This window comes from Stenotrophomonas sp. NPDC047960 (genome assembly GCF_043204395.1).
Lineage (GTDB): Bacteria > Pseudomonadota > Gammaproteobacteria > Xanthomonadales > Xanthomonadaceae > Stenotrophomonas.
This window is the reverse complement of record NZ_JBIDBX010000001.1, coordinates 1-110,681: the sequence shown is the minus strand read 5'-3', so window position 1 is coordinate 110,681 and position 110,681 is coordinate 1. Positions and strand designations below refer to the sequence as shown.

The 110,681-nt window shown below is 65.6% G+C and carries 121 protein-coding genes and 6 tRNA genes (1 of these 127 running past the window's edge); 76 read left to right on the top strand and 51 right to left on the bottom strand.

The window, feature by feature from the left end; all coding sequences use genetic code 11:
* The 4 genes from tig to ACGFZ3_RS00620 form a co-directional block, all read right to left on the bottom strand.
* Nucleotides 1-1,221: the 5' portion of a trigger factor gene (gene tig, locus ACGFZ3_RS00635; protein WP_392915030.1), read on the bottom strand. 75 nt of this gene lie to the left of the window's left edge; only the first 1,221 of its 1,296 coding nucleotides appear in the window; it begins with the start codon at nt 1,219-1,221; the stop codon falls past the left edge of the window.
* A 189-nt stretch (nt 1,222-1,410) separates the two neighbouring features.
* Nucleotides 1,411-1,495, bottom strand: a tRNA-Leu gene (locus ACGFZ3_RS00630).
* 124 nt (nt 1,496-1,619) lie between these two features.
* A tRNA-Lys gene (locus tag ACGFZ3_RS00625) sits at nt 1,620-1,695 on the bottom strand.
* Between the two features lie 115 nt (nt 1,696-1,810).
* Nucleotides 1,811-1,886: transfer RNA gene (locus tag ACGFZ3_RS00620), tRNA-Lys, on the bottom strand.
* A gap of 449 nt (nt 1,887-2,335) precedes the next feature.
* Between ACGFZ3_RS00620 and ACGFZ3_RS00615 the strand changes: the two genes are divergently transcribed.
* The 44 genes from ACGFZ3_RS00615 (at nt 2,336) to ACGFZ3_RS00400 (ending at nt 37,698) form a co-directional block, all read left to right on the top strand.
* Entirely contained in the window at nt 2,336-4,771 is a 2,436-nt protein-coding gene (locus tag ACGFZ3_RS00615; protein WP_005412423.1) for a DNA-directed RNA polymerase, read from the top strand.
* Nucleotides 4,772-4,815: 44 nt separating this feature from the next.
* On the top strand, nt 4,816-4,959 hold the full coding sequence (locus ACGFZ3_RS00610) for a hypothetical protein (RefSeq protein ID WP_005412422.1): 144 nt from the start codon (nt 4,816-4,818) through the stop codon (nt 4,957-4,959).
* The gene (locus tag ACGFZ3_RS00605) at nt 4,952-5,236 is read left to right on the top strand and encodes a hypothetical protein (protein ID WP_049397849.1); all 285 of its coding nucleotides are present in this window, start codon (nt 4,952-4,954) and stop codon (nt 5,234-5,236) included. The genes ACGFZ3_RS00610 and ACGFZ3_RS00605 overlap by 8 nt, the downstream gene beginning before the upstream one ends.
* On the top strand, nt 5,236-5,394 hold the full coding sequence (locus ACGFZ3_RS00600; protein ID WP_154267700.1) for a hypothetical protein: 159 nt from the start codon (nt 5,236-5,238) through the stop codon (nt 5,392-5,394). The genes ACGFZ3_RS00605 and ACGFZ3_RS00600 overlap by 1 nt, the downstream gene beginning before the upstream one ends.
* Nucleotides 5,394-6,059, top strand: coding sequence for a hypothetical protein (locus tag ACGFZ3_RS00595; RefSeq protein WP_004154595.1), 666 nt, complete (start codon nt 5,394-5,396; stop codon nt 6,057-6,059). Before ACGFZ3_RS00600 ends, ACGFZ3_RS00595 begins: the two co-directional genes overlap by 1 nt.
* Nucleotides 6,043-6,480, top strand: a complete 438-nt coding sequence (locus ACGFZ3_RS00590; protein ID WP_160314062.1) for a RusA family crossover junction endodeoxyribonuclease — start codon at nt 6,043-6,045, stop codon at nt 6,478-6,480. Before ACGFZ3_RS00595 ends, ACGFZ3_RS00590 begins: the two co-directional genes overlap by 17 nt.
* The gene (locus tag ACGFZ3_RS00585; protein ID WP_004154593.1) at nt 6,481-6,843 is read left to right on the top strand and encodes an N-acetylmuramoyl-L-alanine amidase; all 363 of its coding nucleotides are present in this window, start codon (nt 6,481-6,483) and stop codon (nt 6,841-6,843) included.
* An 11-nt stretch (nt 6,844-6,854) separates the two neighbouring features.
* A complete protein-coding gene (locus ACGFZ3_RS00580; protein ID WP_004154592.1) occupies nt 6,855-7,241 on the top strand; it encodes a helix-turn-helix domain-containing protein in 387 nt (128 codons plus the stop codon).
* Nucleotides 7,238-7,417, top strand: a complete 180-nt coding sequence (locus tag ACGFZ3_RS00575) for a hypothetical protein (protein WP_049434079.1) — start codon at nt 7,238-7,240, stop codon at nt 7,415-7,417. Before ACGFZ3_RS00580 ends, ACGFZ3_RS00575 begins: the two co-directional genes overlap by 4 nt.
* Nucleotides 7,418-7,568: 151 nt before the next feature.
* Nucleotides 7,569-9,035, top strand: coding sequence for a toprim domain-containing protein (locus tag ACGFZ3_RS00570; protein WP_005412418.1), 1,467 nt, complete (start codon nt 7,569-7,571; stop codon nt 9,033-9,035).
* A 165-nt stretch (nt 9,036-9,200) separates the two neighbouring features.
* Nucleotides 9,201-9,449, top strand: a complete 249-nt coding sequence (locus tag ACGFZ3_RS00565; protein WP_005412417.1) for a hypothetical protein — start codon at nt 9,201-9,203, stop codon at nt 9,447-9,449.
* 10 nt (nt 9,450-9,459) lie between these two features.
* The gene (locus ACGFZ3_RS00560) at nt 9,460-10,110 is read left to right on the top strand and encodes a hypothetical protein (protein ID WP_049434078.1); all 651 of its coding nucleotides are present in this window, start codon (nt 9,460-9,462) and stop codon (nt 10,108-10,110) included.
* Nucleotides 10,111-10,122: 12 nt separating this feature from the next.
* Entirely contained in the window at nt 10,123-11,997 is a 1,875-nt protein-coding gene (locus ACGFZ3_RS00555; RefSeq protein WP_065428010.1) for a DNA polymerase, read from the top strand.
* Nucleotides 11,979-12,317, top strand: coding sequence for a hypothetical protein (locus ACGFZ3_RS00550; RefSeq protein ID WP_050483582.1), 339 nt, complete (start codon nt 11,979-11,981; stop codon nt 12,315-12,317). The genes ACGFZ3_RS00555 and ACGFZ3_RS00550 overlap by 19 nt, the downstream gene beginning before the upstream one ends.
* Nucleotides 12,314-12,679: a hypothetical protein gene (locus ACGFZ3_RS00545; RefSeq protein ID WP_005412414.1), complete on the top strand. Its 366-nt coding sequence runs from the start codon at nt 12,314-12,316 to the stop codon at nt 12,677-12,679. The genes ACGFZ3_RS00550 and ACGFZ3_RS00545 overlap by 4 nt, the downstream gene beginning before the upstream one ends.
* A gap of 28 nt (nt 12,680-12,707) precedes the next feature.
* Nucleotides 12,708-12,833, top strand: coding sequence for a hypothetical protein (locus ACGFZ3_RS00540; protein ID WP_258013034.1), 126 nt, complete (start codon nt 12,708-12,710; stop codon nt 12,831-12,833).
* The gene (locus tag ACGFZ3_RS00535; protein WP_004154585.1) at nt 12,830-13,078 is read left to right on the top strand and encodes a hypothetical protein; all 249 of its coding nucleotides are present in this window, start codon (nt 12,830-12,832) and stop codon (nt 13,076-13,078) included. The genes ACGFZ3_RS00540 and ACGFZ3_RS00535 overlap by 4 nt, the downstream gene beginning before the upstream one ends.
* On the top strand, nt 13,075-13,365 hold the full coding sequence (locus ACGFZ3_RS00530) for a hypothetical protein (RefSeq protein WP_049434075.1): 291 nt from the start codon (nt 13,075-13,077) through the stop codon (nt 13,363-13,365). The genes ACGFZ3_RS00535 and ACGFZ3_RS00530 overlap by 4 nt, the downstream gene beginning before the upstream one ends.
* Nucleotides 13,362-13,511 (top strand): hypothetical protein, encoded by a 150-nt coding sequence (locus tag ACGFZ3_RS00525; protein ID WP_160314061.1) that lies wholly within the window; start codon nt 13,362-13,364, stop codon nt 13,509-13,511. The genes ACGFZ3_RS00530 and ACGFZ3_RS00525 overlap by 4 nt, the downstream gene beginning before the upstream one ends.
* The gene (locus tag ACGFZ3_RS00520) at nt 13,508-14,341 is read left to right on the top strand and encodes a hypothetical protein (RefSeq protein ID WP_004154583.1); all 834 of its coding nucleotides are present in this window, start codon (nt 13,508-13,510) and stop codon (nt 14,339-14,341) included. The genes ACGFZ3_RS00525 and ACGFZ3_RS00520 overlap by 4 nt, the downstream gene beginning before the upstream one ends.
* Complete coding sequence (locus ACGFZ3_RS00515) at nt 14,329-14,535, top strand: hypothetical protein (RefSeq protein ID WP_164170922.1); 207 nt, start codon at nt 14,329-14,331, stop codon at nt 14,533-14,535. The genes ACGFZ3_RS00520 and ACGFZ3_RS00515 overlap by 13 nt, the downstream gene beginning before the upstream one ends.
* 124 nt (nt 14,536-14,659) lie before the next feature.
* Nucleotides 14,660-15,196, top strand: coding sequence for an adenylate kinase (locus ACGFZ3_RS00510; protein ID WP_004154581.1), 537 nt, complete (start codon nt 14,660-14,662; stop codon nt 15,194-15,196).
* Nucleotides 15,197-15,260: 64 nt separating this feature from the next.
* A complete protein-coding gene (locus ACGFZ3_RS00505) occupies nt 15,261-15,440 on the top strand; it encodes a hypothetical protein (protein WP_392915008.1) in 180 nt (59 codons plus the stop codon).
* A 2-nt stretch (nt 15,441-15,442) separates the two neighbouring features.
* Nucleotides 15,443-15,613, top strand: a complete 171-nt coding sequence (locus ACGFZ3_RS00500; protein WP_004154579.1) for a hypothetical protein — start codon at nt 15,443-15,445, stop codon at nt 15,611-15,613.
* Nucleotides 15,606-17,162, top strand: coding sequence for a portal protein (locus tag ACGFZ3_RS00495; RefSeq protein WP_005412405.1), 1,557 nt, complete (start codon nt 15,606-15,608; stop codon nt 17,160-17,162). Before ACGFZ3_RS00500 ends, ACGFZ3_RS00495 begins: the two co-directional genes overlap by 8 nt.
* 16 nt (nt 17,163-17,178) lie before the next feature.
* On the top strand, nt 17,179-17,322 hold the full coding sequence (locus ACGFZ3_RS00490) for a hypothetical protein (RefSeq protein WP_004154577.1): 144 nt from the start codon (nt 17,179-17,181) through the stop codon (nt 17,320-17,322).
* Nucleotides 17,322-18,107, top strand: a complete 786-nt coding sequence (locus ACGFZ3_RS00485; RefSeq protein ID WP_392915003.1) for a hypothetical protein — start codon at nt 17,322-17,324, stop codon at nt 18,105-18,107. Before ACGFZ3_RS00490 ends, ACGFZ3_RS00485 begins: the two co-directional genes overlap by 1 nt.
* Nucleotides 18,108-18,133: 26 nt before the next feature.
* A complete protein-coding gene (locus ACGFZ3_RS00480) occupies nt 18,134-19,087 on the top strand; it encodes a capsid protein (RefSeq protein WP_164260792.1) in 954 nt (317 codons plus the stop codon).
* Nucleotides 19,088-19,237: 150 nt separating this feature from the next.
* The gene (locus tag ACGFZ3_RS00475; RefSeq protein WP_005412402.1) at nt 19,238-19,828 is read left to right on the top strand and encodes a hypothetical protein; all 591 of its coding nucleotides are present in this window, start codon (nt 19,238-19,240) and stop codon (nt 19,826-19,828) included.
* A complete protein-coding gene (locus ACGFZ3_RS00470; protein ID WP_111007469.1) occupies nt 19,828-21,960 on the top strand; it encodes a hypothetical protein in 2,133 nt (710 codons plus the stop codon). The genes ACGFZ3_RS00475 and ACGFZ3_RS00470 overlap by 1 nt, the downstream gene beginning before the upstream one ends.
* A complete protein-coding gene (locus ACGFZ3_RS00465; protein ID WP_392914998.1) occupies nt 21,957-22,430 on the top strand; it encodes a hypothetical protein in 474 nt (157 codons plus the stop codon). Before ACGFZ3_RS00470 ends, ACGFZ3_RS00465 begins: the two co-directional genes overlap by 4 nt.
* 32 nt (nt 22,431-22,462) lie before the next feature.
* A complete protein-coding gene (locus ACGFZ3_RS00460) occupies nt 22,463-22,861 on the top strand; it encodes a hypothetical protein (protein ID WP_392914995.1) in 399 nt (132 codons plus the stop codon).
* 3 nt (nt 22,862-22,864) lie between these two features.
* Entirely contained in the window at nt 22,865-25,039 is a 2,175-nt protein-coding gene (locus tag ACGFZ3_RS00455) for a hypothetical protein (protein ID WP_392914992.1), read from the top strand.
* A gap of 78 nt (nt 25,040-25,117) precedes the next feature.
* Entirely contained in the window at nt 25,118-28,210 is a 3,093-nt protein-coding gene (locus ACGFZ3_RS00450; protein WP_392914989.1) for a hypothetical protein, read from the top strand.
* A 39-nt stretch (nt 28,211-28,249) separates the two neighbouring features.
* A complete protein-coding gene (locus ACGFZ3_RS00445) occupies nt 28,250-30,787 on the top strand; it encodes a phage tail fiber protein (RefSeq protein ID WP_392914986.1) in 2,538 nt (845 codons plus the stop codon).
* Nucleotides 30,788-30,812: 25 nt separating this feature from the next.
* Complete coding sequence (locus ACGFZ3_RS00440; RefSeq protein ID WP_392914983.1) at nt 30,813-33,605, top strand: tail fiber domain-containing protein; 2,793 nt, start codon at nt 30,813-30,815, stop codon at nt 33,603-33,605.
* Nucleotides 33,605-34,090 (top strand): hypothetical protein, encoded by a 486-nt coding sequence (locus ACGFZ3_RS00435; RefSeq protein WP_134734697.1) that lies wholly within the window; start codon nt 33,605-33,607, stop codon nt 34,088-34,090. The genes ACGFZ3_RS00440 and ACGFZ3_RS00435 overlap by 1 nt, the downstream gene beginning before the upstream one ends.
* 26 nt (nt 34,091-34,116) lie before the next feature.
* Complete coding sequence (locus ACGFZ3_RS00430) at nt 34,117-34,386, top strand: hypothetical protein (RefSeq protein ID WP_005412393.1); 270 nt, start codon at nt 34,117-34,119, stop codon at nt 34,384-34,386.
* Nucleotides 34,383-34,628: a hypothetical protein gene (locus ACGFZ3_RS00425; RefSeq protein WP_032961803.1), complete on the top strand. Its 246-nt coding sequence runs from the start codon at nt 34,383-34,385 to the stop codon at nt 34,626-34,628. The genes ACGFZ3_RS00430 and ACGFZ3_RS00425 overlap by 4 nt, the downstream gene beginning before the upstream one ends.
* Before the next feature lie 8 nt (nt 34,629-34,636).
* Complete coding sequence (gene terL / locus ACGFZ3_RS00420) at nt 34,637-36,301, top strand: phage terminase large subunit (RefSeq protein ID WP_223846474.1); 1,665 nt, start codon at nt 34,637-34,639, stop codon at nt 36,299-36,301.
* Nucleotides 36,302-36,309: 8 nt separating this feature from the next.
* Nucleotides 36,310-36,501 carry an LPXTG cell wall anchor domain-containing protein gene (locus ACGFZ3_RS00415; protein WP_049434054.1) on the top strand — a complete coding sequence of 64 codons (192 nt, stop codon included), beginning with the start codon at nt 36,310-36,312 and terminating at the stop codon, nt 36,499-36,501.
* Nucleotides 36,502-36,533: 32 nt separating this feature from the next.
* Entirely contained in the window at nt 36,534-36,944 is a 411-nt protein-coding gene (locus ACGFZ3_RS00410; RefSeq protein ID WP_219627573.1) for a lysozyme, read from the top strand.
* Nucleotides 36,941-37,249 carry a hypothetical protein gene (locus ACGFZ3_RS00405; protein ID WP_049397869.1) on the top strand — a complete coding sequence of 103 codons (309 nt, stop codon included), beginning with the start codon at nt 36,941-36,943 and terminating at the stop codon, nt 37,247-37,249. The genes ACGFZ3_RS00410 and ACGFZ3_RS00405 overlap by 4 nt, the downstream gene beginning before the upstream one ends.
* On the top strand, nt 37,246-37,698 hold the full coding sequence (locus ACGFZ3_RS00400; protein ID WP_004154560.1) for a hypothetical protein: 453 nt from the start codon (nt 37,246-37,248) through the stop codon (nt 37,696-37,698). The genes ACGFZ3_RS00405 and ACGFZ3_RS00400 overlap by 4 nt, the downstream gene beginning before the upstream one ends.
* Nucleotides 37,699-37,719: 21 nt before the next feature.
* Here the strand turns inward: ACGFZ3_RS00400 and ACGFZ3_RS00395 are convergent, their stop codons facing one another.
* The gene (locus ACGFZ3_RS00395) at nt 37,720-38,031 is read right to left on the bottom strand and encodes a hypothetical protein (protein ID WP_171968789.1); all 312 of its coding nucleotides are present in this window, start codon (nt 38,029-38,031) and stop codon (nt 37,720-37,722) included.
* A 1,989-nt stretch (nt 38,032-40,020) separates the two neighbouring features.
* Between ACGFZ3_RS00395 and ACGFZ3_RS00390 the strand changes: the two genes are divergently transcribed.
* The 11 genes from ACGFZ3_RS00390 (at nt 40,021) to ACGFZ3_RS00340 (ending at nt 45,806) form a co-directional block, all read left to right on the top strand.
* The gene (locus ACGFZ3_RS00390; RefSeq protein ID WP_153643622.1) at nt 40,021-40,182 is read left to right on the top strand and encodes a hypothetical protein; all 162 of its coding nucleotides are present in this window, start codon (nt 40,021-40,023) and stop codon (nt 40,180-40,182) included.
* Between the two features lie 68 nt (nt 40,183-40,250).
* Nucleotides 40,251-40,421 carry a hypothetical protein gene (locus ACGFZ3_RS00385; protein WP_004154558.1) on the top strand — a complete coding sequence of 57 codons (171 nt, stop codon included), beginning with the start codon at nt 40,251-40,253 and terminating at the stop codon, nt 40,419-40,421.
* A 64-nt stretch (nt 40,422-40,485) separates the two neighbouring features.
* On the top strand, nt 40,486-41,085 hold the full coding sequence (locus ACGFZ3_RS00380) for a hypothetical protein (protein WP_049397873.1): 600 nt from the start codon (nt 40,486-40,488) through the stop codon (nt 41,083-41,085).
* 52 nt (nt 41,086-41,137) lie between these two features.
* Entirely contained in the window at nt 41,138-41,461 is a 324-nt protein-coding gene (locus tag ACGFZ3_RS00375; RefSeq protein ID WP_049397874.1) for a hypothetical protein, read from the top strand.
* Nucleotides 41,461-41,886 carry a hypothetical protein gene (locus tag ACGFZ3_RS00370; protein WP_049397875.1) on the top strand — a complete coding sequence of 142 codons (426 nt, stop codon included), beginning with the start codon at nt 41,461-41,463 and terminating at the stop codon, nt 41,884-41,886. The genes ACGFZ3_RS00375 and ACGFZ3_RS00370 overlap by 1 nt, the downstream gene beginning before the upstream one ends.
* Nucleotides 41,887-41,906: 20 nt before the next feature.
* Nucleotides 41,907-42,065 carry a hypothetical protein gene (locus ACGFZ3_RS00365; RefSeq protein WP_153643621.1) on the top strand — a complete coding sequence of 53 codons (159 nt, stop codon included), beginning with the start codon at nt 41,907-41,909 and terminating at the stop codon, nt 42,063-42,065.
* Nucleotides 42,062-42,322 (top strand): hypothetical protein, encoded by a 261-nt coding sequence (locus ACGFZ3_RS00360; protein WP_032961791.1) that lies wholly within the window; start codon nt 42,062-42,064, stop codon nt 42,320-42,322. Before ACGFZ3_RS00365 ends, ACGFZ3_RS00360 begins: the two co-directional genes overlap by 4 nt.
* A 63-nt stretch (nt 42,323-42,385) precedes the next feature.
* Nucleotides 42,386-43,006 (top strand): antirestriction protein ArdA, encoded by a 621-nt coding sequence (locus tag ACGFZ3_RS00355; RefSeq protein ID WP_049397877.1) that lies wholly within the window; start codon nt 42,386-42,388, stop codon nt 43,004-43,006.
* A gap of 241 nt (nt 43,007-43,247) precedes the next feature.
* A complete protein-coding gene (locus ACGFZ3_RS00350) occupies nt 43,248-43,388 on the top strand; it encodes a hypothetical protein (RefSeq protein ID WP_005412379.1) in 141 nt (46 codons plus the stop codon).
* 739 nt (nt 43,389-44,127) lie between these two features.
* Entirely contained in the window at nt 44,128-44,502 is a 375-nt protein-coding gene (locus ACGFZ3_RS00345; protein WP_005412378.1) for a hypothetical protein, read from the top strand.
* Between the two features lie 65 nt (nt 44,503-44,567).
* Entirely contained in the window at nt 44,568-45,806 is a 1,239-nt protein-coding gene (locus ACGFZ3_RS00340) for a site-specific integrase (RefSeq protein ID WP_049397878.1), read from the top strand.
* A gap of 62 nt (nt 45,807-45,868) precedes the next feature.
* Here the strand turns inward: ACGFZ3_RS00340 and ACGFZ3_RS00335 are convergent.
* The 3 genes from ACGFZ3_RS00335 to ACGFZ3_RS00325 all read right to left on the bottom strand — a co-directional run bounded on the left by ACGFZ3_RS00335 (nt 45,869) and on the right by ACGFZ3_RS00325 (nt 46,200).
* A tRNA-His gene (locus ACGFZ3_RS00335) sits at nt 45,869-45,945 on the bottom strand.
* 55 nt (nt 45,946-46,000) lie between these two features.
* Nucleotides 46,001-46,077, bottom strand: a tRNA-Arg gene (locus ACGFZ3_RS00330).
* 46 nt (nt 46,078-46,123) lie between these two features.
* A tRNA-Pro gene (locus ACGFZ3_RS00325) sits at nt 46,124-46,200 on the bottom strand.
* 162 nt (nt 46,201-46,362) lie between these two features.
* Between ACGFZ3_RS00325 and ACGFZ3_RS00320 the strand changes: the two genes are divergently transcribed.
* Nucleotides 46,363-47,121 carry a Bax inhibitor-1/YccA family protein gene (locus ACGFZ3_RS00320; RefSeq protein ID WP_392914964.1) on the top strand — a complete coding sequence of 253 codons (759 nt, stop codon included), beginning with the start codon at nt 46,363-46,365 and terminating at the stop codon, nt 47,119-47,121.
* Between the two features lie 67 nt (nt 47,122-47,188).
* Here ACGFZ3_RS00320 and ACGFZ3_RS00315 read toward each other — a convergent pair whose 3' ends face one another.
* From ACGFZ3_RS00315 to grxC, 3 genes are all read right to left on the bottom strand, one after another.
* A complete protein-coding gene (locus tag ACGFZ3_RS00315; RefSeq protein WP_392914961.1) occupies nt 47,189-48,196 on the bottom strand; it encodes an isocitrate dehydrogenase in 1,008 nt (335 codons plus the stop codon).
* A gap of 167 nt (nt 48,197-48,363) precedes the next feature.
* On the bottom strand, nt 48,364-48,756 hold the full coding sequence (locus ACGFZ3_RS00310) for a carboxymuconolactone decarboxylase family protein (protein WP_392914960.1): 393 nt from the start codon (nt 48,754-48,756) through the stop codon (nt 48,364-48,366).
* Complete coding sequence (grxC, locus tag ACGFZ3_RS00305; protein ID WP_392914958.1) at nt 48,753-49,049, bottom strand: glutaredoxin 3; 297 nt, start codon at nt 49,047-49,049, stop codon at nt 48,753-48,755. Before grxC ends, ACGFZ3_RS00310 begins: the two co-directional genes overlap by 4 nt.
* Before the next feature lie 107 nt (nt 49,050-49,156).
* Between grxC and ACGFZ3_RS00300 the strand changes: the two genes are divergently transcribed.
* From ACGFZ3_RS00300 to lpxH, 9 genes are all read left to right on the top strand, one after another.
* Nucleotides 49,157-50,797 carry a M48 family metalloprotease gene (locus ACGFZ3_RS00300; RefSeq protein WP_392914955.1) on the top strand — a complete coding sequence of 547 codons (1,641 nt, stop codon included), beginning with the start codon at nt 49,157-49,159 and terminating at the stop codon, nt 50,795-50,797.
* Nucleotides 50,798-50,909: 112 nt separating this feature from the next.
* On the top strand, nt 50,910-51,599 hold the full coding sequence (phoB, locus tag ACGFZ3_RS00295) for a phosphate regulon transcriptional regulator PhoB (RefSeq protein WP_019185815.1): 690 nt from the start codon (nt 50,910-50,912) through the stop codon (nt 51,597-51,599).
* Nucleotides 51,600-51,616: 17 nt separating this feature from the next.
* Complete coding sequence (gene phoR, locus ACGFZ3_RS00290) at nt 51,617-52,957, top strand: phosphate regulon sensor histidine kinase PhoR (protein WP_392914951.1); 1,341 nt, start codon at nt 51,617-51,619, stop codon at nt 52,955-52,957.
* Complete coding sequence (ppk1, locus tag ACGFZ3_RS00285) at nt 52,954-55,035, top strand: polyphosphate kinase 1 (protein ID WP_392914949.1); 2,082 nt, start codon at nt 52,954-52,956, stop codon at nt 55,033-55,035. The genes phoR and ppk1 overlap by 4 nt, the downstream gene beginning before the upstream one ends.
* A gap of 132 nt (nt 55,036-55,167) precedes the next feature.
* Complete coding sequence (ppx, locus tag ACGFZ3_RS00280; RefSeq protein ID WP_392914946.1) at nt 55,168-56,694, top strand: exopolyphosphatase; 1,527 nt, start codon at nt 55,168-55,170, stop codon at nt 56,692-56,694.
* 345 nt (nt 56,695-57,039) lie between these two features.
* Nucleotides 57,040-59,958 (top strand): TonB-dependent receptor domain-containing protein, encoded by a 2,919-nt coding sequence (locus ACGFZ3_RS00275; protein ID WP_392914943.1) that lies wholly within the window; start codon nt 57,040-57,042, stop codon nt 59,956-59,958.
* A 146-nt stretch (nt 59,959-60,104) separates the two neighbouring features.
* Entirely contained in the window at nt 60,105-61,241 is a 1,137-nt protein-coding gene (locus ACGFZ3_RS00270) for a glycosyltransferase family 4 protein (RefSeq protein WP_392914941.1), read from the top strand.
* Nucleotides 61,222-61,761 carry a phosphatase PAP2 family protein gene (locus ACGFZ3_RS00265; protein ID WP_392914938.1) on the top strand — a complete coding sequence of 180 codons (540 nt, stop codon included), beginning with the start codon at nt 61,222-61,224 and terminating at the stop codon, nt 61,759-61,761. Before ACGFZ3_RS00270 ends, ACGFZ3_RS00265 begins: the two co-directional genes overlap by 20 nt.
* Nucleotides 61,762-61,786: 25 nt before the next feature.
* Nucleotides 61,787-62,527 (top strand): UDP-2,3-diacylglucosamine diphosphatase, encoded by a 741-nt coding sequence (lpxH, locus tag ACGFZ3_RS00260; RefSeq protein WP_392914935.1) that lies wholly within the window; start codon nt 61,787-61,789, stop codon nt 62,525-62,527.
* 69 nt (nt 62,528-62,596) lie between these two features.
* Here lpxH and ACGFZ3_RS00255 read toward each other — a convergent pair whose 3' ends face one another.
* A complete protein-coding gene (locus tag ACGFZ3_RS00255; protein ID WP_392914932.1) occupies nt 62,597-63,853 on the bottom strand; it encodes a zinc-dependent metalloprotease in 1,257 nt (418 codons plus the stop codon).
* A 218-nt stretch (nt 63,854-64,071) separates the two neighbouring features.
* On the opposite strand from ACGFZ3_RS00255, the gene ACGFZ3_RS00250 reads away from it, so the two are divergent.
* Nucleotides 64,072-65,559: a DUF2235 domain-containing protein gene (locus ACGFZ3_RS00250; RefSeq protein WP_392914929.1), complete on the top strand. Its 1,488-nt coding sequence runs from the start codon at nt 64,072-64,074 to the stop codon at nt 65,557-65,559.
* Nucleotides 65,560-65,794: 235 nt separating this feature from the next.
* Here the strand turns inward: ACGFZ3_RS00250 and ACGFZ3_RS00245 are convergent, their stop codons facing one another.
* The 7 genes from ACGFZ3_RS00245 to ACGFZ3_RS00215 form a co-directional block, all read right to left on the bottom strand.
* A complete protein-coding gene (locus ACGFZ3_RS00245; RefSeq protein WP_392917506.1) occupies nt 65,795-66,586 on the bottom strand; it encodes a ferritin-like domain-containing protein in 792 nt (263 codons plus the stop codon).
* 72 nt (nt 66,587-66,658) lie between these two features.
* Complete coding sequence (gene purF / locus ACGFZ3_RS00240; protein WP_068849542.1) at nt 66,659-68,125, bottom strand: amidophosphoribosyltransferase; 1,467 nt, start codon at nt 68,123-68,125, stop codon at nt 66,659-66,661.
* A 29-nt stretch (nt 68,126-68,154) separates the two neighbouring features.
* Nucleotides 68,155-68,952: a CvpA family protein gene (locus tag ACGFZ3_RS00235; protein WP_392914924.1), complete on the bottom strand. Its 798-nt coding sequence runs from the start codon at nt 68,950-68,952 to the stop codon at nt 68,155-68,157.
* A gap of 15 nt (nt 68,953-68,967) precedes the next feature.
* On the bottom strand, nt 68,968-69,999 hold the full coding sequence (locus ACGFZ3_RS00230; RefSeq protein ID WP_392914921.1) for an SPOR domain-containing protein: 1,032 nt from the start codon (nt 69,997-69,999) through the stop codon (nt 68,968-68,970).
* 101 nt (nt 70,000-70,100) lie between these two features.
* Entirely contained in the window at nt 70,101-71,375 is a 1,275-nt protein-coding gene (folC, locus tag ACGFZ3_RS00225) for a bifunctional tetrahydrofolate synthase/dihydrofolate synthase (RefSeq protein ID WP_392914918.1), read from the bottom strand.
* 50 nt (nt 71,376-71,425) lie between these two features.
* The gene (locus ACGFZ3_RS00220) at nt 71,426-72,070 is read right to left on the bottom strand and encodes a histidine phosphatase family protein (RefSeq protein WP_392914915.1); all 645 of its coding nucleotides are present in this window, start codon (nt 72,068-72,070) and stop codon (nt 71,426-71,428) included.
* Nucleotides 72,071-72,423: 353 nt separating this feature from the next.
* On the bottom strand, nt 72,424-74,589 hold the full coding sequence (locus tag ACGFZ3_RS00215; protein ID WP_392914912.1) for a S46 family peptidase: 2,166 nt from the start codon (nt 74,587-74,589) through the stop codon (nt 72,424-72,426).
* Between the two features lie 159 nt (nt 74,590-74,748).
* Here ACGFZ3_RS00215 and tdh point away from each other — a divergent pair, with 159 nt between their 5' ends.
* Nucleotides 74,749-75,771, top strand: a complete 1,023-nt coding sequence (gene tdh / locus ACGFZ3_RS00210) for an L-threonine 3-dehydrogenase (RefSeq protein ID WP_392917504.1) — start codon at nt 74,749-74,751, stop codon at nt 75,769-75,771.
* Between the two features lie 116 nt (nt 75,772-75,887).
* Here tdh and ACGFZ3_RS00205 read toward each other — a convergent pair whose 3' ends face one another.
* Complete coding sequence (locus ACGFZ3_RS00205) at nt 75,888-76,589, bottom strand: TorF family putative porin (protein ID WP_282247309.1); 702 nt, start codon at nt 76,587-76,589, stop codon at nt 75,888-75,890.
* A 148-nt stretch (nt 76,590-76,737) separates the two neighbouring features.
* Between ACGFZ3_RS00205 and kbl the strand changes: the two genes are divergently transcribed.
* Entirely contained in the window at nt 76,738-77,949 is a 1,212-nt protein-coding gene (gene kbl, locus ACGFZ3_RS00200) for a glycine C-acetyltransferase (RefSeq protein ID WP_392914908.1), read from the top strand.
* A gap of 60 nt (nt 77,950-78,009) precedes the next feature.
* Here the strand turns inward: kbl and ACGFZ3_RS00195 are convergent, their stop codons facing one another.
* The 4 genes from ACGFZ3_RS00195 to ACGFZ3_RS00180 all read right to left on the bottom strand — a co-directional run bounded on the left by ACGFZ3_RS00195 (nt 78,010) and on the right by ACGFZ3_RS00180 (nt 81,063).
* Nucleotides 78,010-78,354, bottom strand: a complete 345-nt coding sequence (locus ACGFZ3_RS00195) for a hypothetical protein (protein ID WP_392914905.1) — start codon at nt 78,352-78,354, stop codon at nt 78,010-78,012.
* A 56-nt stretch (nt 78,355-78,410) separates the two neighbouring features.
* Entirely contained in the window at nt 78,411-79,250 is an 840-nt protein-coding gene (locus ACGFZ3_RS00190) for a pseudouridine synthase (RefSeq protein ID WP_392914902.1), read from the bottom strand.
* 19 nt (nt 79,251-79,269) lie between these two features.
* Entirely contained in the window at nt 79,270-79,788 is a 519-nt protein-coding gene (locus ACGFZ3_RS00185; protein WP_392914899.1) for a hypothetical protein, read from the bottom strand.
* Between the two features lie 180 nt (nt 79,789-79,968).
* Nucleotides 79,969-81,063: an OmpA family protein gene (locus tag ACGFZ3_RS00180; protein ID WP_392914896.1), complete on the bottom strand. Its 1,095-nt coding sequence runs from the start codon at nt 81,061-81,063 to the stop codon at nt 79,969-79,971.
* Between the two features lie 371 nt (nt 81,064-81,434).
* Here ACGFZ3_RS00180 and ACGFZ3_RS00175 point away from each other — a divergent pair, with 371 nt between their 5' ends.
* The 5 genes from ACGFZ3_RS00175 to ACGFZ3_RS00155 all read left to right on the top strand — a co-directional run bounded on the left by ACGFZ3_RS00175 (nt 81,435) and on the right by ACGFZ3_RS00155 (nt 86,883).
* Nucleotides 81,435-82,460 (top strand): zinc-binding alcohol dehydrogenase family protein, encoded by a 1,026-nt coding sequence (locus tag ACGFZ3_RS00175; protein ID WP_392914893.1) that lies wholly within the window; start codon nt 81,435-81,437, stop codon nt 82,458-82,460.
* A gap of 99 nt (nt 82,461-82,559) precedes the next feature.
* Nucleotides 82,560-83,171 (top strand): YitT family protein, encoded by a 612-nt coding sequence (locus ACGFZ3_RS00170; protein ID WP_392914890.1) that lies wholly within the window; start codon nt 82,560-82,562, stop codon nt 83,169-83,171.
* A gap of 90 nt (nt 83,172-83,261) precedes the next feature.
* Nucleotides 83,262-85,295 (top strand): FAD-dependent oxidoreductase, encoded by a 2,034-nt coding sequence (locus ACGFZ3_RS00165; protein ID WP_392914888.1) that lies wholly within the window; start codon nt 83,262-83,264, stop codon nt 85,293-85,295.
* A 428-nt stretch (nt 85,296-85,723) separates the two neighbouring features.
* Nucleotides 85,724-86,182, top strand: coding sequence for a cell wall hydrolase (locus tag ACGFZ3_RS00160; RefSeq protein WP_392914885.1), 459 nt, complete (start codon nt 85,724-85,726; stop codon nt 86,180-86,182).
* An 89-nt stretch (nt 86,183-86,271) separates the two neighbouring features.
* Nucleotides 86,272-86,883, top strand: coding sequence for a glutathione S-transferase N-terminal domain-containing protein (locus tag ACGFZ3_RS00155; protein ID WP_392914883.1), 612 nt, complete (start codon nt 86,272-86,274; stop codon nt 86,881-86,883).
* Between the two features lie 18 nt (nt 86,884-86,901).
* On the opposite strand, the gene ACGFZ3_RS00150 is transcribed toward ACGFZ3_RS00155, so the two are convergent.
* The 5 genes from ACGFZ3_RS00150 to ACGFZ3_RS00130 form a co-directional block, all read right to left on the bottom strand.
* Nucleotides 86,902-87,945 (bottom strand): suppressor of fused domain protein, encoded by a 1,044-nt coding sequence (locus ACGFZ3_RS00150; protein WP_392914881.1) that lies wholly within the window; start codon nt 87,943-87,945, stop codon nt 86,902-86,904.
* Nucleotides 87,946-88,012: 67 nt separating this feature from the next.
* Nucleotides 88,013-88,507 carry a hypothetical protein gene (locus ACGFZ3_RS00145; protein WP_392914878.1) on the bottom strand — a complete coding sequence of 165 codons (495 nt, stop codon included), beginning with the start codon at nt 88,505-88,507 and terminating at the stop codon, nt 88,013-88,015.
* 226 nt (nt 88,508-88,733) lie between these two features.
* A complete protein-coding gene (gene prpE / locus ACGFZ3_RS00140; protein WP_392914876.1) occupies nt 88,734-90,611 on the bottom strand; it encodes a propionate--CoA ligase in 1,878 nt (625 codons plus the stop codon).
* A 318-nt stretch (nt 90,612-90,929) separates the two neighbouring features.
* Nucleotides 90,930-91,916: a malate dehydrogenase gene (locus ACGFZ3_RS00135; RefSeq protein ID WP_070207580.1), complete on the bottom strand. Its 987-nt coding sequence runs from the start codon at nt 91,914-91,916 to the stop codon at nt 90,930-90,932.
* A 114-nt stretch (nt 91,917-92,030) separates the two neighbouring features.
* Complete coding sequence (locus ACGFZ3_RS00130) at nt 92,031-92,525, bottom strand: peptidylprolyl isomerase (RefSeq protein ID WP_392914874.1); 495 nt, start codon at nt 92,523-92,525, stop codon at nt 92,031-92,033.
* A gap of 248 nt (nt 92,526-92,773) precedes the next feature.
* Here ACGFZ3_RS00130 and typA point away from each other — a divergent pair, with 248 nt between their 5' ends.
* From typA to ACGFZ3_RS00115, 3 genes are read left to right on the top strand one after another with little or no spacing between them, the layout of a single operon-like run.
* Nucleotides 92,774-94,621 carry a translational GTPase TypA gene (gene typA / locus ACGFZ3_RS00125; protein ID WP_392914872.1) on the top strand — a complete coding sequence of 616 codons (1,848 nt, stop codon included), beginning with the start codon at nt 92,774-92,776 and terminating at the stop codon, nt 94,619-94,621.
* Between the two features lie 10 nt (nt 94,622-94,631).
* Entirely contained in the window at nt 94,632-95,117 is a 486-nt protein-coding gene (locus ACGFZ3_RS00120) for a DUF2127 domain-containing protein (RefSeq protein WP_392914869.1), read from the top strand.
* 56 nt (nt 95,118-95,173) lie between these two features.
* Nucleotides 95,174-96,775: an amidase gene (locus tag ACGFZ3_RS00115; RefSeq protein ID WP_392914866.1), complete on the top strand. Its 1,602-nt coding sequence runs from the start codon at nt 95,174-95,176 to the stop codon at nt 96,773-96,775.
* A gap of 65 nt (nt 96,776-96,840) precedes the next feature.
* On the opposite strand, the gene ACGFZ3_RS00110 is transcribed toward ACGFZ3_RS00115, so the two are convergent.
* The 22 genes from ACGFZ3_RS00110 to rplP all read right to left on the bottom strand — a co-directional run.
* Nucleotides 96,841-97,986: a mechanosensitive ion channel family protein gene (locus ACGFZ3_RS00110; RefSeq protein ID WP_392914864.1), complete on the bottom strand. Its 1,146-nt coding sequence runs from the start codon at nt 97,984-97,986 to the stop codon at nt 96,841-96,843.
* Nucleotides 97,987-98,048: 62 nt separating this feature from the next.
* The gene (locus tag ACGFZ3_RS00105) at nt 98,049-99,422 is read right to left on the bottom strand and encodes a class II 3-deoxy-7-phosphoheptulonate synthase (protein ID WP_392914861.1); all 1,374 of its coding nucleotides are present in this window, start codon (nt 99,420-99,422) and stop codon (nt 98,049-98,051) included.
* A 31-nt stretch (nt 99,423-99,453) separates the two neighbouring features.
* Nucleotides 99,454-99,966 (bottom strand): disulfide bond formation protein B, encoded by a 513-nt coding sequence (locus ACGFZ3_RS00100; RefSeq protein ID WP_392914859.1) that lies wholly within the window; start codon nt 99,964-99,966, stop codon nt 99,454-99,456.
* A gap of 537 nt (nt 99,967-100,503) precedes the next feature.
* On the bottom strand, nt 100,504-100,890 hold the full coding sequence (rplQ, locus tag ACGFZ3_RS00095; RefSeq protein ID WP_068849483.1) for a 50S ribosomal protein L17: 387 nt from the start codon (nt 100,888-100,890) through the stop codon (nt 100,504-100,506).
* Nucleotides 100,891-101,087: 197 nt separating this feature from the next.
* Nucleotides 101,088-102,086 carry a DNA-directed RNA polymerase subunit alpha gene (locus tag ACGFZ3_RS00090; RefSeq protein ID WP_068849481.1) on the bottom strand — a complete coding sequence of 333 codons (999 nt, stop codon included), beginning with the start codon at nt 102,084-102,086 and terminating at the stop codon, nt 101,088-101,090.
* A 55-nt stretch (nt 102,087-102,141) separates the two neighbouring features.
* Complete coding sequence (gene rpsD / locus ACGFZ3_RS00085; RefSeq protein ID WP_068849480.1) at nt 102,142-102,771, bottom strand: 30S ribosomal protein S4; 630 nt, start codon at nt 102,769-102,771, stop codon at nt 102,142-102,144.
* A gap of 14 nt (nt 102,772-102,785) precedes the next feature.
* Nucleotides 102,786-103,175, bottom strand: coding sequence for a 30S ribosomal protein S11 (rpsK, locus tag ACGFZ3_RS00080; RefSeq protein ID WP_017355427.1), 390 nt, complete (start codon nt 103,173-103,175; stop codon nt 102,786-102,788).
* Between the two features lie 12 nt (nt 103,176-103,187).
* Complete coding sequence (gene rpsM / locus ACGFZ3_RS00075) at nt 103,188-103,544, bottom strand: 30S ribosomal protein S13 (protein WP_017355426.1); 357 nt, start codon at nt 103,542-103,544, stop codon at nt 103,188-103,190.
* Between the two features lie 364 nt (nt 103,545-103,908).
* On the bottom strand, nt 103,909-105,264 hold the full coding sequence (gene secY, locus ACGFZ3_RS00070; protein ID WP_068849478.1) for a preprotein translocase subunit SecY: 1,356 nt from the start codon (nt 105,262-105,264) through the stop codon (nt 103,909-103,911).
* 3 nt (nt 105,265-105,267) lie between these two features.
* A complete protein-coding gene (gene rplO / locus ACGFZ3_RS00065) occupies nt 105,268-105,711 on the bottom strand; it encodes a 50S ribosomal protein L15 (RefSeq protein ID WP_068849476.1) in 444 nt (147 codons plus the stop codon).
* Nucleotides 105,712-105,715: 4 nt separating this feature from the next.
* Nucleotides 105,716-105,907 carry a 50S ribosomal protein L30 gene (gene rpmD, locus ACGFZ3_RS00060; protein WP_068849475.1) on the bottom strand — a complete coding sequence of 64 codons (192 nt, stop codon included), beginning with the start codon at nt 105,905-105,907 and terminating at the stop codon, nt 105,716-105,718.
* Nucleotides 105,900-106,442: a 30S ribosomal protein S5 gene (rpsE, locus tag ACGFZ3_RS00055; RefSeq protein ID WP_038690276.1), complete on the bottom strand. Its 543-nt coding sequence runs from the start codon at nt 106,440-106,442 to the stop codon at nt 105,900-105,902. The genes rpmD and rpsE overlap by 8 nt, the downstream gene beginning before the upstream one ends.
* Nucleotides 106,443-106,600: 158 nt before the next feature.
* Nucleotides 106,601-106,954, bottom strand: coding sequence for a 50S ribosomal protein L18 (gene rplR, locus ACGFZ3_RS00050; protein ID WP_019186158.1), 354 nt, complete (start codon nt 106,952-106,954; stop codon nt 106,601-106,603).
* Nucleotides 106,955-107,010: 56 nt separating this feature from the next.
* Nucleotides 107,011-107,538: a 50S ribosomal protein L6 gene (gene rplF, locus ACGFZ3_RS00045; protein ID WP_392914849.1), complete on the bottom strand. Its 528-nt coding sequence runs from the start codon at nt 107,536-107,538 to the stop codon at nt 107,011-107,013.
* An 18-nt stretch (nt 107,539-107,556) separates the two neighbouring features.
* On the bottom strand, nt 107,557-107,955 hold the full coding sequence (rpsH, locus tag ACGFZ3_RS00040) for a 30S ribosomal protein S8 (RefSeq protein WP_017355419.1): 399 nt from the start codon (nt 107,953-107,955) through the stop codon (nt 107,557-107,559).
* A gap of 261 nt (nt 107,956-108,216) precedes the next feature.
* Nucleotides 108,217-108,522, bottom strand: coding sequence for a 30S ribosomal protein S14 (gene rpsN / locus ACGFZ3_RS00035; protein WP_392914846.1), 306 nt, complete (start codon nt 108,520-108,522; stop codon nt 108,217-108,219).
* Between the two features lie 18 nt (nt 108,523-108,540).
* Nucleotides 108,541-109,083 carry a 50S ribosomal protein L5 gene (gene rplE, locus ACGFZ3_RS00030; RefSeq protein ID WP_068849470.1) on the bottom strand — a complete coding sequence of 181 codons (543 nt, stop codon included), beginning with the start codon at nt 109,081-109,083 and terminating at the stop codon, nt 108,541-108,543.
* 11 nt (nt 109,084-109,094) lie between these two features.
* The gene (rplX, locus tag ACGFZ3_RS00025) at nt 109,095-109,412 is read right to left on the bottom strand and encodes a 50S ribosomal protein L24 (protein ID WP_392914842.1); all 318 of its coding nucleotides are present in this window, start codon (nt 109,410-109,412) and stop codon (nt 109,095-109,097) included.
* Nucleotides 109,413-109,428: 16 nt separating this feature from the next.
* The gene (gene rplN, locus ACGFZ3_RS00020; protein WP_017355415.1) at nt 109,429-109,797 is read right to left on the bottom strand and encodes a 50S ribosomal protein L14; all 369 of its coding nucleotides are present in this window, start codon (nt 109,795-109,797) and stop codon (nt 109,429-109,431) included.
* 13 nt (nt 109,798-109,810) lie between these two features.
* Nucleotides 109,811-110,080: a 30S ribosomal protein S17 gene (rpsQ, locus tag ACGFZ3_RS00015; RefSeq protein WP_193059172.1), complete on the bottom strand. Its 270-nt coding sequence runs from the start codon at nt 110,078-110,080 to the stop codon at nt 109,811-109,813.
* Between the two features lie 11 nt (nt 110,081-110,091).
* The gene (rpmC, locus tag ACGFZ3_RS00010; RefSeq protein WP_068849465.1) at nt 110,092-110,277 is read right to left on the bottom strand and encodes a 50S ribosomal protein L29; all 186 of its coding nucleotides are present in this window, start codon (nt 110,275-110,277) and stop codon (nt 110,092-110,094) included.
* Nucleotides 110,277-110,681, bottom strand: a 405-nt coding sequence (rplP, locus tag ACGFZ3_RS00005; protein ID WP_392914835.1) for a 50S ribosomal protein L16, incomplete at its 5' end; no start/stop codon positions are given. The genes rplP and rpmC, both read right to left, overlap by 1 nt.

Below are 110,681 nucleotides of genomic sequence, written 5' to 3'. Positions count from 1 at the left end.
CTGCTCTTCCATCACGCGGTTCTGCAGCCCACTCATCAGCTGGGGGTCGTTGCGGTACATCTCAATGACCTGCTCCGGCTCTTCATAGGTCGAGGCGATCAGGCGCATGGTTTCGTTCAGGCGCTTGGGGTCCAGGCGCAGGTCGTTCCTGCGGGCCACTTCGCCGACCAGCAGGCCGACCAGCACGCGCTTGGCGGCGGCGTCCTTGAAGCCTTCATGGGCATCGGCCGGGATTTCACCCGGGTTGCGGCCGCTGCGGCGGATCTGCTCGACCTGCTGGGCCAGCATGGCGCGGGCTTCATTGTCGACCAGGCGCGGCGGCATTTCGACCGAGGCGTAGGCGGCGATCAGCTGCTCGCCCACTTCGCGACGCAGGCGGTTCATCAGGGCACCCTTGAGCTCGCGCTCCAGGTTGGCGCGGATGTCCTTGCGGAACTGCTCCACGTCACCGCCCTTCACGCCGAAGCTCTTGATGAACTCGGCATCCACCTCCGGCAGCACCGGCGCGGAGACGTCCACCGCTTTGACAGTGACCTTGACCTGCTTGCCAGCCAGCGCAGGCACGCGCCAGTCGGCCGGGAACTCCACGTCCAGGGTCTTCTCTTCACCCTTGGCCAGGCCAACCAGGCCCTGTTCGATCTGCTCGAACATCATGCCCTGGCCCACCACCACGCTGCCCTTTTCGGTGCCTTCGGCAGGCAGGCGCTCGTCGCCAGCCTGCGACCAGGTTTCCAGCGCCACCAGGTCGCCCTCCTGGGCACCCCGGTCCACCGGGCTCCAGCTGCGGCGCTGCTCGCGCAGGTTGGTGATCATCTGATCGATGTCGGCGTCATTGATTTCGGCGGTGTGACGCACGACAGTCAGCTTGCTGACGTCGACGTCGCCGAAGTCCGGCACCAGCTCGACGGTGGCCACGAACGAGAACTCGCCCGCGTCGCCCTTGTCGATGCGCGGCGCGCCGGCAATGCGCAGCTCGTGCTCGCGGATGGCCGCATCGAAGGTTTCACGCAGCAGGCCGTCGACGGCTTCGCTGCGAACCTGCTGGCCGAAGCGCTGCTCGATCACCTTGGCCGGTACCTTGCCCGGGCGGAAGCCCTTGATGCGCGCGGTGCGCGCGATTTCACCCAGGCGGCCGCTGATGTGGGTCTGCAGGCGGTCTTCCGGCAGCGAGAAGGTCAGGCGGCGTTCCAGATTGCCGGTGGATTCGATCGAAGCTTGCATGTTGACTCCTGCCAACCGGTGGCGAGGCCCCCGGCACGATGTGATTGGATGAAACGGGTTGAGAACGCGGGGTCGTGGACGCGCCTGCCCGCCGCAGCCCTGTAGTTTGGCCGATAACGGCCAGCGCCGCCAGCATGGTGCCGGGAACGTCAATCCGGGGCGTGTTCAGGAGGGCCTCTGCCCGTCAGCTGGTGCGAAAGGGGGGACTCGAACCCCCACGCCTTGCGGCACTGGAACCTAAATCCAGGGCGTCTACCAATTCCGCCACTTTCGCGCTGGTGCGCATTGTACGTGAAGACCGGAAGCAGGTCGCCGGTCGGGACGCGCCATGCGTCTCTGCGGGGTGGCAGTTCGCGCGCAAGAAAAAAGCCACCCGGCGGACCGGATGGCTTCTGTCTTGGTGGGCTGTCAAGGATTCGAACCTTGGACCTATTGATTAAGAGTCAACTGCTCTACCAACTGAGCTAACAGCCCGAAAATCGGGAGGCGAATTATGACGCAATGCCGCACGGGCTTGCAAGCATTTTTTATGAACCCCTGCCGATCAGGCAAGAAAAAAGCCACCCGGCGCACCGGATGGCTTCTGTCTTGGTGGGCTGTCAAGGATTCGAACCTTGGACCTATTGATTAAGAGTCAACTGCTCTACCAACTGAGCTAACAGCCCTGAAAATCCAGGCACATAGTGTAGCGTTTGCGCCTTTTTTTGCAACCCCGGTTCACTTCCGGTGAAACGGGTCCTTCAAATCAGTGGGGTGGCTGAGGGGATTCGAACCCCCGACCACCGGAATCACAATCTGATTCCGCTGATCTTGAACCCCAGCAAGTGCAAGCACTTACGAGACGCACATCGTAACAGGTGACATCACGGGTGACAACTAGGTGACGCCTAGTGCCGTCACAGGTGACGCGAGGTGACGCCGAATAAAGTGGTCATCTTCGGCGGACCTCTCCTAGGACAACCATTCAGAACTACTCATTGCTGTTCACCACCGAGGACTACTACAGTTCCACATAGGTCCACCCAGGACCAACAACCGAACCACTCAGGACCGTACCGGGCAGCCCCCGGTGCGGTCCTCCCGTTTTGACTTTTGCATCCCCCGAGGGCAAACGATGACGACTTGGCAAGAGAACGACCTGCACGCCGCCCAGCTCGAACTGGAGAAGGAAAGCACCAGCCTGGGCATTGCCCGCTACGAGAAGATCAGGGAGCAGCGCCAGGAGGCCGAGACCGGCCCCGGCCGCAAGCTGGTCATGGAGAGCATCGACGCCACCGCCGCCGCGATCATGGCGTTCGTGGCCGAAGCCGACACCGGCAAGCCGGGCAAGCGCCACGCCGCCCTCAAGTTCATCCGCCACCTGAACCCCCACGCCCTCGCCTATCTGACCAGCTTCACCTGCGTCAACGCGCTGGTCGCCGATCACCGCAAGGCGGTGTCCGTGGCGATCACCCTGGGCCACGAGGTAGCCAACGAGATCAACTTCTCCCTGCTCCGCGAGAAGCACCCCGGCCTGTACCGGGTGGTCCAGGAGCAGCTCAAGAAGTCCACCTCGGCCCGGCACTCCACCGCCGTCATGCGGCACGTCATCGCCGACGCCGAGTTCGCCCCCGAGGACGACAAGCGCCTCTACCTGTCCGACAAGGACGCGCTGCTGGTGGGCATGAAGCTCATCGAGCTGTTCGTCGAGGCGACCGGGCTGGTCGAGCTGGTCACCGTGGCCGAGCGTGGCAAGCGCCACCTGCTCATCGCCGGGAATCAGAAGGTGCTCGACTGGCTGACCAAGGCCCACGACAGCGCCGCCCTGTACCAGCCGGTGCTGATGCCGATGGTCGTCCCGCCCCGTCCGTGGACCACGCCCCGCGACGGCGGCTACCTGACCGACATCGGCGGCCGGGCTGACCTCGTGCGTACCCGCAACCGCGCCTACAAGCGCGAGCTGGCGCTGGTCGATATGCCCAACGTCTACCAGGCCCTCAACGCCATCCAGGCAACCGCCTGGAAGGTGAACGTGCCCGTCCTGGAGGTCATGCGCGAGCTGTGGAACGCAGGCGGCGGTGTCGCCGGGCTGCCGGAGCGCGAGCTGATGGACCTGCCGAGCCGCCCTGCCCTGCTGGAGACCGACCCGGACTACTTCAAGGAGCACCACGCCGACGAGTTCAAGGAATGGAAGCGCGACCGCGCCAAGGTCTACGAGGCCAACGCGCGCAGCGTGTCCACCCGCCTCGCCGCCGCGCAGAAGATCGCCCTTGCGGAGAAGTTCGCCGAGTACCCCGCGATCTACTTCCCGCACAACCTCGACTTCCGCGGCCGGTGCTACCCCCTGCCCCCGACGCTGACCCCGCAGGGTGATGATGCGGCCAAGGGCCTGCTGACGTTCGCCCAAGGCGTGCCGCTCGGCGAGGACGGTGCCTACTGGCTCGCCATCCACGTCGCCAACTGCTTCGGCGTGGACAAGGTGTCGTTCGAGGAGCGCGTGGCCTGGGTGCGCGAGCACGAGGAGCAGATTCTCGACAGCGCCCTCGATCCGCTGGACGGCCAACGCTTCTGGATGGACGCCGACAGCCCGTTCTGCGCGCTGGCCGCGTGCTTCGAGTGGCTCGGCTACAGCCTCAACGGCCGCGATCACGTCTCCCATCTGCCCATCGCGCTCGACGGCTCCTGCAACGGCCTCCAGAACTTCTCGGCCATGCTCCGCGACTCCGTGGGCGGCGCAGCCACCAACCTGATCCCGCAGCCGAAGCCCGCCGACATCTATTCGCGCGTGAAGGACGTGGCCCAGGAGAAGCTGCGCGCCCGTGCCGAGAGCGGCGACCCGCTGGCGATCAAGCTGGACGGCCAGCTCACCCGTGACATCGTGAAGCAGCCGGTGATGACGCTGCCCTACGGCGTCACGAAGTCGGGCATGCGCGCCCAGGTGCTCTCCAAGTTCAAGAAGCTGGGCATGGAGGACGATTGGGAGACCGCCGAGTACCTGGCGACCCTGCTGTGGGAGTGCATTGGCGAGGTGGTGATCGCAGCCCGCGCGGCGATGGACTGGCTGCGTGACGCCTCCAAGGTCGCCTCGTCGGCCGACCTGCCGGTGAGCTGGACGACCCCTGCCGGCTTCCCGGTCCTCCAGGAGTACCGCGAGGAGGAAGGCGTCCGCATCCGGCCGCACGTCGGAGGCCGCGAGGTGAATTTAGTGGTCAACATCGGCGGTACTAAGCTCGACCGTCGCAGGCAGACCCTCGGGATCAGCCCGAACTTCGTCCACTCCTGCGACGCCAGCCACATGATGCTGACCACCTGCCTCGCGGCAGAGAACGGCATCGAGTCGTTCGCAATGATCCACGACTCCTACGGTACGCACGCAGGCCAGGCAGCAATCCTCGCCGCCGCACTCCGACAGGCGTTCGTCGATCAGTACAGCGGCGACGTACTGGCCGACTTCCGACAGCAACTCGTCGAGCAGCTCCCGCCAGAAGCGGCAGAGAAACTCCCACCCCTCCCGCCGCATGGCGACCTGGACCTCAGCCTGGTGCTGGAGTCGCGCTATTTCTTTGCCTAGTCCATCCCCCTTTGGCAATTGATACCCCAAACGAGAACATCCACATGAGCATCAACTACCAGCACGCACTGAACACCTACGTTGCTCAGGACCACTTCGGTGTGGTCCTCGGCATCTACAACCCGGCCGAACACGGCACGGTCGAGGAGTTCAAGCACCGCATGACGGAGCTGCACGCAGGTGCGTGATCGCGTCATCGACGGACTGCACTCACGTTCTGCCGAGAGCGCCGCACGCGGCGCTTTCGTCGTGATCGACAGCGTGCAGTCCCTCGGCCACCCGGCCGATCAGGTGATCGGCTTGGCGTGTGCCTTCAAGAACTTCTGCGAAGTGCTCAGCCTCGATCCGATGGAAGTGCTGCGGGTCGTCTCGCGCATGGAGCAGGACTGCCGCTACCGGCAGGTCAACACCCTCAACGCCGTGCGCCGCTACGCGGAGCGCGAGCTGAAACCGCACTACCCGTGATGCGTGACCCGATCACCGACGCCTTCATCGACGAGGCGCTCATCGGCTTCGACATCGACGAAGCCTTCGGCATTTCCGCCGACACCCCGCTGACCGCCGCCGCTGACCTGTGGCGCGCGGGCATCTATCTCCCGACCAACTACGAGACCGACAACTGATGGCAACCAAGAAGCGCGAACGATTCGTCTCCCCCAAGGGCACCGCAGTGTGGCCGCGCCTGAACGAACCGGACACCAAGTTCAAGCCGGAAGGCGAATACACCGTGAGCCTGGCGTTCGACCCGAACGACAAGGACTTCAAGGCGCTGGCGAAGAAGCTGGAAACCCGGCGCGACGAGCTGTTCCAGGAGTTCCTGAGCGAGAACCCGAAGAAGAAGAAGGGTGCCGAAGTGGCCCCGGTGTTCACCGAAGAAACCGACGAGAACGGCGATGACACCGGCCGCGTGCTGGTGAAGTTCAAGATGAAGGCCAGCGGCGTCAGCAAGCGCACCGGCAAGAAGTTCACCATGCGCCCGGACATCTTCGACGCCCGCGGCAAGAAGATCGACAACCCGCCGCAGATCGGCGGCGGCAGCGAACTCAAGGTCTCCTACGAGATCGGCGGCTCGTTCGTCGAATCGGCCAAGAAGTTCTACCTGACCTGCTACATGGTCGCCGTCCAGGTGATCGAGCTGGTCGAGTTCGGCCAGCGCAACGCCAAGGACTACGGCTTCGGCGAGGAGGACGGCTACGAGGCCGCCGACAGCGCGCCGTTCAGCGACAGCGATGACGACTCGGACGACGACAGCGACTCCGACGACGAGGGCGATGACGGCGACTACTGATCCGCTGTCGGTCATCGTGGACACCGCGAGGGGGGCCGAGCATTTGGCCTCCCTCACGTTCCCGTTTGACCCGGTGCCCGCCTCGCGCCCGAAGGTTTCGCGCTGGGGCGTCTACTACGGCAAGACCTACAAGACCTGGAAGGAAGCCGCAGAGAAGCATCTGCCAGCCGGTGACCTGGACCTGTCGCCGACCGATCCGGTTTTAGTGGTCATCATCGCGGTATGCAAACGCGCCAAGACCTCGAAGGCCGCGTTTCCCAAGGGCGACGTGGACAACCTCGCCAAGGGGCCGATGGACGTTGTGACCAAAGCCACCGGCTATTGGGCCGACGACAAGCAAGTCATGTGGCTGCTCTCCGGTAAGCGCTGGGCGCAGCCGGACGAAGAACCACGCACCGAAGTCCACCTCTACAAACTCTAAGTGCGCCTCAAACCTCTGGAATCGGTAGAGGCGCTGTTCGTCCTCGCCAGCATGACCCGCCCCGAGCAGGTCACGACCGGCGAAGAACTCGCACGCCTGCACCGCTCGCAGGGCTACTCGAAGATCGCCGTCCACTTCGTCATCGAACGTGACGGCTCGATCTACGACGGTCGCCCGCTGAATCAGCCCGGCGCTCTCGCCGGTAAGCACAACCAATCCGCATACCAAGTCTGCCTCCTGGGCGGCGTCAACGACGCCATGCAGCCCGAGGACAACTTCACCGAAGCCCAACACGCCGCGCTGCGACGCCTGCTCGCCGCCTACGGCAAGCCCGTCGTGTGGGCACCTGACTTCCCTCGATAGGAGAACCCAACGTGAAACCGCTGCCCCCGCAAACCCAGGTCGTCCTGGATCACCTGCGTCGCCACTCGCACCTGACCTCGTGGCAGGCCGAAGGCGTCTACCGCATCCGCCGCCTTGCCTCGCGCGTCGATGAGCTGCGCGCTGCTGGCTTCGAGATCGAAACGCAGACCTGCGAGGACGCCTCGGGGCAGCGGTACACGCGCTATCGCCTGTCGCGCCGTCAGCGCCGCAGCAAGGCTCCGCTCCTGGAAGCGCGCCGCGCTCCGAAGCAGTACCGCGTCGATGCGCTGCTCCAGCTGTATCGCAACTACTGCACCGACGAGCTGGGCCTCGACGCCAACGATGCGACCGAAGAAGTCGCCGCATTCACCAAGTTCCTGCTGGAGAAGAACGCATGACCAACACTGCCACCACCGTCATTCCGTCCGCGATGCGCCTGGCTTTCGAGCGCGCATGGGCGAGCGCCGACAAGCCCTTCCGCGGCCTGGGCCGCACCGTCAAGGGTGCGCTGAATCGTCGCCTCGGCATTTCCTACCGCAAGCGCATGTGGTCCGTGGAGCGTGCAAAGCGCTGACTCCGAATACCTCCACAAAGAGCCGTGCCCGAACTGCGGCAGCAAGGACAACCTTGCGCGCTACAGCGACGGGCACGGCTACTGCTTCGGCTGCGGTCACTACGAGCCAGCCGAAGGCGAGGAGGTCTCTCAACCCACCAGCAGGAAAACCATGAGCGACTTTGCGAAGGGTGAACCGCAAGCCCTGGCGAAGCGCGGTATCACTGAGGAAGCATGCCGTAAGTACGGCTACTGGATCGGCAAGGACAAGCACGGCAAGACCGTGCAGATCGCCAACTACAAGCGCGATGGCGGCATCGTCGCGCAGAAGCTCCGCTACCCCGACAAGAAGTTCTCGTTCATCGGCGACTCGAAGGCGTGCGGGCTGTTCGGCCAGCACCTCTACGAACCGGGGCGACGCCTCGTCATCACCGAAGGCGAGATCGACGCGCTCTCCGTGGCGCAGGCACTCGGCCTCCGCTGGCCGGTGGTGTCCGTCCCGAACGGGGCGCAAGGCGCAGCCAAGTCCATCAAGCGCGAGCTGGAGTGGGTCAACGGCTTCGACGAGGTTGTGCTCATGTTCGATATGGACGAACCGGGCCAGGCCGCCGCGCAGGAAGTGGCGCTGCTGCTGACTCCCGGCAAGGCCAAGATCGCACAGCTCCCAGCGAAAGACCCGAACGAGCTGCTCCAGCGTGGCGACGCCGAGGCGATCACTCGCGCCATCTACGAAGCGCAGACCAAGCGCCCCGATGGCGTGGTGACGTTCGGCTCCCTCAAGGAGAAGGCACTCAAGCCGGTCTCGATGGGCATGCCCTGGCACGACCCGCGCCTCACCGCGCTGACCTACGGCAAGCGGTACGGCGAGGTCTACACCTTCGGCGCAGGCACCGGCATCGGCAAGACCGACTGGCTGATGGAGGAAGCAGCCTTCATCGCGCAGGAAACCGGCGACCGTGTTGGCCTGTTCTTCCTAGAGCAGCAGCCGGTCGAGACGGCGAAGCGCATGGCAGGCAAGGTTGCAGGCCGCCGCTTCCACGTTCCCGATGGGAGCTGGACGCAGGAGGAACTGGAAGCCGCGTTCGAGATTCTCGACAAGGGCCAGGTGTTCATCTACGACCACTTCGGCTCGTCCGAGTGGGACGTGATCGAAGCCAAGATGGCCCACATGGTCGTCGCCGAGGGCGTCAAGCACATCGTCCTCGACAACCTCACGTCGTTCGCGGCCGGTGCCGAGGACGAGCGGAAGATGCTGGAGGACACGATGGCGAAGATCGCGCAGTTCGCGCAGCGCCACCTCATCTGCATCTACCTGGTCTCGCACCTCGCCACGCCGGAAGGCAAGCCCCACGAGGAAGGCGGGCGCGTGATGCTCCGTCACTTCAAGGGCAGCCGCGCCATCGGCTTCTGGACGCACTTCGCCTTCGGCCTGGAGCGCAACACGCAGGCCGAGAACGAGGCCGAGCGCAACTGCACGACCTTCCGCGTCCTCAAGGATCGCTTCACCGGCCAGTCGAACGGCCAGGTTCTCTACTACAGCTACGACCACGCATCCGGCCGTCTGCTCAATGCAGATGCTCCGGGCGAATACGGCGACTTCGCCGACGAGTCATCCGATGTATCCACCTCCGACTACTGACGGCCGCTCGGTCGTCGGCTTCATCCCAGCTGATGCTCCGCTCTCCTTCGCTGAGAGCCTCGTTCTCCCCTACCAACTCCCGCGCTCCGACCAAGCCTGCCGTGTCATGTACGGCAAGCCAGGGCGGCGCGTGGTCATCCACATCAAAGCCGAGGAACTACCCCAATGAAAGAGATCGTCGCCATCGCAATCGACCTGCTGACCGCCCCGTTCCGCAAGGACACCGTGACCGACGTGGTGAAGGTGCTGGAGGGCCAGGTGGACAAGCTGTTCAAGATCAGCGCCGACCGCATCGCCACCGCCTCGACGCTGCGCGACAAGGCCGATGTCCTGCACTCGCAGGCCGACGAGCACGAGGAAGAAGCCGAGCGCGCACTGCGCGTCGCCGAGCGCTTCACCAACCTGATCCGCTAAGGGACCAACCATGACTGCCGAGCAACACGCTCGGTCCCTGTTCGACGTGTTGCCGGCCGAAGTCCGCCACCTGGTCATCCTGGGTGGCGGAAGCCTGCGCGCGTTCTACGACGGGACCGAAATCAAGGACATCGACTGCTTCTTCGTGTCACTTGCGAGCTACACCTACGTGGCCGCGTACCTGAGCGGCCGTAGCGACTGGACCAGCGAAGCCGCTCCGAACGGTATCCGCAACTTCCGCTCGCCCGAGGGTCACCTCGTGAGCCTGATCGGCTTCGAGTTCGGCACGCCGCACGAGCACTGCGCCCGCTTCGATCTGCGGTGCTGCGCCCATGTCGCCATCTACGAACCCAGCACCGACGAGGTGGTGGTCGTATCCCTCGAAGGCGCGGTTGCCGACGCATCGGAGAAGCTGCTGTTCGTGCTGAACAACAACGGCACCGAGCGCACCATCCGCCGCATCACGCACTACGTCGAGGACTACGGCTACACGCTGCATCCCGACCAGCCCGAGCAGGACGAACTGTTCGAGGACGACGACTTCTCCGGCCACGCGCCGCAGGGCGTCCACACGCCGCCGAAGGCCCCCGAGCCGGAGTACATCCTCCGCGCCCGCCGCCGCGTCCGCGCAATCCCCGTAACCAACCACGGCTACCCGTAAGGAGGACCGCCGTTGATCCTCGTATTCGACTGCGAGACCAATGGCCTCCTCGACGAACTTGACACGATCCACTGCATTTCCCTCCAAGAGGTAGATGAGACCGGCGCACCGCGCGGTCCCATCCTGTCCGCCAACGATCACGGCACGGGCGAAATGACAGTCCGTCAGGCCGTCGAGAGGCTCAAGAAGGCCAAGCGCGTTGTCGGCCACAACATCGCCGGATTCGACATTCCGGCTATCGCCAAGGTGTTCCCGGACTTCAAGGTCCAGGCGTACTTCGACACGCTGCTGATGTCCACGCTGGTCTACCCGGACCTCAAGGACCGCGACTTCAAGGCCCGCAAGAAGCAGGGAGCGAACCCGGTGTTGCCGGGCAAGCTGATCGGCCGTCACTCCCTCGAAGCGTGGGGCTACCGCCTCGGCCGCTGGAAAGGCGACTACGCGGCGCAGATGGCCGCACGCGGCCTCGACCCCTGGGCACAGTGGTCTCAGGAAATGGACGACTACTGCGACCAGGACGTTGCGGTCACGCAAGCGCTGTTCGCGTTGTTGATGAGCAAGGGCCTCCCCACCGAGGCCATCGAGCTGGAGCAGGCCGTCGCGCCGATCCTCTCGCGTCAGCAGCGCTACGGCTACCTGTTCGATCAGGAGAAGGCGCGTGAGCTGGAGTGCATCCTCGTGTCCCGGCGCACTGCGCTGGAGGCCGAGCTGCGCAAGGTCATTCCGCCGTGGAAGGTGGTGAAGCGCAAGTTCGTACCGAAGCGCGACGACAAGCGCCGCGGTTACGTCAAGGGCGTGGAGGTCACGACCTACAAGGACGTGGTGTTCAACCCGGCAAGCCGCCAGCACATCGCTGACCGCTTGACTGCAATGTACGGCTGGCAGCCCCAGGAGTTCACCGAGAAGGGCCAGCCGAAGATCGACGAAGAAGTCCTGGGCGCGCTCAAGTTCCCGATCATCCCGCTCCTGCTGGAGCACTTCATCGTCAACAAGCGCCTCGGCCAGCTCGCCGAAGGCGACGAGGCGTGGCTCAAGGCCATCAAGAAGGACGGCCGCATCCACGGCAGCGTGAATCAGAACGCAGCGGTGACCGGCCGCATGACGCACTCGAAGCCGAACATCGCTCAGGTGCCGAAGGTCCAGCACTCGAAGGAGAAGGGAATCCTCAAGGGCCAGGAAGGCGGCTACGGATTCGAGTGCCGCTCGTTGTTCTGCGTCCCAACAGGGAAGCTCCAGGTCGGCGCGGACGCCTCGGGATTGGAGCTGCGCTGCCTGGCGCACTTCATGGCAAAGCACGACGGCGGCGAGTACGCCAAGGTCATCCTCGAAGGCGACATCCACTCCGTCAACCAATCGGCGGCAGGACTGCCCACCCGCGACAACGCCAAGACCTTCATCTACGCCTTCCTCTACGGGGCAGGCGACGCGAAGCTCGGCTCCATCGTGGGTAAGGGTCGCCAGGCCGGGGCGAAGCTCCGCTCGAAGTTCCTGGCCGGGCTGCCTGCGCTGGAGAAGCTGGTACGCGGGGTCAAGAAGCGCGCGGCCGAGAAGGGATACCTGATCGGTCTCGATGGCCGGAAGCTGCACATCCGCAGCGACCACGCCGCGCTCAACACCCTGCTCCAGTCGGCCGGTGCGCTGGTGATGAAGAAAGCCCTGGTGATCCTCGACGCCGACCTGCAAGCCGCAAGGTTGGTGCCGGGCGTCCACTACGAGTTCCTCGCCAACGTCCATGACGAGTGGCAGATCGAAGTGGACGAGGACAAGGCCGAGTTCGTGGGCAAGACCGCACAGGCTGCCATCCGCAAGGCTGGCGAATACTTCGGCTTCCGCTGTCCGCTCGATGGCGAGTTCAAGATCGGAAGGAATTGGGCCGAGACGCACTGACCCGCGGCAAGCGGGACATTGCACTCGCCCTGGTGCGCCAAGCGAAACGCCGGGCAGCAAGGAAGGGACTGCCGTTCGACCTCACGTCGGACGACATCGTGGTCCCCGACTTCTGCCCGGCGCTGGGCATCCCGCTGTACCGCGCTGTCGGGCGCAAGGCCCAAGGCCCCAACTCACCCACGCTCGACCGCATCGAACCTGACCTCGGCTACGTCCGGGGCAACGTGCGCGTGATCTCCGCACGCGCGAATCAGATCAAGTCCGACGCGACTCCCTCGGAGCTTCTGCGAGTCGCCTGTTACGTCCAAGAGAACCGATGAACCCAACCAACATCCTGCGCGCCCTCGCGGCGCTGCTGGTCGTTGCCGCGCTCGCGGCTGGCGGCTTCGCAGCCTGGAAGTACACCGCAATGGCCCAGCGCGTGACGGAGCTGGAGGAGTCGGCAAAGGAACTGGCCGACCTCAAGCAGACCGTCGAGACCCTCAACCGCGAAGCCGTGCGCCGCTCTGCCTTCGATGCAGCGCTGCGGAACGCCCGCGCCACCACCAACCGCTCTGTGGAGATTGCAGCAAATGCTGACCCGGAAACTGGCGATTACCTGTCTCGCCGCATTCCTGACGAGCTGCGCCGCGCACACCTCGAAAGTCGTGCCGGAGCAGTTCCTCCAGCCGACCGTCATTGAGGGCACGCACTCCTCACTCGACGCCGTGATGGCTGACCCGACCACCACCACCTACGACCTCTACCGCTTCGGCGGCAACGCCGAGGACGGCCTCCTGCGCTGCAACGCCGACAAGGCGAGCGCCCTGGAAGTCCTCAAGGAATCGAACCGATGAACGAGAATCAGCTTCGCGTGCATTTCATTGGCGGCCCCGCTGACGGCGATGTCCGCTTGATCGCTCCGTGTACTACCTACCGCGTGGCTGTGCTCGAACACCAGCCCGAGGTTCACGCCTACAACGCCAAGTGCCCGTGCTGCACGGAGCGCATGCTGCGCCCCGTGGAGTGGAACACCGCGATCTACTTCATCCGCCGCGTTGGCGAGAAGTGCTGGGTCGCCGTACACGAGAGCATGGCATGAAGCGCGCACTTCTGATCCTGGCGCTGTGCGCTGGCCTCGCTGCGTGCGACATGAAGCCTTGGCCGCCACGCGCCGATTACGGCTCGTGCCTGAAAGGACACACCGAGAGTGGCCTGATGCTGATCCCAAACAGCAATGGCGGATTCTCGTACATCCCCACCAGCGATTACGTCTGCGACGAGTACGAGTACCCGCTCGGCGACGGCCCGGAGTACCAGGCCGGAATGAAGCGCTACGCCGCCGAGCTACAGGCGTGGTATGAGCGTCACCCGGAGAAGCGGCCATGACTTCCTACGTGACCTATCGGCCACCGCATGCGGCCGGTTCCTGGGTCATCGGCGGCAACTTCTTCGTGCAGGTCAAGGAGCGTCCGAACTGGCTGCACCGCTGGTTCGCGCTGGCGTTCCTGGGATGGCAGTGGGTGGACGCATGAACAAGCGCGGCCCCCTGCTGCTGATCGACGCCGACGTGCTGCGCTACCAGCTCGCGTTCTCGAACACCGCGAACATCGACTGGAACGGCGACGGCAACAAGGTCGAAGCGATCCAGCCCGAGCGCGCGAAGGCGAAGCTGGAGGACTACATCGACGAGATCGTCGAGAAGTTCGGCGCGCGTGATTACCTGCTGGCCCTGTCCTGCAAGAAGCACAACTTCCGCAAGGACATCGACCCGACCTACAAGCTCAACCGCGCCAGCAAGGACAAGCCTGCCCTGTGGTACGTGCTCGACGAGTTCGTATACGACGAGTTCGGCGACAAGATCGTGGAGATCGAGAACCTGGAAGGTGACGACGTGCTGGGCCTGCTGGCCTCGCACCCGAATCCGAAGCGCGCGCCAGGTAGCCGCATCGTCGTGTCCATCGACAAGGACATGCAGACGATCCCCGGCATCCGTCTCTACAACCCCAACCGTCCCGACGTGGGCGTCCGGCCGATCTCGGCTCACGACGCTGACCTGTTCTGGATGAAGCAGGTGCTCACGGGCGACCAGGTGGACAACTACCCCGGCTTCCCCGGCATCGGCCACAAGGGCGCGGACGAGCTGCTCATGCCCATCCACGAGGCGTACCGCGATGCGTCCGTCGAGGAGCACCTCGGCGCGCTGTGGAACACCGTCGTCACCACCTACACCACCCGCATCCCCCGCGGCGGCACCGAGCCGCTGTCGAAGCACGATGCGATCCGCCAAGCACGCCTCGCGCGAATCCTGCGCTACGGCGACTACAACCCCAAGACCAAGGAAGTGAAGCTGTGGAAACCCTGATCCTGTTCATCACCATCATCGCCGTGCTGGCCGTGCTGTTCGCCTTCGTCGCCTATGGTGCAGCCTGGCTGTGGTGGCGCAGCCTCAACACCCTCGAACGCGCCCTGTACCGCTCGGCTGGCCGCGTCAAGCTGTGGCCGGCCGCTGTCGGCGCTGCTGGTGCGGCTTGGCTGATCGCCCGGTGCTTCGCCTGATGCGTCCGAAGCTGCTGGCCCTCGCCATCAACCTGGCGCTGCCCGGCCGTCCCGGCTGGTAGCGCCTCTCCCCCAAGTCCCCTTCGGCCCGCCTCGTGCGGGCCTTTCCTTTTCTGGAGTCCCCATGAAGATCATCGGAATCACCGGCCGCGCCCGTAGCGGCAAAGACACCCTGGCCGAGTTCCTGGTCAGCGACCACGGCTTCGTGAAGCTGTCCTTCGCGGCCCCGATCCGCGCCTTCGTGGCGGACATCACCGGCCTGCCGGTGTCCGCGATGGAGGACGGCCCGCTCAAGGAGGAGCCGCTCGACTGGCTCAACGGGCAGACCCCGCGCCGCCTGATGCAGACCGTGGGCACCGAGTGGGGCCGCGAAATGATCGACCGCGACCTGTGGGTCAAGGTGGTCGCGCAGAAGATCCGTCAGGCCCGCCGCGACGGCGCTGCTGGAGTCGTGGTGTCGGACGTTCGCTTCGACAACGAGGCGCAGTTCATCCGCGAGTGGGGCGGCCAGGTAGTCCAGGTGCTCCGCGACAGCGCGGCCCCGGTCTCGGCGCATGCCTCCGAGGCAGGCGTCCACGGCGACCTGATCGACACCGTGATCGACAACAACGGCCCGATCCACCGCCTGCGGATGGTCGCGGAATCGCTGGCCCGACTCTAAGGGTTTAGTGGTCATCATCGGGGGAAACGACAGTTTCCCCACCTATTCATAACCCAGGAGTTCTATGCAAATCCCTCTGCACTCCTACGACCTGATCGACCTCCTGGACGAACTGCACCCCGAAGTGATCTACGACCCCGCCCAGTCGAAGGAGGAGTTCCTGCTCCGGCAGGGCGAGCGCCGCCTGATCCTCCGGCTCAAGGCGCTGCGGGAGGTCGAGCAGATGGAGCACCGCGCCCGCTAATCATGTGCAGCAAGCCCAACATGCCGGACCAGCAGGAGAAAGACCCGATCCTGCTGACCCGCCAGGACACCCAGCCGACCGGCCACGCGGCCGATCAGCGGCGTAAGTCCAAGGTCCGACTGGACCTGAACAACGCAACGCAGTACCAAGGACTGACCATTCCGAATGGCTGACGCCAAGCAGACCTCGGCCGAGAAGCAGACGGCCGCGAAGCGCTACGGCGATCTCAAGTCCAACCGCAAAGAAGCCGAGACGCGCGCCAAGCGCTGCGCCAAGGTCACCCTGCCCCGCCTGTGGGTGGACGAGGGCGCGAAATCGCGTACCCCCGGTTCCGCCTACATCGACACCGGCCCGAAGTGCGTCAACGCCCTGGCCTCGAAGATCGTGCTGGCCTGGCTGCCGCCGAACGCCTCAGTGTTCAAGCTCGCGCCTGACCAGGCCGTCGCCGAGAACATCGCCGAGCAGGCTGGCGTGGAGACCTCCGAACTGGAGGCCGCGCTGGTGGACGTGGAACGGGTCATCGTCAACGACCTTGAGACCAGCGGCGTCCGCCCGGTCCTCAGTGAGGCGGCCAAGCACGCCATCGTCCTCGGCAACTTCCTGCTCTACGACCCCGACGAGGGCAAGCCCAAGCTGTACCCGCTGACCTCCTACGTGACCGACCGCGATGGCCTGGGCAACGTGCTGGAGATCATCACACTCGACAAGATCGCCCCGGCCATGCTGCCGGATTCGATCCGCGCGGCGGTGATGCAGAAGCTCGCCCAGGAACGCGACGAAAAGACCAAGAACGACGACGTGAACCTCTACACCTGGGTGCGTCGCTCGGAAGATGGCAAGGAGTGGGAAGTGGTCCAGGAGGTCGAGGGCGTCGAAGTGCCCGAGACCGTGGGCACCTACCCCATCGACGCCTGCCCGTGGATTCCCCTGTGCGCCCCGCCGTCCCTCGTGGACGACTACGGCGAGGGCTTGGTCTACGACTACGTGGGCGCGTTCGAGTCGCTGGAGGCGCTGCGCAAGGCGATCCGTAAGGGTGCCGCCGCGCTGGCGAAGATCATCATGTTCCTCAAGCCGACCTCGACGATCCGCGAGCGCCAGCTCACCGAGGCCGAGTCCGGCGCGGTGCTGCGTGGCGAGGCCAGCGACGTGACCACGCTCCAGCTCCAGAAAGCCTACGACCTGAACTTTGTGCGTCAGGAGGCCGAGGGGCTGGCGAACTCGCTGGAGCTGATCTTTGGCGTGAAGTCCGCCGTGCAGCGCCCCGGCGAGCGTGTGACCGCCTACGAAATCCGGGTGCTCACCCAGGAACTCGACGACGCCCTCAGCGGCTTCATGGCGATGTCGGGCGAGCAGCTCTTGCTGCCGCTGATCCGCCGCCGCCTGCACAAGCTCCAGAAGCAGGGTCGCCTGCCCGAGCTGCCGCAGGAACTCATCAAGCCGCGCATCACCGTTGGCATCGCCGCCCTCGGCCGCGGCCACGACCTGAACAAGCTGATCGAGTTCGGTCAGGCAGTGGATGCGCTTGTCGGCGCAGAGGAGAAGGCACGCCGCCTCAACAGTGGCGAGGCGATCTCCCGACTGGCCGCCGCTTCCGACATTTCCACCAAGGGCCTGATCCGCTCCGACGACGAGCTTGCTGCCGAGCAGCAGGACGCCTCGGCGCAGGAGGCGATGGTCCGTGCCGCTCCGAATATCGCCTCAGCGATGACCCAAACCCCGTAACCCCGAGAAGGACGCAATGTCGAACGAAACCACCGAGAAGCCCGCCAAGCCGACCAAGGAAGCCCCGAAGGCTCCGAGCGTCGAGCGTAAGGGCAAGGCCGAGATCACCCGCAAGACGAACGGCCTGGTCATCGTCAACTACAAGCCCGAGGACAAGTAATGTTGCAGCCGGGCAAGTCCGAAGTGACCGTCAGCCTTGACGGCATCAACGGCCAGCCGACCCCAGGTCAGCAGCCGCCGCAGAACTCCCAGGACACCCAGCAGCCCGCACCGGGCGCGCAGGGTGGCACCGATGGCGAGCGCCTGTTCGGCGGCAAGTACAAGACCGTGGAGGAGCTGGAAGCCGCCTACGCACAACTGAGCACGCCAGCCGACGACAAGGGTGGCAAGAGCGGCCCCGCGACCATCGACGGCGCCACCGAGGATGACGCGCGTGACGCCTTGGCGCGGGCTGGCCTGAACCTGGACGACTTCGCCACCGAGTTCAACTCGAACGGCTCGCTGTCCGAGGAGAGCTACAAGAAGCTCCAGGACGCGGGCTATCCGAAGGAGCTGGTGGACGTGTACGTCGATGGCCTGCGCGCGCGCGTGCAGACCTACGAGAACGCCGTCTACTCGCCCGCAGGTGGCAAGGCCGGTTACGACGGCCTGGTCCAGTGGGCCAAGACCAACCTGAGCGCCGAGCAGAAGCGGGCGTTCAACGAAGCGGTGCAGTCCGGCGACGCCGGCCGCGCAGCGCTGGCAGTCCAGGGCCTCGTCGCCCTCCGTGGCGGCAACGGCCGCCTTCTGAATGGCAAGACCGCATCGAACGCCGATGCTGGCCCCAAGCCGTTCCAGTCGCAGGCGCAGGTCGTCGAAGCGATGCGCGATGTGCGCTACCACCGTGATCCGGCTTACCGCGCGGAAGTCTCCGCCCGCCTGGCCGTGTCGCCGCTGTTCAAGTAATCCACTCAACCTCAAGCAAGGACTAAATGTCGGACGCAATCCCCTCCCGCCTGGGTCAAGCCCAGGCCAACGGCGACGCCTGGGCGCTGTTCAAGCAGAACTACACTGCTGAAACCATCACCAGCTTCGTCGAGAACTACAAGCTGGACGGCCGCGTGTCGGTGCGCAACATCGAGAGCGGCAAGTCCGCCTCGTTCCCGAACGTCGGCACCATCGGCTCCGAGTACCATGTGCCGGGCACCGAGATCAAGGGCCTGGTGGTCGAGCACAACGAGACCATCATCACCCTCGATCCGATGCTGATCTCGCACGCCTTCATCGCCAACATCGACGAGGCGATGAACCACTACGACGTGCGTTCCGAGTACACCCGTCAGCAGGGTGCGGAGCTGGCGCTCAAGCGCATGCAGAACGAGCTGCGCTGCGCGATCCTGGCCGCTCGTACCACCGAAGGCAAGGTCGAAGGCCAGCCGGGTGGTGCCATCATCAAGGCCGCCACGATGGCCTCCGATCCGACCGTGCTGGCCGATGCGTTCCGCAACGCCCGCATGTTGTTCGACGAGAAGCTGCTGCCGGACAACCCGCAGGAGTTCACTGGCGCACTGGCCCCGGCTCAGTGGTATCTGCTGACCGAGAACAAGGACTTGATCGACCGCGACATCAACGCGGAATCGAACGGCTCCTACGGCCAGGCGATCATTTCCTCGGTCGCCCGCATCCCGCTGGTGAAGATCAACGCGATGCCGCGTGTCGATGAGTCGGCCCTGGCCTCGATCCCGGCCAAGTACCGCGGCAACTTCGCGGACACCGTGGGCGTGATCTTCCACCGCTCGGCGGTCGGCACCCTCAAGCTGCTGGACCTGTCCCTGGAGGACGTGTACCAGGGCGAGAAGCAGGGCACCCTGATGCTGGCGAAGTACGCGCTGGGTCACGGCATCCTGGCTCCGCGCGGTGCCATCGAGCTGTCGAAGGCCGCGTAAGTTCCACCGGGACGGGACTCATAGAGTACCCGGTCGTGTAGCTGGCACCGCAGACCTAGATCGTCAAGTCGGCTCCCGTCCCAACTCCAATCTCTCTCCATCTACGGGGGACATCCACACGGGTGTCCCCCGTTTTTTTGCCCCGAATCCATGAACCTCGAACTCACTCCGACCACGGAACTCGAAGCCGTCAACGTGCTGCTCGGTGCTATCGGCGAAGCGCCGATCAGCGACCTCGAAGCGCTCGGCAACCTGTACGCCTCGCAGGCGCGCGACACCCTCCGCGCGGTGAGCCGCGAGGTCCAAACCGCTGGCTGGTGGTTCAACACCAGCGAGTCGTTCACCTTCACGCTCAACGCGGAAGGCAAGGTGCTGCCGCCGCAGTCGATCCTCAAGCTCGTCCCCGCACGCGGAAGCGAGCCGCTGGTGATCCGAGGCACGCGCCTCATCAACCCGCTCACCCTCGCCGACACGTTCTCGTCGGCACCCACCGCCGACTTCGTGACCTGGTTCCTCGCCTACGAGGAGCTGCCCGAGTCGGCCCGCCGCTACATCGCCGTGCGCGCTGCGCGTCTGTTCCAGACGAGCGTGCTGGGTAGCGACCAGCTCTACGTGTTCACCGAGAAGCACGAGGAGGAGGCATACCTCATCTTCGCGCAGGAGCACGCCGACTTCACCTACGCCCGCGGCCACAACTTCCTCAGTGGCTCGACGGACGTGTCTGATATTTGGGACCGCTGATGCCGCTAATCACGGGGGACTATCCCTCGTTCCTGGGAGGCGAGTCGCAGCAGGACGATACCGTCCGCTCGCCGAACCAGCTCACCAAGGCGATCAACGCCTGGCTGCATGCCGCAATGGGCGCTGGCAAGCGCCCGCCCGCCGAGTTCGTTGCTGGCCTTGGCGTCACCCTCGATCACGACTGCGCCTTCCACTCCATCGTCCGCGATGAGAACGAGCGCTACATCGTCGCCGTTGGTCACCGCAGCATCCGCGTGTTCGACCACGAGACCGGCAAGGAATACACAGTCAACGCCACGGGCGACGCGCTCAACTACCTGGACACCCAGGGACAGCGTGCGTGGTCGTGCTTCGCGCTGGCGACGTTCTCCGACACCACCTTCATCGTCAACCGGCTGGTAGACGTGAAGCAGAGCGATGAGCTGTCGCCCGGTTCGCTGTACGGATCGGCGCAAACGATGTCCGACCTGCCGAAGCCCGGAGACAAAGGCTCGGCCGTTGTGCCGACCGGCGCGATCTACAACATCATCGGCTCGTCCGAATCGCAGTTCGACGACTACTACGTCCAGAAGCAGTCCTCCTCGGTCTACCTGGAGGTCGCCCGGCCGGGCATCAAGCACCGCTTCGATGCCAAGACGATGCCGCACATCCTCAAGCGCATCCCCGATCCGGTGCATGCGGACGGCTTTTGGTTCTCCTTCGGTGGACCGGAGTGGACCGCGCGCCTCGCGGGTGACGAGCAAAGCAACCCGTTCCCGTCCATCGACGGCCAGCGCATCCGCGAGGTGTTCAAGCACCGGGACCGCCTGGGCTTCCTGGCCGGGGAGAACGTGCTGATGTCCGAGGTCTCCGACCCGTTCAACCTCTGGCGCACTTCGGTGACCCAGGTGCTCGACGCCGACCCCATCGACGTGAGCGTCAGCGGGTCGAACGGCGTCACCACGCTCTACCACGCAGTCCCGTTCCAGTCGGCCCTGTTCCTTGCCGCTGCGGGCGGCCAGTTCCTCCTGACCGCCGAGCCGTACCTGGCCGCCAAGAACGTCAAGAGCGATCCGGTCAACAGCTACAGCAGCTCGCCGTACATCCGGCCGAAGCTGATGGGCGAGTCGCTGTACTTCACCGAGGACAGCGGCGCATACGCCAGCGTGCGCGAATACTTCATCGACGACCTGTCGGTGACCGGCGACGCTGCCGACGTGACCGCGCATGTGCCTAAGCTGATGCCGGGCCGCATGCGAGCGATGGCGAGCGCAAGTGGTGCCGACTGCGTGTTCTTCGCTCCTGACGAGCCGACCGACGCGCAGCTCTACGTCTACTTCGTCCGCTGGATCGGCGACGAGAAGCAGCAGTCCGCATGGACGCGCTGGTCAATCTCCGGCGTCGGCCGCATCGTCCACATGCACGCCATCAACGACGTGCTGTACGCCGTCGCGGAAGCGCCGGGAGGCGGCTGCGAGCTGCTCAAGTTCCGCATGGTGCTCAACCAGCACGACGCGGACGCCACGGGCGACTACAACTTCCTGCTCGACCGCATGCTGGTGGTGCAGCCCACCTATCAGCAGTTCGGCAACGAGACCTGGATCGACCTGCCCTACATCGTGCCCGATGGCATGACGGTCACCGTCCTCAAGACGGACGACTGGCAAGACCCCGGCGCGTACCTCGACATCACCAAGGCGCGCTGGGACAACGCCCGCACCCGCCTCGCGCTCCCCGGTAACCACACCGAGGGCCGCGTGGTCGTCGGCATGGACTACGAGCACCGCCTCACGCTGACCAAGCCCATCGTTCGCGGCGGGCAGAACCAGGCCGTGCTGGTGGGCCGCACGCAGGTGCGTGACATCGAGGTCGCCTACAAGGACGGCGCGTACTTCGAGCTGGAGGTCGAGCAACACGGCAACGGCCGAGTCGAGACCTACGTGGCGTCGCACTCCGGTGCGTACACCGCGCGCGTCCTCAACGACTCGGTGTTCCGCACCAGCGCCCCGACGTTCCACTCCGGCTCTCGCCGGTTCCCCGTGCTGGGCGACGCCAACAGCGTCCGCATGCACCTCGTCAACCGCCTGCCGTTCCAGTGCTGGTTCCAGTCAGCACAGTGGCGCGGCATGTTCGTCTCCCGCAGCCGAGTATGACCCTGACCTATCGAAGCCCCACCGCCAGCGACATCCTCCACGTCGCCGAGAACATGCGGCAGGAGGACATCCTGGAGGTGGCGGCTTCGCATGGTCACACCCCGCTCCAGGCGCTCGCATACGCAGTCACCGCGAGCGACCGCAGTTTCGCCGCGATGCACGACGGTTCCGCCGTGTGCATCTTCGGCTTCACCCAGCACGCCGAGGGAATCGCCTCGGTTTGGCTGCTGGGCACCGACGCCCTGGTGGCTCCCTCGTTCCGCCGCACGTTCCTCCGAGAAGCTCGGCGGATCAGCGACGAGTGGGCGGCCACCTTCGGCACCATCTTCAACTTCGTCGATGTCCACGCCGTCACCACGCGGCGATGGCTCGGCTGGCTTGGCTTCCGCGAGAGCGGCGTCGAGTCCGCCTACGGCTTCGCCAAGACACCCTTCGTCCGAGTAACCAAGACCCCATGTGCAACCCCGTAGCAGTCCAGGTCGGTATCGCCGCAGTCAGCGCGATGGCGACCATGTACGGCCAGAATCAGAACAACAAGGCCATCGAGGAAGCCGCGGAGCGTCAGCAGGAGCAGATCAACGACCAGGCCGCCGAGCGCACCCAACAGCGCATGGAGGAGGCCCGCGCACTGCGATCCGCGATGCGCGCCTCCGCAGCAGAAGCGGCAGTGTCCGGCAACTCGGTCGAGCTGCTGGCGAACGACATCATGGCCCAGGCTGGCCGTGACGTGGCCCTCATCGAGAAGAACCGCAGGAACGGAGTCGTCGAAAGCGGCTCCGAAGCACGCGCACGTATCCGCACCGGCAATGCCGAGGCGCTGGGCGGCGTGATGCAGTCAGGCGTGAACGCCTACAGCAACATCCAAACCTACAAGCGCTATTCCATTCCCGGAGACGAGTAACCCGTGGCCCGCACGAAACCCCAAGAGATCATCCGCCGCGCGCAGGTGCCGCAGCGTCTCGCCGAGCGCCCCGTTCTGGCGGTGCAGGCTGACCAGGCGTCCTCCGCTGGTGCCGGTGCCCTCTCTCGCACCGCCGCTGCGGTGCTGACGCGCGTCTCGGATTCCGTCAACTCACAGATGATCTCCAACAGCCGCGAGCAGTACAGCGCCGCGGCGACCCAACGTATGCAGGAGGACGCCGAGGGTACGCCCCGGCAGGCCGAGGACTTCGTTGCCCAGCAGTCGGAGTCATGGCGTCGCGGCTACCTCAAGGCTGACGGCATCATCCGCGTCCGCGACTGGCAGATCGAAGCGGCCAAGGAGATCGCCAAGGCCGAACCCGGCACCGACATCGAGCCGCTCATCAAGGAGCGCATGGCGGCGCTGACGCAGAACCCCGAGTTCCAAGACCCGCAGGTCCGCAAGGCCCTGATGCCGGTCGCCATGCGCGCCGCGCAGCAGGTCCGCCAGCAGTGGCAGGCCGACTCGATGCGGGAAATGCTGGTCCGGCAGAAGGAGTCGCTGACCGCGATCATCCGCGACGGCATCAAGGGTGGCACGTTCCTCACCTCCGAGGGCATGAACGGCCTGTACGCGATGCTGGACCAGGAGGAGTACGCCTACCTCAACAAGCGCGACGTGGACGAACTCTACGTCGAGGCCGCCAAGGAGGAGCTGGCTGCGGGCAACCGCGATCCTCAGTCGATCCTGGCGTTCCTGGAGAAGGACCGCGGCGACGGCCAGCCCGGCTTGATGAACACCGAGCACGGCGACGAGCTGCGCGCGGCGGCTGCCGCTGGTGCCCGCGTAATCGCACACCGCGAGGACGAGGCACGCAAGCAGGCGATGGCCGAGGCCGAGTGGACGCTCCAGGGCCTCGCGGATCGCGGCCAGCTCACCCACAAGACCATCGACACCTGGGCCAGCAAGTTCGGCCTGAGCGGCGGCGACCTCCAGTCCTTCAAGCGCTACTGGAACAACCAGCAGGAGCAGACGCTCCGCCGCTGGGAGCAGGAAGCGAAGGAGCGCGCCCGAGAGGAGCGCATCCGCAAGCTGGTAGCCGGGGGCAATCCCTACGAGATCAGCGACGCCGACCTCAAGAAGCAGGCCGGTAAGGAGTGGGAGGAAACCCCGCAGGCCGCACGCGGCCAGGTGCTCCAGAAGTGGGCACGGCAGGGCATCGTCATCCCCCAGCTCGAACGCATCCTCAAGCGCGCTGACCCGGCGTTCCAGGAGAACTTCCAGAATGCCGCGACGCTGTACGAACAGCTGCGCAAGGTCTCGCCCAAGTACGCCGATACGGTCGCTGGCGGCGAGGCTGCCGCAATGCTGGACCAGTATCTCTACGACACCCGGCGCAGCGGTCAGTCGCACCAGGAGGCCGCTCGCGTCCTGACGCAACCGAAGCGCGAAGTCGAGGAGGCCCGCTCGGTCATCAACGACACCTGGAAGTCCGGCATCAAGGACTACCTGGAGATCGACGGCAAGCCGCGTGACCCGCGTGAGCTGCACCGCATCCGCCAGGAAGCCGAGCGCATCGCCTCGCGCGGTGGCGTGTCCGGCGAAGCTGCCATCCGTGCAGCGGTCGGTCAGATCGACGCCCAGCGCACGACCGTCAACGGCCGCCGCGTGCCGAACATCGGCATGCCCCAGGGTGCCGAGCCAGCGGTAGACGAGCTGATCCAGACGGTCGCGCGCAAGCTCGGCCGCGACCCGGATGAGCTGTCGGCCCTGCCGAATCCCCGCAATCCGGGGCAGTGGCAGATCGTCGGCCCCGACAACTGGCTGATCCCTGACCCGGACACCGGCCGCGCCATCGGTTTCGACCCGCGTGCCATCGCGGCACAGCACCAGCGCTGGAAGGGAGACCTTGCGGAATCCCAGGCGCGTCGTCGGGTCGAGCAGCGCACCACCTGGGCGGACCAGTCCCGGAATATCCGCGACCTGCGCTCGCAGTCGGCGACCACGGAAGTCCCCGCGGCCATCACCAAGCGCGACGCAAGCGCCGCTGAGGCTCCCGCCTTCGAGCTGCCCAAGTTCGACCTCACCAAGCCGCTGGTCCCCAACGCGGGCACCAAGCAAACCACCACCACCCCGGCAGTCCCCGAGGACTTCCTGGAGTACCTGACGAGGAAGTAAGACCGCATGTTTGAATCCCTACCCGGCGCAGACGAGAACGTCGTCAAGCCGGCAACCCAGCAGCCCATCGTGCAAGCCGTGCGCGAGCGCAAGGAGCAGCGAGAGGCCGCGCAGCGCCGGAAGGATCAGACGACCGTATGGGACGGATGGGGCGCTGCCCAGGCAAAGGGCGGCATCGGCTTCATCGACCGCTTCATCACCGAGCTGGGCTACGAGCCGCAGCAGGGCTATCGCATTCCCGCAGACGCGCGCAAGCGCTGGGAGTCGATGGGCCTGCGCCCGGAGCAGTGGGAACTGTTCGGCCGGGCCACGTCCGACGAGCACCTCTCCTATCTGGAATCCGTGGCCTTCATGAATCAGATGGCGGACGACGACCTGGCGCAGTTTGGCCTGGGCGGACAGATCGCCCTCGGCTTCACCGACCCGGTGGCAACCGGCCTCGATCTCGCCACGGGCGGCCTGGGGTACGCAGCCAAGGCCGGACGCCTCGCCAACGCGGTGCGTTCCGGTCTACAGGCTGCGGGCACCTCCGCGCTGATGTCGGCCGCAACCTCCACCTACGACCCCGAGCAGACGCTCGCGGATGGCGTGCAGAGCGCCGCCCTGTCGTTCGCGTTCGGTGGTGCCCTCGGCGCTCGCCGGGGTGCCCTGTTCGACGGCGAGGTGAAGCCTGACGTGGTGAAGCGGTTGGCCGGTGACGACTCGCTGTCCGCCGCCCGCGTGGCAGGCACCGCCGCCAACGACCCCACGCCAGGCGTCCTCCCGCTGCGCAACGAGAGCGCATTCGAGCAGGAGTTCACCGACAAGGCGCTGGTCAACGCGCACATCACGCCCCACTTCGCCACCGTCCGCCGCGACCTTGCTGCCCGCATGGGCAGCGCCAAGTCGCCCCTGGTGCGCGAGGCGGGCCGTCTGCTGTTCCGCGATGGCGTCGGCTACACCGATCGCTCCGTCGCGGTCCAGGAGTCCACCAGCGAGTTCGCCAAGCGCCACCTGGCCGTCATGGAGACGGAATGGCGGAGCGGAGTGAACGCCGCGTGGGACGCCTACAAGCAACGGACGGGCACGCATTGGTGGAACTTCTCCGAGCGCGCCAAGTTCAACGAGGAGGTCGGCCGTGCCGTGCGCGGTGCGCCGGACGTGTCACCGGAAGCCGCCAAGGCTGCCGGAAGCGTCGCCAAGGCGATGCGGGATGCGCTCAAGCTGGCGCAGGACAGCAACCTCGACGGCTTCGCCAACGTGGCGCAGAACGGCAACTACCTGCCGCGCTACTGGAGCGGCAAGGGCTTCAAGCGCCTGTTCGGCGAAATGCAGCTCCACCAGGACGACGTGATCGACCAGCTCATCAAGCCCGCCATGCGTCGCGCATGGGAGGCCGCCGCCGACGAAGGCGACGAGATCGACGACGAGCTGCTCGGTGCGGTTGCACGCTCCTACCTCAAGCGCGCTCAGGCGAACTTCGAGGGCGACGGGATGGACCTGCTGGTCCGCCCGCTGGACAGCGATTCGGTCGAGGAGATCGGCAACATGCTGACCGAGGCGGGCGTCTCGCCCGTGCGGTCGCAAGAGCTGCTGTCCAAGCTGGAGCGCAAGACCTACGAGTCGGGCAAGCTCGACCGCGCGAAGAAGCGCATCGACCTCGACGAGACCTACTCCACCACCATCCGCAATGAGGCTGGCGAGGACGTGCAGGTCTCGATGGCCGACCTGTTCGACAACGACGTGGACTCGGTGATGACCCGCTACATGCGCGAGATCACCGGCTGGTCGGCGCTGTCGTCGAAGGCTGGCATCAAGAACCGCGCACAGCTCGACCGCTTCGTGTCGAAGCTCAAGAGCGACGCCCGCAAGTCCGGCGACGACGTGAAGGACATCGAGCGCCTGATCGACATCGGCCTCAAGTCCACCTTCGGCCGCAGCACCGAACTCGATCCCGCCAGCCGTGGCGCACGCTACGCGCGGTTCCTGCGCAACTGGAACTTCGCCCGCGTGATGAACCAGGTCGGCTTCTCGCTGTTTGCCGAGCTTGGCCCAACCATCGCGCATGCCGGTCTCCGCAACTTCTGGAACTCCGTGGGTGCCGCCCGCGACTTCCTGGTGCGCGGCGCTGACGGCAAGCTGTCCTCGCAGGAGGCGCGCGTGATGGAGCGGCTGTTCGCACCCGGCACCGACTGGCTGCGCAACCCGCCGTTCCTGCGCCTGGACGAGGACGCGCTCGTGCCGCAGACGTTCAACGTCAAGCACGGCGAGAAGATCGACAACGCGATGAACATGGCGACGCACGTAACCTCGGTCGCATCCGGCATGGCCCCGATCAACACGATGCTCCAACGCATCGCCGGTCGCGCCACGCTGCTGCGGCTGCTGGACATGGCGAACGCCAAGAAGCTGTCGGACGCCGAAGTGGCCCGCCTGCGCACCTGGGGCCTCGACGAGAAGGCCCAGGCCGACGTGTTCGGCTACCTTAAAGGCAAGCGGCAGATCGAGCAGATCGACCCGGACAAGCTGCCGTTCCAGACGCGCGAGCGCATGGCGGCGTTCCTGTTCCGCGTGACGCGACACCAGGTTCTCGAAGGTGACGCCTCGGACAGCATCGAGCTGATGCACTCCACCACCGGCCGCATCGTCACGCAGTTCCGCAGCTTCATGGTCAACAGCTACACCCGCCACTTCCTGAACTCGGTCCACCACTACGACGACTGGCGCACCTACGCGATGGTCGTGCTGTCCACCTCGGCAGCAGGCATGGGCTGGGCGGCTCGCACGTACATCAACACTGCGGGCAACCCCGAACAGCGGAAGAAGCAGCTGACGCAGGAGAACTTCTACAAGAACGCTGTCGCGCAATCGAGCTGGTCGAACGTGATCCCCGCGGTCACCGACGCCGTGTGGGCGGACGCCTTGGGCAACGACCCGGTGTTTGCCAACAACCGCTCGACCGGCCTGGAGAACGGCGTGATGGGCATCCCGTCCATCGACCTGTTCAACAAGGTCTACGGCAGCACGCGGATGATCGGCTCGGCCATCCGCGACGATGAGGAGATCACCGAGAAGCAGATGCGCGACTTCTGGAAGATTTGGTGGTTCAACAACATGACGGGCGTCCGCAACATCGCGGATCAAGCCCTACAGCAGTTCCCCGACCGCAAGGACGGGACTGATCGACCGTAACCAGGAGGCCCTTCGGGGCCTCCACCTTTTTGAGGACGCATGATCGAACTATCGCGCGGCCTTTCCTTCGTGCTCTACACCTACGAGGGAGGCCCTACGCGGTTCACCGTGCCGTTCCCGTACATCGCCCGCGAGCACATCCGGGCGTTCGTCGGTGAACCGGACGCGGCCCGCGCTGTCTCCGTGTCGTGGGTGGACGCCAGCACCATCGAGATTCCGTCGCAGGATGGCGTGCTCGACGCGCCCTACACTGTGACCATCCGGCGATTCACGCCGATTGACGCCCTCCTGGTCAACTACAAGGAAGGCGCAAACCTCCCGGCGCGCGACTTGTCTAAGTCGTTCCGCCAACTGCTGTACGCACACCAGGAACTCGCCGAGTTCGGTAGCGGCAGCGGCCTCCCCGGTGGCGGCCCCGGCAACCCCGGTGGCAACCCGGACCTCAACGCAATCATCGAGCAGCTCCTCCGCTCGCCAGCACTGCAAGACCTGCTGACCCGCATCGACCTCATCGACGTGAACGCCGAGGCGATCCTGGAGGAGATCATGCGCTCGCACGAGTTCTTCGACGTGCAGCGCGACTACGGCGACAAGATCAGCACGGCCACCCACGAGATCGGACTGCTGACCGAAGGCAACAAGGTCATCGCGCAGCAGATCATCGACCTGTTCGCGCGGGTGGATCGCGGGGAGCAAAGCAACCAAGCGCGCTTCCTGGAGGTCAACCGCGCTATCGCCGACGAGCACTCTGCGCGCGTCGAGGCGATCACCGAGCTGCAAGGCCAGGTGGTCGAGAACGGCAAGACGATCTCCGCTGCGCTCAACCAGCGCATCGACGAGGTGGAGAGCACCACCGAAGCGGCGCGCGCGGCCACCGAGCAGCGCCTCGGCGCAGAGATCGAGGACAGCGCGGCGCAGGTCCGCACCGCAGTCATGGCCGAGGTTGACGCAACCAAGGCCCGCGTGTCCGACGTTGAGACGGCTGTGATTCGCCACGGCGAGAACATCGCTGGCTTGGCCGAGACCACGGAAGCCCTGACGGATGCCGAGGGTGCCAACACGGCATTCCGGCAGCAGATGGCGGCGAGCTACGGCGCGAACGTGCCGCAGGGGATCGCCAACGAGATCGACGGCCAGGTATCGGCGGTCTCGGCTGCCTTCGAGCAGCGCATCGACACCGAAGCGTCCGCACGCGAAGCCCTGGCGTCGCAGGTATCCACGCTGGAGACCAGCACCGCGCCGACGATCTTCTCGGACACGCAGCCCTCCCCGCCCGCTGGCGGCTTCAAGGTTCCGACCTTTTGGGTCAAGACCGGGCAGACCGGCGCGTACCTGACGCAGATTTGGGATGGCACCGGCTGGCGCAAGGCCGACCTGGATGTCACCTCTCCGACCGGCGCGCTGGTGCAGCAGCTCAACACCACCAAGATCACCGCCGAGCAGGCGCAGTCCATCGCGGCCACGCAGGTCCAGGCGTTCAAGGACGGCGACTTCGCCACCATCCGGCAGGAGTTCAACGTGGTCGCCGGGCAGCACTCCGGCATGTACGGTCAGTGGCAGGCCAACTACTCGGTCAAGATCAACGCGGGCACCATCAACGGCGTCCCCGTGGTCGCCGGTATCGCCCTCTCCGCCAACCCGCAGACCGGCAGCGACTTCATCGTCACCGCGGATCGCTTCGCCTTCGTCCACCCGCAGTACACCTCGGGCGGCTCCCTGGCGAGCATCAAGTATCCGTTCGTGATCGGTACGGTCGGCGGCCAGTCCACCGTGGGTATCCAGGGTGCGCTGGTGGTGGACGGGACGATCACTGCGGACAAGATCAGGGTGAACTCCCTGGCCGCGCTCACGGCGAACGCAGGTACGATCAACGGCGGCACGTTCAAGACCCACACCCTCGACGGCAACGGCAACATCGTCAACGCTGCCGAGTTCCGTGTGGAAATCTCCAACCTCGGCGACTGGCCCCTGTGGGTCGGCTCCGGCGCGAAGAACGCCAACAACGCGGTGTTCTACGTGGACCGCAACGGCGGCGCGTTCTTCCGAGGCCGCGTCAATGCTCCCAACATCGTGGGGCAGTTCCAGTCGGCGACCGGCGTGTGGTGGACCGGGGCAACGAGCCTCTGCTACCAGGCGGGCAACAACTTCATCCCGCTCGGCGATTGGGTGGCGATCCACGAGTTCTGGCTCGGCGCTCCGGTGCTGGCTGGCGAGGGTCATACGCCCTCCGTGTCGGTGACCGTCACCGCGAACACGCGCGTCTATGGGCTGCACGTCATCTTGGAGGAGCTGCGTGACTCCGTGTGGGTCGCCATCGCCTCGCACGAGCCACCGATGTACCGCGCGTTGATTCAGCAGATGGGCGGCGACGGCAACACCTTCACCGCGTCCAACTTCTACACCTACGAGCAGTCGGTGACGCTCTCGGCGTCCGGGGCATGGACAGGCGGTGCCCGCGCGTTCCGCGTGCGTTGCCGCGCATCCAGTCCGCCGCCGCAGGTCCACGGCTACGACGCCCCGGCCTATCCGAACTACCTCATCACGTCGATTGGCGGCTTCGCCTTCGGCATCCGATAACCCTCAGAGAGAACCCAAGCACCGCATGAGCACTACCCCCGGCTACGTCTCCAACGCCGAGCTGGCCTCGCGCCTCTCGACGCTGGTAGACCGCTGGAACCGGCGCGAGAATCAGATGATCGCGCTGCTGACTCAGGAGGAAGGCACCGTCGTCGTGACGGACGGCCTGGGCAACAACCACACCCTCCCCTCGTTCCCGCAGCTCCAGAAGGACGTGGCCGGGCTGACCGACGAGCTGACCGGCTCGGTCGTGCAGGTGCGCGACCTTGTGTCCGTGGCGACCGGCATGGCGAACGCCGCGCAGGCGTCCGCAGATGACGCCTCCGGCTTCGCCGACGCTGCCGAAGCATCCGCCGTGCGCGCTGTGGAATCCGCCGCGAGTATCGACGACGACGTGCAGGCCACCGCCGACGCGGCGACCTTCGCTGCTGCCAAGGCGGCCGAGGCTGCCGACAGCGCGACCGAGGCGGCAAGCTCCGCAGTGGACGCCGCCGCTTCGGCGACGGCCTCGGCCACCTCGGCGCTGGCTTCGGCTGGCTCCGCAAGCCAGGCGGGCACGTCGGCCACCGCAGCGGGTCAGGCGCGTTCCGACGCGCAGGCAGCGGCGACTGCTGCCGCCACGTCACGGGATCAGGCGCAGACCATCCTGGGCTATGCGACCGACGCGGCCGACCGCGCGGAAGCTGACGCCACCGCTGCCGCAGCATCGGCTGCCGCAGCCGCCGACAGCGCGACCGCCGCAGCGACCTCGGTCACCCAGGCGACCACCCAGGCCAACCGGGCGGAAGCCCAAGCGTCCGCCGCGGCGACCAAGGCTGGCGAGGCTGCTGGCTCGGCGACGACCGCAGCCGGTCATGCCTCCGCTGCGTCCGGCTCGGCGTCGGCCGCCTCGACCTCGGCGCAGACCGCATCGTCGGCCAAGGCCGCTGCCGAAGCTGCCCGCGACAAGGCTGGCCTGTACGCGAACGCGCCGCAGGGCACCGAGGTCTCGCCGGGCGAGTTCTCGGCGAAGCATTGGGCCGCCCAGGCGCAGGCTGCCGTCACCGGCTCGCTGGTCTACATGGGATCGTGGGATGCCGGCACTGGTGCGTTCCCGGCCAACCCGGTGAAGGGTCACTTCTACAAGGTGGTCGGCGAAGGCACTGTGGGCGACATCCACTGGCGCGTCGGCGACCAGGCGCTCTACGGAGCTACCTGGGAGAAGATCGATAACACCGATCAGGTCACCAGCGTCGCCGGAAAGCAGGGCGACGTGACCCTCGTGGCTGGCGACATCGGCGGGCTGGGCGCGCTGGCGACCCGCAACGACGTGGACTTCAATACCCACGTCACCGGCAAGCCGACGACCTACCCGCCGAGCACGCACACGCACACCAAGGCGCAGGTCGGCCTCGACAAGGTGGACAACACCGCCGATCTCGACAAGCCGATCAGCACCGCCACGCAGACGGCGCTCGACGGGAAGGCTGCGGCATCGCATACGCACACCATCGCCAACGTGACCGGCCTCCAGTCCGCGCTCGACGGCAAAGCGGCGGCGTCCCACTCGCACACCATCGCAAACGTCACCGGGCTGCAAGCGGCGCTCGACGGGAAGTCGGCAATCGGCCACACGCATACCGCTGCTGAGATCGCCAACGTCGTCAACGTGACCGACGATCAGCCCATCGGTGGTGTCAAGACGTTCGCCTCCGGGCAGATTCGTGCGCAGGGATATGGCGGCGAGGCCACGTCCGGCGTCGTGTACCTGGGGTCGCTGGATCGCTACGTCTACGTACCGCCCGCTGCGAACTCGCTGGAGTTCCGATTCGGCGATGGAACGGGCGGCGTCGCGTCCCTCAACACTGGCGGCACCGTCTGGACTTCGGCGAACTTCAACCCGGCAGGGAAGGCTGACGCCGGTCACACGCACACCATCGCCAACGTCAGCGGCCTACAGTCCGCACTGGACGGCAAGGCGAGCCTGGGCGGTGCAACCTTCACCGGACAGGTCACTCTGGCCTACGCCGCTCCTCTGCGGTTGACCGGCATGGGTGCAGCGGGAACCGCGTACATCCACGGAACGAACGGCGCTGGCGATGACGTGTGCTCGATCACCCGCGTGAACACGAACAGCTGGTACAACCTGTACTGGAACGGCGCTGCGAATATCGCGGGCCGCCTGACGGCTGGCGATCAGATTTACCTCAACGCGGGCTGGTTCCGCTCCCAGCAATCCGGCACCGGCTGGTACTCGGAGCCGCATGGCGGCGGCATCTTCATGCAGGACAACAGCTGGGTGCGCACCTACGGCGGCAAGGGATTCCTGGTCAACGGCGCGAACATGCGCATCGAGTCCACCTCGCCGACCATCGAGTTCTACGACACGGACCACGGCTCGACCCATTGGATTCACTGCAACGAGAACAACCTCGGATTCCTCGCGAACAACAACTTCGCGTGGGCCTGCTTCCGCAACGCCAACAACGACTGGCAGTGCCAGAGCAACAGCATTTCCTACGCATCCGACGCGCGCCTCAAGCAGAACATCGCGCCAATCCCTCGCTCCGCGGTGGACGCCTTCTTCTCGATGTTCCGTGTGCGGGAGTTCGATTGGAACGATGAGCAGATCAAGGAGCTGAACCCTGGCTTCACCTACTCGGCAAAGCACGAGTACGGCGCAATCGCGCAGGAGGTCGAGGAGGTTTTGCCATACATGGTCTACGAGTCCGAGCACAACGGGATCAAGACGATCCTGTGGGACAAGGCCGTGCCGTTCCTTATCGCCGAGGTGCAGGCGCTCCGCAAGGAAGTCGCCGAGCTGCGGGGAGGTGCCTAATGGCCCTCCCCGGCTCCGGCCCGATCTCTTGGGAAATGATCCGCGCCGAGTTTGGCGGCGGGTATCCGATCTACGCGAACCAGTACTACCGAGGCGCTGGATTGGTGCCCGACGTTCCGGCCAATTACGGCGTACCCACGAGCGGGCCGATCTATGCCTCGCAGTTCTACAACGCGGTCAAGGCGACACCGTTCCAAGCGTCCCTGTCGCCGAGCTGGCTGATGGGTAGCTGGCCGCAGAACACCAGCGGCTCGATCAGCAAGTCTTTCACCGTCAGCTGCTCGGGCGGCACCGGGAACTACTCCGTTGTCTCCCGCTCCGTCACTGGCGGCGCAACGATCTCCGGCAGCGGCCTCGGTGGCACTGTGAGTGCCTCGGGACGAAACACCACCCGCATGGGTCAGTTCACTGTCGTCGTCACCGATGGCGTCACGCAGATCACTCTGACCGGCAACTACGAGTACAGCTTCGGCGTTCCGATCTAACGCCCTCACCACCTACAAGAGACCTAATGCACGATGAAGTGAAGCTGGTCGGCGCTCTCGCGGGCGTCGGCCTCATCGTGGGCATCGCAAAGATGCTCACGTCGAACGACCCGATCACCTGGAAGCAGGCGCTCGGCCGCGCAATCCTCTCCGGCGCTACCGGCCTGGCCGCTGGTGCCATCGTCATTTTCATCCCCGGCGTCTCCTTCGTCGCCCAGGTCGCGCTCGCGTGCATCCTGGCGTCGCTCGGCACGTCCGCGCTGGAGACCGTACTGAACCGCGTCGTCAACAAGTGACCGCCCCCAAGGATGCCTTGGAGCGACTGCACGCCGCAGTCGCGGACAAGCTCGCCGACACCATCGACTCGATGGAGTCGGACGCGAAGGGCCTGGCCTCGATCCTCAACGTGGCCCGGCAGTTTCTCAAGGACAACGGCATCGACGTTGCGGCCACGCCGCCCGGCTCACCGCTGGGCAAGCTGGCCGACAAGGTGTCCGAGTTCCCGTTCGATCCCGCTGAGGATGGGCGGCTGAACTGATGGAGGGCATGACGAGCCTCCACGTTCGTCACCCTTTCGAGGACTTCCGCAACTTCGCCTGGTACGTCTGGAAGGAGCTGGGGCTACCAAGCCCCACTCCGATCCAGTACGACATCTGCGAGTTCCTGAAAACCGGCCCGCGCCGTCGCGTCATCATGGCGTACCGCGGCGTCGGCAAGTCCTGGGTGACGGCCGCCTACGTCTGCTGGCTCCTCTGGAAAGACCCCCAGCACAAGATCATGGTGGTCTCGGCATCGAAGGAACGCGCCGATGCGTTCTCGGTGTTCGTCAAGCGCCTGATCGAAACCCTGCCTGAGCTGCAACACCTGCGCCCACGTCCCGACCAGCGCAACTCGAACCTGGCGTTCGATGTCGGTCCCGCGCAGCCCGATCAGTCGCCCTCGGTGAAGTCGGTCGGTATCAACGGCCAGCTCACCGGCTCCCGCGCCGACACCATCATCGCGGACGACATCGAAGTCCCGAAGAACTCCATGACCGTCGTGCAACGCGAGAAGCTCGCCGAGCTGGTCAAGGAGTTCGACGCGGTGCTCAAGCCGGGCGGCGAGATCATCTACCTCGGCACTCCGCAGACCGAGGAGTCGCTCTACAACAAGCTGCCCGAGCGCGGCTACGTCATCCGCATCTGGCCTGCGCGCTACCCGAAGGACACCAAGCACCGCCAGGTGTACGGCGACCGACTCGCGCCGATGATCGCCGATGCGTTCGACGCGAACCCCAAGCTCGCCTGGAAGAACTGCGAGAGCGTCCGCTTCTCCGATGAGGACTTGATGGAGCGCGAGGCGTCCTACGGACGCTCCGGCTTCATGCTCCAGTTCATGCTCGATGCGTCGCTGTCCGACGCCGAGAAGTACCCGCTCAAGCTGTCCGACCTGATCGTGATGGACGTGGACCGCGAGGTCGCTCCGATCCGCGTGGTCTACAGCAGCGGCCCGGAGTACATCGTCAGCGACATCCCGTCCGTGGGCTTCACTGGCGACCGCCTGTACCGGCCCATGTACCTCGCCTCGGAAATGGAGGAGTTCACCGGCAAGGTGCTCGCCATCGACCCCTCGGGCCGAGGCGGCGACGAAACCGGCTACGCGGTCGTCGGCATGCTTCGCGGCATGCTCTACGCGCGCCGTGCTGGTGCGACCAAGGGCGGCTACGACGACGACACGCTGGAGACCCTGGCGCACATCGCGCGCGCCGAGAAGGTCTCCGCAGTCCTCATTGAGGCCAACTTCGGCGACGGCATGTTCGCCAAGATGCTCTCCGGCGTCCTGGCGCGCGTGTACCCGTGCTCCATCGAGGAGGTGAAGCACTATGGCACCTCGAAGGAGAACCGAATCATCGACGTGCTGGAGCCGGTACTGAACCAGCATCGCCTGGTGGTCGATGCCTCGATCATCCGCGCCGATCAGAAGTCCGAGCAGAAGTACCAGCTGTTCTACCAGCTGACGCGCATCACGCGCGACCGCGGCGCACTGCGCCACGACGACCGCCTCGAAGCGCTGGCGATGGCCGTGAAGTATTGGGCCGACCAGCTCTCCCGAGACGTGTCCAAGGAGGAGCAGCGCTACCTGGAGGAGCTGCTCGACCGCGAGTACGCCTCCTTCATCCAGTCCGTGACCGGCCGCGTGCCGTCACCCGACAACTACCTCGACATCCTGTAGGAGACCCAATGTCCAACACGCTCGCTGCGTGGCTGATGGCGCTCGCCGCCGCTGCCCTGCTGTACCTGTTCCTGCGCCGCAAGAACGACGACGACAACGACGGCCCGAGCGCACCCGCGCCGGTAACGCCGTGCGACTGCAACCACGCTCCCTGCTGCCACACCCAGGGCGGCCAGTCGAACCCTTACGCCCCGGTGTGAGCCAGGCTGTCCAGCTCGCGCGCCCTCTGACGATGAAGTCGGAGGGTCTGCGCCTGGTGGCCTACCTGTGCCCCGCAGACAAGTGGACCATCGGCTACGGCCACACCGGCAGTGACGTGAAGCCCGGCCTCCGCATCACCGAGGAACGCGCTGTGGAGCTGCTGGAGGCTGACCTCTCCAAGGCCGCTACGGTCGTCCGTCGATACGTGCGCGTGCCCCTCAGCGCGCCGCAGGAAGCCGCTCTGATCGACTTCGTGTTCAACCTCGGCGAGGGCAACTTCGCCAGCTCCACCCTGCTCCGCGTGCTCAACGCGGGCGACTACGCGGCGGTGCCCGCACAGCTCCGCCGATGGACCAAGGGTCGCGTCAAGGGCGTGCTGACGGACCTGCCCGGCCTCATCGACCGCCGCGAGGCGGAAGTCAAACTCTGGAACTCCAAGTGACCATCAAGACCATCTACAACCGCGCCAGCGAGCGCCTGGTGCGCGCCTACGAGCGCGCCAAGGGGTACGTAGCGCTGCGCATTGCCCTCGCCTCGCAGTGGCTCCCGGAGCGCCTGCGCGAGACCTCCCGTCGCACCTACACCGGCTGGCTGTTCGTCGCCGTGTTCCTGGCGCTGCCCTACGTCGTCCTCGGCGGCCTGTGGGAGCACTTGCGGAATGCCGCGGAGCGCCTGTGGGATGACGTGAGCGACATCGAGTGGGCTGCGTTCACCCCGAGCTACTGGCGGGAGCACATCAAGCAGTGACCACGCTGGCCTTTGACGGCCGGCTCGTTGCTATCGACTCGCAGGTCACCGCTGGTGATCTGCGGTACGAGGAGGAGAAGTTCTACCGCACCACCGACACCACCGGGCGCGACCTGGTGGTGTTCGGCGCGGGCACCACTTCCCACATCCAGCGAGCCGTGCGCGAGCTGTCGGAGGGATTCGACGAACTGACCAAGGGCGAGTACACGATCCTCGTGGTCGGCCTGCGGGACAACCCGGTGGCCTTCTACCACGACGGTCTCCCTCTCGACCTCCGGCGCGACTTCCTCGTCGCCGGTAGTGGTGGTGCGATTGCCCTGGCCGCCATGAAGGCAGGCCACAACGCGACCGAAGCAGTCCTCATGGCCTGCTCGACGGACCTCTACAGCGGTCCACCGGTGCAGACCTACGACACTTTCAACAAGCGCTTCCTTAGAAAACGGACATGACTTAACGGCGCAAGGATGCGCCTAAACTGGAATCCCCATCTGACGCGTCCGTTCCAAGGCCCCCATGAGATCGTTTATGCGATACGGCTTTTGAAGAAAGGTAGCCCATTGGTGAATGGTGGGCAGTTGAGGATTGGGAAGCCCCGTGGCAAACATGTAGGGTATTCGATTCGACAAGAGACAGTCAGCGACCGACATGGAGCCACCATCCTCGATATGAATATCTAAGATTGCCGCGTGGAACACTTTTGCCGCCAGTTGGTCTAAAGCTTGCGCGGAGGAAGCAACAACCTCGACCTCATAGCCGAAATTCACCAGGATTTCCTGCAACATCTCTGACAGGTCGGGGTCATCTTCTAAGACCAGTAGCGACCCCAAGCAACCCTTACCGTTTACCCGCGAAGCCATCTGACACCTCCCATGCGTAGCGGCCCGTACCCTATAACTATTGAAGGGGAATATCGCGCTGATGATTTGCAGCGTCCTGAACTGTTCAGCTAGAGAGTCAAGTCGTCTTCCTTGAACCACCACATTACAGCCAAGGCGACGAACCATACGATCAAGGGTATTCCGACAAGGAACTGGAGTAACAGGTCTCTCATGTACTCGCATCCCGCCGACTCAGTAAGCGCGGAATCAAGGATACGCACCTGCTGCTCCACAACGCTTGGGGCGGTGTTATCGTCGTTAATAAGTCCGCGGCTTCTTTCCGCCACGGCGTCCGCATCTCGCATCTTTACATGTTGATACAGAGCCGGTACTCCCACAAGGATTACACAAGCCAGCGTGATCGAAGCCGCGAACCGGGTGAGGATGCTATTGAGCGATGCCATGTGGTCTTGATGAGCTGTCTAGGGCAAACGCCAAGTCTACCGGACCACACAGACCGTCATCTCCTAGGGGGCTTGACAGAGCTGTTATCATTAGATAGACCTAAGTATTACTATAGTGGGACTGTAGAGTTCTATTCATTGGTATTCACCACCAAGTAGAACTACAGTCCTCCTATGCACTCTTGGGGTGTTCCTCTGTCCTCCTTGGGTGCCACTGCGGCGGAACTCCCATGCACCGACTTCTCCTGATCCTGCTCATCGCGGGCGTCACGCCCATCAACCCGCTCCTGGCGATCCTCGCGTACAACCGAGGGATGACCTGGGCTGTGCCTGTGTGCGTCCTATGGGGACTTGGGTCGCTCGCCTGGTTCGCTGTCGTGGCAACGCGGAAGCGCTCCGGTGTGACTGAGGCTCCCTCCTCGCGCGACTGAGGGGGTCGAAACGTTTGCGGCAAATTTCCGAAGGGGTATCCAACTACTTGGAACCGCGCGATCACCCCCCGTAGGGGGTCGCCCCCTGTAGCGCAAAGGCACGATGCGCCCCCCCTTCGCGTCACCTGCGGCGTCACCACCTCGGCTAACCTGCTGATTCCAAAGGTGAACCACCGGATTAGGTATCCAGTGCCTAGGCAATCCCATGCGATACCTGGGCAACCTGCGGACATCCGCGCTCAAACGTTCGCGCCTCTGTCTGTCCCTATCTGTCTTTTTGCCCTGACCGCCACGCGTCCACCTCGGCACCACCTCGGCACACCTGCCTACCACCTCGGCGCACCCTGCCCCAGCCTATGCCCACCTGCCGCCCACCACGGCCAGCCAATGCGCCGCCACGGCCCACGCAAGGCCCGCCACGGGCATCCCTACCGCCCCGCCTATAGAAGCTCCCCACGCGCGCGCTAGGCGCTCCCTGCGACCATCCAAAAATCGTTGCCATCGGGGTATTGACAGCCATGCGGGGATTGATCTAATCTATACCCGTCGCCAGCAGCACGGCGGCAGCGGAAAAGGCGGCGACAGACGTGCGACCGATGGATCGACAGCACCTAGAGCTTATCCCGCCAGCACTGAGGACTAGCCCCAAAGGCCCCTGAGCGCACCGCAGGTAACGTCCGGCTCAATCCTCCCACTACCGGGAGTGATTGACAAACCGGGAACAAACGGGCATAATGCCCACCATCGAACAACGGTCGCAGGGTGCGGTCGGGACAGTAGGAAAGGGGCAGGCAGGAGCGCCGCCCACGGCAGAACGCGGGGAGCTGGGAACACTAGCCGCGCCGGGAAGTGTAAGGGCCGATGAAGGCCGCCACGGATACCGGGTCACCGCCAGAAAGAGCGGGGCCATCTGTACGGGATTCCTAGGCGAGCTGGAGGCGCTCCCGGAAGCTGGCGACGGTCAGATTCCATGCCTTACAAGCATGAGTCTGACCGCCAAAGCGTCCCTACCGTTGTGATGGGGCGTTTTGGTGGTCCGATTCACTGGAGAGCAACCCATGACGATGATCCCGTTTGATATGACCGCCCGCGACTACTACGTGGCCGGTTGCATCCGCCGCGGCATCCGCGAGCACCGCGCCCGACTCAACGAGCGGGAGCGCCAGGCGAACAGGAACCGCACCCAAGTTGCGCCTTGTCCCTCCCCCGTTGTCATCTGATCCCCTTTCGTCAACCCGGTTTTCCACACCCCGCCGACGTGTGACGGCGGGTCTTTTTTGGAGCTACCATGAGCACCAATGGACCACTGGAGGACTTGCAAGTGCGCAAGCTCACCGCTGAGATTCGCAAGATCAACCGCGAGAGCGACAAGCTGATGATGGAGACCCGGTGGTATCCGTTGGTGGTCGCCACGGCCTTTGTGGCTGGCATCGTCACGCTGACCAAGCTGTTCCTCTAACAGCGCCCTATCCCAATCCACCGAAGCCGCCGCAAGGCGGCTTTTTTGTTGCCCGGAGAAAGCTATGAACAAAATTCCTTCCGCCCTGATCGCCGCCGCTCTGCATGTGGCACCCAAGAATGACGTTCGCTTCTACTTGAATGGCGTGCTGATTGAGTCGCACGCCGATGGTGCGATCATCGTTGCTACAGACGGCCACCGCATGCTTGTGGTGCGTACCAGCCTGCCGTGGGACATTGGCAAGATCATCGTGCCGCGCAATGCGTGCGAGCTGGTCGCCAAGATGAAGGGCGATGTCTATTTCAGCGCCGTGGGCGATGCCAGCCGGTTCAAGGCGGAGCGCGGAGGCCAGGCCATTGAGTTTGCTGCCGTTGATGGAACCTACCCGGACTGGCGTGCTGCGGTGTCCAAGCCGAACGAACTCAAGCTGTCCGGATTCGCGCCTGCCGTCCTCGAAGGCGTAGTGAAGGCGGCCGGTGTAATTCGCAAGGCATTCGGCGGCAAGGCCACTTCACTGATTCCGGTGACTGGCGGCGACGTGGCGGCCATGTTCGGTATTGGCGGCATCACCGATCCGAGCATCAGGTGCGCGTCTTTGATCGTCATGCCAATGCGCGACTCGTCATACCCGGAAGCCCTGTGCAGCGACGCGCTCCGCGCTTAACCCGAACCCATTAGCCGCCGCTAGGCGGCTTTTTTGTTGCCCGGAGAAAGCCATGAACCTCGACAAGTACGCCCCTGAGAGCGCGAAGCGCATAGCCGTGGCGCTGGTGGATGCCGCCCTCGCCGCTGGTTACTCGCTCGGCGTCTACGACGGCGAAGAAACCACGGTGCGGCACAGCCGCGACCGGCAAGAAGTGTTGGAGGCCCTCGCCTCTACCGACCACGATCACCTGCGGTTCTACCGCCCGGACGCAACAAAGGCGGGGTTTGTGCTCCTGATTTGGGAGAACGGGAACGACGCCGCGAGCGACTGGAGCGACAACGACGAGACCAACGCGCTGGTGATGCCGGTGCTGCGCGGGCTGGGAGTGCTGTGATGGAACTGCGCACCTACGGAACCCGCAACGTGTTCCTGGCACAGCCGGGGCGCTATCACGAACAACTGGCGGCGACCGCGATGACGCCGCAGCAAGCCGAGGAGTTCGCCACCGTGGTCAACCGGGCAATCAGGGATACCGACTTCGACCCCATCGACCTTGCGTTGCTTGCGGCAGGGTGGCAGTTGGCTGACGTGCCTGTGACCATCGAAGTGGGCGAGTTCCTGACCAATGTGGCCCGGATGCTTCACAAGCTGTTCGAGGAGCTTTGCACCCCTGACGGCTATCCCGGCGTCTTTGGCTACGAGATCGCGGAACCGTTGGGTGCGTGGCTTGCCGAACGCCCCAAGAATCGCTGCGAACTCGCCGATGCTGAGCGGCAGGCACGCGAAATGATCCAAGCCGAGATGGGCCGCTTCGCATGAGCTACCGCGAGGAGGACATCATGTTCGAGACCGAAAAAGCGTGGGTGCTGCGCAAGGGGCCGAACCATTTTGAGGTCTACAAAATCGGCCTCACGCACTCGACACGCCACGGCATTTTTCACAACATCCCCGGCGCGCTGGATCGCGCCATTGAGCACGCAAAGGGCCTGTCGCAATGAGCAACGACAACGAGCTGGCTGTACCTGCCGGTGACAAGCTGGTCACCCTGGGCGACCGATCGGTCTCCTACGGTCCCCGCCAAGAGTTCGATGGAAGCGTCGAGCCTTGCGCACCGATGGCCGCGCAGTTTTGGGGCGTCTACCGCTGGGCTGGTAAGGACCGCTGGTGGTGGATTGCCGACGTGGCCGACGAAGACACCGCCCGCGCAGTGGCCGCCGCCTACCTGCTGAACGTCAAGCCCGATTGGGCGCACTGACCGACAACCACCGCTGATCCCGAGGCCCGCCTAGTGCGGGCCTTCGCATTTCTGGAGCACACCATGCAAATATACGTTGCCTGCCTTGCCTCATATAACGCTGGCGTCCTGCACGGCGAGTGGATCAACTTGGAGGGACGCGACGCCGACGACGTGCGCGATGAGATTGCCCGCATCCTGCGCGAGTCGCCGCACCCGAACGTGACCGTTGATTGCCCGGATTGCGGCGGTACTGGAACCACATACGTCCCCCGAGTATTCGGCGGGGCGGAATGCACGGCGTGTGGCGGAAGCGGCAAGGTCGCCAGCGCCGAGGAGTGGGCCGTCCACGACTACGACGACGTGTTCGGGGATACCTGGGGCGAGCACCCCGACCTGGACAAGCTGTGCGCATTGCAAGAGCGGCTGGACGAGTTGCACAACGACACCGAACGCGCCGCCTACACGGCCTTCTGCGACCACGAGGGCCTCGACGATGTGACCGTGGAGCAGTTCCACGAAGCCTACGCGGGCCAGTTCGATAGCTGGGCCGACTTTGCCGAGAACTATGTGGACGAATCGAGGCTTCTTCACGACGTGCCCGACGCCCTCTCCCGCTACTTCGACTACGAGAGCTATGGCCGCGACATTCGGCTCAACGGTGACGCGTTTGAGGTGAGCGGCTTCTACTTCTGGAGCCGCTAACGCCGCTTCCGCAAGACCCTGCGCCAATACAGGTATGTGCGATGCGCCGGCACCGAGCTAGTCCACACCCATACGACTAGGTGAAGGGCCGTAATGGCGACTTCTACGCGGGGGTCAATCATCGAATGGTCCTTGGGGTCGGGAGTGGCGATCACGCCCTTCAGCCCTAATCATAAGGCCAATCTCGATATTTGGCACTCATTGTTCCATTTGTAGCACTTGCATAACAGGAGACTTACATATGCGTAACGCAGATTTCACCGCAAACTCGACCCTGGTGATCGTCAACGTGGCCCTCCGCGTCCACCAGTTCGGCCCGTTCTTGGTATTCGAGCGGGAGGTTTTGGTCCTGCATGAACGGACCTACGAGGTGCCCGAATGATTCGGACCATCAATTTCGACCATAACGAGAAGCGCGGCGCTCTCCGCGCGATGCTCGGCCTACTCAACGAGCGCGTCCAGTTCTCGGTCGTCCCCGAGGACTGTGGCTGGCGGGTGTCGTATCCGGTCCCACCCGCGGCCCCAACGGAGACCCCGCGGCCATGACTTCACTGCACCAGTCGGGATCAATCTCTCCCGTGGTACTTGATTCCTACGGACGCGCCATCATTGTGGCCTGTAGTCTGCCCGACGGCAGCGTCATGCTGTCGGGCTGCGCATCCGCAGACGACCAGGGGGGCGTTCTCAGTCTATGAGTACGGTGAGACGGACAATAGCCAGCGCGGTAGTCCGCGTAGGGCAAGGACTGTTTTTTGCATCCGTGGTCGGGGCCATTGTGACCCTGGCGGCGATGCTGGCACTACCGTTCTTAAAACACTGAAACGTAAGACCTTTTTGTGGAGCGCAGCCGGGGGTGGCGGCGCATTACAACGCCGTGAGCAGGGGACAGGACGGCCCCTTCGCAGGGCAGAAGTACCTGGACCTGTTCGTGAAAGCCTTTGGATATGAGATCGGAATCGACCCCTCCCCCACGCCCTGGCAGCGTGGTTTCTGGATGGACAAAATTGGCAAGAATGCCATCAACATTGGCTTGGGCCTTGTAATCCTTACATTGCGGCTCCAAGATAGACCCTGATGGTTTCCCAAGGGGGAACCATCCCCTTACGGAAAATGAGCGCACCATGAATCTCTCGCAGAAAGAACTGACGGCCATTCTCACAACCGCACTGTCAGCCTTCCGGGAAGAGATCGACGAGGACATCACCGCCACCCGCATCCTCACCCTACTCGCCGTTGTGGACGAGCCGGGCATTCAGCAGGTGGACCTTGAGCGCGTCCTCGGCGGACTCTCTCCCTCCGCAGTGAGCCGCAATGTGCTCGACCTGTCGTCTATCAAGCGTAACCGCGAGCCGGGGCCTGACTTCCTGGAGCAGCGCCCTGATCCCGCCTACCGCAAGCGCAACCTGATCTTCCCGACGACCAAGGCGCTGCACTGGCTGGCTTCGCTCGCAGAACGTGTCAACCGCAAGGTGACGGCGCGCGTCGCAGCCGCCTAACCCCCAACACCCCGTTGTGCCCCGAGGCCCGCCTAGTGCGGGCCTTTTCATTTTTGGAGATACACATGGCCCTTCGCCTCAAAGGGACCGCGCCCAAGCCGGGTGCGCCCGATAAGCGCTACTACATGCTCGACGTGCAGGAGGGATACCGGCGCGTGCGCTTGTCCACCGGCACCCGCGACCGCGTGGCAGCCGAGCGCAAGGAGCAGGCGGTCCTCGACGCCCTGCGCGACGACCCCGACGTTTCCGAGGACGTGCTGCGCGAACTCATCCGGGGCAAGTCCCGGTCGGCGCAGATGGCCGTGGCGAAAGCCAAGGCCCGGCAGCGCACCCTCAAGGACGCGATGGATGACGCCCTGGACGACCGCAACTTTTGGGGCAAGCTCAAGTCCATCGAGACCGTCCGCACCAACTGCAAGATCGTCCAGGGCTTCCTGGGCGAGGACACGCCCATCAACGACATCACCCAGGCCGCAGTGGACGCGATGGTGACCAAGATGGAGGCCGAGGGAGCTGCTCCGGCGACCATCAACCGCAAGATGCACGCCCTGATGGCCGTCCTGCGCCGCGAGGCGAAGGCCGGGCGCATGCTGGCCGCCATCCCGGAGTACCGGCCGAGCGACGAGCGCGACAACGCGCGCCAGTTCACCCTGACCATTGAGGACGAGGAGCTGATCCTCTCCCGCGTGCTCGCGTGGGACATCCTGCCCGACCCCGAGTACGGCGGTCGGCCGCGGACGCGCGACGGTAAGGACTACCACGACCTGTTCGTGTTCCTGGCCGACGTGGGCTGCCGCCTGAGCCAGGCATTCAACCTGCGCTGGAGCGACCTGGTGGGAACCCCGCCGACCGCCGTTCGCTTCTGGCGTCACGGGGAACTGAAAGGCGGCCGGCAGCGCACCATCCCGTTGACCTCCCGCGCCTCGGAAGTGGTCCAGCGGCGGCGCAGGGCGGCAGGCAAGGAGCAGACCGGCCCCTTCTCCACGCTCAACAAGACCCGCGCCAACAAGCTCTGGAATCGTGCGCGAAAGGGGACGCATCTCGCCAAGGAGAAGGAGTGCGTGATCCACTCGCTGCGGCACACCTGCGCCACCCGGCTGCTGCTGGCGACCGGCAACATCAAGCTCGTGCAGGAGTGGCTGGGGCATCGGGACATCCGCACCACGTCGGAGACCTACGCGAAGGTGCTGGCCGAACAGGCGCTCATCGGCAAGTCTGCGCTGGAGCAATTGCGGGCTGCGCCGCAGGTGACGCCCACAGGTGACGTTCCGAGACAGGGATTGATTGCCAACGAGGGATTGTAGTACCAAAACTGACCGTCGCCAGCTTACTTTTCAGTAACTTAGCGACGGTAGTAAGAAAACAGTGGGGTGGCTGAGGGGATTCGAACCCCCGACCACCGGAATCACAATCCGGTACTCTAACCAACTGAGCTACAGCCACCACTGAAACCTGTTTATTCGTTTGAAACCTGTACCACACCCTGCGCTTGCACCTATGGTGCGCCCGACAGGAATCGAACCTGTAACCGCCGGCTTAGAAGGCCGGTGCTCTATCCAGTTGAGCTACGGGCGCCCGGACCGGATTGTCGCATTCCCATCCCGTTTTGAGCAGCGGGATGTGGTCGGGGTAGAGGGATTCGAACCCCCGACATCCTGCTCCCAAAGCAGGCGCGCTACCAGACTGCGCTATACCCCGGTGGTGTGATCCCTCGAGGTTCCCCCCGAAAGAGTCGGCTATTGTGGGAATCGGCGAGGCATCTGTCAACGCTTTTCACAAGGTTTTTCACATTCGTGATCGGGCGCTATGCTTTCTTCAGCGGCCGGATGGCCCTACCCCTACCCTTCAAGGAGATTGGCAATGCGCAGCGGCAACCCTGCACTTTCAGAGTCGACGTTCCTCGACCTGGCCAGCGGTTCGGTGGTGACCTCACCCGACCAGGTGATGACCATCAATGGCACGGTCAACAAGACCGGCGTCCTGCTGTTGCTGACCGTACTCACCGCTGCTTTCGCCTGGAGCCAGGCCGTCGGCGCCGACGGGCAGATCGCACCCGGCGCGATGATCTACGCCATCGGCGGCGCCATCGGCGGGCTGGTCCTGGCCCTGGTGACGGTGTTCAAGAAGGAATGGTCGCCGGTCACCGCGCCGATGTACGCGCTGGTGGAGGGATTCTTCCTGGGGGCGATCTCGGCGGTGTTCGAGGCCCGCTTCCCGGGCATCGTGTTCCAGGCGGTGCTGCTCACCTTCGGCACCCTGTTCGCCCTGCTGGCGGCCTACCGCAGCGGCCTGATCAAGGTCACCGAGAACTTCAAGCTGGGCGTGGTCGCGGCCACCGGCGGCATCGCGCTGCTGTACCTGGCTTCGTTCGTGCTGAGCTTCTTCAACATCAACGTGCCGGTGATCCATGAAGCCAGCTGGCTGGGCATCGCCTTCAGCCTGTTCGTGGTGGTGGTGGCCGCGCTGAACCTGGTGCTGGACTTCGACTTCATCGAGAACGGCGCCGCCGCGCGCGCACCGAAGTACATGGAGTGGTACGGCGCGTTCGGCCTGATGGTCACCCTGGTGTGGCTGTACGTGGAGTTCCTGCGGCTGCTGTCGAAATTGCAGCAACGTTGATTCAACGTTGCGGTACAAAAAAGGGCACCCCATGGGTGCCCTTTTTCATTGCCGGTTCGCGGGGCCGTTACAGGCGGCTGGCGATGGCCTGGGCGAAGCCCATGGTGGTGCCGGTGCCGCCGAGGTCGCCGGTCAGCGAGTCCTTGGCTTCCAGCGTGGCCACGATGGCCTTGCGCAGGCGCTCGGCGTTGTCGGTCTGGCCGACGTGGTCGAGCATCTGCGCGGCCGCCAGCAGCAGGGCGCACGGGTTGGCCTTGCCCTGGCCGGCGATGTCCGGCGCGGTGCCGTGCACGGCTTCGAAGATCGCTGCGTTCTCACCGATGTTGGCACCCGGGGCCAGGCCCAGGCCGCCGACGAGGCCGGCGCACAGATCGGAAATGATGTCGCCGAACAGATTGGTGGTGACGATCACGTCGAACTGCTCAGGACGCATGACCAGCTGCATGCAGCAGTTGTCGACGATCATTTCCTGGAACTCGATGTCCGGGTACTTGGCCGCCACTTCGCGCGCCACGGCCAGGAACAGGCCCGAGGTCGACTTGATGATGTTGGCCTTGTGCACCGCGGTGACCTTCTTGCGGCCGGTGCTGCGGGCCAGTTCGAAGGCGTAGCGCACGATGCGCTCGGAACCCTTGCGCGTGATGCGGGTGCCGGAGAACGCGGTTTCGCCGTCGGCCGACACTTCCTGCCCTTCAGCCAGGTAGGCGCCTTCGGTGTTCTCGCGCACGGTGATCAGGTCGACGCCGTCGCCGAAACGCGACTTGGTGTTCGGGAACGACACCGCCGGACGCACGTTGGCGTACAGGTCGAAGTGACGACGCAGGCTGACATTGATCGAGGTGAAGCCACCACCGACGGGCGTGGTCAGCGGGCTCTTCAGGGCGATCCTGTTGCGTGCGATCGACTCCAGGGTGGAAGCCGGCATCAGGTCGCCGTGCTTCTCCAGTGCGACCAGGCCAGCGTCGGCATCTTCGTATTCAAAACCGGTGTCCAGCTTGCCGAGCACGAACAGGGTAGCGTCCATGATCTCCGGGCCGATGCCGTCACCGCGGATGACCGTGATTTTCTGCGTCATTTGATCTGTTTCCGAACCGAGGGGGAGCGCCGTCAAGCAGGTGCGGAAAGCACCGGCGCAAGGGAAGTTTCACCCGCAATTATGCCTTACCGGGCGGGGGGACCCCAAATCAGCCATTGGTCCAATGGCCCGGTAGCGCCCGACCGTTGGTCGGGCGGCCTCCCTCCTTAATGCTCGTGAACGGCCGGGGCGGCGGCGCCGCCTTCCAGCTGGTCCAGGAAATCCACCGCACGGCGCAGGTGCGGGATGACGATGGAGCCGCCCACCACCAGGCCGACCGAGAAGGTCTCGAAGAACTCCTCGCGGGTCACCCCGGCCTCCTTGCACTGGGCCACGTGGTAGCTGATGCAGTCGTCGCAGCGCAGCACCATCGAGGCGACCAGGCCCAGCAGCTCCTTGGTCTTCACGTCCAGCGCGCCGGCCTGGTAGGTCTGGGTGTCGAGCGCGAAGAAGCGCCGCACCACCTGGTTGGGTTCGCCCAGGATGCGCTGGTTCATGCGCTGGCGGAACTCGGTGAATTCGGCGATCCGGTCCTTGCTGCCGTCGTCCGCAGCGCTCATGCGCCTTCCCCGTTCAGCAGCGGCTCAAGCTTTCCTTCCCGATGCAGGGCGATCATGTCGTCGTACCCACCCACATGGACGTCGCCGACGAAGATCTGCGGCACGCTGGTGCGCTTGGTCTTGGCCATCATCGCCTGGCGCTCTTCCGGGTCCAGGTCGATGCGGACTTCGGTCCAGGTCTCGCCCTTGCTCTTCAGGAAGTTCTTGGCGGCCACGCAGTACGGACACACGGCGGTCGAATAGATGGTGATGGGCGGCTTCCCGCCCGGGTTGGAGGCAACATCTTGGCTCACGGGAAACTCCACAGCGGATCGAGTGTCTGTATATGGTAGCCCTGCGCTGGATTTTCCATGTCATCACCGCAACACTGCGGATCACCCGCAGCCCAAGGAGTACCTGTTTGCGACCTTTGCTGCTCTCTGCTGCGTTGACCCTGGTCCTGGCAGCGCCCTTGGCGTCGGCCCAGGACAGCAAGCTGCCGGACATCGGTTCATCGGCAGGCGAACTGCTGACCCCGGCCCGCCAGGCCGAGTACGGCGGCATGATGCTGCGCGAGCTGCGCAACTACGGCTTCCTGCTGGATGACCCGCTGGTGGACGACTGGCTGCAGACCATGGGCGCGCGGCTGGGTTCCAACAGCGCCCAGCCGCGCCAGTCCTATACGTTCTTCATGCTCCGGGACCGGCAGATCAACGCTTTTGCCACCCTGGGCGGCTATGTGGGGGTCAACGCCGGGCTGGTACTGACCGCCGAACGCGAAGACGAGGTGGCGGCGGTGCTGTCCCACGAAATCGCCCACGTCACCCAGCAGCATGTGCTGCGCGGGGTGGAACGGGCACAGCGCGACCAGATCCCGATCCTGCTGGGCATGCTGGCGGCGGTGGTGGCCGCGCAGCAGGCCGGCGGCAACTCCTCCGGCGACGCGACGATGGCCGCGATCACCTCCGGCATGGGACTGATGCAGCAGCGCCAGATCAACTACACCCGCAGCAACGAGTCGGAGGCCGACCGCCTGGGCATCCGCACCCTGGCCCGCAGTGGCTACGACGTGGATGCGATGGCCGGCTTCTTCGAACGCATGTCCGCCTCCATGCGCGGCAATGCCGGCGGCTACTCGGTACCGGATTTCCTGCAGACCCACCCGGTCAACACCACCCGCATCAGCGAAGCCAAGGCGCGCGCCGAGCAGATGAAAAAGGACACGGTGCTGCTCACCACCGAGGTACCCGGCGGGGTCCGCCAGGAACGGGTGGACCCGGCCGACCCGGCCCAGTCCGACCCGTTGGTCCGCCGCAACAACCCGCTGTTGCCGGCGTCGATGCAGATTTCGGTGAATTCGCTCAGCCGGGGCGGCACCGGCCAGTTCGAGTGGGCGCGCGAACGCCTGCGCGTGCTCAGCGCCGATACCCCGGGCGAGCTGGCCACCGAATACCAGAACCTGCAGCGCGCGCAGAAAAACGGCCTCAACGACGCCCAGCGGTATGGCCTGGCCCTGGCCCGCCTGCGTAACAGCAGCGCAGCCGAGGCCCGACGCGACCTCACCGAACTGCTCAAGGACCACCCGGACAACCTGTGGGTGGCGCTGGCGCTGGCCGAGTCCGAGTCGCGCTCGGGCCAACCGGCGCAGGCCAATGCCCGCTTCGACGCCCTGCTCCGCCAGCATCCTGGCAGCCGGCCGGTGGCGCTGACCTACGCCGAGATCCTGAATGAACAGGGAGGGCGCGAGGCGGGCCAGCGCGCGCAGGCCATGCTGCGGCCGCTGCTGTCGCAAAGTGGCAATGATCCAGTGTTCCAGCAGCGCTATGCGCGGGCCAGCGAGCTGGCCGGCGACACCCTGCGCGCCAGCGAGGCCTACGCAGAGGCTGCTTTCCTGAACGGTCGGCCGGAGCAGGCGCTGATCCAGCTGCAGGCGCTCAAGAAGCAACCTGCGCTGGATTACGTGGGCCGGGCCCGGGTGGATGCGCGGATCGAGAGCATCACCCCTACCGTGCTGGAGATGCGCCGGCAGGGCATCAACGATCCGGAGCTGGAACGGCGCTGAACTGCGACCGGATGACCGTAGGATGGCAATGTCCTCCCGGCCGTCACAAACATGTCATGAAACCGTAGTCTACTGGGCTCAATCCCGGTCTGATGAGCAATACGGTGGGCACGTGCAGAAACGCATCCTGATCGTCGATGACGAACCCGCGATCCGCGAAATGGTCGCCTTTGCCCTGCGCAAGGGCGATTATGACCCGATCCACGCCGGTGACGCCCGCGAAGCGCAGACGGCGATTGCCGACCGCGTGCCGGACCTGATCCTGCTGGATTGGATGCTGCCGGGCACCAGCGGGCTGGATCTGGCCCGGCGCTGGCGCAAAGAGGCCCTCACCCGCGAGGTCCCGATCATCATGCTGACCGCGCGCGGCGAAGAAAACGACCGCGTCGGCGGGCTTGAAGCCGGGGTGGATGACTATGTGGTCAAGCCGTTCTCGGCCCGCGAGCTGCTGGCCCGCATCCGTGCGGTGATGCGGCGTGCGCGCGACGACGACGAGGACGGCAGCGTGGCAGTGGGCACGATCCGCATCGACGGCGCCGCGCATCGGGTTTTCGCCGGCGACCAGCCGGTGCCGATCGGCCCCACCGAATACCGCTTGCTGCACTTCTTCATGACCCACCCCGAACGCGTGTACACCCGCGCCCAGTTGCTGGACCATGTATGGGGCGGCAGCGTATACGTGGAAGAGCGCACCATCGACGTGCACATCCGCCGCCTGCGCAAGACGCTGGAGCCGTTCGGCGCTGAAAACATGGTGCAGACCGTGCGCGGTGCCGGCTACCGGTTCTCCACCTCGACCTGATTTTTCCTGGGACCGCAATGCCGCGCCACATCCGCTCTGCCTGGTTGAAAACCCTTGCCACCCTTGCTGTGCTGCTGCTTGCAGCCGGTCTGGTGGGCCTCGCCACCGGGCATATGTGGATGTGCATCGCCCTGGCCTCCATCGGCGCGCTGGCCTGGCACTACTGGCGGCTGCGCAGGGTGCTGCGCCGGCTCACCGCGCGCCAGCGCTGGGACATGAGCGGCGGCAACGGCGTCTGGAACGAGCTGGACCGGCTGCTGTACCGCAACCAGCTGGAGATGCGCACGCGCAAGCGGCGCCTGCTGGACATGCTGCGCAGTTACCGCGCGGCGGCGGCCGCGTTGCCCGATGCCGTGGTGGTGGTGGACCGCAACAGCCAGCGCGTGCAATGGTTCAACGAATCGGCGACCACGCTGCTCGGCCTGCACCACCCCGGCGATCTGGGCGAAGCGCTGGTCGCGCGCCTGCAGCCGATGCCGCTGGCCCACTGGCTGGCCGGCGGCCGCAACGCCGAACCGATCCTGGACGTGGCTTCGCCGGTCGACCCCGCGATCCGCCTCAACCTGCGCCTGATCCCTTATTCGCCCGACTACTGGCTGCTGATCGCGCGCGATGTCAGCAAGCTGCTGCGGCTGGAACAGGTGCGCCGCGATTTCGTGGCCAATGTCTCGCACGAGCTGCGCACGCCACTGACCGTGGTGCACGGTTACCTGGACATGATGGAACCGGAGGATTTCCCCGGCACCGGGCCGATGCTGGAAGAAATGCGCAAGCAGTCCCAGCGCATGGCCCAGCTGGTCGAAGACCTGCTGACCCTGTCGCGGCTGGAATCGCAGGAACACACCGAAGAAGAAGCCGTGGCGATGGCGCCGATGCTGGCCACGCTGCGTCGGGAAGCCGAAGCGCACAGCCAGGGCCGCCACCAGATCAGCGTGATCGACAGTGCCGGGGTGGACCTGCAGGGCTCCAACAAGGAACTGCACAGCGCCTTCTCCAACCTGGTCACCAACGCGGTGCGCTATACCCCGGCCGGCGGCCGGGTCGAGGTGGAGCTGGCCCGCGAAGGACAGGGCGTGGTGCTGGCGGTACGCGATACCGGTTATGGTATTCCCGCCACCCACCTGCCACGCCTGACCGAACGCTTCTACCGCGTTTCCAGCAGCCGTTCGCGCGAAAGCGGCGGCACTGGGCTGGGCCTGTCGATCGTCAAGCACATCCTGGGCCTGCATCACGCGCGCCTGGAGATCCAGAGCGAGGTCGGCAGGGGCAGCGTGTTCTCGTGCCACTTCGATGCCGACCACGTGCGCGAGCGCACCGATGTCGCCACCCTTTCCTCTGCAGAAGACTCCTCCGCATGAGTACCCTCGTTCCCATCGCCGTGCCGGCGGACACCGATCCACTGCGCGACCCGGCCCTGTACATCAACCGCGAGCTGTCGCAGCTGGATTTCAACTTCCGCGTGCTGGCCCAAGCGATGGACCCGCAGGTGCCGGTGCTGGAGCGGCTGCGCTTCATGTGCATCTCCTGCACCAACCTGGACGAGTTCTTCGAGATCCGCGCCGCCGCGGTCCGCCACGCGCAGGAATTCGGCCTGCCGCCGGCGCCGGACGGCATGACGCCGCAGACGATCCTCAATGCCATCCACGACCGCGCCGCGGAGCTGGTGGACCAGCAGTACCGCTGCTGGAACGAGACGCTGCGCCCGGCGTTGCACGAGGCCGGCATTGACGTGCTGGGCCGGCACTCCTGGAACCACCGCCAGAAACGCTGGCTGCGTGCCTACTTCCGCAACGAGATCATGCCGGTGCTGTCGCCGCTGGGCCTGGATCCGTCGCACCCGTTCCCGAAGATCCTCAACAAATCGCTGAACATCGTGGTGGTGCTCAAGGGCACCGACGCGTTCGGCCGCGCCGGCCACCTGGCCATCGTGCGCGCGCCGCGTTCGCTGCCGCGCATCATCCAGCTGCCGCAGACCCTGGGCGGGCCGCAGACGTTCGTGTTCCTGTCCTCGGTGCTGTCCACGTTCGTCGGTGAACTGTTCCCGGGCATGGAAGTCCAAGGCGCCTACCAGTTCCGGGTGACCCGCAATTCCGAGCTGGTGGTGGACGAGGAAGAAGTGGAGAACCTGGCGCTGGCGCTGCGCGACGAGCTGGTCGACCGCGGCTACCGGCCGGCGGTGCGGCTGGAGATCGCCCAGGACTGCCCGCGCGACATCGTGCGGACCCTGCTGCAGAACTTCGGCCTGACCGAGAACGCGGTGTACCGCATCGACGGCCCGGTCAACCTCAACCGCGTCATCCAGCTGTACGACCTGTTGGCCCGGCCGGAACTGAAATACCCGCCGATGAGCCCGCGCACGCTGCGTGACAGCGACGGCATCTTCGAAGTGGTGGCACGCAAGGACGTGCTGCTGCACCACCCCTTCGACGCCTTCACCGCCGTGCTGGACCTGATCAAGCAGGCCGCGGTGGACCCGAACGTGCTGGCGATCAAGCAGACCCTGTACCGCACCGGCAAGGATTCGCTGATCGTCGATGCGCTGATCCAGGCCGCGCGCAACGGCAAGGACGTCACCGTGGTGGTCGAGCTGCGTGCGCGCTTCGACGAGGAAGCCAACCTGGGCCTGGCCGACCGCCTGCAGGAAGCGGGGGTGCAGGTGGTGTACGGCGTGGTGGGCTACAAGACCCACGCCAAGATGCTGCTGATCGTGCGCCGCGAGGGCCGCAAGCTGCGCCGTTACGTGCACCTGGGCACCGGCAACTACCACAGCGGCACCGCGCGGGCGTACACCGACCTGAGCCTGATCACCGCCGATGCCGACATCGGCAACGACGTGCACCTGCTGTTCCAGCAGCTGTCCGGGCTGGCCCCCCGCACGCGCCTGAAGCGCCTGCTGCAGTCGCCGTTCACCCTGCACGACGGGCTGCTGCAGCGTATCGAACGCGAGATGCACCTGGCCCGCGATGGCCGCCCGGGGCGGATCATCGCCAAGATGAACGCCCTCAACGAACCACAGGTGGTGCGCGCGCTGTATGCCGCGTCGCAGGCCGGCGTACAGATCGACCTGATCGTGCGCGGGGCGTGCACGTTGCGCCCGGGAGTGCCGGGGATCTCGGACAACATCCGGGTGCGCTCGATCGTCGGCCGCTTCCTGGAACACAGCCGCGTCTACTGGTTCGGCAACGACGGCGCGTCCGAGCTGTACTGCGCCAGCGCCGACTGGCTGGAGCGCAACCTGCTGCGCCGGGTGGAGACCTGCTTCCCGATCCTGGACCCGGAGCTGGCCCGCAAGGTCTACCGCGACGTGCTGCAGAACTACCTGGACGACAACCTCAACGCCTGGGAACTGCACGCCGACGGTGAGTACCGCAAATGCAGCCCCGGCCCCGACCAGGCCCCGCACTCGGCGCAGATGGCGTTGATGCAGGGCCTGTAGGGCGCTGCATCAACGCCATCGGTAGATTCCTTGCGTGCCCACCAACGGTGGGCACCTACCGCCCTGCACCGGTCGCATCATGTGAAGGTCGCGCGGTGACGTGCGCGGCCCTGCTTCGGCTACCATTCGCCCATGCCGCATACCTCAACGACTCCGCCCGCCCTGCAGGATGGCGACCTGCTCGCCGCCGTCGACCTCGGTTCGAACAGTTTCCACATGGTCATCGCGCGCTACACGCTCGGGCAGCTGCGCGTGGTCGACCGGTTGCGCGAGACAGTGCGCATGGCCGATGGCCTGGATGGCAAGGGCGGCCTCTCGGCGGACGCGCGCCAGCGCGCACTGGAATGCCTGGCCCGGTTCGGCCAGCGCATCCGTGGCATTCCTTCGGTGCGCGTGCGCGCGTTGGCCACCAACACCGTGCGCCAGCTGCGCTCGCCGCAGGCGTTCCTGATGCCGGCCGAAACCGCGCTGGGGCATGCCATCGAAGTGGTCAGCGGGCGCGAAGAGGCCCGCCTGATCTACCTGGGCGTGGCCCATGCGCAGCCGCCCAAGCCGGACCAGCGCCGGCTGGTGATCGACATCGGCGGCGGCTCCACCGAATTCATCATCGGCCAGGGCATGCAGACCCTGGAGCGCGAAAGCCTGCAGGCCGGCTGCATCGCCAGCACCCGGCGCTTCTTCCCGGGCGGCAAGCTGAGCAAGCGGCGCTGGAAGGATGCACTGACCGAGATCGGCGCCGAGTTCCAGCAGTTCGCCACCAAGTACCGCTCGCTGGGCTGGCACGAAGCGCTGGGCTCGTCGGGCACCCACAAGGCGATCAGCGAAATCTGCGCCACCATGAAGCTGAGCAAGGGCGCGATCACCGCCGAAGCGCTGCCGCAGCTGCGCGATGAACTGCTCAAGGCCAAGCGGATCGAAGACATCAACCTGCCGGGGCTGTCGCCGGACCGCCGCCCGATCATCGCCGGTGGCATCCTGGTGCTGGAAGCAGCGTTCCAGGCGTTGGGCCTGCAGAAGCTGCTGGTCAGCAAGGCGGCGATGCGCGAAGGCATCCTGTACGACATCCTCGGCCGCGCCAGCGAGAACGACCTGCGCGACGAATCCGTGGATGCGCTGACCCTGCGTTACGGCATCGATACCGTCCAGGCCGAGCGCGTGCAGCGCACCGCGCTGGACCTGTTCGCCCAGGTCGAAGGCAGCTGGAAACTGGACCCGGACGACGCACGCATGCTCGGCTGGGCAGCGCGCCTGCATGAGCTGGGCCTGATGATCGCCCACAGCGGCTACCACGTGCATGGCAGCTACGTGCTGGAGAACTCGGACATCGCAGGCTTCTCGCGCCAGGAACAGCAGCTGTTGGCCGCGCTGGTGCGCAGCCACCGCCGCAATGTCTCCAAATCCGCGTTCGATGCCCTGCCCGAACGCCTGCTGTTGCCGGCCCGGCGCATGACCGCCCTGCTCCGGCTGGCGGTGCTGCTCAACCGTGCCCATGAAGACACCCCCGTGCCGGCGCTGGAGCTCAGCGCCGACGACAGCCGGATGTCGCTGATCCTGCCGCAAGCCTACATCGACGCCCGCCCGCTGCTGCGCGCCGACCTGATCGGCGAAACCGACGGCATGGCCGGGCTCGGCGTCCAGTTCCGCCCGTTCGTGGCCTGAGCCGCGTCCGCAGCACCCGCCTCTTTGCCGCGAAACACACTGCGCGCCATCCGTGATGGTGTGCGCAGATCCACGTGCTGCGTCGCACCATCGTGATACATTGCGACATATCAGGATACATGGGACCAGTTCAGCAAAAATTCACAATTCCTTGATTCATAGGGATATTTGTCTCCTTTGTTACGAGAGGATGAATTTTTTTTGCCAAAACGCTTTACACAGGCTTAACGACTGGGACTAAGATCGAATCACCCGCCCATTTGGGTGGGGTTTTCGAGGGACGCGGGGGCACTTGGGACCCCGCCGACCTCTTTTGATTCAGTTCTGAACCAGAGAGAGAGCCAAATGACTTCACGCATCAACGTACTCGGGCAGGCGATCCGCTATGCCCTGGTCGCCGGTACCGCTGGCCTGGCGGCCGCCCCGGCCATGGCACAGGACGCGCCGAACCCCACCAACCTGGATCGCATCGAGATCACCGGTTCGCGCATCCGTACGGTGGACGTGGAGACCGCACAGCCGGTGTTCGCCATCAGCCGCACCGACATCGAGCGCCAGGGGTTCAGCTCGGTCGCCGACATCCTGCAGAACGTGACCGCCATGGGCAGCCCGACGATCAGCCGCGCCAACGCGCTGACCGCCGGTGAAAACGCCGGCGGCACCTACATCGACATGCGCAACCTGGGCACCCAGCGCACGCTGGTGCTGGTCAACGGCAAGCGCCTGGGCATCAGCACCTCCGGCTACCAGGACGTGTCCACCCTGCCCGTCTCGGCCGTCGAGCGCATCGAAGTGCTGAAGGATGGCGCGTCGGCGATCTACGGTTCCGACGCCATGGCGGGCGTAGTCAACATCATCACCCGCGGCAACGTCACCGGCGTTACCGCCAACGTCTACCACGGCCAGTACAGCGAAGGCGACGGCGCCCGCGATCGCTTCGACGTAGTGGCCGGCTGGAGCAACGACCGCATCTCGCTGACCCTGTCGGCCGAACACGCCGAAGAAAAGGGCGTGTGGGCGCGCGACCGCGGCTTCAGCCAGTACGGCATGACCGACCGCCACCCGCTGGATTCCAGCAACTGGACCACCATCAGCCAGTACGGCCAGATCACCGGCCTGCGCGGCCCGGGTTGCACGGCCACCGCCGGCTGCGGCTACTCGCTCAACCGCGGTTCGGATCCGACGCTGCCGGGCAACTACCACCGCACCGACACCACCCCGTTCACCGGTGATGTGAGCAACGCCAACGACCAGATGCACGTGATGTATCCGCTCAAGCGCGATTCGGTGTACTTCGATGGTCGTTTCGCGATCACCGACAGCATCAACTTCCGCACCGAGCTGGGCTACAACGAGCGCGAATCGACCCGCCAGATCGCCGGCTACCCCCTGCAGTCCAGCACCGCCGGCGTCGGGTCGATGTCGGTCAACAGCTATTTCAACCCGTTCGGCAGCCAGCACGGCTATGCCACGCCGACCGCCGTCGCCTGGAACCGTCGTACCTGGGAAGTGCCGCGGGTGACCACCAGCAACCTGAAGACCTACCGTGCGGTGGCTTCGTTTGACGGTTCGTTCGACATCGGTGAGCGCTACTTCGACTGGGAAGCAGGCTACCAGTACAACCGTAATGAGCTGGAGTCGGTGGCCACCGGCAACCTGCACAAGGCGCGTGTCGCCGGCGGCGTGGGTCCTTCGTTCCTCAACGCATCGGGCCAGGTGCAGTGCGGAACCGCCGCCGCCCCGATCTCGTTCGACGTATGCAAGCCGTGGAACCCGCTGGTCGCCTACGGCGTGACCGCGCCGAACGGCCTGTACGGCAATGAAGATCTGCAGGCCTGGCTGTTCCCGGAAGAAACCACCAAGGGCCGCACCACGTCGAAGAACTTCTTCGCCAACATCGCCGGTTCCATCTTCACCCTGCCGGCCGGCGACCTGGGCTTCGCCTTCGGCGTTGAAAGCCGCAAGGAAGAAGGCAAGTACACCCCCGATGCGCTGGCCCAGACCGGAGCCACCACCAACCTGGCGGCCGGCCCGACCGGTGGCGATTACACCGTCAACGAAGCCTACCTGGAGCTCAACATCCCGGTACTGGCCGACCTGCCCGGTGCAAAGGAACTGACCTTCAACGGGGCCACCCGCTTCTCGGACTACGACACCTTCGGCAACACGCTCAACAGCAAGTTCGGCTTCAAGTGGAAGCCGATCGACTCGCTGATGGTGCGCGGTACCTGGGCTGAAGGCTTCCGTTCGCCGACCATCAACGACCTGTTCGGTGGCGGTTCGGAAACCTTCGCGCAGTTCAGCGATCCGTGCGACACCGTGTTCGGCTCCTCGCGCACCAGTGCCGAAGTGCGCGCGCGCTGCTCGCGTGACATCGCCAACGCCGCGACGTTCCGCCAGCTGCGCCAGGGCGGCACGCCGGTGACCGTGGCCACCGATGCCACCCCGGTGCCGTTCACCTCCGGCTCCAACCCGACGCTGACCCCGGAAACCTCCAAGAGCAAGACACTGGGCCTGGTCTGGAGCCCCGGCTTCATCCAGAACTTCAATGCCTCGCTGGACTGGTGGAAGATCCGCATCGACAACACCATCATTGCAGACACCCCGACCCAGATCCTGATCGACTGCTACGAGCAGGGCATCGACGCGCGCTGCTCGCGCTTCGAACGTGATCCGGTCACCGGCATCGTGACCAACCTGAAGTTCGGCAACCGCAACGCCGGTTTCCTGGAAACCGAAGGCTACGACCTGGACCTGAACTACCGGCTGGATACCGACTTCGGCAAGTTCTCGCTGAATTCGGCCACCACCTACGTGTCCAGCAACATCTACCGTTCGACCAACGACGCCAGCGTCGTGCCGACCACCACCAACGGCATCGGTAGCGGCTTCCGCGTCCGCTCCAACCTGGTGCTGGGCTGGGACCTGGAAAAGTTCGGCATGAGCTGGACCGCCCGCTACTATTCCGGGGTGAAGGAACAGTGCGCCAACATCGCGCTGTACCCGGAAGAGTGCTCGGATCCGAACCAGTACGCTCCCTGGTACAAGGGTTCGCGCAACTACAACGAACGCGGTTCGGTCACCTTCCACGACGTGCAGGTGCGCTACAGCCTGCCGTGGGATGCCACGGTCTCGGTCGGCGCGAACAATGTCTTCGACAAGCTGGGCCCGATCATGTACAGCAAGCCGAACTCGGCCTTCTCGTACTACGGCGGTTATGACATCGGCCGCTTCATCTACATGAAGTACCAGCAGCGTTTCTGATCGCCACACGCGGTTGATCCACCATGACCACGGCCCTTCGGGGCCGTGGTTTTTTTTTGCCCGGCACCGCGTCATGCGCCGGTCATGCCACCGTCATGTCGGCTACATCGCCAGCCCGGAGCATGCGTGCAAACCGGAGGCCCGCCATGCGCTATGCCATCGTCACTGAAACGTATCCCCCCGAAGTCAATGGCGTCGCCCTGACCGTGCAGGGGCTGGAACAGGGACTGCGCGCGGCCGGGCATGAGGTGGACCTGGTCCGCCCGCGCCAGGCCGACGACACCGATGCCGGTGGTGCGCTGCTGGTGCAGGGCGCCGGGCTGCCCCGCTATCCCGGCCTGCGCTTCGGCCTGCCGGCGCCCAAGCGGCTGGCGCGGCAGTGGCAGCAGCAGCGCCCGGACGCCATCTACATCGCCACCGAAGGTCCGTTGGGCTGGTCGGCACTGCGCACCGCGCGGCGCCTGGGCATTCCGGTGGCCACCGGCTTCCACACCCGCTTCGACGAATACCTGCCCGACTACGGCGTGGCCTGGCTGCAGGCCGCCGCCCTGCGGTGGATGCGGCGCTTCCACAACCAGGCCGATGCCACCCTGGTGCCCACCTTGGAGCTGCAGCAGTTCCTTGGCGACCAGGGCTTCGACCGGGTGCGCCTGCTGTCCCGCGCAGTGGACAGCAGCCAGTTTGAACCAACCCGGCGCGATCCTGCACTGCGCGAGGAATGGGGCATCGACGGCAGCGGCTTCGCGGCCATCTACGTGGGGCGCATCGCTGCGGAAAAGAACCTGGCACTGGCGGTGAAGGCGTTCCGCCGGCTGCAGCAGGTGCGGCCCAAGGCTCGTTTTGTATGGGTGGGCGATGGCCCGGCCCGCGAGAAACTGGCCCATGAAAACCCGGACTTCATCTTCTGTGGCGTGCAGCGCGGCGATGCGCTGGCCCGCCACTTCGCCAGCGGCGACCTGTTCCTGTTTCCCAGCCGCAGCGAGACCTTCGGCAATGTCACGCTGGAAGCGATGGCCAGTGGCGTGGCCACGGTGGCGTTCAATTACGGCGCGGCGCGCGAACACCTGCGCACTGATGACAACGGGGTTGCGGTGGACGATGACAGCGCCTTCGTTGCCGCGGCCGTGCGCCTGGCGGGTGACGATGCCGAGCGCAGACGGTTGGGCGACAACGCCGCCAAGGCGATGACGCGACTGCACCCGCAGCAGGTCGTCGCCGAATTCGATGCCCTGCTTGCTGAACTGGCCAGTGCCCGGAGGGCGCATGCGGACCACGCCGCTTGATGGCCTGCGCGGGCGCGAAGCGCGCTGGTGCCGGCGCGCCAATCACTGCTGCCGGCACCGCGGCGTGCGTCGCGCCTTCTCGGTGGTCAGCCGGCTCGGCGACGGGGTGTTCTGGTATGCGCTGATGGGGGCGCTGGTGCTGCTGGACGGCTTCGATGGCCTGCGCGCGTCCCTGCACATGGCCGCTACCGGGCTGATGGCGCTGCTGTTGTACAAGGCCCTGAAACGCTGGACCCGGCGCCCACGCCCCTACGCGGCCGATCTGCGCATACGTGCCTGGGTGGCGCCACTGGATGAATTCAGCTTCCCTTCCGGGCACACCCTGCATGCGGTGTCGTTCACCATCGTCGCACTGGCCTACTACCCGTGGCTGGCACCGGTGCTGGTGCCATTCACTGCGGCAGTCGGTGTGTCGCGGGTGGTGCTGGGGCTGCATTACCCCAGCGACGTGCTGGCGGCGACGGCGATTGCCACCGCGTTGGCCGGGGCGAGCCTGCAGTGGTTGCCGTTGCCGGTGTGACGGGACAACCTAATACAATGGCGGCATGACTACGCTGTTCATCTCCGATCTGCACCTGGACCCGAGCCGTCCAGCCATCACCGATCTGTTCCTGGACTTCCTCCGCCGCGAGGCAATGCAGGCCGATGCCCTGTATATCCTGGGCGACCTGTTCGAAGCCTGGATCGGCGATGACACCCCCTCCCCCGCCGCCGACGCAGTGGCCGATGCGCTCAAGGCGGTCACTGCCGCCGGGGTGCCTGTCTACTTCATCCGCGGCAACCGCGATTTCCTGGTGGGCGAGGATTACGCCCGTCGCGCCGGCTTCCGCATCCTGCCCGACCCGAGCGTGATCGACCTGTACGGCACCCCGGTGCTGCTGCAGCACGGCGACCTGTTGTGCACCGATGACGTGGCCTACCAGCAGTTCCGTGCGCAGACCCGCGACCCGGTGTTCCAGGCCCAGTTCCTCGCCCAGCCGCTGGCTGCCCGTATCGCCTTCGCACAGAAGGCGCGCGACGCCAGCCAGGCGCGCCAGTCGGAAATGAAACAGGGCGACCGCGCCACCTTCGAGACCGTCACCGACGTCGCACCCGACGAAGTGACCGCCACCTTCGTGCGCCATGGCGTGGACACCCTGATCCATGGGCATACCCACCGCCCGGCGATCCACAGCCTGCAGGCCGGCGGCCGCGCATGCACGCGCATCGTGCTGGGCGACTGGTACGAGCAGGGTTCGGTACTGCGCGTCACCCCGCAGGGGTGGACGCTGGATTCATTGACATAGGAGCGTATCGACCAACGGTCGATACCTGCCCGGTAGCACACGACCGTTGGTCGTGTGCTCCGGAAACCATCAGCGGAACGCAGCCACTGCCGCCTTGGTGTTGACCAGCACGCGCTGGTTGTCCGCACTGGAGGCGATGCCCATCGGAATCCCGTTGTAGCTGATGTTGGGATTGGACCAGAAGTTCAGGCGCGGGCAGCCGGAGGTGCAGTCGTAGGCCATGATGGTGCGCCAGCGCGAACCGGTGGCCGGCTGGTAACGGTACCCGTGACCATACGCATAGGGCGAGGTGCTGGAGTCGGTGGCGATGTCGTGCCGCGCGCTCTGCAGGTGGCCGATTTCATGCGCGAACGAGTAGTAGCCGGTGGCGCAGTCCCAGTACACCGCTGCGAACGCGCTGGACGCGGTGGAGCCGATACCCGAGGCCAACCCGCAGTAGCTGCTGTTGTTGATGATCAGCACCGCCACGTCCGCCGCCGTGCTGTTGCGGGTGGTGTGGATGGCATCCATGTACCCATCATTGGTCGAGCGGAAGCGCGCCAGGTCGGTACTGAAGTTGCCCGACTCGGTATACGCCACGGCCTGGTACCCGGCCAGCTGCATCGTGATGCCCACGTTGCTGTTGGTGTAGCCCTGGTTGGATTCGGCCACCGCCAGCTGTACCAGCGACTGCATGTTGCCGCCATAAGCGCTGACCGCTGCATTGGTAGCGACCACCAGCACGCGGATGGTAGCGGGCGTGCCCGACGAGGCCGCCGCAATGCCGGCGCGATCGCTGGCCGGCATTTCGATCTTCGGCAGCGTGTTGTAGTCGGCCGGGTGTTCGGCCGGCATGCGCGATTCGTCCACCTGCACCAGCACATGGCGGCCATCACTGAGCGGACGCAGCCGGTACAGCGTGCCGTCCTTGCGGATTGAACCGGTGACCGTGTCGCCGTTGCGCACCAGGATCACCGAGTTGCCCGGGTCCTGCGTACCGGCCTGCCGGGTCAGTTTCGACCCCGCGCTCTGCAGGCTTCCGTACCAGATGCTGCCCCCATCGGGCAGGTTTTCCACCCGCTGCTGCACTGCCTGCACGGACGTGCCGAGCAGCTCGAACTCCAGCTGCCGCTGCGCCGCGATCACCGCGCCTGCCTCAACGCGGACCTCCTGCACCGCAGCGCTGGAGGGCGCCGCAAGCACGGCCTGCGCGGCCGGTTGGCTGGCCGCACCCGCCCGGCTCAACACCGTCACCGGCTGGAACAGGGGAGCCGCCGCCGCCGTACCCATGGCGGCCAGGAACAACGTGATCGCACCTGCGGTCTTTCTCATCGAACTGGACATCATGTCGCCTCTCTCGTTGAGTGAACTTCGGAAGTGAACGTGTTCGCGCCACCGCCCCTGTCGGCAGGCCACACCATCTGGCGCCAATCGATCGCGTGAATTCAATAGAGCGCACCAATGAGATTTCCGAACTGTGACCGGCGGCCACAGCGGTTCAGTTACGTCGCGCCAGTGTCGTTTTCGCGCTACCTTAAACGCGCATCGACAGGGGAACCGAGGCCATGGCTGGGCAGCCCGCTCCGACCACCACCGTGCCGGTCACGCTGCAGATCGGCCTGTTTTTCGACGGCACCCGCAACAACGCCGACAACCTCCTGCACGCCTCGCGCCCCCCCGGCAGCACCACCCCCGCACCGCGGCCACCCGCCCCCGCCGTCCTGGCCGATGACGCCTCGCCGTACCAGAGCCGCCTGACCAGCAGTTTCAGCAACGGACTGACCAACATCGCGCGGCTGCACGCGCTCTACCCCGACCACCGGCGGACCGCGCCCACCCTGCCGGGCCCCCTGTCCCTGGCGATCTACATCGAAGGCGCCGGCACCCGTACCGGCAAGGACGACGACCTGATGGGGCTGGCATTCGGCATCGGCCCCAGCGGCGTGAAAGCCAAAGTCCATCGCGCCCTCGACGTGTACCTGCCCGAGGCCCTGCGCGCCCTGGCCCGCACCCTCCCGCCCCACACACTGACCCACGTCCGACTGGACCTCTTCGGCTTCTCGCGCGGCGCCGCCTCCGCGCGCGACGCGATCAACCGGCTCAACGCCGCCGACGGCCGCCTCTGGCTGCAGGAACAGCTGCGCCGCACCGGCTGGACCCTGCCCACCGGCCCCACCATCCGCCCCGTGCGCTTCGTCGGCCTGTTCGACACCGTGGTCGCGATCGATGCGCGCCAGCGCGACGAACTGCCCGACGTCACCCTGCCCGCCGGCTGCGCCGACAAGGTGGTCCAGGTCACCGCGCGCGACGAGCACCGCCACTACTTCGCACTGACCTCCGTCGCGCCCGGACATGAGGAAATCACGCTGCCCGGCGTACACGCCAACATCGGCGGCGGCTACGACCAGCGCATCGAAGGACCCAAGTTGCTGACCCGCCCACAAGGCCAGCGCATCCGTACCCACGACGTGCCCGACACCATCACCCCACCGCTGGCCCTGCTGCGCAGCACCCAGGTCTACGCGCGCGCGCAGGACGCCTGCCGGCGATGGCAGGCCGCACTGGGCCTTGGCGAAGACAACGTCTGGGTCGACGTCTGGCATCGCTGGCAGCAGCTGCGCGTGGCCGGCAGCGACAGCGTGCTGCCGCAGTGGGTCCTGTTCGCGCACGCCGCAGTGGTGCTCAAGCGCGAGATCGACTGGCGCTACCAGCTCGTCGCACTGCGGCTGATCCACCAGCGCGCGGCAGCGGCCGGCGTGATGTGGGCACGCACGCCGGATGCGGATCCGGCGATGGCGTTGCCGGACGAGTTGAAGCCCATCGCCGCGAGGCTGGTGGCGGGCCAAGCGCTGGATGCAGCGCAGGAACTGCTGTTGCGGCAGCGCTACCTGATGCAATCAGCGCATTGGAATTTCGATGCGCTGGGCGATACCGCGTTGTTGTATGCGGCAGATGATGCAACCCGCGAATTGCCATACCGGCCGGGGCCCGGATTGTTTTACATCAACCGGCCGACGGAAGACGGGAAGCGGGTGGTGTTGCGGAACGTTTAGCAGAATTCCGCAACCCGCCGTTCCCCGGGCCACCGGTACACCGTCGAAGGTGGGTCGGTGCGGGTTTGCGGGGGTGTGAGCGGCATGGATGCCGCGACCAAGCCCCCATGGATGGGTTTACGGCGTCCCCCGCAAACCCGCACCGACCCGCCAAACCGGAAGTTCACGAACCACCGGCTGTTCGCCAAAATGCATGAAGCCGGGCAACGCCCGGCACAACAGCAACGACTGCAACCTAATTAGAAGGCCCAGGCGTACGACCCGCCTGCTCGATCAGGTCCGCCAGCTCGTCCTGCTCGAAGCCAGCCAAGAGCCGCGCCTCGAGATTGAACGGGCCATACAGGAACCCGTTGGCATATTCCTTCAACAGCGCGATGAAGCGTGCGCGAGGCTCCACACCGGCACGCTCGCAGTACCAGCGGTACCAGCGCGTCCCTGCCGCCACATGCGCCACTTCCTCGCGCAGGATGATCTCCAGTACATCAGCCGTCGCATGATCATTGGCCGAACGCAGCTTGATGATCATCCCCGGCGTCACGTCCAGCCCGCGCGCCTCCAGTACGCGCGGCACCAGCGCCATTCGCGAAAGGCCATCGTGCGCCGTCTTCTCGCACATCTCCCACAGCCCGTTGTGCGCGGCGAAATCGCCGTAATCGTGCCCGTGCGCCTGCAACCGCCCATGCAACAGCAGGAAGTGACGCGACTCGTCATCGGCCACCCCCACCCAGTCCGCATGGAACGACCCCGGCAGCCCGCGGAAGCGATACACCGCATCCCACGCCAGATCGATGGCATTGAGCTCGATATGCGCGATCGCATGGATGAACGCTGCGCGCCCCTCCGCATTGCCCAACCCGCGCCGCGGCACCTCGCGCGGATGCACCAGCTGCAGCTGCGGCGGCCGCCCCGGCATGCGGATCGGCTCGGGCGGCGGCGCATCCGCGCGCACCTTCAACTTCCCCGCGCGGAACTGCGCCGCATAGTGCTGGGTCAGCGCCACCTTGCGCAGCGGGTCCGCCTCGGCCATGCACTGCTGCGCCGCGCGCAGCAGGTCACCGGCCGCCTCGTCCTGCGGCAACGTCGCGCTCACCGGCACGCCTCAGGCGCGGCGCTTGTGCTTGGCATCGTCCGAACGCAGCTGCTGGATGCGTTCGAAATAGCCCGGCTCGATACCGGTCGGGTACACGCCGTTGAAGCACGACGAATCAAACGACTTCAGCTCCGGGTTGCCTTCGCGCACCGCTGCTTCCATGTCCTCGATGTCCTGGTAGATCAACCAGTCGCAGCCCAGGTGCGCCTCGATCTCTTCCACGCTGCGGTTGTGCGCCACCAGCTCTTCGGCCGCCGGCATGTCGATGCCGTAGATGTTGGGATATCGCACCGGCGGCGCCGCACTGGCCAGGTACACCTTGCGCGCACCGGCGTCGCGCGCCATCTGCACGATCTGCTGGCTGGTGGTGCCGCGCACGATCGAGTCGTCCACCAGCAATACCACCCGGTTGCGGAACTCCAGATGGATCGGGTTGAGCTTGCGGCGCACCGACTTCACCCGCTCGCCCTGCCCCGGCATGATGAACGTACGGCCGATGTAGCGGTTCTTGATGAAGCCTTCGCGGTACTTCACCCCGAGTACGTTGGAGATCTCCAGCGCCGCATCGCGCGAGGTATCCGGGATCGGGATGATGGTGTCAATGTCGTGGTCCGGGCGCAGGCGCAGGATCTTCTCGCCAAGTTTGATGCCCATGCGCATGCGCGCCTTGTGCACCGACACGTTGTCGATCATCGAATCGGGGCGCGCGAAGTACACGTACTCGAAGATGCACGGGCTGTGCTCGGCCGGCTCGGCGCACACTTCCGAGAACAGCTCGCCACGCGCGGTGATCACCAGCGCCTCGCCCGGGCGCACATCGCGCACGCGCTGAAAGCCCAGCACGTCCAGTGCCGACGATTCCGAGGCCACGATGTACTCATCACCTTCGGCATGGGCCCGCTTGCCCAGCACCAGCGGGCGGATCCCGTGCGGGTCGCGGAAGGCGACCAGGCCCAGGCCGAGCACCACGCTGATCACCGCATAACCGCCCTTGCAGCGGCGGTGCACGCCGGCCACCGCGCGGATCGCCGCCTCCGGGGTCAGCTGGCGCTGCGCGTCCAGCTCGAAAGCGAACACGTTCAACAGCACTTCGCTGTCCGAATCGGTGTTGACGTTGCGGCGGTCCTGTTCGAACACCTGCTGGCGCAGCGCCTCGGTGTTGATCAGGTTGCCGTTGTGGGCCAGCGCGATGCCGTAGGGCGAATTGACGTAGAACGGTTGCGCCTCGTCCATGCCTTCCGAACCGGCGGTCGGGTAGCGCACATGGGCGATACCGACGCGGCCTTCCAGGGTGGACATGGTCTTGGCGTCGAACACATCGCGCACCAGGCCGTTGGCCTTCTGCACGCGCAGCCGGGTGCCATCGGCGGTGGCGATGCCTGCCGCGTCCTGGCCACGGTGCTGGAGGACGGTCAGGCCGTCATACAACTGCCCGGCGACGTTCTGGTTGCCGACAATACCGACGATGCCACACATGGTGCGAATCTCCGCTGGGCTGGGCCCATCTACTGTGAAGGTGGCCGTGCCTGGCCGGGGGAACCGCTCCGTGCCGGAGCGGTGTCGTCCGGGCGCACGAGCGCCGGGTCGATGTTCTGGGGGGAGCCTGGCCGTGCCTGGTTGGCCCACACATCGGCGGGGTCCACCGCCTGCTGCGGGGTCTCATCCAGCGGTCGCGGCCATCCGCGACCACCCAGCAACTGGCCAAGGACGCCATTATCGCCTGTCGCGCCCGGCTTGCCCAACTCTCCGATGGGCAGTTGCGCCATGTTCACCTCCGGCAGCGCCATCGGCATCCCCTGCAGGCCCTGCATGTCCTTCAAACCGGGCATCTGCGGCAGCGCCGGCATGCGCGGCATCTTCGCCTGCATCCAGCCCACCCCGGGGTCGAGCATCGCGCGCAGGTGCGAATCGCGCCAGGTGGCCTCGCGGGTCAGCGGGGTGTACGAGCCCACCAGCAGCAGCGCGCAGGCGATCAGCCCACCCCGGGCCAGGCCGAGGCCCGCGCCCATCATGCGGTCGGCACCGTTCAGGCTGGTGGAGCGGACCGCCTGGCGGATCACCAGGCCGATGGCCCAGACCGAGACCATCACCAGCAGGAACACGGTGAGGTAGCCCGCGAAATAGTGACCGGTGCCGGGCGCGGCCGGCGCCGACCACCAGGCCGCGGCGCTGCGCCCGAACATGAGGGCGGCCCAGCCGCCCAGCAGCCACGAGAACGTGCTGATGACGATGCTGACGAAACCGCGCATCACCCCGAGCAGGGTCGAGATGCCGATCACCGCCAGCAGCACGAAATCAACCATGTGCGGGGGGCCGCATCAGGGGTGCGGCCGGACCATGCCGGCCACGCCGACCTTCGACGCAACCTGGGCCTTGAGGTTCTCCGCCTCGGCACGGTTGGCGACCGGGCCGACGCGCACGCGGTTGAGCGTGCCCTTGTCGGTACGTACCTGCTCCACGAACGCGCTGAAGCCGGCCGCGCGCACTTTGTCGCGCAGGGCGTTGGCTTCGGTCGCCTGGCCGAACGCGCCCAGCTGCACGGCGAAGCCGACGCTGCTGGCCGCCGGTGCGGCGGGCACGGCCACGGGCTTGGCGGCCGCGGTGGCGGGTTCGGGCTTGGCCGTCGCCGGCTTCGGCTCCGGCTTGGGCGCTTCCGGCTTGGGTGCCGGCTTGGCCGCCACCGGTTCCGGCGGCAGCGTTTCGGTCTTCACCGTGGCGGCTGCCGGTGCGGCAGCGGCGCTGGATGCGGCCGGTGCCGTCGCCGCGGCCGGCGTCGGCGCCGGAGCAGCAGCCCCGGCAGTGTCGGGGCGCGCGTCCAGGGTCACTACTTCGGCCTTGACGTCGTTACGTACCTTGACCGCTTCCAGGCGCGCCGCTTCGGCCTGCGCGCGATCGGCATACGGCCCCACGCGCACGCGCCAAGCCTGGCGGCCGTTGATCGTGGCCGGTTCGCTGAAGCCCGGCAGCTGGGCCTTCTTCAGGAACGCGATCACCGCGTTGGCGTCGGCCTGGCTGCCGTAAGCGCCAAAGCTGACCGCGTAGTTGCCGGCGGCCACGGCCGGCGAAGCATCGGCGGCCGCCGCCGGCTCGGCCGGTGCGGCTGCGTCGGGCTGCAGCGGCTGGGTGGTCGACACACCGCTCTGCAGGCCGGTGGCACCACCGGTCGGGGCGACCAGCGGCAGTTCACGGGTCTGGAACTGACCATCGGCCGGCGCGTCCGGCGCGGTGATCGGCACGTTGGCCACGCCACTGTCAGGGGCAGGCCCCTTTACCAGCATGGGCAGGAAAATCACGGCCAACGCCACCAGGACGATGGCACCAATCAGTCGCTGTTTCAGAGGAGTATCCACGGAAGGCAGGCAGGGCGGCGCGGCGGAATGCCACGGCGATTATACGGGCGCACGCGTGTGCGGCGTCGAAGACGGCTGAACGTTGTCGTCTGCTGCCCGCCTCAGCGGGCGTTCTCGAGCCACAGCAGGGCCTGCGCGGCGGTATGGAAGGAACCAAAGACCAGCACGCGGTCGCCGGCCCCGGCCGCCGACAGCGCCTGCTGCAACGCAGTATCCACATCTTGATGGGTGGCCGCATCGGCGGCGGCGGTACCGGCCAGACGGGCAAGCAATGCCGTTGCGCTCTGTGCGCGCGCACCTTCCAGCCCGGCCAGGTGCCAGCCATCGACGCGGTCGGCCAGTGCCTCGACCACACCAACGGCATCCTTGTCCTGCAATGCGGCGAACACGGCCACGGTACGCCCGGTGATCGTTGCGGCCTTCAGGGCAGCCGCCAGCTCGCGCGCGGCCTGCGGGTTGTGGCCGACATCGACCAGCACCTCCACGCCATCGCGCTCGAACGCCTGCAGACGGCCGCGGATGCGGGCCTGGGACACGCCCTCGCCGATGGCCGCACGCGGCAGCGGCTTGTCCAGCGCGCGCAGCGCGGCAATGGCCGACGCGGCATTGCGCAGCTGGATCGGGCCGCGCAACGCCGGCATCGGCAGTTCGATGCGGAAACCCACGTCACGCCACGCCCAGCGTTGGGCATCGATGACGTCGGCGAAGAAATCGCTGCCGCCTCGGATCGCATTGGCGCCCAGCAGGTAAGCACGCGCCAGCACGCTTGATGGAGGATCGGTCTCCCCCAGGATCACCGGCTTCCAGCCACGGATGATGCCGGCCTTTTCCGCGCCGATCGTTTCGCGGTCCTCGCCGAGCCATTCGGCATGGTCGATGTCCACGGTGGTGATCACCGCCACGTCGGCATCGACGATGTTGACCGCGTCCAGGCGTCCGCCCAGCCCCACTTCCAGCACGGCCAGGTCAAGCCCGGCCTGCGCAAACAGGTGCAATGCGGCCAGCGTGCCGTACTCGAAGTAGGTCAGCGTGGTGCTGCCGCGCGCATCTTCGATGGCGTTGAAGGCGGCAATGAGCGCCGCGTCGGAGGCGTCTTCGCCGTCGATGCGCACACGCTCGTTGTAATGCAGCAGGTGCGGCGAGGTGTAGGCCCCGACCTTCCAGCCGGCCGCCCGCGCGATCGCCTCGATGAAGGCCACCGTGGAGCCCTTGCCGTTGGTGCCGCCCACCACGATGGTGCGCGGCGCCGGCTGGCCCAGGCTCATGGCGGTGGCCACCGCACGTACGCGTTCCAACCCCATGTCGATGGTGGCCGGGTGCTGCTGCTCGATGTAGCTGAGCCAATCGGCGAGGGTATGCGGGCGGGTGGTCGTCATGGCGATGGATCGTGGTGGTCGTGGAACGGAAAGCGGAAAACCGGGGTGGATCACAGCGCCCGGTGCTTGGCCTCGCCGAAGAAAGGCGTGTGATGCGCGCAGTCGTTCAGGCGCACCACTTCCAGGCTGTCCAGGTCCGTGCCTTCAAGCAGATTGAGCGTGGTCGGCGCCTGGCGGAAGGTCCACAGACGCGACAGCGGTAAACCCAGGATCCGGCACAGGATCACCCGGTTGACTGCGTCGTGGGCCACCACCAGCAGCGTGTCGTGCTCGCCCAGCCCTTCGGCGGCGCGGGCCAGGCCGCGCCAGCTGCGGTCCAGCACCAACCGCAGCGATTCGCCGCCGGGCATCAGCACCGTATCAGGCTCGTCGCGCCAGGCCTGCAGGCGCGACGGGTCTTTTTCGTTGATTTCGCTGGCCAGCAGGCCTTCCCACTCACCGTGGGCGATTTCCTGCAGCTCCGGTTCGGTCAGCAGCATGTCGGCGCGGTCGGCACCGAGGGCCAGCTGCGCGGTGCGCTGCGCGCGCGACAGCGGCGAGGCGACGGCACGGGTGATGTCCACCGATTTCAGGCGTTCACCCAGGGCCTGGGCCTGGGCTTCGCCGATCGGCGACAACGGGATATCGATCTGGCCCTGGTAACGGCCTTCGGCATTCCAGGGGGTTTCGCCGTGGCGGGCAAGCAGGATGCGCATGCGAACTAGAGGTCCTTGGGGGAGAGGAGAACAGTCGCAATCGTTCACATGATGTGAATGATCGTGGGGGAGCGGCCATCATACCTTGCCGAGCAAACGGTTCTTCCTCCGTCTTCGATCAGGTTCATCGCGGGCGTTGGGGGCCCCGCCGCGGCCGGCAGGCCCCTGTGCAAATGTCCCCCGGCATCGGCCTCCGGCCGACGCCGGGGGACATTCGCCGGAAAGGGTATGCCGCCCCGGCGCTCGATTCACCGGCAGCCGCGTTTGATCCAGCGCGAAAAAAAACCCGCGGCGTTGCCGCGGGGTTCGTTGACAGTAGCGCCGGCCGTTGGCCGGCAATCAGGAACCGCGCCTCACGGAGTGAGGTTCAGTTCCTTCAGCAGCTGCGGCGCGGGCGCCACCTCCTGCATGATCCACTGCATGTAGCGGCTGTCCACCGCGATCATGCGGGTCATCACCGGGTCGAACACCCAGTTGGAGCTGACCGATTCCCAGTTGCCATCGAAGGCCAGGCCGACCAGCTTGCCGTGCGCGTCCAGCACCGGCGAGCCGGAGTTGCCGCCGGTGATGTCCAGGTTGGACAGGAAGTTGACCGGCACCGAGCCGACGCGCTTGTCTTCCAGGCCGCCGTAGCGCTTGGCCTTGACCGCATCGAGCAGCGGCTTGGGCGAATCGAACGGATCGGCGCCGGTTTCCTTGGCGACGATGCCTTCCAGCGTGGTGAACGGGGTGTAGGCCACGCCGTCCTTTGGCGCATAGCCCATCACGTTGCCGAAGGTGATGCGAAGCGACAGGTTGGCGTCCGGGTAGACGAACTCACCCTTGCTCTTCTTGTAATCGGCCAGCGCCTGCAGGTACGCCGGGCGCGCCAGCAGCGATTCGCCTTCACGGGTCTTCTTCTGCTCTTCCAGCTTCAGCAGCGCCGGCATGGCGGCCACCGCGTACTGGATGACCGGGTCGGTGCTGGCTTCGAAAGCGGCGCGGTCGGCTTTGAACCAGGTCAGGCGCTCGTCGAGGCTGCCCAGTCTGGTGCCGGACAGCTTCTTGACCAGGCCGTCCACGGCGGCGGAATCACTGCCGGCCAGCCACTGGTTCAGCACCTCGTTGCTGCGCTGGGCGGCCGGCAGCGCCACGTACTGGTTCAACCAGTACTGCTGCAGCTGCTGGTCCATGCCCGCCACGTAGCGGCGGTCCATCTGGCGCAGGCTGCCTTCGATGGTCGGCAGGTCGCGTTCCTGGTAGCCCGCTTCGCGCTGGGCATCGGGCTTGGCGCGCTCGATCGACAGGCGGTACAAGGCCAGCGCGGCACCCACGGCGGAGGTGTTGTTGAACTGGCCCACGAACAGGTCGCGCTCGCGGGTGGACTTGCTGGTATCCAGGTGCTTGATCAGCTGCGCGTGCGCGGCCAGCGCCGGCTTGCCGGCAGCACCCTGCTTCTTCAGCCAGGCCAGCACGGCGGCCTCTTCAGCCTGCTTCTGGCCGGCTGCGTCGATGCGCTTGAAGCCCTCCAGCTGACCGGCGTAGTTCTTGGCCACGTTGTTCATGCTGGCCGCGGTGGCGGCGTACTTCACCTTCACGTCCGCATCGGCCTTGCCAGCCTTGTCGATCAGCGCCAGCACCGCGTTGTAGTGGCGGGCGATGGTCGGATAGGTCCAGTCGGCGGTTTCGTTGAACTCACCGGCCAGTGCGTAGCGGTTGGTGCGGCCCGGGTAGCCGGCCACCATCACGAAGTCGTCGGCGCCCAGCGGCTGGTCGGCGAACTTCAGGAAGTGCCTGGGCTGGTACGGCACGTTGTCAGCCGAGAAGGCGGCCGGCTTGCCGTCTTTCCCCACGTAGGCGCGGTAGAACGAGAAATCGCCGGTGTGGCGCGGCCACATCCAGTTGTCGACGTCGCCGCCGAACTTGCCGACGCTGCCCGGGGGCGCGTAGACCAGGCGCACGTCCCTGATTTCCATGTTGCGGAACAGGCGGTAGGTGTTGCCGCCAGAGAAACTGTACAGGCGGCAGCGGAAGCCGGCTTCGGCCTCGCACGCGGCGGTCTGTGCCTTGTCGAACGCTTCCAGCGCGCGGGTGCGGGCCAGCGGGTCCTTCCCGGCGGCGGCGATGGCGGCCTTGGCCTGGTCGGTGACGTCGGTGATCCGGTCGAGCACGAACACCCGCGCGTTCGGGCCGGCGCTCAGTTCATCCTTCAGGGTCGGCGCGTTGAAGCCGTCCTTGATCAGGTTCTTCTCGGCGGTGGAATTGAGCTGGATCGCACCGTAGGCGCAATGGTGGTTGGTCACCACCAGGCCCTGCGGGGAGACGAAGCTGGCGGTGCAGCCGCCCAGCGCGACCACCGCGCCCATCGGGTCGCCAGTCAGGTCGGAGATCTGTTCCGGGGAGAGTTTCAGGCCGGCCTGCTTGAGCGGCCCGGCAATCTCCGGCAGCTGTTGCGGCACCCACATGCCCTCAGCGGCATGGGCGGCCTGGACCAGCGCAAGGCTGGCGACGACGGAGAAAGCAAGCAGGTTCGAGCGCATGAGCGGCCCCTGGTGAATGAACCGCCGATTGTAGCGGGGTCCCCCGCCGGCCCGGCCGGCCGAAAGTCACGGACCGCACCGCAACATGCCCGGCCCCCCGCCGGGCCTATAATTCCGCCTTTCCCCCTGACGAGTTCCACCCCGATGGCGCAGCAAACAATGAAGGCCCTGGTCAAGCGTGAAGCCGCCAAGGGCATCTGGCTCGAAGAAGTGCCGGTACCGGTGCCGGGCCCGAATGAGGTCCTGATCAAGCTGGAAAAGACCGCCATCTGCGGCACCGACCTGCACATCTACCTGTGGGACGAATGGAGCCAGCGCACGATCAAGCCGGGCCTGACCATCGGCCATGAGTTCGTCGGCCGCATCGCCGGCATCGGTCCGGGCGTGACCGGCTACGACATCGGCCAGCGGGTATCGGCCGAAGGCCACATCGTGTGCGGCCACTGCCGCAACTGCCGGGGCGGCCGTCCGCACCTGTGCCCCAACACCGTGGGCATCGGCGTGAACGTCAACGGCGCCTTCGCCGAATACATGGTGATGCCGGCCAGCAACCTGTGGCCGATCCCCGACCAGATCCCGTCCGAGCTGGCCGCCTTCTTCGACCCGTACGGCAATGCCGCGCACTGCGCGCTGGAATTCGACGTGATCGGCGAAGACGTACTGATCACCGGAGCGGGCCCGATCGGGATCATCGCTGCTGGTATCTGCAAGCACATCGGCGCGCGCAACGTAGTGGTGACCGACGTCAACGACTTCCGCCTGAAGCTGGCTGCCGACATGGGCGCCACCCGTGTGGTCAACGTGGCCAATACCTCGTTGAAGGACGTGATGAAGGAACTGCACATGGAGGGCTTCGACGTGGGCCTGGAAATGAGCGGCAACCCGCGCGCGTTCAACGACATGCTCGACTGCATGTACCACGGCGGCAAGATCGCCATGCTCGGCATCATGCCCCGCGGCGCCGGCTGCGACTGGGACAAGATCATCTTCAAGGGCCTCACCGTGCAGGGCATCTACGGCCGCAAGATGTACGAGACCTGGTACAAGATGACCCAGCTGGTGCTGTCCGGTTTCCCGCTTGGCAAGGTGATGACCCACCAGCTGCCGATCGACGAGTTCCAGAAGGGCTTCGACCTGATGGAACAGGGCAAGGCCGGCAAGGTGGTATTGAGCTGGAATTGATGCCGCGAGGTCACGGCCAACGGTCGTGACCTACCCGATTGCGGTAGCTACCGACCGTTGGTCGGTACGAAAAAGGCACCCATCGGGTGCCTTTTTCTTTGGTGATCCAGCGCGCGTTATTGCCCCACGGCGACCGTGAACACCACGCGGTTGTCGGCCAGCTTGCCGGAGTTGTCGCGGCCGTTGCCGTCGGTGCCGTAGTAGCCCAGGCCCAGGGTGAACAGGCCCCAGGTGCGGTTCACACCAACGTTCCAGTCGGTGTAGTCCTGGGCGACGCTGTCCTTGAAGGTGCTGCGGCCGACGTTGGCGGTCAGGTTGAACTCGTTCGGCAGCGCCCACTCGGTGCCGGCGGCGAAGTACCAGCCATCGGTGTCGGTGTTCCAGACATCGTTGGTGTAGGCCACGGTCACGTTGTAGTGCTCGGCGAAGCTGGTCTTGGTGATCAGCTCGGTGTAGGCCAGTTCGCTCGAACCAGGGTAGCTGTAGTGATTGAGCATCACGTCGAAATTGACGCTGTCGGTGACGTCCACGCCGTAGCCGATGAAGTAATCGACTTCGGCATCCGGGCCGCCGTCCCCGAAGTCCACGCCCGAACCCCACACACCGGCGTACAGGCCGACTGGCGAGGTGTAGGTGAAGCCGGCCTGCACGGTCGGATCTTCGTCGGTCTGGGAGACACCGCGGAACACGTAATCGGACACGCCGGTCACGTTCCAGCTGAACGGCGATTCGGCCTCGTCCTGGGCGCTGGCGGCAAACGGGGCAAGCAAGGCGGCGCAGAGCACAGCGGCGGCGGTACAGCGCGTGGCGTGGTTCATGCGGGGTCTCTCCTGGACGTGGGGTGGATGCAGCGCGTGTTTACGGATTTTTAACCTGATTGATATTGCGTTGCAACAATCCCATCTGCAACCGTTTCCTGCGCGGCCCTGTAAAATCCCGCTTTTCCCGTGCCGATGACCGCCTGCCATGACCGATGCCCCGACCGCCCCGCTCACCCAGCACTATGTCGAGGAACTGGAAGCGATCCGCGCCCAGGGCCTGTTCAAGTCCGAGCGCGTCATCACCAGCCCGCAATCTGCCGAGATCACCCTGGACGACGGCCGCACGGTGCTCAACTTCTGCGCCAACAACTACCTGGGCCTGGCTGACCACCCGGACCTGATCCAGGCGGCCAAGGACGCGCTGGACAGCCACGGCTTCGGCATGGCCTCGGTGCGCTTCATCTGCGGCACCCAGGACCTGCACAAGCAGCTGGAGCAGCAGATTGCCAGCTTCTTCGGCAAGCAGGACACGATCCTGTACGCGGCCTGCTTCGACGCCAACGGCGGTCTGTTCGAGCCGTTGCTGGGCGAGAACGACGCCATCATCTCGGACGCGCTCAACCACGCCTCGATCATCGACGGCGTACGCCTGTGCAAGGCCAAGCGCTTCCGCTATGCCAACTGTGACATGGCCGACCTGGAAGCCCAGCTGCAGGCAGCCGATGCCGCCGGCTGCCGCACCAAGCTGATCACCACCGACGGCGTGTTCTCGATGGACGGCTTCATCGCCCCGTTGGATGAGATCACCGCGCTGGCGAAGAAGTACAACGCGCTGGTCCACATCGATGAATGCCATGCCACCGGCTTCCTGGGCGCCACCGGCCGCGGCTCGGCCGAGGTCAAGGGCGTGCTGGAGAAGATCGACATCATCACCGGCACCCTGGGCAAGGCCATGGGCGGCGCACTGGGCGGCTTCACCACCGCCAGCGCCGAAGTGATCGAGCTGCTCCGCCAGCGTTCGCGCCCGTACCTGTTCTCCAATTCGCTGCCGCCGCACGTGGTTGCCGCCGGGATCAAGGCGTTCGACATGCTCGCGGCCGCCGATGACCTGCGCACCACCCTGGCCGACAACACCGCCTACTTCCGCCAGAAGATGACCGCTGCCGGCTTCGACGTGAAGCCGGGTGTGCATCCGATCAGCCCGGTGATGCTGTACGACGCGCCACTGGCGCAGAAGTTCGCCGATCGCCTGCTCGAGGAAGGCATCTATGCGATCGGTTTCTTCTTCCCGGTGGTGCCCAAGGGCCAGGCCCGCATCCGCACCCAGATCAGCGCCGCGCATACCCGCGCGCACCTGGACCGGGCGATCGACGCGTTCACCCGGATCGGCCTGGAGCTGGGTGTCATCAAAGCCTAGAACGGGGCGTTGCCCCGCTGTCGGGCACCATGCAACATCCGGAATGACGCGCATCGCGCGTCATTTCTTTTTCTTCTTGCCCTTGGCGTCTTCCTTGCTCGCCACCACCACCGGCTTGGCCACCGGCGCCGCATTCGGGTTGCCCTTGGCCACCCGGATGCCGTTGGCCTTCATCCACGCATCGAATTCGTCGGCGCTCATGCGCTTTTCACCGTTGCTCATGTGGAAGCGGTAGGCGCCACGCCCATCGCGCTCGGTGGGCTGTATCTCCACGATCGTGTCGGTCACCGCCGGCGGCGTTGCCTTGGCGACCTCCTTGTGGCCGCCGCAGGCGCTGAGCAGCGCGGCAGGCACCAGCAGCCAGGTGCTGCGCAGCAGGGAACGGGTAAAGGGGTGGGCGTGCATGGCATTACTCCCGGTAGTGGACGGAATCTCGGTCGCAGGCCATCCCTTGCCCAATCTCAGGTATCGGCCACGGCCACATCGGCCGTGGCGATCAGCAGGTCCAGTTCGTGCGGCTCCAGTTCGCGCCAGGCGCCTTTGGCCAGCGTGCCCAGCGGCAGCCGGCCGATGCCGACGCGCACCAGCCGCAGTACGTTGATGTCGAAGGCCGCCAGCAGCCGGCGGATGTGGCGGTTGCGGCCTTCTTCCAGCACCACTTCCAGCCAGGCGGTCTTGTCGCCACTGCGCAGCAGGCGTGCCTGGCGGGCGCGCAGGAATTCGCCGTCGTCGTCCACGCCGGTGCACAGCGCGGCCAGCTGCGCGGCATCGGGAATGGCATCGATCTGGACGTGGTAGGTCTTGTCCGGCCCGGTGCTGGGGTCGGTCAGCCGCGCAGCCCATTGCGGGTCGTTGCTGAACAGCAGCAGGCCTTCACTGGCCTTGTCCAGCCGCCCGACCGGCGCCAGCCACGGCAGTCCCGCCCCATCGAAACAGCGGTACACGGTGTCGCGGCCCTGTTCGTCCTGCGCGGTGGTGACCAGCCCGCGCGGCTTGTTGAGCGCGATGTGCAGGCGGCGCGGTGCATCCAATGGCTGGCCATCGACCCGCACCACGTGGCGGCCGTCGATGATCGGGAATTCGGGGTTGTTGATGGTGCGCCCATCGACCGTCACCCGGCCCTCGCCGATCCAGCGCGCCGCTTCGGTGCGCGAACACAATCCCGCCTTGGACAGCACGCGGGCCAGGCCGTGGCGCGGCGCGGTGCCAGCATGGGTCGCAGGTGTGGCGGACGCGGACGCACGCCGCGGGTCGCGGCGTGGTCGAGCGGTTGGCGCGGCTGGAGGTCGACGGTTACGCATCGGGCGCCGCGCGCGTTGCTTACTTCTTGCCGCCCGGCTTGGTATCAGCCGGTGCCTCGGCGGCCGGCGCAGGTGCCGGCGCCGCGGCGGCGGCCGCACGCGGCTTGACCACGCGCACGCCGCGCGACTTCATCCAGGCGTCGAACTCGTCGGCGGTCATGCGCTTGCCGTTCTGGCTCATGTCAAAGCGCCACGGCGTGTTGTCGAATTCCGTCTGCGGCTTGTAGGCAGCCGGATCGTTGGGCTTGATCGCCGGCGCACCCGGCATCGCCTTGGCGATGTTCTGGCAGCCGTCGATGCGCAGGCGCTGCAGCACGCGGTCCAGCGACTGCTGCTGGTCAAAGTTGGAGGTCAGCACACCCGCGGGCATGCCCAGCTGCACGTTGCGGATGTACAGCTCGGACGCCACCGGGGCAATCGCGGTAGGCGGCAACGGCAGCGGCTTGACGCTGGTGGCCGAAGCCGAGCAATCCACGGCTGCGTAGGCGGTGGGAACCAGGGCCAGGCCAAGCGCGGCGGCCAGTGCAATACGCAGCATGGGATGCATCCAGGGAAGAGGTCGACGCGCCGAGTTTAACAGCGCCACAACGGCTTTCAAGATCCCACATTCAATGAATACGGCAACCTGTTGGATTTATTGCTGATTTCGCGCATGGCGCAAAAAAAAACAGGGCCCGGCAGTGCCGGGCCCTGTTCTGAAGCTGTATTACCAGAAGGATCAGTTCTGGACGTTCAGCTCGGTACGACGGTTCTTCGCACGGCCTTCCGGGTTGTCCGAACCATCCGGGTTGGTGTTCGGGGCAATCGGACGGCTCTCACCGTAGCCGATCGGGCCCACCAGACGCGAAGCGGCAACGCCGTTCTTGGTCAGGTAGTCGTACACGGCGGTGGCGCGACGCTCGGACAGCTTCTGGTTGTACTCGTCGGTGCCCTTCGAGTCGGTGTGACCAGCAACCTCAACCTTCAGATCCGGGTAACGGCTCAGGATCTGCGAGGCTTCGGACAGGATCGCCACGGCGTCCGGACGCAGGGTCGACTTGTCGAAGTCGAAGTTCACGCCCTTCAGGTCGATGGAGACCGGCACCGGGCAACCGTCCGGACCGATGGTCTGACCCGGCTGCGAATCCGGGCACTTGTCGTCGCAGTTGTTGACGCCGTCACCGTCGTCATCCAGGTCTGCGCAGCTCGGCGCAACCGGAGCCGGAGCCGGAGCAGCAGCCACCGGAGCCGGGCCCAGCGGGATCACGACGCCGACCGAGGCCAGCACGTCGCCGAACCAGCTTTCGTCCGGAGCGGAAACGCTCTTGTCGTCGAAGTCACCGCGGTAGGCCACTTCGGCGCGGACTGCAACGCGCTTTTCGAAGGTGGTCTGCAGGCCGACGCCGAGCTTGGCGGCGAAGTTGCCGTCCTTGCGCTCACCCGGGCTGTCGGGCGACGGGAAGTTGTTGTATTCCTCTTCCGACTTCTGGTAGCCCAGGCCCATCAGCAGGTACGGGTTCCAGCCACGACCTTCGGAGATGAAGTGGCGACGCAGGTCGATCGAGGCGCCGTACTGGCTCCAGTTCAGGTCCTGGTTGTCGTCGAAGTTCGGGTTCTGGTAGTTCAGCTCGCCGTCCAGCGACCATTTGGGGCTGATGAACTTGCCGAGGCCCAGGGTAACGAACGGAGCGTCGTTGGTCAGACGGTCGCTATCCTGGAAGTTGAAGCCGGCCGAACCGGTCAGGTACCAGCGGTCATCAAAATCCTGCGCGGAGGCTGCCTGGGCAAACGCCAGGCCGCCCAGCAGCGCGGCAGTGAGGATCTTCTTGTTCATGTAATACAGCTCCTATTTCGGGGGTATGAAACCGGTAGAGGCATGGGCCAGCACTACTGCGTCGTTTAAGACTGCCGATTCAGCACGCCACCGCCGCGAACATTATGCTCAGGGGAGTGAAGGCGATGTTAACGGTCACGTAACATGTGAAATCGGCCACCAGACCTCCACCGGGTCCAGCTGGTGGCACCCTATACAGGTTGGTGAACTTCCGCAAGACCCAGCAATGACAAGGGTTTTCGGAACTTTCCCAGAGTTTTCAAGGCCCCGCCACAGTATTTGATGCAGTTTGTCGCATGCTGCTTATTCAGCTGCAGAACAGGTTCAAAAGCGACCGTATGATGAAGGTGTTCACCTCCACGGGAGCCGCCATGAAAGCCGTAGGCCTCACGCACTACCTGCCCATCGACCACCCCGATGCGCTGCGTGATCTGCAGATTCCTGAACCCGGCGCTCCGCTGGGAACCGACCTCCTGGTGCGCGTGCAGGCCGTTTCGGTCAACCCGGTCGACACCAAGCAGCGCGCGCCCCGCGCCGGTGAAGTGTCGCCGCCGCGCATCCTCGGCTATGACGCGGCTGGAATTGTCGATGCGGTCGGCCCCGAGGTCACCGCGTTCTCCCCCGGTGACGAGGTGTATTACGCGGGCGATGTCACCCGGCCCGGCAGCAATGCGCAATGGCAATGGGTGGATGAGCGCCTTGTGGGACGCAAGCCGACCACGCTGGATTTCGCCGAGGCAGCGGCGCTTCCGCTGACGGTGTTGACCGCGTGGGAACTGTTGTTCGAGCGCATGCCATTGCATTTCGATGATCGACGCCACACTGGCCAGACCCTGCTGGTCATCGGAGGCGCCGGCGGCGTGGGTTCCATCGCGATTCAATTGGCACGCCATGCCGGCTTCACCGTGGTGGCCACCGCGTCACGGGACGCATCGGCGGAATGGTGTCGTCGGATGGGCGCCGACCATGTGGTGGATCACCGCCAGTGGCTGCCGGCGCAACTGCAGGCGCTGGGCATCGCGCAGGTGGACGTGGCCCTGAACCTGGCCGACACCGACCACTACTGGGAAGTGCTGGGCGAACTGCTTGCGCCGCAGGGGCATGTGGGCCTCGTCGTGGAACCGCGTGGACCACTGCGCATCGGCGATCCCTACAAGGCCAAATGCATCGGCATCCATTGGGAGTTCATGTTCGCCCGATCGCGATTCCAGACCACGGACATGGTGGAACAGCACCGCATCCTCAACCGGGTGGCCAGCCTGGTCGACGCCGGCGAACTGCGCAGCACCGCGCATACCTCGCTGGGCAGCATCAATGCCGCCAACCTGCGTGAAGCACATCGCCTTCTGGAGGGCGGTGGTGTCACCGGCAAACTGGTCCTCTCCGGCTGGGAGTGAGTACCGGCGCGTGGGTGTACGCACGCGTTCGAGTGCATCTGTATCTGTCGGCGCGGCAGCGCGCGCCCTACAGTCAAACGCCCTGCCGATGACGCCGCCATGCCCACCTCATTGCCTCTGCGCCTGCTGCAACTGCTGATCGGCCTGTTCCTGTACGGCATGGGGGCGGCAGTGATGATCCGCGCCGCGATCGGCGTGGCGCCCTGGGACGTGCTGTCCCAGGGCATCGCGCTGCAGACCCCGCTCTCGTTCGGCGTGGCCACCAACGTGATCGGCGCGCTGGTACTGCTGTTGTGGTGGCCCATCCGTCAGAAGCCTGGACTTGGCACCGTCCTGAACGTGCTGTTGATCGGCCCCAGCGCGCAGTTCGGTCTGTGGCTGCTGCCGGAGGTGCACGGGCTGCTGTGGCAGGTGCCGATGTTCGCGTTGGGGCTGCTGCTGGTGGCGGTCGCCACCGGCTTGTACATCGGCGCCCGCTTCGGCCCTGGCCCGCGCGATGGCCTGATGACCGGTCTGCACGCCCGCACCGGTTGGCCGATCTGGATCGTGCGCAGCCTGATCGAAGGCACCGTGCTGGTGATCGGCTGGTATCTGGGCGGCGACGTCGGTCTGGGCACCCTCGCCTTCGCACTGCTGATCGGCCCCCTGTGCGGCTATACCCTTCCCCTGTTTGGTGCTGTCAAACGCCCCACAGCTGCAGCTGCACCGTAGCGCTCCGGAGCGCGAGGCCCCCGCATTGGCCTTGCGTGCAGGGGCAATCCGGGGCAACCTTCACCGCTTACCGTACGCAAGCGTATCTTCATGTCGCCAGCCGCCGAATCCCCTGCCTACCCCCATCTGTTCGCCCCGCTCGATCTGGGCTTCACCACCCTGCGCAACCGTATCCTGATGGGGTCGATGCATACCGGACTGGAGGACCGCGCCCGTGACTTCCCGCGACTGGCGGCCTATTTCGCCGAGCGCGCGGCAGGCGGGGTCGGGCTGATCGTCACCGGCGGCTATGCGCCCAACGTGGTGGGCTGGCTCAAGCCATTCGGCGGCAAGCTGTCCTGGCCGTGGGAAGTGGGTCCGCACCGCCAGCTCACTGCGGCGGTGCATGCGCATGAGGGCGGGATCTGCCTGCAGCTGCTGCACGCCGGGCGCTACGCCTACCACCCCCTGTCAGTAGCGCCGTCGAAGAAGAAGGCGCCAATCAACCCGTTCACCCCGCGGGCGCTGTCGGCACGCGGGGTGGAACGACATATCGCCGATTACGCGCGCAGCGCGCGGCTGGCCCGCGAAGCGGGCTACGACGGGGTGGAGGTGATGGGTTCGGAAGGCTACCTGATCAACGAATTCATCGCTCCGCGCACCAATCTGCGCAGCGATCGCTGGGGCGGCGACGCCGCCGGGCGCATGCAGTTCGCGGTGGAGATCGTGCGCCGCATCCGCGAAGCGTGCGGCCCGGATTTCATCATCATCTACCGGTTGTCACTGGTCGACCTGGTCGAGGACGGCAGCAACTGGGATGAAATCGTGCAGCAGGCCAAGGCGATTGAAGCGGCCGGCGCCACCCTGATCAACTCTGGCATCGGCTGGCATGAGGCGCGCGTGCCCACCATCGCTACCTCGGTGCCGCGCGCGGCCTTCGCCGGGGTCACCGCCAAGCTCAAACCGCACGTGCGCGTGCCGGTGATCGCCACCAACCGCATCAACATGCCCGACGTGGCCGAACACATCCTGGCCGGCGGCGGCGCGGACATGGTGTCGCTGGCGCGGCCGCTGCTGGCCGACCCGGAATGGGCCAACAAAGCACGCGCCGGCCGCGCGCACGCCATCAACACCTGTATCGCCTGCAACCAGGCCTGCCTGGACCACGTGTTCGAGAACAAGACCGCCAGTTGCCTGGTGAACCCGCGTGCGGTGCATGAAACCGAACTGGTCTACCGCCCCACCACCGCTCCGAAGAAGGTCGCGGTGGTCGGCGCTGGTCCCGCCGGGCTGGCGTGTGCCACGGTTGCGGCCGAACGCGGCCACGCCGTTACCCTGTTCGACGCAGGAAGCGAGATCGGCGGCCAGTTCAACGTGGCCAAGCGGATTCCCGGCAAGGAAGAATTCCATGAGACGCTTCGCTACTTCCGCCACAAGCTGGAGGAAACCGGGGTCCACGTGAAGCTCGACACGGTGGCCGACGTGGCCAGCCTGGGCGGCTTCGATACAGTGGTGGTCGCCACCGGCATCACCCCGCGCCAGGTCGATTTCCCCGGCGCCGACCACCCCAAGGTGGTCAGTTACCTGGACGTCCTGCTGGGCAGGGTGAAGGTCGGCGCGGAGGTGGCGATCATCGGCGCAGGTGGCATCGGCTTCGACGTGGGCGAGTTCCTGGTGCATGAGGGGCCGTCGCCTGCGCTGGATCCGGCACGCTGGATGGCCGAATGGGGCGTGGACCCGCACTTCGAGGCACGCGGTGCCCTCGCACGGCCGCAGCCCGAAGCGCCCGCGCGCAGGGTGTGGCTGCTGCAGCGCAGCCCGGGCAAGCCCGGCGCGCGGCTCGGCAAGACCACCGGCTGGATCCACCGCGCCACGCTCAAGGCCAAGGGCGTAAAGATGCTTGGCGGGGTGGAGTACCTGGGGGTGGACGACGATGGTCTGCGCATCCGCATCGATGGCCAGCAACAGACGCTACCGGTCAGCCACGTGGTGATCTGCGCCGGCCAGGAGCCGCGCCGCGACCTGCATGCCGCGCTGCTGGGCGCAGGCGTGGATGCGCGCCTGATCGGCGGCGCCGATGTAGCCGCGGAACTGGACGCAAAACGCGCGATCAACCAGGGCAGCCGCCTGGCGGCTGCGCTCTGAGTTGGCCGAGGGCACGACCAAGGATATGCCCGCCACCGGCGGGCCCCTCCGGGCCGTCGACAAGCGACGTCAGGAATGGCGCCGCCATTCCCTGCGTGCCCTGCCCGCATTGGAAACCGGTTGGGCGATGCCCTTCTACGGTAGGTGACGACCGTTGGTCGTCACCTGAATGGGCGAAAACGCCCCCCGTCCGAACCTGAATGTCAAGCCTTTCGGTTCAGGATGCGTTGCGAAATGCCCCCCTATCGTGCGCCAACTTTCCCGCTCACCACCCAGTTCGAGTGAGCGCGCGGCCCCCACGTCTTCCGGGTGCCGCTTCCGGGCGGCCCCGATGGCCGCCTCCCCATGACGCCAAGTCGTACCTCGCGCCCCCGATCACGTTGATTGGACGGACAGCCAGGTGCGGCCCATACGGAGCAAGGAGATTTATGAAACTGGCCTGGATTCTCTGGCTGTCGCAGTTGCTGCCCCAGCCGGCCGCCGATTCGTTGTGCCTGAGCACGACCGTCTACCTCGAAGCTCGTGACCAGACCCTGCGCGGCCAGCAGGCCGTTGCGGAGGTGGCGCTGCGCCGCCTGGACAGCGGTCTGTGGGGCGATTCGATGTGCAAGGTGGTCACCGCGCGCAAACAGTTCGCCCCCACCATCGTGGCGCCGGGCACCCAGCTGGGCAACGCCGATGCCTGGGAAGAAGCCATGACCGTGGCCTTCGATGCCGAGCGCAACTGGGCGCTGCCGGAAGGCGAGCGCAAGGAAATCGTGCCCGGCGCCAGCCACTTCGCCGCGCTGGCCATCGCCAGCCCCAGCTGGCGCAACGCCTACCAGGTGGCCACCATCGGCGACCACACGTTCTATCGCGTGCAGAAACTCAAGCCACGCGCGTCGTAACGATCTGTTACGGCCATACCGTTGAGGATGCGGGGCCGGCTCTGGAATAGTGGGCCGCTTACCTTTCCTGCATTCCCACGGAGTTCCCCATGAAGCTGTACAGCAAGCCCGGTGCCTGCTCCACCGCCGACCACATCGCCCTGCAGTGGACCGGCCAGCCGTTCGAGGTGGAACTGCTCGACAAGGACACCCTGAAGGCCCCGGCCTATCTTGCGATCAATCCGGCCGGCTCGGTGCCGACCCTCGTCGACGGCAGCTTCGTGCTGACCCAGAACGCGGCCATCATGGGCTACATCGCCGACAGCTACCCGCAGGCCGGCCTGGGCGGCGATGGCAGCCCGCAGCAGCGCGCTGAAGCCAACCGCTGGCTGGCCTTCGTCAACTCGGACGTGCACCCGGCGTTCTCGCCGCTGTTCGCACCGGCCAAGTTCATCGCCGATGACGGCCAGTACGACGCGATCCGCGACGCGGCCCGCAAGCGCCTGCGCGGCCTGTTCGAGACCGCCAACCGCCAGCTGGCCGACAAGCCCTGGCTGGCCGGCTTCCGCAGCTACGCCGACGCCTACTTCTACATCACCCTGCGCTGGGCGGCCGGCGCCAAGGTCGACCTGACCGGCCTGGACAACCTGGCTGCGTTCAAGACCCGGATGGAAGCCGACACCGGCGTGCAGGCCGCGCTGAAGGCTGAAGGCCTGCACTGAGGACTGTGGTGCGCGCGATCAGCCGATCTCGCGCACCACGTTGTCCTGCGCATCGCGCAGCGCGGTCGGCACCACGTCCACCACCAGCGCCGTGCCCGGTACCGGGTAGCGCCCGCGCTCTGCACGCACCCGCTGCTCCAGCGTGTCCAGTCCCTGCGCGCTCAGTGTGCAGCGCATGCCCTCCCCAACCTTGCTCACGACATCGCGGTCACCGGGCGCGAACTCCCATTCGCGCTCGCGGCTGACGATGGTCAGCGGGTGACCATGGCGCAGGCGCAGCGGCAGCAGTTCAAGCACATTGGGCACCTGCCCGGCACCCAGCACCAGCACGATCTGGTCGCCTTCTTCGCGCCACTCCAAGGTCTCCACGAACAGGACCGCGGTACTGGACCCTTCGCGTTCGCTGCCCGCCTGCAGCTGCCGCACCAGCGCCGGATCATCCAGCAGGCTGGCACGGTGCAGGTCGGTGATCCACAGCGGCATGCGCGGCTCCAGCGCCTGCAGCACCCCATCGGTCGACCAGCGTTTGATTGCCGCCATCTCATCGTCGCTCAGACCGATCACCTGCAGGAACGCCAGGTGACCATTGGGCGTGGCCCGCGCCGGCAGTTGCGGATCAGGCATGAACGCCAGGTGGCGCAGGCAGGTATGGGTGTCCAATGCGATGGGACCGTTGGCATTCATGTGGTGCCCGGCCTCGAACACATTGCCGCTGCCGAAGACATAGCGCGCCAGGTTCTGCAGCAGGTTCATCGGCCAGATCGGCGGATTCTCTTCGCCGATCCCGGCGGCGAGGCGGAAAGTCAGCTCGAACCCGAAGCCGCTGCTGTCGATGTCCTCGCTCTGCTTGTCATACAGCTCGGAAAAGCCGTAGGTCACGTAGTGCCAATGCGGACGCGGTCGGTCGGCGCGGTACACACTGATGCCATCGAGCGGATCACGGCCGCCCAGCGTATACGGCAATGCCGTGCCGTAGTGGCGTGGCTCCTGCCCCGGATACAGCGCGGCCAGGGCCGCGTTGATCGCGTCCCAGCCCGGCGTACCGTTGTCCTGTTCGTCCACGCGCTGCTCCTGGGGTCCCGGAAGGACGCCAATGTACGCCAATCACACCCGCGCTGCGGCGCTGCCGTCAGGCCGGCTGCGTATCGCTGTGCAGCAGCGCGCGGGTTTCCTCCAGCCAGCGGGTGGCCAATGCAGGACTCTTCGCTTTGGATACGGCGGCGGCCATTTCCGGCCACAGCTTTTCCAGGCTGGCCGCATCGGTGCAGCGCTCGATCTTGAGCTGCATGAAGTAGCCCTTCAGGCCCAGATGCCTGCGGACCGATTCGCTCATCCAGTCGTACAACTGCCTGTACAGCACCGGGTCCTGTTCGCGACCGGCGGTCAGCGCCCGTGGCGCGGCCGGCGCCAGCGCGCCGCCCACCACCTCGATCAGGCCCATCTCCGCCAGCTGGGCCAGCGCGTCGTCCGGGGCGCGCAGCCCGGGCAACATCGCGGTCAATTCGTTGTCATCGCGCTGACCATCCACCATCAGCAGAATGGAGCGCAACCCCGGCACCAGCCGGCGCGCACGGTCTTCGATTTCCTGACGGCCAGCGGCCGTCTTGGCATGGATGTACGCCATGTGTTCCCCCTGTTACCTGGTCCCCCTGCACGCACGGCCCCGGCGATGACCGGAACCCGTACGCCCCCTTGCGTTCGTCCAGACACCGGCCCCGGCAGCGCACGCCATCCCCGGCGTGTCGCGCATCGGGCCCACAACGAACACCCCGGCAGCTTACCCGAGGTCCCGCGCGGCGGATAATGCACCGCAGCACGCCGCGGCGGGCTGCAAGCCGGCGCGCTGGGCGTTACCGCCCGAGCGCTCGGCGGATCTCATCCAGCGCGCCGGGGTCGTCCAGGGTGGACAGGTCGCCCGGGTCACGGTGTTCGGCCAGGGCCTGCAGTGAACGGCGCAGGAGCTTGCCCGAGCGGGTCTTGGGCAGGGCGTTGACCAGGTGGATATGCGCCGGGCGCGCGACCGCACCCAGGCTCTGGGTGACCCGTTGCATCATCTCGGCCACCACCGCGCTGCCGTCGCCCTCCACGGCCTGCTTGAGGGTGACGAACACCAGGGGCACCTGGCCCTTGAGTTCGTCCTTGACCCCGATCACCGCCGCTTCGGCTACCAGCGGGTGCCCGGAGATGCATTCCTCGATCTCCCGCGTGCCCAGCCGGTGGCCGGCCACGTTGATCACATCGTCGGTGCGGCCGAGGATGAAGGTGTAGCCATCCTCGTCGCGGATCGCCCAGTCCAGCGAGCTGTACAGCAGTTCCTTGAAGTGGCTGAAATAGCTCTGGATGAAGCGCTCGTCGTCGTTCCAGACGGTGCTCATGCAGCCCGGTGGCAGCGGCGGCACCATCACCAGCACGCCCTTCTGCCCGGCCTGCACTTCTGCGCCGGTGTTCTCGTCGATCACCTTCATGCGGTAACCGAGGTTGGGGAAGCCCGGCGAGCCGAACCGCACCGGCTTGAGGTCCACGCCCGGCAGCAGGGTCAGCGCCGGCCAGCCGGTTTCGGTCTGCCAGTAGTTGTCGATGATCGGCTTGCCCAGCGCATCGTTGATCCAGTGCGCGGTGGGTTCGTCCAGCGGTTCGCCGGCAAGGAACACGTACTTGAGTGCGTCGAGGTCATGGCGACGGATGAAGTCGGCATCGTGCTTCTTCAGCACGCGGATCGCGGTGGGTGAGGAGAACAGCGTGCGCACGCCGTACTGTTCGCACAGTGCCCACCAGATGCCCGGATCCGGGTAGGTCGGCAGGCCTTCGTACAGCAGCGAGGTACAGCCGCCGATCAGCGGCCCATACACGTTGTAGGAATGGCCCACCGCCCAGCCCACGTCCGAGGTGGAGAACATCACCTGGCCCGGCCTGCAGTCGAACACGGTTTCCATCGACTGCGCCATTGCCACCGCGTAACCGCCGACATCGCGCTGGACGCCCTTGGGCTTGCCGGTGGTGCCGGAGGTATACAGCAGGTAGCTGGGCTCGCTCGATTCCAGCCACACCACCGGTACGTCCTGGTCGCCGACTTCGTCGCGCAGGGTGGCGTAGTCGACGTCGCGGCCCGCCACCCTCGGTTCTGCCGGGTCCAGCCCCCGCGACACGATCAGCACGTGCGGCGGCGGCGACTGCGCCTCGGCGCAGGCGGCATCCACCATGGCCTTGTACGGAATCACCTTGCCGCCGCGCTTGCCGGCATCGGCGGCGATCAGCAGCTTGGGCGCGGCATCGTCGATGCGCAGCGCCAGGTTGTGCGCGGCAAACCCACCGAACACCACCGAATGGATCGCGCCGATACGCGCGCAGGCGAGCATGGCGAACACTGCTTCGGCCATGTTCGGCATGTAGATGACCACGCGGTCGCCACGCTGCACGTCCAGCCGCTGCAGCACGGCGGCGAACGCGTTCACTTCGCGGTACAGCTCGCGATAGGTGATCTCGCGGGTGACGTTGGTTTCGGTGGAAATGGCCACCAGCGCCAGCTGGTCGGGGCGTTCGGCCAGGTGCCGGTCCACGGCGTTGTAGCAGAGGTTGGTCTGGCCGCCCACGTACCAGCGTCGGAACGGCGGGTTGCTGTAATCGAGGATCTGCTGCGGCGGTACATGCCAATAGATCCGGTGCGCTTCCTCGGCCCAGAACGCTTCGGGTTCCTCCACCGATCGCCGGTAGACATCTTCGTAACGCATGACAGCCCTCCCAGACAAAGTCATGGGATCGAGCATAGTCCGATGGCGGCGGACGAACTGTCCTACCTTGGTCGTACGGTGCGCGCGCGTTCTGGATCAAACGCGGGTGCCGGTGAATCGAGCGCCGGGCCCCCATACCCTTTCCGGCGAATGTCCCCCGGCGTCGGCCAGAGGCCGACGCCGGGGGACATTTGCACAGGGGCCTGCCGGCCGCGGCGGGGCCCTCAACCCTCGCGATGGAAGTGATCGAAGAAAAAAAACGCCGGGCAAGCCCGGCGTTTTCTCATCGAGTGCCAACCAAAGGTCGGCCAGCCGCGATCAACCCAGCAGATGGGCGACGCCAGCGCGCTCTTCTTCCAGCTCGGCCAGGGTCTTGTCGATGTACTTCTGGCTGAAGTCGTCGACCGGCAGGTCCTTGACCAGGGTGTACTCACCGTTTTCGGTGGTCACCGCGAAGCCGAAGATCACGCCTTCCGGAATGCCGTAGGAACCGTCGGACGGCACGCCCATGGTGACCCACTTGCCGTTGCTGCCCAGCACCCAGTCGCGCACGTGGTCGATGGCGGCATTGGCGGCCGAGGCAGCCGAGGACGAACCACGGGCTTCGATGATCGCCGCGCCGCGCTTGCCCACGGTCGGGATGAACGTGTTCGCGTTCCATTCCTGGTCGTTGATCGCATCGGCGATCGACGCACCGTCGGCGGTGGCGAAGCGGTAGTCCGGGTACATGGTCGGGCTGTGGTTGCCCCACACCACCAGCTTCTCCATGCCACCGACCGGCTTGCCCAGCTTGGACGACAGCTGGCTCAGCGCACGGTTGTGGTCCAGGCGCAGCATGGCGGTGAAGTTGCGCGGGTTCAGGTCCGGCGCCGACTTCATGGCGATGTAGGCATTGGTGTTGGCCGGGTTGCCGACCACCAGCACCTTCACGTTACGGCTGGCGACCTTGTTCAACGCCGCGCCCTGGGCGGTGAAGATCTTGGCGTTTTCCAGCAGCAGATCCTTGCGCTCCATGCCCGGGCCGCGCGGACGCGCGCCGACCAGCAGGGCGATGTCGGCGTCCTTGAATGCCACTTCGGCGTCATCGGTGCCGACCATGCCGGCCAGCAGCGGGAACGCGCAGTCTTCCAGTTCCATCATCACGCCGCGCAGGGCGGCCTGGGCCTTGTCGACCGGCAGCTCGAGCAGCTGCAGGATGACCGGCTGGTCCTTGCCCAGCATTTCGCCGGAGGCGATGCGGAACAGCAGGGCGTAGCCGATCTGGCCGGCGGCGCCGGTCACGGCAACACGAACAGGTGCTTTCATGGGGATTTCCTCTGCTAAGAAGCTGTGTGGGAGTGGCCGCCGGGCGGGGAGAGACCTGGCGGGGCGGCCGGAAATGCGCAACGGCCTCCCGCAAGGGAGGCCGTCGAAAGAAAATCAGTTGGCCGGAATGAGCTTGTTCCACTCGGCCACGCGGTCGGCCTGGGCGGCCAGCACGGCGTCGGTGTCGCCTTCCAGGGTGATCGAATGGATCACGTCGCCCTGCTTGACCGAATCCACGATCGCCTGGCCTTCCTTCACCTGGCCGAACACGGTGTGCTTGCCGTCCAGCCAGTCGGTCTTGATGTGGGTGATGAAGAACTGGCTGCCGTTGGTGTTCGGGCCGGCATTGGCCATGGACAGCGAACCGACCTGGTGCTTCACGCCGTTCTTCTCGTCTTCGAACTTGTAGCCCGGGCCGCCGGTGCCACGACCCTGCGGGCAGCCGCCCTGGATCATGAAATCAGGGATCACCCGGTGGAAGATGAGGCCGTTATAGAAGCCCTTCTGGACCAGGTTCACGAAGTTGGCCACGGTCAGCGGCGCTTCCTTGGGGAACAGCTCGACCTTGATCGGGCCCTGGGTGGTGTCGAAGGTGGCGATGAGGGACATGTGGATCCTTGGTATACGGGGTTGTCGTCAGCCCATAAGGATACACCGCAGGTGGGATGTGGGCCTGCCTGACCATGGTCGAACGGGCCCCGCCAGCACCGTCCGTTGGCCGGCCCTCAGGTACCGGTGTGCCGGGCAACGGCCAGCGCTACCTGAATGCGCAGAAGGTTGTTTTCGCGTTTGGTCATGAAGGCCGTATAATGTCGGACTTCTTTTTCCAAATCCGGCGCCGACTGGCCCCCTTTCGCATGTCTATCGAAAATCTTCGCAACATCGCCATCGTCGCCCACGTCGACCACGGTAAGACCACCCTTGTGGACCAGCTGCTCAAGCAGTCCGGCACGCTGTCCGAGCGCACCGTGCTCGCCGAGCGCGTGATGGACAGCAATGACCAGGAAAAGGAGCGTGGCATCACGATCCTGGCCAAGAACACGGCCATCACCTGGGAAGACAAGAAGACCGGGATCAAGAACCGGATCAACATCGTCGACACCCCCGGACACGCCGACTTCGGCGGCGAGGTGGAGCGCGTGCTGTCGATGGTGGACACCGTGCTGATCCTGGTCGACGCCATGGACGGCCCGATGCCGCAGACCCGCTTTGTCACCCAGAAGGCTTTCGCGATGGGCTTCAAGCCGATCGTGGTGGTCAACAAGGTCGACCGCCCGGGCTCGCGTCCGGAGTGGGTGATCGACCAGGTCTTCGATCTGTTCGACAAGCTCGGCGCCACCAATGAACAGCTCGACTTCCCGATCGTGTACGCCTCGGCCCTGAACGGCTACGCCGGTCTGGAAGATACCGTGCGCGACGGCGACATGACCCCGCTGTACGAAGCGATCATGCAGCATGCGCCGAAGCCGGAAGTGGACCCGGAAGGTCCGTTCCAGATGCGCATCAGCCAGTTGGACTACAACAACTTCGTGGGCGTGATCGGCATCGGCCGCGTCCAGCGCGGTACCCTGAAGAAGAACATGCAGGTCGCGGTGATCGACCGTGAAGGCAAGAAGCGCAACGGCAAGGTCGCGCAGGTGCTGGGCTTCCTGGGCCTGGAGCGCATTGAGCAGGATTCGGCCGAAGCCGGCGACATCGTCGCCATCTCGGGCATCCCGGAACTGACCATCTCCGACACCCTGTGCCACCCGGACACCCCGGAAGCCCTGCCGGCGCTGACCGTCGACGAGCCGACCATCTCGATGACCTTCCAGGTCAACAACTCGCCGTTCGCCGGCAACAAGGACCTGTCCGGTGGCAAGTTCCTGACCAGCCGCCAGATCAAGGACCGTCTGGACCGCGAACAGGTCCACAACGTGGCCCTGAAGGTCGAGCAGCTGGAAGACGCCGACAAGTTCCTGGTCTCGGGCCGTGGCGAGCTGCACCTGTCCGTGCTGATCGAAAACATGCGCCGTGAAGGCTACGAGCTGGCCGTGTCGCGTCCGGAAGTGATCATCAAGCAGATCGACGGCCAGGCCATGGAGCCGATCGAACAGCTGGTGGTGGACATCGAAGAGCAGCACCAGGGCGGCGTCATGGAAAAGCTGGGTACCCGCAAGGGCCAGCTCAAGAACATGGAACCGGACGGCAAGGGCCGTGTGCGCCTTGAATACATGATCCCGGCCCGTGGCCTGATCGGCTTCCAGAACGAGTTCAAGACCCTGACCCAGGGCTCGGGCCTGCTGTTCCACGTGTTCGACCATTACGGCCCGAAGGAACAGGGCGCCATCGCCAAGCGCCAGAACGGCGTAATGATCGCCAATGCGCCGGGCGCCACCCCTGCCTACTCGCTGGGGCCGCTGCAGGAGCGTGGAAAGCTGTTCGCTGCTGAAGGCGACAACGTGTACGAAGGTCAGTTGATCGGTATCCACTCCAAGGACAACGACCTGACCGTCAATGCGATCAAGACCAAGCCGCTGACCAACATGCGCGCCTCCGGCAAGGACGATGCGATCCAGCTCACTCCGGCCATCAAGTACTCGCTGGAGCAGGCGCTGGACTTCATCGAAGACGACGAACTGGTCGAGATCACGCCCAAGGAAATCCGTCTGCGCAAGAAGTTCCTGACCGAAAGCGACCGCAAGAAGGCCTCGCGCGGCGGCTGATCGGACCCTCGTGACCGACACCCCCTACAACCCGGATCCTCACAGGCATCCGGGGCTTCACCTGATCGCCTTGCTGGAAGCCAGCAAGGCGGTCCTGGCGCTGTTGGCGGCCACCGGGCTGGAAGTGCTCGGCCCGCAGCCACTGCGTGATGGGGTCAATGCCCTGATCCGGCGTTTCAGCCTGGACCCGGATCACGGCACCCTGCCTTCGCTGCTCAACATGATCAGTCCCGATGCCGTCCACCTGGCCGCTGCGGCCATGGTTGCGTACGGCATCCTGCATCTGTTCGAGGCCTGGGGCCTCTGGCGCGCCAAAGCCTGGGCCTCCTGGCTGGGCTGCGTCACCGCCGGCATCTATCTGCCGTTCGACATATTCGCGATCATCCGCCACCCGGGCTGGGCCTCGTGGACGGTGCTGGTCATCAACCTCATCGTGGTCGGCGTACTCGCCCGCGACATCCGCAAGCGCCACGGCCCGGCCCAACCGCCCGCGTGAGTTGCCAAGCGTGCGGGGCGCTGGTTAGCCTGAGCGCCCGCTCCAGGGATACATAGATGCGCGCGCCAGTGACATCGTTCGTGTTGGCCATTGCCCTGCTGGGTGGCTGCTCGCCCTCGCCTGCGCGCTGGTTCAACCAGGCACATGCGGCGGCCCCGCAGGACATCCCGTTCGCCTACGCCGAAGCCGATATCACCCAACTGCAGGCCGCCATGGCCGCGGGCGAGCTGGACAGTGTCACCCTGACCCGGGCGTACCTGGAACGGATCGCCCGGCTGGACCGTGCCGGTCCGCGCCTGAACGCAGTGCTGGAGCTCAATCCGGATGCACTGAAGGAAGCGGCGGCACTGGATGCCGAGCGCCGCCGGGGGCAGCTGCGCGGCCCCCTGCACGGCATTCCGCTGCTGCTCAAGGACAACATCGGCGCGCGCCCGATGGCCACCACCGCCGGCTCCCTGGCACTGGCCGGTTTCCGCCCCGATGACGCGTTCCTGGTCACCCGGCTGCGCGCGGCCGGCGCGCTGGTGCTGGGCAAGACCAATCTCAGCGAATGGGCGAACTTCCGCTCCAGCCAGTCGATTTCGGGCTGGAGTGCGCGTGGCGGCCAGACCCGCAACCCCTACCGCCTCAGCCACAGCCCATGCGGCTCCAGCAGCGGCAGCGCCGTGGCGGTGTCGGCCAACCTGGCGGCCGCGGCGGTGGGGACGGAAACCGACGGCAGCATCGTCTGCCCGGCGGCGGTCAATGGCGTGGTCGGGCTCAAGCCCACGGTGGGCCTGGTCAGTCGCGGCGGCATCGTGCCCATTTCCTTCAGCCAGGACACCGCCGGCCCGATCTCCCGCAGCGTGGCCGACGCGGCCGCACTGCTGACCGCGATGGCGGGCCGCGACGACGCCGACCCGGCCACGGCGACGATGCCCGGTCGGGCCGTTTACGACTACACCTCACGATTGAATCCGGACGGCCTGCGCGGCGCCCGTATCGGCGTGCTGCACGGCGCGCTGGACCAGCAGCCAGGGGTCGCCCCTGCCCTGCAGCACGCGATCGGCGTGCTTCGCGATGCCGGCGCGGTCGTTGTGCCGGTGGAGCTGCCTACCGCAGGCCAGTGGGAAGAGGCCGAGCGCCTGGTGCTGCTGCACGAGTTCAAGGCCGGGATGCAGCGATACCTGACCCGCCACCAGGCCCCGGTGCGCGACCTGGACGCGATCATCGCCTTCAACCGTACCCACGCTGACAAGGAGCTGCTGCTGTTCGGCCAGGACCTGATGGAGACCGCCGCGCAGGCGGGCAGCCTGGGCAGCCCCGGGTACATCGCTGCACGCAGCCAGGCGCGCCGCCTGGCCGGCCCCGAGGGGATCGACGCGGTGTTGAAGGCCGAACGCCTGGACGCACTGGTGGCGCCCACCACGGGCACCGCGTGGCCGATCCGTACCGGCCAGGGCGATGACTTTCCCGGCGGCAGCTACAGCGCTGCCGCCGTGGCCGGCTACCCGAGCCTGACCGTGCCGATGGCGCATGTGAACGGGCTGCCGTTGGGGCTGTTGTTCATGGGAACGGCCTGGAGCGAGCCGAAGCTGATCGAACTGGCCTACGGCTACGAGCAGCGCACGCGGGCACGGCGCCCACCGCGGTTCGGGACGCAGGCATTGTTGCCGTAACGAGAGCGTACCGACCAACGGTCGGTACCTACCGACGATGGTGCCCGCTCACCGATATCGTCGCCTCACCGCGCGGCGTCTTCTGCGGCCAGCACCGCAGGCGGGCCATCCTCGGCACCAGGTGAACGCACGTCATCGGCCGGCTGCGAACGCGGCGTGCGCGTGGGCGGATCGGGGCGTTCGAGCAGTTCGGCGCGGGTGCGCGGCAGCGCCTGGGGATGTTCGCGCGCGAGGAAATCGAGCATGCGTTCGCGCACGATGCAGCGCAGGTCGAAGGCATCGCCGGAATTGCGTGCGCTGACCAGCAGGCGCACCTGCAGGGTGTGATCGGTGGTTTCGGTCACCTGGGTCACACAGACGCGGCCATCCCACAACGCTTCGCCTTTGCAGATGCGCTCGAGCTCCCCGCGGATCGCCACGATCGGCGCGCGGTAATCGAGCCACAGGAACGCCGTCCCAAGCAGGTCGGCACTGCGTCGGGTCCAGTTCTGGAATGGATTCTCGATGAACCAGGTCAACGGCACCACCATGCGCCGCTCGTCCCAGATCCGCACCACCACGTAGCTGCTGCCGATCTCTTCCACCCGCCCCCACTCGCCCTCGACGATCACCACGTCATCGAGCCGGATCGGCTGGGTCAACGCAATCTGCAGGCCCGCGATGAGGTTGCCGAACACGGGCTTGGCGGCGATGCCGGCGACCAGGCCGATGATGCCCGCCGATGCCAGCAGCGCGGTCCCGATCTGGCGCACCATCGGGAAGGTCAGCAGCACCATCGACGCGCCGATCAGGATGATGGCGCCCATCAGCACGCGGCTGAGCACGCGGGTCTGGGTCTGGATGCGGCGGGCGGCCAGGTTGTCGGCCACCTCCATCGGGTGGTCGCGCAGGATCGCCTGCTCGCCGGCAGCCACCGCGCGCACGAGCAACCAGATGAAGCAGGCAGTCAGGCCGATATGCAACAGGCGCAGCGACTGGTCCAGCCAGCGCCCTTCCAGCGGGGTGGCTTCCAGCGCGGGAATCAACACCAGCATCGGCAGCGCAAAAGCCAGCGGCCGGCTGATCACGCGTGCGATCCGCGCACGACGATAGTCACGCCCTTTCAGGCGGCGGGTCAGCGCCATCAGCAGCCACCAGCCGGTAATCCCGATCGCCAGCGCGATCCCGATCGGCCACAGATATGCAGCCGCCTCCTGCCAATCCACTCGCATGCTCCCTCCCGCAGGGCTTCAATCCGAGCCCTACCGTGCCAGAGCGGCGATGATCGGCGCGTTTACCCGCCCTGCTTGCGTACGATCGCCATGGCGATCTCCAGCGACTGCTCGTAGTTCAGGCGCGGGTCCACGGAAGAGCGATAGGCACGCTCAAGATCGCGCTCGGTGAGTTCGCGCGCGCCGCCGGTGCATTCGGTGACGTCCTCACCCGTCAGCTCCAGGTGGACGCCCCCCAAGCGCGTGCCAGCGGCCGCGTGCAGGTCGAAGGACAGCTCCACTTCACTGCGCACGTTGTCGAAGCGACGGGTCTTGTAGCCGTTGCTGGTGCTTTCGGTGTTGCCATGCATGGCGTCACACACCCACAGCACGCGTCGGCCATCGCGCTTGACTGCCTCCAGCAGCGGCGGCAGTCTTTCGGCGATCTGCGCCGCGCCCATGCGATGGATGAAGCTCAGGCGGCCGGGTTCATCGTCGGGATTGAGCACGTCAATCAGGCGCAGCAGCTGGTCGGGCTGCACGGACGGGCCAACCTTGATCGCAATCGGATTGCGTACGCCACGCAGGTATTCCACATGCGCGCCATCGAGGGCGGCCGTACGCATGCCGATCCACGGGTAATGCGTACTCAGGTTCAGCCAGCCGTGCTGGCGCGGCACCTGTCGGGTGAGCGCCTGCTCGTACGGCAGCAGCAGCGCCTCGTGGGAGGTGTAGAAGTCGATCCGGTTGAGGTTGTACACCTGTGCGCCGGACAGGGTTTCCATGAAGCGCACGGCATCGCCGATGGACGCGACCATCTTCTGGTAATCGGTGGCCAGGGGCGAGTGCCGCACCCACTCCAGGTTCCAGTACTCGGGATGGTGCAGGTCGGCGAAGCCGCCATCGATCAGCGCACGCACGAAGTTCATGGTCATGGCCGAATGCGCGTGGGCCTGCAGCATCCTGCGCGGGTCGGGCAGGCGCGCGGCTTCGGTGAACTCGGGCGCGTTGATCACATCGCCCCGGTAACTGGGCAGGGTCACGCCGTTGCGGGTTTCGGTGTCGGCCGAGCGCGGCTTGGCGTATTGGCCAGCGAACCGGCCGACGCGGATCACCGGCTTGCGCATGCCGTGCACGAGCACCAGACTCATCTGCAGCAGCACCTTGAGCCGGTTGGAAATGGTGGTGGACTCGCAGTCGCTGAAGTTCTCGGCACAATCGCCGCCCTGCAGCAGAAAGCGCTTGCCTTCCTGGGCCTCGGCCAGCTGCTGCTTGAGCGACAGGATCTCCCACGAGGTCACCAGCGGCGGCAACCGCTTGAGCTCGTGCAGGGACGCATCCAGCGCGACCGGATCGGGGTAGGTCGGCATCTGCAGCGCGGGCCGGCCGCGCCAGCTCTCCGGCGACCAGTCGGTCGGCAACGAAGCGGAAGGGGTGGCACGGTCGGAGGCAGTCATCGGAATATCCAGTAAACCAGCAGAAGAAAGATCAGTGGCGACGCGCAGGACGGCGGAACGATACCAGCAGCGCCCAGAGGCCCAGCAGGGTGAACCACACCAGGCTCCACATGGGCATGGTCAGGCCCAGGAACTGCCAATCAATGTTGCCGCAGTTGCCGGTACCGGTAAGCACGGTGCGGAACACTTCGAACGGTCCCATGGTTTCGCTGAGGAACGACAGCGGCGGCCCACAGCTCGAACCCATGTCCTGCGGCAGCAGCTGCACATACACGTGCCGCCCGGCAATGCCGATGCCCACGGCGGCGGCAATGAAGGCCAGCACGCCATAGGTGATCCGCCCGGGCCGATCGCGCGGACCATGCAGCGCGCCGATCAGGAACAACAGGCCGAGCGCAGCGAACGCAATGCGCTGGAAGATGCACAGCGGGCACGGCTCCAGCCCCATCTTCAGCTGCAGGAAGATCGCATAGGCCAGCAGGCCAGCACACACCAGGAACCCCAGCAGGAACTGGGCGCGGAAATTCCAGCGCAATGGATTCATTGCCAACACTCTTGTTAGTCCAGGCGCCAAGATTAACAGGGAGCTGTGCGGTGTAGGCTGCGGCCGTTTGCCGTACATCGGCTTGGTTGGCCATATGGGGTGTTCTGGGGGCCTGGCGAACAGCTGCACGGCTGATAGGTCCACTGCCCGGCCGCGCCGACGGTGGGTCGGTGCGCATGGGGGGCAACAGCAGCCGGGCAAGGCCCGGCTCTACGGTTGGCGAAGCCGGGACGGGCGTGCCCGTCCTCATTCAGACCGCGACCTCCCACGCCCGGCCGATGGGCCAATAGGCAACCGACCCAGTGTCGAGGTCCCGGCCGGGGTGGGTTTGCGGGGGTGTGAGCCGCATGGATGCGGCGACCAAGCCCCCATGGATGGGTTCACGGCGTCCCCCGCAAACCCACACCGGCCGGGGCCCCGCAGTGGACAGCAAATCCCCAGCGCCGTTGCCGTTGCCGTTGCTCTTGATCTACACGCCCAACAAAAAACCCGGCGCAGGGCCGGGTTTCTTGAAGAATCTTTGGTGAAGCGCGTCGATTATTCTTCGACGGCTTCAGCCACGGCGGCCGGACGGTCGACCAGTTCGACGTAGGCCATCGGGGCGTTGTCGCCAGCGCGGAAGCCGCACTTCAGCAGACGCAGGTAGCCGCCCGGACGGTTCGCGTAACGCGGGCCCAGGGTGGTGAACAGGTTGCCCACGGCTTCGTTGTCACGCAGGCGGGCGAAGGCCAGACGGCGGTTGGCGACGGAGTCGACCTTGGCCAGGGTGATCAGCGGCTCGGCGACGCGACGCAGTTCCTTGGCCTTCGGCAGGGTGGTCTTGATCAGCTCGTGCTTGAACAGCGACGCGGCCATGTTCTTGAACATTGCTTCGCGGTGGGCGCTGGTACGGCTGAACTTGCGGCCGGATTTCATGTGACGCATGACGGATGTTCCTTGAAAGAATATTGGATCGGTTGGATATCGCTGTCGCCTTCCCGGCGTTGTTGCTTGGACTGCGGATGGTCCGGTGCCGGCCCTCCTGGCCGACCGTCACCGCAGGCTGGCGCCTGTCGATGCGAGGTACTGCGGGTAAAGCCCCCGCACCCGAAGGTGCGGGGTGACACATTTACTGCGCTGGATCAGCCGAGCATGCCGTGCTGGGCGACACCGGCCGGCGGCCAGTTCTCCAGCTTCATGCCGAGCGAAAGACCACGCTGGGCGAGGACTTCCTTGATCTCGGTCAGCGACTTCTTGCCGAGGTTCGGGGTCTTGAGCAGTTCCACTTCGGTCTTCTGGATCAGATCGCCGATGTAGTAGATGCTCTCGGCCTTGAGGCAGTTCGCCGAACGCACGGTCAGTTCCAGGTCGTCGATCGGGCGCAGCAGCACCGGATCCACGCCGTTGTTGGCCGGCTTGGCTGCACCGCGGTCGCGGTGGGTGAAGTCACCGAAGACCGACAGCTGATCGCTGAGGATGTCGGCGGCGGTGCGCACGGCTTCCTCGGCATCGATCGTGCCGTTGGTTTCGATGTCCAGCACCAGCTTGTCCAGGTCGGTACGCTGTTCGACGCGGGCCGCTTCCACCGAATAGGCGACGCGACGGACCGGCGAGAACGAGGCGTCCAGGACCAGACGACCGATGGCACGGGTCTCTTCATCCGGACGACGACGCGCGGCGGCCGGCTGGTAGCCGAAGCCGCGCTCGATCTTCAGACGCATGTTGACTGCCGTGTCCTTGGTCAGGTGGCAGATGACATGATCCGTATTGAGGATCTCGACGTTGTGGTCGACCTTGATATCGGCAGCAGTCACGACACCCGGACCCTGCTTGGACAGCGACAGGGTTGCGCTGTCGCCGGTGTGCATACGGATGGCCACGTCCTTCAGGTTGAGCAGGACTTCGAGAACGTCCTCCTGCAGGCCTTCGAGCGTGGTGTACTCGTGCAGTACGCCGTCGATCTCAACTTCCGTGATGGCGAAGCCCGGGATGGACGACAGCAGCACGCGACGCAGGGCATTGCCCAGCGTATGCCCGTAACCACGCTCCAAGGGTTCGATAACGACCTTGGCGCGGGTGTCGGTAAGGCGTTCGATCTGCGGACCACGAGGACGCAGAACCTGGTTGGCGGTAACCGTCATGTTGCGGGTTCTCCTAGTGAACCCCCGGCCGTCGCCGGGGGCTCTCCAATGTGAATTACTTCGAATACAACTCGACGATCAGCGCTTCGTTGATATCCGCAGGCAGGTCCGAACGATCCGGCACGGCCTTGAAGATGCCGGCGAACTTGTCGGCGTCCACTTCGATCCACGTCGGGCGCAGGTCGTGCGTCTTGGACACGGTCAGGGCTTCCTGAACGCGCAGCTGCTTGGCAGCCTTCTCGGACAGCGCGACAGCGTCGCCGGCCTTGACCTGGTACGAAGCCAGGTTGACCGACTTGCCGTTCACGGTGACGCCGCGGTGCGAGACCAGCTGACGGGCAGCCGGACGGGTCACAGCGAAGCCCATGCGATAGACGACGTTGTCCAGGCGGGTTTCCAACAGCTGCAGCAGGTTCTCGCCGGTGTTGCCCTTCTTGGTCGAGGCCTTCTTGTAGTAGTTGCGGAACTGACGCTCCAGCAGACCGTAGATACGCTTGACCTTCTGCTTTTCACGCAGCTGGGTGGCGTAGTCGGACAGCTTGCCCTTGCGGGCGGTCGCGCCGTGCTGGCCGGGCTTCTGCTCCAGCTTGCACTTGGAGTCCAGCGCACGGGCCGGGCTCTTGAGGGAAAGGTCGGCGCCTTCGCGGCGGGCGAGCTTACAGGTAGGACCGATATAACGAGCCATTTCTTATCGCTCCTTTAGACGCGACGCTTCTTCGGCGGACGGCACCCGTTGTGCGGGATTGGCGTCACGTCGATGATGTTGGTGATCTTGTAGCCCACGTTGTTCAGCGAGCGCACGGCCGACTCACGACCCGGACCCGGGCCCTTGATGCGGACTTCCAGGGACTTGACGCCGTAATCCAGCGCGGCGCGGCCGGCTTTCTCGGCAGCCACCTGGGCAGCGAACGGGGTGGACTTACGCGAACCGCGGAAGCCAGCGCCACCGGACGTCGCCCACGACAGAGCATTGCCCTGGCGGTCGGTGATGGTCACGATGGTGTTGTTGAAAGAAGCGTGGACGTGGGCAACGCCGTCAGTGACGACGCGCTTGATCTTCTTCTTGGTCTTAGCGACGGGCTTAGCCATTTCTTAGGTCCCTTACTTCCTGATCGCCTTGCGCGGGCCCTTGCGGGTGCGGGCGTTGGTACGGGTGCGCTGACCACGCAGCGGCAGGCCGCGACGGTGACGCAGACCGCGGTAGCAGCCCAGGTCCATCAGGCGCTTGATCGCGATACCGATTTCACGGCGCAGATCGCCTTCCACGATGTACTTGGCCACTTCCGAGCGCAGGCGCTCGATTTCCGGCTCCGACAGATCGCGGATCTTGGTGGTCGAGGTCACGCCTGCGGCGTCGCAGACCTTCTTCGAACGGGTACGGCCGATGCCGTAAATGCTTTGCAACCCGACCCAGACGTGCTTCTGGGCTGGCAGGTTGACGCCTGCAATACGCGCCATGACGCGGTTCTCCAGCTGAGTGATGGCCGACAGCGCACCCGAGGCGCGCCGATCCGGCAGGATGGATCAAAAAAGTGAACTAGCGATACTAACAAGGTTCCGGTTTACATGGAAGCCCGTGAAACCTGAAAGGTTTCATGGACCCGGCCCAGGGAGTGTGCCCAGGCTCCGGCGCCGGACCAGGTTGACTCCGGAATGACAACTCTTTCGAGCCCTCTTCCGGCGCCGCCCGCGCTACTCCCGCGCGGGACGACCCGATCTCACCCCCACCCGGAACCGCTGCGGGGGCCGCCCTTCGTTTGTGTGGCCAGGTCCGCGAAGCGGAGGACCATCACGTCAGGAAGACGATAGTGTAACAGGCCAATCAGCCGCGGGCAAAACCGCCGCGGTTGCCGCCCTTCAGGTTGGCCTTCTTCAACAGGCTCTCGTACTGGTGCGACATCAGGTGCGCCTGGATCTGCGCGATGAAGTCCATCACCACCACCACCACGATCAGCAGCGAAGTGCCGCCGAAGTAGAAGGACGCATTCAGCTGCGTGCGCATGATTTCCGGCAGCAGGCAGACGATCACCAGGTAGGCCGAGCCGGCCGCGGTCAGGCGGGTCAGCACGCCGTCGATGTAGTCGGCGGTGGCCTTGCCCGGACGGATGCCCGGAATCAGCGCGCCCGACTTCTTCAGGTTGTCGGCGGTTTCCTGCGAGTTGAACACCAGCGCGGTATAGAAGAACGCGAAACCGGTGATCAGCGCGGCGAACACGATCATGTGCAGCGGCTCGCCCGGACCCAGGGCGTTGGCGACCTTCTGCAGCCAGGTCGCCGAGCTGGCCTGGCCGGACCACATGGCCAGGGTGGTCGGGAACGCCAGGATGCTGGAGGCGAAGATGGCCGGAATCACGCCCGCCATGTTCAGCTTCAGCGGCAGGAACGAGGTCTGGTTCATGTACGCGTTGCGGCCGCCCTGGCGACGTGCGTAGTTCACCGTGATGCGGCGCTGGCCGCGTTCGACGAACACCACGAAGAAGGTGAAGGCCAGCACCACCAGTGCGATCAGCAGCAGCTGGATGAACTGCAGGTTGCCTTCGCGGAAGGCGTCGAAGGTGTGGATGACCGCACCCGGCAGACCGGCCACGATGCCGGCGAAGATGATCAGCGACACACCGTTGCCGATGCCGCGCTCGGTGACCTGCTCGCCGACCCACATCAGGAAGATGGTACCGGCGGTCAGCGCGACCACGGCGGTGAGCACGAAGCCCATGCCCGGCGCGTACACGACCGGCGCACCGGACGGGGACAGCTGATTCTGCAGCGCCAGCGCGATGCTGCCGCCCTGCACCACCGCCAGCAACACGGCGCCGATGCGGGAATATTGGGTGATCTTGCGGCGACCGGACTCACCTTCCTTCTGCATCGCCTTGAGCGCGGGGAAGATGTGGACGGCCAGCTGCATCACGATGGATGCCGAGATGTACGGCATCACGTTCAGCGCGAAAATGCTGAAACGGTGCAGGGCGCCGCCCGAGAACATGTTGAACATGTCCACGATGCCGCCGCCCTGCGCCTGCATGAGTGCAAGCATGGCATCGGGATTGACGCCCGGCACCGGCACATAACAGCCGATGCGGTAGACGATCAAAGCCCCGACGACGAACAGCAGACGCTGGCGAAGTTCCGTGAACTTGCCGAGCCCGCCGCCCAGGTTACCAATGCCAGCTTGCGCCATGTCTTACTCCTGTACGCTGCCGCCGGCAGCTTCGATCGCGGCCTTGGCACCGGCCGTTGCTGCGATGCCCTTCAGGGTGAAGGCCTTGGTCAGGCCGCCCTTCATGACGATCTTGGCCTGCTTGGCAGTGCTCGGGACCAGCTTCGCGGCGCGCAGCGCTGCGAAATCGATCTCGCCAGCTTCCAGGCGGTCCAGGTGGTACGACAGCACTTCGGCAGTGTCCTTGGCGATCTTGGAACGGAAACCGACCTTCGGCAGACGACGCTGCATGGGGGTCTGGCCGCCTTCGAAGCCCGCCTTGATCTTGCCGCCACCCTTACGGGCGAACGAACCCTTGTGGCCGCGGCCACAGGTCTTGCCCAGGCCGGAGCCGATACCACGGCCGACGCGGGTGCGCTCTTTGCGCGCGCCCGGTGCCGGGCTCAGTTCATTGAGATGCAGGGTCATTGGATTATTCCTCAACCTTGACGAGGTAGTGGACCTTGTTGATCAGACCGCGAACCTGCGGGCTGTCCTTCAGGACACGCACATCGTTGAGCTTGTTCAGGCCCAGGGCACGCACCGACAGGCGGTGACGCGACTGGGTACCACGCAGGCCGCCAACCAGACGGACCTTGACGGTCTTGACGGTGTCATTAGCCATGGTTGAGATCCTCCACCTTCTTGCCGCGCTTGGCCGCGATGCGGGCCGGCGACTGCATTTCGGACAGGCCCTTCAGCGTGGCGCGAACCAGGTTGATCGGGTTGCGCGAACCGACGGCCTTGGCCAGCACGTTCTTGACGCCAACGGCTTCCAGCACGGCGCGCATCGCACCACCGGCAATGACGCCGGTACCTTCCGAAGCCGGCATCATGAACACGCGGGCCGCGCCATGACCGGACTTCACCGGGTGCCACAGGGTGCCGTTGTTCAGATCGACGTCGGCCAGGTTCTTGCGGGCCTGCTCCATCGACTTCTGGATCGCGACCGGCACTTCACGCGCCTTGCCGTAGCCGAAGCCTACCTTGCCTGCGCCGTCACCGACCACGGTCAGTGCGGTGAAGGTGAACTGACGACCGCCCTTGACGGTCTTGCTGACGCGGTTGACCGCGACCAGCTTCTCGATCATGCCGTCGTCGACTTTCTCTTCGCGGTTACGGTCGCGGTCGCGACCCCGCTGCTGACGTTCTTCTGCCATGTTGATTCCTTGATTGATTGGGTATGTACGGCTCAGGGCCGCTTATAGCTGTGGAATGACGCGGTGGATCGAACGCCCCTGCAGAAGAAGGACGCCGCCCGGCACAACCCGTGCCGGCAGGCAGGCGGAAGCGGGGACCAGCCCCGCTTCCTTATCCCTTAGAACTGCAGGCCGCCTTCGCGGGCTGCATCGGCCAGTGCCTTGATACGGCCGTGGTAGCGGTAGCCCGAGCGGTCGAAAGCGACCTTCTCGATGCCCGCAGCCTTGGCGCGCTCGGCAACCAGCTTGCCGACCTTGGCGGCGGCGTCGCTGTTCTTGCCGTTCTTCAGGCCTTCCTTGACGTCGGCCTGGGTGGTGTTGGCGGCAGCCAGCACCTTGGAGCCGTCGGCGGTGAAGACCTGGGCATACAGGTGCTGACCCGTGCGCAGCACCGACAGACGCGGCACGCCGAGGACACGGATGTGTGCGCGGGTGGACTTGGCGCGACGCAGGCGAGCAATGTTCTTGTTCATGATCTTTTTCCTTGAAAGCTGAAGACAGGACTTCTCCCCTGAAAGGGGACTCGCCCTTACGCCTTCTTGGCTTCCTTACGAATGATGACTTCGCCGGCGTACTTCACACCCTTGCCCTTGTAGGGCTCCGGCTTGCGGTAAGCGCGGATCTTGGCGGCAACTTCGCCCACCAGCTGCTTGTCGGTGCCCTGGACCAGGATTTCGGTCTGGGTCGGGGTCGACAGCGTGATGCCTTCCGGCGCCACGTACACCACCGGGTGCGAGAAACCGAGCGACAGGCTCAGATCCTTGCCCTGCATGGCGGCGCGGTAGCCGACGCCGACCAGCTCAAGCTTGCGCTCGAAGCCTTCGGTGACGCCCTTGACCATGTTGGCCAGGATCGCGCGGACGGTGCCGGTGAGGGCAACCAGGTCGTCGTTGCTGGCGGCCAGGGTGGCAACGCCGTCATTGACGGAAATTTCAACGCCAGCAACCTTCGGCAGGCTCAGGGTGCCCTTCGGGCCCTTCACGCTGACGGATTCCGGCTGGATGTTCAGTTCAACGCCCTTGGGCAGGTTGACCGGCTTCTTGGCTACGCGGGACATAGTAGTTTCCTTCTCGCCTTAGGCCACGAAGCACAGGACTTCGCCGCCGACGCCCAACTGGCGCGCCTGCGCATCAGTCATGATGCCCTTGGAGGTGGAGATGATGGAGATGCCCAGGCCGTTCAGGACCTTCGGCAGCTCGGACTTGCCACGGTACTGGCGCAGACCCGAACGCGAGAAGCGCTTCAGGGTCTCGATGACCGGCTTGCCCTCGAAATACTTCAGGACGATTTCAAGCTCGGCCTTGTTGTTCTCGGTCTTGGTCACGCGCAGGTCGGTGATGTAGCCTTCGGCCTTCAACACTTCTGCGATTGCAACCTTGATCTTGGAGGACGGTGCCTTCACCGTCTGCTTGCCAACCGCAGCCGCATTCTTGATGCGTACCAGCAGGTCGGCGATGGGATCAGTCATGCTCATAGTCGATACCTTTGAGTGCACCGATATCCGCTTTCGCGAAAATCTTGCTTTTTGGAATGGGCCTGGCGGCCCGTCGTTCTTCTTCAGCGCTTCCTGGCTGCCGACCCACAGTCGGCTCTACCGGACCGCCCTACCCCGCACCACCCAGTGAAGGGCGGGTGAGACGCGGGAGTATACGACAAAAAGAGCCCGACCGGGGTCGGACTCTTCAAGTCGGGGTGAACCTGAACAGGTCCACCCCGTACTGCAGGGACGAGTCCCTTACCAGCTGGCCTTGCGCAGGCCCGGCACGTCACCACGCATGGTGGCTTCGCGCAGCTTGTTGCGGCCGAGGCCGAACTTGCTGTACACGCCACGCGGGCGGCCCGACAGTTCGCAACGGTTGCGGTGGCGGCTCGGCGACGAATCGCGCGGCAGCTTCTGCAACTTGATCACGGCCTGTTCCTTCTCTTCGTACGAAGCGGTCGTGCTGGAGATGATCTTCTTCAGCTCGTCACGCTTGCCGGCGTACTTGACGGCCAGCTTCGCACGCTTCAGGTCGCGGTTGACCATGGAGGTCTTTGCCATTTCGGATTCCTCGACGTATCAGTTACGGAACGGGAACTTGAACGCTGCGAGCAGCGCCTTCGCTTCCGCATCGGTCTTGGCGGTGGTGGTGATGGCGATATCCATGCCGCGGATCGCGTCGACGGCGTCGAAGTCGATTTCCGGGAAGATGATCTGTTCCTTCACACCCATGTTGAAGTTGCCGCGACCGTCGAAGGAACGACCCGAGACACCACGGAAGTCGCGCACGCGCGGCAGCGAGATGTTGATCAGGCGATCCAGGAACTCATACATCTTGGCACGACGCAGCGTGGTCTTGCAGCCGATCGGCCAACCATCGCGGATCTTGAACGAAGCCACCGAGACGCGGGACTTGGTCACGATCGGCTTCTGGCCGGAGACCTTGGCCATGTCGGCGACGGCATTTTCCAGGATCTTCTTGTTGGTCGCCGCTTCGCCGACACCCATGTTCAGGGTGACCTTGACCAGGCGGGGAACCTGCATCGGATTGGTGTAGCCGAACTGCTTCATCAGCGCCGGCACCACTTCTTCCTGGTAGAACTTTTCGAGACGGGAACTCATCTTCTCATTCCTCAGGCGTCGAGCGCCTCACCGCTGGAGCGGAACACACGCAGTTTGCGTCCATCCTCCCGCACCGTGAAGCCAACGCGCTCGCCCTTGCCCGAAGCCGGGTTGAGCACATTCACGTTGGAGATATGGATCGAAGCTTCACGCTCGACCACGCCGCCGGCAACGCCTGCCTGCGGGTTCGGCTTGGTGTGGCGCTTGACGATGTTCACGTTGGCGACGATCACACGATCGCCATCGACGCGGACGACTTCGCCCTGCTTGCCCTTGTCCTTGCCGGTGTTGACGACGACCTGGTCGCCCTTCTTGATACGGTTAGCCATGATTATCTCCTGTCGCTCACAGCACTTCGGGAGCGAGCGAGACGATCTTCATGAACTTCTCGGAACGAAGTTCACGGGTCACCGGCCCGAAGATGCGGGTGCCGATCGGCTCTTGCTTGTTGTTGAGCAGGACCGCGGCATTGGCGTCGAAACGGATCAGCGAGCCGTCGGCGCGACGCACACCCTTGCGGGTACGCACCACGACGGCGTCGAACACTTCACCCTTCTTGACCTTGCCGCGCGGAATTGCATCCTTCACGGTGACCTTGATGATGTCACCGATGTGTGCGTAGCGACGCTTGGAGCCGCCCAGCACCTTGATGCACATCACTTCCTTGGCACCGGAATTGTCCGCGACCTCGAGGTAGCTCTGCATCTGGATCATGAGTCAGATCTCCTTATTGAGCCGCACGCGTGATGACTTCCACCACGCGCCAGTTCTTGGTCTTGGACATCGGAGCAATTTCGGTCACCAGCACGACATCGCCTTCATTGCAGGCGTTGTCGGCATCGTGCGCGTGCAGCTTGGTCGAACGCTTCAAGTACTTGCCGTAAAGCTTGTGCTTGACCAGGCGCTCCACCAGCACGGTGACCGTCTTGTCCATCTTGTTGCTGACGACACGGCCTTCGACCGTGCGCAGCTGCTTGTTTTCAGTATTGTCGCTCATCGCGGCCATCCTTACTTGTTGCTGCCGAGCAGGGTCTTGACGCGAGCAATCTCGCGGCGGACCCGGCGGGTTTCGTGAGTCTTCGGCAGCTGCCCGGTGACCTGCTGCATGCGGAGCGAGAACTGCTCCTTACGCAGGTCGACCAAATGGGACTTCAGGTCGTCAGCCGACTTTTCGCGAAGTTGTTTGATATCCATCACATCACCGTCCGGGTCACGAAAGTGGTGGTCACGGAGAGCTTGGCAGCTGCCAGGCGGAACGCCTCGCGTGCCACGTCTTCACCCACACCTTCAATTTCATAGATCATGCGGCCGGGCTGGATCTGGGCTACCCAGTACTCCACGTTGCCCTTACCAGAACCCATTCGGACTTCGATGGGCTTCTTGGTGATCGGCTTGTCGGGGAACACGCGGATCCACATCTTGCCACCGCGCTTGACGTAGCGGCTGATCGAGCGGCGGGCCGCTTCGATCTGACGCGCGGTCAGCTGACCGTGGGCGGTTGCCTTCAGGCCGTAGTCCCCGAAGCTGACAGCGATGGCGCACCAGCTCAGGCCATCGTTACGGCCCTTGTGTACCGTGCGGTACTTGGTTCGCTTGGG

Coding starts and splice junctions, on each gene's coding strand:
- ACGFZ3_RS00350 (WP_005412379.1), top strand. CDS start 43,248: ATGCGTAACGCAGATTTCACCGCAAACTCGACCCTGGTGATCGTCAAC.
- folC (WP_392914918.1), bottom strand. CDS start 71,375: ATGACGACCACCCGCCCGCATACCCTCGCCGATTGGCTCAGCTACATC.
- ACGFZ3_RS00090 (WP_068849481.1), bottom strand. CDS start 102,086: ATGACGGTTACCGCCAACCAGGTTCTGCGTCCTCGTGGTCCGCAGATC.
- ACGFZ3_RS00525 (WP_160314061.1), top strand. CDS start 13,362: ATGACTTCCTACGTGACCTATCGGCCACCGCATGCGGCCGGTTCCTGG.
- ACGFZ3_RS00155 (WP_392914883.1), top strand. CDS start 86,272: ATGAAGCTGTACAGCAAGCCCGGTGCCTGCTCCACCGCCGACCACATC.
- ACGFZ3_RS00560 (WP_049434078.1), top strand. CDS start 9,460: ATGACTGCCGAGCAACACGCTCGGTCCCTGTTCGACGTGTTGCCGGCC.
- ACGFZ3_RS00510 (WP_004154581.1), top strand. CDS start 14,660: ATGAAGATCATCGGAATCACCGGCCGCGCCCGTAGCGGCAAAGACACC.
- ACGFZ3_RS00265 (WP_392914938.1), top strand. CDS start 61,222: ATGCGGACCACGCCGCTTGATGGCCTGCGCGGGCGCGAAGCGCGCTGG.
- ACGFZ3_RS00460 (WP_392914995.1), top strand. CDS start 22,463: ATGGCGACCATGTACGGCCAGAATCAGAACAACAAGGCCATCGAGGAA.
- ACGFZ3_RS00105 (WP_392914861.1), bottom strand. CDS start 99,422: ATGACTGCCTCCGACCGTGCCACCCCTTCCGCTTCGTTGCCGACCGAC.
- ACGFZ3_RS00440 (WP_392914983.1), top strand. CDS start 30,813: ATGAGCACTACCCCCGGCTACGTCTCCAACGCCGAGCTGGCCTCGCGC.
- ACGFZ3_RS00215 (WP_392914912.1), bottom strand. CDS start 74,589: ATGCGCTCGAACCTGCTTGCTTTCTCCGTCGTCGCCAGCCTTGCGCTG.
- ppk1 (WP_392914949.1), top strand. CDS start 52,954: ATGAGTACCCTCGTTCCCATCGCCGTGCCGGCGGACACCGATCCACTG.
- rpsK (WP_017355427.1), bottom strand. CDS start 103,175: ATGGCTAAGCCCGTCGCTAAGACCAAGAAGAAGATCAAGCGCGTCGTC.
- ACGFZ3_RS00270 (WP_392914941.1), top strand. CDS start 60,105: ATGCGCTATGCCATCGTCACTGAAACGTATCCCCCCGAAGTCAATGGC.
- ACGFZ3_RS00275 (WP_392914943.1), top strand. CDS start 57,040: ATGACTTCACGCATCAACGTACTCGGGCAGGCGATCCGCTATGCCCTG.
- ACGFZ3_RS00190 (WP_392914902.1), bottom strand. CDS start 79,250: ATGCGTAACCGTCGACCTCCAGCCGCGCCAACCGCTCGACCACGCCGC.
- ACGFZ3_RS00145 (WP_392914878.1), bottom strand. CDS start 88,507: ATGGCGTACATCCATGCCAAGACGGCCGCTGGCCGTCAGGAAATCGAA.
- ACGFZ3_RS00565 (WP_005412417.1), top strand. CDS start 9,201: ATGAAAGAGATCGTCGCCATCGCAATCGACCTGCTGACCGCCCCGTTC.
- rplF (WP_392914849.1), bottom strand. CDS start 107,538: ATGTCCCGCGTAGCCAAGAAGCCGGTCAACCTGCCCAAGGGCGTTGAA.
- ACGFZ3_RS00570 (WP_005412418.1), top strand. CDS start 7,569: ATGAGCGACTTTGCGAAGGGTGAACCGCAAGCCCTGGCGAAGCGCGGT.
- rplX (WP_392914842.1), bottom strand. CDS start 109,412: ATGGCTAACCGTATCAAGAAGGGCGACCAGGTCGTCGTCAACACCGGC.
- ACGFZ3_RS00380 (WP_049397873.1), top strand. CDS start 40,486: ATGAACAAAATTCCTTCCGCCCTGATCGCCGCCGCTCTGCATGTGGCA.
- ACGFZ3_RS00505 (WP_392915008.1), top strand. CDS start 15,261: ATGCAAATCCCTCTGCACTCCTACGACCTGATCGACCTCCTGGACGAA.
- ACGFZ3_RS00235 (WP_392914924.1), bottom strand. CDS start 68,952: ATGGTTGATTTCGTGCTGCTGGCGGTGATCGGCATCTCGACCCTGCTC.
- ACGFZ3_RS00115 (WP_392914866.1), top strand. CDS start 95,174: ATGCGCGCGCCAGTGACATCGTTCGTGTTGGCCATTGCCCTGCTGGGT.
- ACGFZ3_RS00185 (WP_392914899.1), bottom strand. CDS start 79,788: ATGCTGCGTATTGCACTGGCCGCCGCGCTTGGCCTGGCCCTGGTTCCC.
- ACGFZ3_RS00540 (WP_258013034.1), top strand. CDS start 12,708: ATGGCTGACCCGACCACCACCACCTACGACCTCTACCGCTTCGGCGGC.
- ACGFZ3_RS00345 (WP_005412378.1), top strand. CDS start 44,128: ATGAATCTCTCGCAGAAAGAACTGACGGCCATTCTCACAACCGCACTG.
- ACGFZ3_RS00180 (WP_392914896.1), bottom strand. CDS start 81,063: ATGAACAAGAAGATCCTCACTGCCGCGCTGCTGGGCGGCCTGGCGTTT.
- ACGFZ3_RS00110 (WP_392914864.1), bottom strand. CDS start 97,986: ATGCGAGTGGATTGGCAGGAGGCGGCTGCATATCTGTGGCCGATCGGG.
- ACGFZ3_RS00615 (WP_005412423.1), top strand. CDS start 2,336: ATGACGACTTGGCAAGAGAACGACCTGCACGCCGCCCAGCTCGAACTG.
- ACGFZ3_RS00520 (WP_004154583.1), top strand. CDS start 13,508: ATGAACAAGCGCGGCCCCCTGCTGCTGATCGACGCCGACGTGCTGCGC.
- ACGFZ3_RS00610 (WP_005412422.1), top strand. CDS start 4,816: ATGAGCATCAACTACCAGCACGCACTGAACACCTACGTTGCTCAGGAC.
- ACGFZ3_RS00535 (WP_004154585.1), top strand. CDS start 12,830: ATGAACGAGAATCAGCTTCGCGTGCATTTCATTGGCGGCCCCGCTGAC.
- ACGFZ3_RS00160 (WP_392914885.1), top strand. CDS start 85,724: ATGAAACTGGCCTGGATTCTCTGGCTGTCGCAGTTGCTGCCCCAGCCG.
- ACGFZ3_RS00435 (WP_134734697.1), top strand. CDS start 33,605: ATGGCCCTCCCCGGCTCCGGCCCGATCTCTTGGGAAATGATCCGCGCC.
- ACGFZ3_RS00220 (WP_392914915.1), bottom strand. CDS start 72,070: ATGCGCATCCTGCTTGCCCGCCACGGCGAAACCCCCTGGAATGCCGAA.
- rpsN (WP_392914846.1), bottom strand. CDS start 108,522: ATGGCAAAGACCTCCATGGTCAACCGCGACCTGAAGCGTGCGAAGCTG.
- ACGFZ3_RS00165 (WP_392914888.1), top strand. CDS start 83,262: ATGTCGCCAGCCGCCGAATCCCCTGCCTACCCCCATCTGTTCGCCCCG.
- rpmC (WP_068849465.1), bottom strand. CDS start 110,277: ATGGATATCAAACAACTTCGCGAAAAGTCGGCTGACGACCTGAAGTCC.
- kbl (WP_392914908.1), top strand. CDS start 76,738: ATGACCGATGCCCCGACCGCCCCGCTCACCCAGCACTATGTCGAGGAA.
- ACGFZ3_RS00320 (WP_392914964.1), top strand. CDS start 46,363: ATGCGCAGCGGCAACCCTGCACTTTCAGAGTCGACGTTCCTCGACCTG.
- ACGFZ3_RS00310 (WP_392914960.1), bottom strand. CDS start 48,756: ATGAGCGCTGCGGACGACGGCAGCAAGGACCGGATCGCCGAATTCACC.
- ACGFZ3_RS00375 (WP_049397874.1), top strand. CDS start 41,138: ATGAACCTCGACAAGTACGCCCCTGAGAGCGCGAAGCGCATAGCCGTG.
- ACGFZ3_RS00490 (WP_004154577.1), top strand. CDS start 17,179: ATGTCGAACGAAACCACCGAGAAGCCCGCCAAGCCGACCAAGGAAGCC.
- ACGFZ3_RS00500 (WP_004154579.1), top strand. CDS start 15,443: ATGTGCAGCAAGCCCAACATGCCGGACCAGCAGGAGAAAGACCCGATC.
- ACGFZ3_RS00390 (WP_153643622.1), top strand. CDS start 40,021: ATGACGATGATCCCGTTTGATATGACCGCCCGCGACTACTACGTGGCC.
- rpsE (WP_038690276.1), bottom strand. CDS start 106,442: ATGGCAGAAGAACGTCAGCAGCGGGGTCGCGACCGCGACCGTAACCGC.
- typA (WP_392914872.1), top strand. CDS start 92,774: ATGTCTATCGAAAATCTTCGCAACATCGCCATCGTCGCCCACGTCGAC.
- ACGFZ3_RS00475 (WP_005412402.1), top strand. CDS start 19,238: ATGAACCTCGAACTCACTCCGACCACGGAACTCGAAGCCGTCAACGTG.
- ACGFZ3_RS00480 (WP_164260792.1), top strand. CDS start 18,134: ATGTCGGACGCAATCCCCTCCCGCCTGGGTCAAGCCCAGGCCAACGGC.
- rplE (WP_068849470.1), bottom strand. CDS start 109,083: ATGAGTTCCCGTCTCGAAAAGTTCTACCAGGAAGAAGTGGTGCCGGCG.
- ACGFZ3_RS00255 (WP_392914932.1), bottom strand. CDS start 63,853: ATGATGTCCAGTTCGATGAGAAAGACCGCAGGTGCGATCACGTTGTTC.
- ACGFZ3_RS00485 (WP_392915003.1), top strand. CDS start 17,322: ATGTTGCAGCCGGGCAAGTCCGAAGTGACCGTCAGCCTTGACGGCATC.
- rpmD (WP_068849475.1), bottom strand. CDS start 105,907: ATGGCTAATGACACCGTCAAGACCGTCAAGGTCCGTCTGGTTGGCGGC.
- ACGFZ3_RS00315 (WP_392914961.1), bottom strand. CDS start 48,196: ATGACGCAGAAAATCACGGTCATCCGCGGTGACGGCATCGGCCCGGAG.
- purF (WP_068849542.1), bottom strand. CDS start 68,125: ATGTGTGGCATCGTCGGTATTGTCGGCAACCAGAACGTCGCCGGGCAG.
- rplO (WP_068849476.1), bottom strand. CDS start 105,711: ATGACCCTGCATCTCAATGAACTGAGCCCGGCACCGGGCGCGCGCAAA.
- secY (WP_068849478.1), bottom strand. CDS start 105,264: ATGGCGCAAGCTGGCATTGGTAACCTGGGCGGCGGGCTCGGCAAGTTC.
- rpsD (WP_068849480.1), bottom strand. CDS start 102,771: ATGGCTCGTTATATCGGTCCTACCTGTAAGCTCGCCCGCCGCGAAGGC.
- ACGFZ3_RS00360 (WP_032961791.1), top strand. CDS start 42,062: ATGAGCAACGACAACGAGCTGGCTGTACCTGCCGGTGACAAGCTGGTC.
- ACGFZ3_RS00430 (WP_005412393.1), top strand. CDS start 34,117: ATGCACGATGAAGTGAAGCTGGTCGGCGCTCTCGCGGGCGTCGGCCTC.
- ACGFZ3_RS00135 (WP_070207580.1), bottom strand. CDS start 91,916: ATGAAAGCACCTGTTCGTGTTGCCGTGACCGGCGCCGCCGGCCAGATC.
- ACGFZ3_RS00170 (WP_392914890.1), top strand. CDS start 82,560: ATGCCCACCTCATTGCCTCTGCGCCTGCTGCAACTGCTGATCGGCCTG.
- ACGFZ3_RS00415 (WP_049434054.1), top strand. CDS start 36,310: ATGTCCAACACGCTCGCTGCGTGGCTGATGGCGCTCGCCGCCGCTGCC.
- prpE (WP_392914876.1), bottom strand. CDS start 90,611: ATGCGTTACGAAGATGTCTACCGGCGATCGGTGGAGGAACCCGAAGCG.
- rplR (WP_019186158.1), bottom strand. CDS start 106,954: ATGAACAAGAACATTGCTCGCCTGCGTCGCGCCAAGTCCACCCGCGCA.
- ACGFZ3_RS00130 (WP_392914874.1), bottom strand. CDS start 92,525: ATGTCCCTCATCGCCACCTTCGACACCACCCAGGGCCCGATCAAGGTC.
- rpsM (WP_017355426.1), bottom strand. CDS start 103,544: ATGGCGCGTATTGCAGGCGTCAACCTGCCAGCCCAGAAGCACGTCTGG.
- ACGFZ3_RS00590 (WP_160314062.1), top strand. CDS start 6,043: ATGACGGCGACTACTGATCCGCTGTCGGTCATCGTGGACACCGCGAGG.
- ACGFZ3_RS00365 (WP_153643621.1), top strand. CDS start 41,907: ATGTTCGAGACCGAAAAAGCGTGGGTGCTGCGCAAGGGGCCGAACCAT.
- terL (WP_223846474.1), top strand. CDS start 34,637: ATGACGAGCCTCCACGTTCGTCACCCTTTCGAGGACTTCCGCAACTTC.
- ACGFZ3_RS00410 (WP_219627573.1), top strand. CDS start 36,534: ATGAAGTCGGAGGGTCTGCGCCTGGTGGCCTACCTGTGCCCCGCAGAC.
- ACGFZ3_RS00370 (WP_049397875.1), top strand. CDS start 41,461: ATGGAACTGCGCACCTACGGAACCCGCAACGTGTTCCTGGCACAGCCG.
- ACGFZ3_RS00530 (WP_049434075.1), top strand. CDS start 13,075: ATGAAGCGCGCACTTCTGATCCTGGCGCTGTGCGCTGGCCTCGCTGCG.
- ACGFZ3_RS00445 (WP_392914986.1), top strand. CDS start 28,250: ATGATCGAACTATCGCGCGGCCTTTCCTTCGTGCTCTACACCTACGAG.
- ACGFZ3_RS00545 (WP_005412414.1), top strand. CDS start 12,314: ATGAACCCAACCAACATCCTGCGCGCCCTCGCGGCGCTGCTGGTCGTT.
- ACGFZ3_RS00465 (WP_392914998.1), top strand. CDS start 21,957: ATGACCCTGACCTATCGAAGCCCCACCGCCAGCGACATCCTCCACGTC.
- ACGFZ3_RS00195 (WP_392914905.1), bottom strand. CDS start 78,354: ATGCACGCCCACCCCTTTACCCGTTCCCTGCTGCGCAGCACCTGGCTG.
- ACGFZ3_RS00495 (WP_005412405.1), top strand. CDS start 15,606: ATGGCTGACGCCAAGCAGACCTCGGCCGAGAAGCAGACGGCCGCGAAG.
- rpsH (WP_017355419.1), bottom strand. CDS start 107,955: ATGAGCATGACTGATCCCATCGCCGACCTGCTGGTACGCATCAAGAAT.
- ACGFZ3_RS00385 (WP_004154558.1), top strand. CDS start 40,251: ATGAGCACCAATGGACCACTGGAGGACTTGCAAGTGCGCAAGCTCACC.
- ACGFZ3_RS00355 (WP_049397877.1), top strand. CDS start 42,386: ATGCAAATATACGTTGCCTGCCTTGCCTCATATAACGCTGGCGTCCTG.
- ACGFZ3_RS00175 (WP_392914893.1), top strand. CDS start 81,435: ATGAAAGCCGTAGGCCTCACGCACTACCTGCCCATCGACCACCCCGAT.
- ACGFZ3_RS00395 (WP_171968789.1), bottom strand. CDS start 38,031: ATGTTGCAGGAAATCCTGGTGAATTTCGGCTATGAGGTCGAGGTTGTT.
- ACGFZ3_RS00340 (WP_049397878.1), top strand. CDS start 44,568: ATGGCCCTTCGCCTCAAAGGGACCGCGCCCAAGCCGGGTGCGCCCGAT.
- ACGFZ3_RS00205 (WP_282247309.1), bottom strand. CDS start 76,589: ATGAACCACGCCACGCGCTGTACCGCCGCCGCTGTGCTCTGCGCCGCC.
- ACGFZ3_RS00245 (WP_392917506.1), bottom strand. CDS start 66,586: ATGGCCGAGGCGGACCCGCTGCGCAAGGTGGCGCTGACCCAGCACTAT.
- ACGFZ3_RS00575 (WP_049434079.1), top strand. CDS start 7,238: ATGACCAACACTGCCACCACCGTCATTCCGTCCGCGATGCGCCTGGCT.
- ACGFZ3_RS00600 (WP_154267700.1), top strand. CDS start 5,236: ATGCGTGACCCGATCACCGACGCCTTCATCGACGAGGCGCTCATCGGC.
- rplQ (WP_068849483.1), bottom strand. CDS start 100,890: ATGCGTCACATGAAATCCGGCCGCAAGTTCAGCCGTACCAGCGCCCAC.
- ACGFZ3_RS00250 (WP_392914929.1), top strand. CDS start 64,072: ATGGCTGGGCAGCCCGCTCCGACCACCACCGTGCCGGTCACGCTGCAG.
- ACGFZ3_RS00595 (WP_004154595.1), top strand. CDS start 5,394: ATGGCAACCAAGAAGCGCGAACGATTCGTCTCCCCCAAGGGCACCGCA.
- rplN (WP_017355415.1), bottom strand. CDS start 109,797: ATGATCCAGATGCAGAGCTACCTCGAGGTCGCGGACAATTCCGGTGCC.
- lpxH (WP_392914935.1), top strand. CDS start 61,787: ATGACTACGCTGTTCATCTCCGATCTGCACCTGGACCCGAGCCGTCCA.
- ppx (WP_392914946.1), top strand. CDS start 55,168: ATGCCGCATACCTCAACGACTCCGCCCGCCCTGCAGGATGGCGACCTG.
- phoR (WP_392914951.1), top strand. CDS start 51,617: ATGCCGCGCCACATCCGCTCTGCCTGGTTGAAAACCCTTGCCACCCTT.
- ACGFZ3_RS00100 (WP_392914859.1), bottom strand. CDS start 99,966: ATGAATCCATTGCGCTGGAATTTCCGCGCCCAGTTCCTGCTGGGGTTC.
- tdh (WP_392917504.1), top strand. CDS start 74,749: ATGAAGGCCCTGGTCAAGCGTGAAGCCGCCAAGGGCATCTGGCTCGAA.
- rpsQ (WP_193059172.1), bottom strand. CDS start 110,080: ATGAGCGACAATACTGAAAACAAGCAGCTGCGCACGGTCGAAGGCCGT.
- ACGFZ3_RS00470 (WP_111007469.1), top strand. CDS start 19,828: ATGCCGCTAATCACGGGGGACTATCCCTCGTTCCTGGGAGGCGAGTCG.